This is a genomic window from Micrococcaceae bacterium Sec5.7, from assembly GCA_039636785.1.
In the GTDB taxonomy this organism is placed as follows: domain Bacteria; phylum Actinomycetota; class Actinomycetes; order Actinomycetales; family Micrococcaceae; genus Arthrobacter.
In genome coordinates this window covers 2,359,296-2,474,638 of the sequence record CP144169.1, presented here as the reverse complement: position 1 = coordinate 2,474,638, position 115,343 = coordinate 2,359,296, and the positions used below count along the sequence as shown (strand labels likewise).

The 115,343-nt window shown below is 62.8% G+C and carries 108 protein-coding genes, 1 tRNA gene, 1 other RNA gene and 1 riboswitch (2 of these 111 cut by a window edge); of the genes, 73 read left to right on the top strand and 37 right to left on the bottom strand.

All coding sequences use genetic code 11. The features are described 5' to 3' along the window. From V3C33_11815 to V3C33_11785, 7 genes are all read left to right on the top strand, one after another. Nucleotides 1–468, top strand: the 3' portion of a protein-coding gene (locus tag V3C33_11815) for an ABC transporter permease (GenBank protein ID XAS66190.1). The gene continues 393 nt to the left of window position 1, outside the view; only the last 468 of its 861 coding nucleotides appear in the window; the start codon falls outside the window, past its left edge; it ends in the stop codon at nt 466–468. 2 nt (nt 469–470) lie between these two features. Beyond that, complete coding sequence (locus V3C33_11810; GenBank protein XAS66189.1) at nt 471–1,196, top strand: ABC transporter ATP-binding protein; 726 nt, start codon at nt 471–473, stop codon at nt 1,194–1,196. A gap of 116 nt (nt 1,197–1,312) precedes the next feature. Beyond that, the gene (locus V3C33_11805) at nt 1,313–2,602 is read left to right on the top strand and encodes a nucleotide sugar dehydrogenase (protein ID XAS66188.1); all 1,290 of its coding nucleotides are present in this window, start codon (nt 1,313–1,315) and stop codon (nt 2,600–2,602) included. A 55-nt stretch (nt 2,603–2,657) separates the two neighbouring features. Next, the gene (locus V3C33_11800; protein ID XAS66187.1) at nt 2,658–3,254 is read left to right on the top strand and encodes an acyltransferase; all 597 of its coding nucleotides are present in this window, start codon (nt 2,658–2,660) and stop codon (nt 3,252–3,254) included. Then, nucleotides 3,251–4,342 carry a DegT/DnrJ/EryC1/StrS family aminotransferase gene (locus V3C33_11795; GenBank protein XAS66186.1) on the top strand — a complete coding sequence of 364 codons (1,092 nt, stop codon included), beginning with the start codon at nt 3,251–3,253 and terminating at the stop codon, nt 4,340–4,342. The genes V3C33_11800 and V3C33_11795 overlap by 4 nt, the downstream gene beginning before the upstream one ends. Then, nucleotides 4,342–5,337, top strand: coding sequence for a Gfo/Idh/MocA family oxidoreductase (locus V3C33_11790; protein XAS66185.1), 996 nt, complete (start codon nt 4,342–4,344; stop codon nt 5,335–5,337). Before V3C33_11795 ends, V3C33_11790 begins: the two co-directional genes overlap by 1 nt. Further along, nucleotides 5,334–6,497 (top strand): glycosyltransferase family 4 protein, encoded by a 1,164-nt coding sequence (locus V3C33_11785; GenBank protein XAS66184.1) that lies wholly within the window; start codon nt 5,334–5,336, stop codon nt 6,495–6,497. Before V3C33_11790 ends, V3C33_11785 begins: the two co-directional genes overlap by 4 nt. Here the strand turns inward: V3C33_11785 and wecB are convergent. The 3 genes from wecB to V3C33_11770 all read right to left on the bottom strand — a co-directional run bounded on the left by wecB (nt 6,494) and on the right by V3C33_11770 (nt 10,852). After that, complete coding sequence (gene wecB / locus V3C33_11780; protein ID XAS66183.1) at nt 6,494–7,558, bottom strand: UDP-N-acetylglucosamine 2-epimerase (non-hydrolyzing); 1,065 nt, start codon at nt 7,556–7,558, stop codon at nt 6,494–6,496. The genes V3C33_11785 and wecB overlap by 4 nt on opposite strands. 43 nt (nt 7,559–7,601) lie before the next feature. Further along, nucleotides 7,602–9,602 (bottom strand): DUF6541 family protein, encoded by a 2,001-nt coding sequence (locus V3C33_11775; protein ID XAS66182.1) that lies wholly within the window; start codon nt 9,600–9,602, stop codon nt 7,602–7,604. A gap of 119 nt (nt 9,603–9,721) precedes the next feature. After that, nucleotides 9,722–10,852 (bottom strand): glycosyltransferase family A protein, encoded by a 1,131-nt coding sequence (locus V3C33_11770; protein XAS66181.1) that lies wholly within the window; start codon nt 10,850–10,852, stop codon nt 9,722–9,724. A 53-nt stretch (nt 10,853–10,905) separates the two neighbouring features. On the opposite strand from V3C33_11770, the gene V3C33_11765 reads away from it, so the two are divergent. The 3 genes from V3C33_11765 to V3C33_11755 all read left to right on the top strand — a co-directional run bounded on the left by V3C33_11765 (nt 10,906) and on the right by V3C33_11755 (nt 14,236). Next, entirely contained in the window at nt 10,906–12,012 is a 1,107-nt protein-coding gene (locus V3C33_11765; protein XAS66180.1) for a glycosyltransferase, read from the top strand. Between the two features lie 65 nt (nt 12,013–12,077). Beyond that, entirely contained in the window at nt 12,078–13,199 is a 1,122-nt protein-coding gene (locus V3C33_11760) for a glycosyltransferase (protein XAS66179.1), read from the top strand. Between the two features lie 41 nt (nt 13,200–13,240). Beyond that, a complete protein-coding gene (locus V3C33_11755; GenBank protein ID XAS66178.1) occupies nt 13,241–14,236 on the top strand; it encodes a hypothetical protein in 996 nt (331 codons plus the stop codon). A gap of 32 nt (nt 14,237–14,268) precedes the next feature. On the opposite strand, the gene V3C33_11750 is transcribed toward V3C33_11755, so the two are convergent. Continuing rightward, complete coding sequence (locus V3C33_11750; protein ID XAS66177.1) at nt 14,269–16,167, bottom strand: ABC transporter ATP-binding protein; 1,899 nt, start codon at nt 16,165–16,167, stop codon at nt 14,269–14,271. A 165-nt stretch (nt 16,168–16,332) separates the two neighbouring features. Between V3C33_11750 and V3C33_11745 the strand changes: the two genes are divergently transcribed. The 7 genes from V3C33_11745 to V3C33_11715 all read left to right on the top strand — a co-directional run bounded on the left by V3C33_11745 (nt 16,333) and on the right by V3C33_11715 (nt 22,619). Then, nucleotides 16,333–17,301, top strand: a complete 969-nt coding sequence (locus tag V3C33_11745; GenBank protein ID XAS66176.1) for a hypothetical protein — start codon at nt 16,333–16,335, stop codon at nt 17,299–17,301. Then, on the top strand, nt 17,298–18,641 hold the full coding sequence (locus tag V3C33_11740) for a glycosyltransferase (protein ID XAS66175.1): 1,344 nt from the start codon (nt 17,298–17,300) through the stop codon (nt 18,639–18,641). Before V3C33_11745 ends, V3C33_11740 begins: the two co-directional genes overlap by 4 nt. A gap of 179 nt (nt 18,642–18,820) precedes the next feature. Then, nucleotides 18,821–19,132: a hypothetical protein gene (locus V3C33_11735; protein ID XAS66174.1), complete on the top strand. Its 312-nt coding sequence runs from the start codon at nt 18,821–18,823 to the stop codon at nt 19,130–19,132. 81 nt (nt 19,133–19,213) lie between these two features. Continuing rightward, a complete protein-coding gene (locus V3C33_11730) occupies nt 19,214–19,879 on the top strand; it encodes a glycosyltransferase family 2 protein (GenBank protein ID XAS66173.1) in 666 nt (221 codons plus the stop codon). A 4-nt stretch (nt 19,880–19,883) separates the two neighbouring features. Then, nucleotides 19,884–20,282 carry a DUF2304 domain-containing protein gene (locus V3C33_11725; GenBank protein XAS66172.1) on the top strand — a complete coding sequence of 133 codons (399 nt, stop codon included), beginning with the start codon at nt 19,884–19,886 and terminating at the stop codon, nt 20,280–20,282. Further along, nucleotides 20,279–21,370 (top strand): acyltransferase family protein, encoded by a 1,092-nt coding sequence (locus tag V3C33_11720; protein XAS66171.1) that lies wholly within the window; start codon nt 20,279–20,281, stop codon nt 21,368–21,370. The genes V3C33_11725 and V3C33_11720 overlap by 4 nt, the downstream gene beginning before the upstream one ends. 85 nt (nt 21,371–21,455) lie before the next feature. Further along, on the top strand, nt 21,456–22,619 hold the full coding sequence (locus tag V3C33_11715) for a glycosyltransferase family 1 protein (protein XAS66170.1): 1,164 nt from the start codon (nt 21,456–21,458) through the stop codon (nt 22,617–22,619). A 52-nt stretch (nt 22,620–22,671) separates the two neighbouring features. Here the strand turns inward: V3C33_11715 and V3C33_11710 are convergent, their stop codons facing one another. Further along, nucleotides 22,672–25,158, bottom strand: a complete 2,487-nt coding sequence (locus V3C33_11710; GenBank protein ID XAS66169.1) for a GH25 family lysozyme — start codon at nt 25,156–25,158, stop codon at nt 22,672–22,674. A gap of 1,094 nt (nt 25,159–26,252) precedes the next feature. Between V3C33_11710 and V3C33_11705 the strand changes: the two genes are divergently transcribed. The 17 genes from V3C33_11705 (at nt 26,253) to V3C33_11625 (ending at nt 40,732) form a co-directional block, all read left to right on the top strand. Then, nucleotides 26,253–26,795, top strand: coding sequence for a M15 family metallopeptidase (locus V3C33_11705; protein ID XAS66168.1), 543 nt, complete (start codon nt 26,253–26,255; stop codon nt 26,793–26,795). Nucleotides 26,796–26,862: 67 nt separating this feature from the next. Then, a complete protein-coding gene (locus V3C33_11700) occupies nt 26,863–27,885 on the top strand; it encodes an acyltransferase family protein (protein ID XAS66167.1) in 1,023 nt (340 codons plus the stop codon). A gap of 98 nt (nt 27,886–27,983) precedes the next feature. Next, nucleotides 27,984–29,000 (top strand): UDP-glucose 4-epimerase GalE, encoded by a 1,017-nt coding sequence (galE, locus tag V3C33_11695; GenBank protein ID XAS66166.1) that lies wholly within the window; start codon nt 27,984–27,986, stop codon nt 28,998–29,000. Between the two features lie 159 nt (nt 29,001–29,159). Next, entirely contained in the window at nt 29,160–30,383 is a 1,224-nt protein-coding gene (locus V3C33_11690) for an ATPase, T2SS/T4P/T4SS family (protein XAS66165.1), read from the top strand. Further along, entirely contained in the window at nt 30,383–31,237 is an 855-nt protein-coding gene (locus V3C33_11685; GenBank protein XAS66164.1) for a type II secretion system F family protein, read from the top strand. The genes V3C33_11690 and V3C33_11685 overlap by 1 nt, the downstream gene beginning before the upstream one ends. Continuing rightward, nucleotides 31,234–32,172 (top strand): type II secretion system F family protein, encoded by a 939-nt coding sequence (locus V3C33_11680; protein ID XAS66163.1) that lies wholly within the window; start codon nt 31,234–31,236, stop codon nt 32,170–32,172. The genes V3C33_11685 and V3C33_11680 overlap by 4 nt, the downstream gene beginning before the upstream one ends. Before the next feature lie 90 nt (nt 32,173–32,262). Next, entirely contained in the window at nt 32,263–32,517 is a 255-nt protein-coding gene (locus V3C33_11675; protein ID XAS66162.1) for a hypothetical protein, read from the top strand. A 3-nt stretch (nt 32,518–32,520) separates the two neighbouring features. Continuing rightward, nucleotides 32,521–32,931, top strand: a complete 411-nt coding sequence (locus V3C33_11670) for a TadE family protein (GenBank protein ID XAS66161.1) — start codon at nt 32,521–32,523, stop codon at nt 32,929–32,931. Further along, nucleotides 32,912–33,472, top strand: a complete 561-nt coding sequence (locus V3C33_11665; protein ID XAS66160.1) for a hypothetical protein — start codon at nt 32,912–32,914, stop codon at nt 33,470–33,472. Before V3C33_11670 ends, V3C33_11665 begins: the two co-directional genes overlap by 20 nt. Before the next feature lie 89 nt (nt 33,473–33,561). Further along, nucleotides 33,562–33,975, top strand: a complete 414-nt coding sequence (locus V3C33_11660; protein ID XAS66159.1) for a pilus assembly protein TadG-related protein — start codon at nt 33,562–33,564, stop codon at nt 33,973–33,975. A 52-nt stretch (nt 33,976–34,027) separates the two neighbouring features. Continuing rightward, complete coding sequence (prfB, locus tag V3C33_11655; GenBank protein XAS66158.1) at nt 34,028–35,143, top strand: peptide chain release factor 2; 1,116 nt, start codon at nt 34,028–34,030, stop codon at nt 35,141–35,143. Between the two features lie 187 nt (nt 35,144–35,330). Continuing rightward, entirely contained in the window at nt 35,331–36,113 is a 783-nt protein-coding gene (gene ftsE, locus V3C33_11650) for a cell division ATP-binding protein FtsE (protein XAS66157.1), read from the top strand. Continuing rightward, complete coding sequence (ftsX, locus tag V3C33_11645) at nt 36,110–37,024, top strand: permease-like cell division protein FtsX (protein XAS66156.1); 915 nt, start codon at nt 36,110–36,112, stop codon at nt 37,022–37,024. The genes ftsE and ftsX overlap by 4 nt, the downstream gene beginning before the upstream one ends. A gap of 26 nt (nt 37,025–37,050) precedes the next feature. Then, complete coding sequence (locus tag V3C33_11640) at nt 37,051–38,439, top strand: peptidoglycan DD-metalloendopeptidase family protein (protein ID XAS66155.1); 1,389 nt, start codon at nt 37,051–37,053, stop codon at nt 38,437–38,439. Between the two features lie 177 nt (nt 38,440–38,616). Beyond that, nucleotides 38,617–39,093: an SsrA-binding protein SmpB gene (smpB, locus tag V3C33_11635; GenBank protein XAS66154.1), complete on the top strand. Its 477-nt coding sequence runs from the start codon at nt 38,617–38,619 to the stop codon at nt 39,091–39,093. An 85-nt stretch (nt 39,094–39,178) separates the two neighbouring features. Further along, nucleotides 39,179–39,547, top strand: a transfer-messenger RNA (tmRNA) gene (gene ssrA / locus V3C33_11630). A 201-nt stretch (nt 39,548–39,748) separates the two neighbouring features. Continuing rightward, the gene (locus V3C33_11625; protein XAS66153.1) at nt 39,749–40,732 is read left to right on the top strand and encodes a trypsin-like peptidase domain-containing protein; all 984 of its coding nucleotides are present in this window, start codon (nt 39,749–39,751) and stop codon (nt 40,730–40,732) included. A 94-nt stretch (nt 40,733–40,826) separates the two neighbouring features. Here the strand turns inward: V3C33_11625 and V3C33_11620 are convergent, their stop codons facing one another. After that, nucleotides 40,827–40,961 carry a hypothetical protein gene (locus V3C33_11620; GenBank protein ID XAS66152.1) on the bottom strand — a complete coding sequence of 45 codons (135 nt, stop codon included), beginning with the start codon at nt 40,959–40,961 and terminating at the stop codon, nt 40,827–40,829. A gap of 86 nt (nt 40,962–41,047) precedes the next feature. Continuing rightward, a complete protein-coding gene (locus tag V3C33_11615) occupies nt 41,048–41,416 on the bottom strand; it encodes a hypothetical protein (protein XAS69728.1) in 369 nt (122 codons plus the stop codon). Between the two features lie 157 nt (nt 41,417–41,573). Here V3C33_11615 and V3C33_11610 point away from each other — a divergent pair, with 157 nt between their 5' ends. Further along, a complete protein-coding gene (locus V3C33_11610; GenBank protein XAS69825.1) occupies nt 41,574–41,765 on the top strand; it encodes a hypothetical protein in 192 nt (63 codons plus the stop codon). A 126-nt stretch (nt 41,766–41,891) separates the two neighbouring features. On the opposite strand, the gene V3C33_11605 is transcribed toward V3C33_11610, so the two are convergent. The 9 genes from V3C33_11605 to V3C33_11565 form a co-directional block, all read right to left on the bottom strand. Then, the gene (locus V3C33_11605) at nt 41,892–42,260 is read right to left on the bottom strand and encodes a CrcB family protein (GenBank protein ID XAS66151.1); all 369 of its coding nucleotides are present in this window, start codon (nt 42,258–42,260) and stop codon (nt 41,892–41,894) included. Continuing rightward, nucleotides 42,260–42,679, bottom strand: a complete 420-nt coding sequence (locus tag V3C33_11600) for a CrcB family protein (protein ID XAS66150.1) — start codon at nt 42,677–42,679, stop codon at nt 42,260–42,262. The genes V3C33_11605 and V3C33_11600 overlap by 1 nt, the downstream gene beginning before the upstream one ends. After that, nucleotides 42,680–43,393, bottom strand: a complete 714-nt coding sequence (locus V3C33_11595; protein XAS66149.1) for a metal-dependent transcriptional regulator — start codon at nt 43,391–43,393, stop codon at nt 42,680–42,682. It abuts the gene before it with no gap. Nucleotides 43,394–43,423: 30 nt separating this feature from the next. Then, nucleotides 43,424–44,182, bottom strand: a complete 759-nt coding sequence (locus V3C33_11590) for a class I SAM-dependent methyltransferase (protein XAS66148.1) — start codon at nt 44,180–44,182, stop codon at nt 43,424–43,426. 79 nt (nt 44,183–44,261) lie between these two features. Beyond that, nucleotides 44,262–45,671 carry an aminotransferase class V-fold PLP-dependent enzyme gene (locus V3C33_11585; GenBank protein ID XAS66147.1) on the bottom strand — a complete coding sequence of 470 codons (1,410 nt, stop codon included), beginning with the start codon at nt 45,669–45,671 and terminating at the stop codon, nt 44,262–44,264. Nucleotides 45,672–45,705: 34 nt separating this feature from the next. Further along, nucleotides 45,706–45,819: riboswitch (SAM riboswitch) on the bottom strand. 181 nt (nt 45,820–46,000) lie between these two features. Beyond that, nucleotides 46,001–46,813, bottom strand: coding sequence for a histidinol-phosphatase (gene hisN, locus V3C33_11580; GenBank protein ID XAS66146.1), 813 nt, complete (start codon nt 46,811–46,813; stop codon nt 46,001–46,003). Nucleotides 46,814–46,877: 64 nt separating this feature from the next. After that, entirely contained in the window at nt 46,878–47,993 is a 1,116-nt protein-coding gene (locus V3C33_11575) for a ribosome small subunit-dependent GTPase A (protein ID XAS66145.1), read from the bottom strand. Beyond that, nucleotides 47,977–49,377: a 3-phosphoshikimate 1-carboxyvinyltransferase gene (aroA, locus tag V3C33_11570; protein XAS66144.1), complete on the bottom strand. Its 1,401-nt coding sequence runs from the start codon at nt 49,375–49,377 to the stop codon at nt 47,977–47,979. The genes V3C33_11575 and aroA overlap by 17 nt, the downstream gene beginning before the upstream one ends. 6 nt (nt 49,378–49,383) lie before the next feature. Continuing rightward, a complete protein-coding gene (locus V3C33_11565; protein ID XAS66143.1) occupies nt 49,384–49,932 on the bottom strand; it encodes a DoxX family protein in 549 nt (182 codons plus the stop codon). A gap of 285 nt (nt 49,933–50,217) precedes the next feature. On the opposite strand from V3C33_11565, the gene V3C33_11560 reads away from it, so the two are divergent. Both V3C33_11560 and rsrA read left to right on the top strand, forming a co-directional pair. Beyond that, nucleotides 50,218–51,009 carry a sigma-70 family RNA polymerase sigma factor gene (locus tag V3C33_11560; protein XAS69727.1) on the top strand — a complete coding sequence of 264 codons (792 nt, stop codon included), beginning with the start codon at nt 50,218–50,220 and terminating at the stop codon, nt 51,007–51,009. Next, nucleotides 51,006–51,266 carry a mycothiol system anti-sigma-R factor gene (gene rsrA / locus V3C33_11555; GenBank protein ID XAS66142.1) on the top strand — a complete coding sequence of 87 codons (261 nt, stop codon included), beginning with the start codon at nt 51,006–51,008 and terminating at the stop codon, nt 51,264–51,266. Before V3C33_11560 ends, rsrA begins: the two co-directional genes overlap by 4 nt. A 331-nt stretch (nt 51,267–51,597) precedes the next feature. On the opposite strand, the gene V3C33_11550 is transcribed toward rsrA, so the two are convergent. The 4 genes from V3C33_11550 to V3C33_11535 form a co-directional block, all read right to left on the bottom strand. After that, nucleotides 51,598–52,212: a PadR family transcriptional regulator gene (locus V3C33_11550; protein XAS66141.1), complete on the bottom strand. Its 615-nt coding sequence runs from the start codon at nt 52,210–52,212 to the stop codon at nt 51,598–51,600. After that, nucleotides 52,212–53,039 carry a DUF4097 family beta strand repeat-containing protein gene (locus V3C33_11545; protein ID XAS66140.1) on the bottom strand — a complete coding sequence of 276 codons (828 nt, stop codon included), beginning with the start codon at nt 53,037–53,039 and terminating at the stop codon, nt 52,212–52,214. The genes V3C33_11550 and V3C33_11545 overlap by 1 nt, the downstream gene beginning before the upstream one ends. Before the next feature lie 100 nt (nt 53,040–53,139). Further along, a complete protein-coding gene (locus V3C33_11540) occupies nt 53,140–53,739 on the bottom strand; it encodes a GDSL-type esterase/lipase family protein (GenBank protein ID XAS66139.1) in 600 nt (199 codons plus the stop codon). Between the two features lie 97 nt (nt 53,740–53,836). Continuing rightward, nucleotides 53,837–57,679 carry a multifunctional oxoglutarate decarboxylase/oxoglutarate dehydrogenase thiamine pyrophosphate-binding subunit/dihydrolipoyllysine-residue succinyltransferase subunit gene (locus V3C33_11535; protein XAS66138.1) on the bottom strand — a complete coding sequence of 1,281 codons (3,843 nt, stop codon included), beginning with the start codon at nt 57,677–57,679 and terminating at the stop codon, nt 53,837–53,839. Nucleotides 57,680–57,936: 257 nt separating this feature from the next. Here V3C33_11535 and V3C33_11530 point away from each other — a divergent pair, with 257 nt between their 5' ends. From V3C33_11530 to V3C33_11505, 6 genes are all read left to right on the top strand, one after another. Continuing rightward, nucleotides 57,937–59,406, top strand: a complete 1,470-nt coding sequence (locus tag V3C33_11530; protein ID XAS66137.1) for a GuaB1 family IMP dehydrogenase-related protein — start codon at nt 57,937–57,939, stop codon at nt 59,404–59,406. A 303-nt stretch (nt 59,407–59,709) separates the two neighbouring features. Next, nucleotides 59,710–61,047 carry a hemolysin family protein gene (locus V3C33_11525; protein XAS66136.1) on the top strand — a complete coding sequence of 446 codons (1,338 nt, stop codon included), beginning with the start codon at nt 59,710–59,712 and terminating at the stop codon, nt 61,045–61,047. Continuing rightward, nucleotides 61,040–62,110 (top strand): hemolysin family protein, encoded by a 1,071-nt coding sequence (locus tag V3C33_11520; GenBank protein ID XAS66135.1) that lies wholly within the window; start codon nt 61,040–61,042, stop codon nt 62,108–62,110. Before V3C33_11525 ends, V3C33_11520 begins: the two co-directional genes overlap by 8 nt. A 110-nt stretch (nt 62,111–62,220) precedes the next feature. Beyond that, entirely contained in the window at nt 62,221–63,198 is a 978-nt protein-coding gene (locus V3C33_11515; GenBank protein ID XAS66134.1) for a zinc ABC transporter substrate-binding protein, read from the top strand. Next, entirely contained in the window at nt 63,195–64,010 is an 816-nt protein-coding gene (locus tag V3C33_11510) for a metal ABC transporter ATP-binding protein (GenBank protein XAS66133.1), read from the top strand. Before V3C33_11515 ends, V3C33_11510 begins: the two co-directional genes overlap by 4 nt. Continuing rightward, on the top strand, nt 64,011–64,886 hold the full coding sequence (locus tag V3C33_11505) for a metal ABC transporter permease (GenBank protein ID XAS66132.1): 876 nt from the start codon (nt 64,011–64,013) through the stop codon (nt 64,884–64,886). A 25-nt stretch (nt 64,887–64,911) separates the two neighbouring features. Here V3C33_11505 and V3C33_11500 read toward each other — a convergent pair whose 3' ends face one another. Next, the gene (locus V3C33_11500) at nt 64,912–65,376 is read right to left on the bottom strand and encodes a Fur family transcriptional regulator (GenBank protein ID XAS66131.1); all 465 of its coding nucleotides are present in this window, start codon (nt 65,374–65,376) and stop codon (nt 64,912–64,914) included. 95 nt (nt 65,377–65,471) lie between these two features. Between V3C33_11500 and V3C33_11495 the strand changes: the two genes are divergently transcribed. After that, on the top strand, nt 65,472–66,128 hold the full coding sequence (locus V3C33_11495) for an MBL fold metallo-hydrolase (protein ID XAS66130.1): 657 nt from the start codon (nt 65,472–65,474) through the stop codon (nt 66,126–66,128). Nucleotides 66,129–66,171: 43 nt separating this feature from the next. Here the strand turns inward: V3C33_11495 and V3C33_11490 are convergent, their stop codons facing one another. Next, the gene (locus V3C33_11490; GenBank protein ID XAS66129.1) at nt 66,172–67,254 is read right to left on the bottom strand and encodes a PLP-dependent cysteine synthase family protein; all 1,083 of its coding nucleotides are present in this window, start codon (nt 67,252–67,254) and stop codon (nt 66,172–66,174) included. Between the two features lie 126 nt (nt 67,255–67,380). Here V3C33_11490 and V3C33_11485 point away from each other — a divergent pair, with 126 nt between their 5' ends. From V3C33_11485 to V3C33_11475, 3 genes are read left to right on the top strand one after another with little or no spacing between them, the layout of a single operon-like run. Then, nucleotides 67,381–68,259, top strand: coding sequence for a sulfurtransferase (locus tag V3C33_11485; protein ID XAS66128.1), 879 nt, complete (start codon nt 67,381–67,383; stop codon nt 68,257–68,259). A 60-nt stretch (nt 68,260–68,319) separates the two neighbouring features. Further along, entirely contained in the window at nt 68,320–69,489 is a 1,170-nt protein-coding gene (locus V3C33_11480; GenBank protein ID XAS66127.1) for an NAD(P)-dependent alcohol dehydrogenase, read from the top strand. Then, the gene (locus tag V3C33_11475) at nt 69,486–69,914 is read left to right on the top strand and encodes an HIT family protein (protein XAS66126.1); all 429 of its coding nucleotides are present in this window, start codon (nt 69,486–69,488) and stop codon (nt 69,912–69,914) included. The genes V3C33_11480 and V3C33_11475 overlap by 4 nt, the downstream gene beginning before the upstream one ends. Nucleotides 69,915–69,976: 62 nt before the next feature. Here V3C33_11475 and hrpA read toward each other — a convergent pair whose 3' ends face one another. The 7 genes from hrpA to benA form a co-directional block, all read right to left on the bottom strand. Continuing rightward, complete coding sequence (gene hrpA, locus V3C33_11470; protein ID XAS66125.1) at nt 69,977–73,930, bottom strand: ATP-dependent RNA helicase HrpA; 3,954 nt, start codon at nt 73,928–73,930, stop codon at nt 69,977–69,979. A 13-nt stretch (nt 73,931–73,943) separates the two neighbouring features. Next, nucleotides 73,944–76,793: an AAA family ATPase gene (locus V3C33_11465; GenBank protein XAS66124.1), complete on the bottom strand. Its 2,850-nt coding sequence runs from the start codon at nt 76,791–76,793 to the stop codon at nt 73,944–73,946. Between the two features lie 27 nt (nt 76,794–76,820). Continuing rightward, nucleotides 76,821–78,284, bottom strand: coding sequence for an aromatic acid/H+ symport family MFS transporter (locus tag V3C33_11460; GenBank protein XAS66123.1), 1,464 nt, complete (start codon nt 78,282–78,284; stop codon nt 76,821–76,823). A 73-nt stretch (nt 78,285–78,357) separates the two neighbouring features. Next, complete coding sequence (locus tag V3C33_11455) at nt 78,358–79,164, bottom strand: 1,6-dihydroxycyclohexa-2,4-diene-1-carboxylate dehydrogenase (GenBank protein ID XAS66122.1); 807 nt, start codon at nt 79,162–79,164, stop codon at nt 78,358–78,360. Then, the gene (gene benC / locus V3C33_11450; GenBank protein ID XAS66121.1) at nt 79,161–80,210 is read right to left on the bottom strand and encodes a benzoate 1,2-dioxygenase electron transfer component BenC; all 1,050 of its coding nucleotides are present in this window, start codon (nt 80,208–80,210) and stop codon (nt 79,161–79,163) included. The genes V3C33_11455 and benC overlap by 4 nt, the downstream gene beginning before the upstream one ends. Nucleotides 80,211–80,238: 28 nt before the next feature. Then, nucleotides 80,239–80,772: a benzoate 1,2-dioxygenase small subunit gene (gene benB / locus V3C33_11445; protein XAS66120.1), complete on the bottom strand. Its 534-nt coding sequence runs from the start codon at nt 80,770–80,772 to the stop codon at nt 80,239–80,241. A 27-nt stretch (nt 80,773–80,799) separates the two neighbouring features. Beyond that, on the bottom strand, nt 80,800–82,158 hold the full coding sequence (benA, locus tag V3C33_11440; GenBank protein XAS66119.1) for a benzoate 1,2-dioxygenase large subunit: 1,359 nt from the start codon (nt 82,156–82,158) through the stop codon (nt 80,800–80,802). Between the two features lie 298 nt (nt 82,159–82,456). On the opposite strand from benA, the gene V3C33_11435 reads away from it, so the two are divergent. The 4 genes from V3C33_11435 (at nt 82,457) to catC (ending at nt 85,762) form a co-directional block, all read left to right on the top strand. Further along, nucleotides 82,457–83,398 (top strand): LysR family transcriptional regulator, encoded by a 942-nt coding sequence (locus V3C33_11435; GenBank protein ID XAS66118.1) that lies wholly within the window; start codon nt 82,457–82,459, stop codon nt 83,396–83,398. Then, nucleotides 83,395–84,504 (top strand): enolase C-terminal domain-like protein, encoded by a 1,110-nt coding sequence (locus tag V3C33_11430; GenBank protein ID XAS66117.1) that lies wholly within the window; start codon nt 83,395–83,397, stop codon nt 84,502–84,504. Before V3C33_11435 ends, V3C33_11430 begins: the two co-directional genes overlap by 4 nt. Nucleotides 84,505–84,588: 84 nt before the next feature. Continuing rightward, nucleotides 84,589–85,452, top strand: coding sequence for a catechol 1,2-dioxygenase (gene catA / locus V3C33_11425; GenBank protein XAS69726.1), 864 nt, complete (start codon nt 84,589–84,591; stop codon nt 85,450–85,452). A 25-nt stretch (nt 85,453–85,477) separates the two neighbouring features. Further along, on the top strand, nt 85,478–85,762 hold the full coding sequence (gene catC, locus V3C33_11420; GenBank protein ID XAS66116.1) for a muconolactone Delta-isomerase: 285 nt from the start codon (nt 85,478–85,480) through the stop codon (nt 85,760–85,762). Nucleotides 85,763–85,793: 31 nt separating this feature from the next. Here the strand turns inward: catC and V3C33_11415 are convergent, their stop codons facing one another. Continuing rightward, nucleotides 85,794–86,792: a YafY family protein gene (locus tag V3C33_11415; GenBank protein XAS66115.1), complete on the bottom strand. Its 999-nt coding sequence runs from the start codon at nt 86,790–86,792 to the stop codon at nt 85,794–85,796. Nucleotides 86,793–86,883: 91 nt separating this feature from the next. Then, the gene (locus tag V3C33_11410) at nt 86,884–87,051 is read right to left on the bottom strand and encodes a hypothetical protein (protein ID XAS66114.1); all 168 of its coding nucleotides are present in this window, start codon (nt 87,049–87,051) and stop codon (nt 86,884–86,886) included. Between the two features lie 81 nt (nt 87,052–87,132). Here V3C33_11410 and V3C33_11405 point away from each other — a divergent pair, with 81 nt between their 5' ends. After that, the gene (locus tag V3C33_11405) at nt 87,133–88,101 is read left to right on the top strand and encodes a helix-turn-helix domain-containing protein (protein ID XAS66113.1); all 969 of its coding nucleotides are present in this window, start codon (nt 87,133–87,135) and stop codon (nt 88,099–88,101) included. On the opposite strand, the gene V3C33_11400 is transcribed toward V3C33_11405, so the two are convergent. The 6 genes from V3C33_11400 to V3C33_11375 all read right to left on the bottom strand — a co-directional run bounded on the left by V3C33_11400 (nt 88,098) and on the right by V3C33_11375 (nt 92,893). Beyond that, entirely contained in the window at nt 88,098–88,406 is a 309-nt protein-coding gene (locus V3C33_11400; GenBank protein ID XAS66112.1) for a protealysin inhibitor emfourin, read from the bottom strand. The genes V3C33_11405 and V3C33_11400 overlap by 4 nt on opposite strands. Before the next feature lie 112 nt (nt 88,407–88,518). Then, on the bottom strand, nt 88,519–89,562 hold the full coding sequence (locus tag V3C33_11395) for a M4 family metallopeptidase (GenBank protein ID XAS66111.1): 1,044 nt from the start codon (nt 89,560–89,562) through the stop codon (nt 88,519–88,521). Nucleotides 89,563–89,755: 193 nt separating this feature from the next. Then, nucleotides 89,756–89,828 (bottom strand) — tRNA-Arg (locus V3C33_11390). Between the two features lie 96 nt (nt 89,829–89,924). Beyond that, nucleotides 89,925–91,508 carry an oxidoreductase gene (locus V3C33_11385; protein ID XAS66110.1) on the bottom strand — a complete coding sequence of 528 codons (1,584 nt, stop codon included), beginning with the start codon at nt 91,506–91,508 and terminating at the stop codon, nt 89,925–89,927. Next, complete coding sequence (locus V3C33_11380; protein XAS66109.1) at nt 91,505–92,377, bottom strand: FAD:protein FMN transferase; 873 nt, start codon at nt 92,375–92,377, stop codon at nt 91,505–91,507. Before V3C33_11380 ends, V3C33_11385 begins: the two co-directional genes overlap by 4 nt. A 45-nt stretch (nt 92,378–92,422) precedes the next feature. After that, a complete protein-coding gene (locus V3C33_11375; GenBank protein XAS66108.1) occupies nt 92,423–92,893 on the bottom strand; it encodes an FMN-binding protein in 471 nt (156 codons plus the stop codon). 161 nt (nt 92,894–93,054) lie between these two features. Between V3C33_11375 and argS the strand changes: the two genes are divergently transcribed. From argS to atpD, 21 genes are all read left to right on the top strand, one after another. Then, nucleotides 93,055–94,704 carry an arginine--tRNA ligase gene (argS, locus tag V3C33_11370; GenBank protein XAS66107.1) on the top strand — a complete coding sequence of 550 codons (1,650 nt, stop codon included), beginning with the start codon at nt 93,055–93,057 and terminating at the stop codon, nt 94,702–94,704. 4 nt (nt 94,705–94,708) lie between these two features. Then, complete coding sequence (gene lysA, locus V3C33_11365; GenBank protein XAS66106.1) at nt 94,709–96,184, top strand: diaminopimelate decarboxylase; 1,476 nt, start codon at nt 94,709–94,711, stop codon at nt 96,182–96,184. Continuing rightward, entirely contained in the window at nt 96,185–97,501 is a 1,317-nt protein-coding gene (locus tag V3C33_11360) for a homoserine dehydrogenase (protein XAS66105.1), read from the top strand. After that, nucleotides 97,502–98,608 (top strand): threonine synthase, encoded by a 1,107-nt coding sequence (gene thrC, locus V3C33_11355; protein ID XAS66104.1) that lies wholly within the window; start codon nt 97,502–97,504, stop codon nt 98,606–98,608. Between the two features lie 2 nt (nt 98,609–98,610). Further along, a complete protein-coding gene (gene thrB, locus V3C33_11350; GenBank protein ID XAS66103.1) occupies nt 98,611–99,585 on the top strand; it encodes a homoserine kinase in 975 nt (324 codons plus the stop codon). Between the two features lie 295 nt (nt 99,586–99,880). Continuing rightward, complete coding sequence (gene rho, locus V3C33_11345) at nt 99,881–102,016, top strand: transcription termination factor Rho (GenBank protein ID XAS66102.1); 2,136 nt, start codon at nt 99,881–99,883, stop codon at nt 102,014–102,016. Nucleotides 102,017–102,234: 218 nt separating this feature from the next. Next, nucleotides 102,235–103,308, top strand: a complete 1,074-nt coding sequence (gene prfA, locus V3C33_11340) for a peptide chain release factor 1 (GenBank protein ID XAS66101.1) — start codon at nt 102,235–102,237, stop codon at nt 103,306–103,308. Between the two features lie 18 nt (nt 103,309–103,326). Then, a complete protein-coding gene (gene prmC / locus V3C33_11335; protein ID XAS66100.1) occupies nt 103,327–104,196 on the top strand; it encodes a peptide chain release factor N(5)-glutamine methyltransferase in 870 nt (289 codons plus the stop codon). A gap of 15 nt (nt 104,197–104,211) precedes the next feature. Next, entirely contained in the window at nt 104,212–104,964 is a 753-nt protein-coding gene (locus V3C33_11330) for an L-threonylcarbamoyladenylate synthase (protein ID XAS66099.1), read from the top strand. Next, nucleotides 104,961–105,734 carry a WecB/TagA/CpsF family glycosyltransferase gene (locus tag V3C33_11325; GenBank protein ID XAS66098.1) on the top strand — a complete coding sequence of 258 codons (774 nt, stop codon included), beginning with the start codon at nt 104,961–104,963 and terminating at the stop codon, nt 105,732–105,734. The genes V3C33_11330 and V3C33_11325 overlap by 4 nt, the downstream gene beginning before the upstream one ends. After that, complete coding sequence (locus V3C33_11320; protein ID XAS66097.1) at nt 105,731–106,693, top strand: glycosyltransferase family 2 protein; 963 nt, start codon at nt 105,731–105,733, stop codon at nt 106,691–106,693. Before V3C33_11325 ends, V3C33_11320 begins: the two co-directional genes overlap by 4 nt. Beyond that, a complete protein-coding gene (locus tag V3C33_11315) occupies nt 106,690–107,802 on the top strand; it encodes an MraY family glycosyltransferase (GenBank protein XAS66096.1) in 1,113 nt (370 codons plus the stop codon). The genes V3C33_11320 and V3C33_11315 overlap by 4 nt, the downstream gene beginning before the upstream one ends. Before the next feature lie 103 nt (nt 107,803–107,905). Next, nucleotides 107,906–108,391 carry a hypothetical protein gene (locus V3C33_11310; protein XAS66095.1) on the top strand — a complete coding sequence of 162 codons (486 nt, stop codon included), beginning with the start codon at nt 107,906–107,908 and terminating at the stop codon, nt 108,389–108,391. Further along, nucleotides 108,384–108,713 (top strand): hypothetical protein, encoded by a 330-nt coding sequence (locus V3C33_11305; protein ID XAS66094.1) that lies wholly within the window; start codon nt 108,384–108,386, stop codon nt 108,711–108,713. The genes V3C33_11310 and V3C33_11305 overlap by 8 nt, the downstream gene beginning before the upstream one ends. Nucleotides 108,714–108,804: 91 nt before the next feature. Beyond that, nucleotides 108,805–109,605 (top strand): F0F1 ATP synthase subunit A, encoded by an 801-nt coding sequence (atpB, locus tag V3C33_11300; protein ID XAS66093.1) that lies wholly within the window; start codon nt 108,805–108,807, stop codon nt 109,603–109,605. 79 nt (nt 109,606–109,684) lie between these two features. Next, nucleotides 109,685–109,903 (top strand): ATP synthase F0 subunit C, encoded by a 219-nt coding sequence (atpE, locus tag V3C33_11295; protein XAS66092.1) that lies wholly within the window; start codon nt 109,685–109,687, stop codon nt 109,901–109,903. 53 nt (nt 109,904–109,956) lie between these two features. After that, nucleotides 109,957–110,514, top strand: a complete 558-nt coding sequence (locus V3C33_11290; GenBank protein XAS66091.1) for a F0F1 ATP synthase subunit B — start codon at nt 109,957–109,959, stop codon at nt 110,512–110,514. Next, nucleotides 110,514–111,341, top strand: coding sequence for a F0F1 ATP synthase subunit delta (locus V3C33_11285; GenBank protein XAS66090.1), 828 nt, complete (start codon nt 110,514–110,516; stop codon nt 111,339–111,341). Before V3C33_11290 ends, V3C33_11285 begins: the two co-directional genes overlap by 1 nt. 83 nt (nt 111,342–111,424) lie before the next feature. Further along, nucleotides 111,425–113,062 (top strand): F0F1 ATP synthase subunit alpha, encoded by a 1,638-nt coding sequence (gene atpA, locus V3C33_11280; GenBank protein XAS69725.1) that lies wholly within the window; start codon nt 111,425–111,427, stop codon nt 113,060–113,062. A 79-nt stretch (nt 113,063–113,141) separates the two neighbouring features. Then, a complete protein-coding gene (locus tag V3C33_11275) occupies nt 113,142–114,035 on the top strand; it encodes a F0F1 ATP synthase subunit gamma (GenBank protein XAS66089.1) in 894 nt (297 codons plus the stop codon). Between the two features lie 96 nt (nt 114,036–114,131). Then, nucleotides 114,132–115,343: the 5' portion of a F0F1 ATP synthase subunit beta gene (atpD, locus tag V3C33_11270; protein ID XAS66088.1), read on the top strand. It continues 243 nt past the right edge of the window; the window shows 1,212 of its 1,455 coding nt (coding positions 1–1,212); its start codon is at nt 114,132–114,134; its stop codon lies beyond the right edge, outside the window.

Here is a 115,343-nt window from a genome sequence, read left to right as displayed (position 1 = left end):
GTGCCGCAGATGGTGGTCCTTCTTATAGGCTGCGTGGCAGCCGGCTGGCGGCCAGGCATCCTCCAGCTGGCTGCTGCCGGCGCGGGATTCGTGATAGTTGCGATGCTGGCGACCGGTCTGGGGCTGTTGTTCGGATCGGTGAACGTGTATTTCAGAGACTCGGAGAATCTGGTCGACTTGCTGCTTATGATGGCCACGTGGGCATCACCGGTGATGTACTCATGGACCATGGTCCGAAACCAGATCGGAGATCTGGGCTTCACCATTTACCAAATGAACCCGCTGACCATCGGCGTGGAGGCCTTCCACTTCGCTTTCTGGCTCCCTACTACGGACGGCAGCCAGGGTGTGCCGCCCAATCTCCTCGCCCTTTGGATCCCGGTGGGTGTCCTGACCGCGGCGGCCGTTCTGGTCATTGGCCAGCTGACATTCCGACGCCTTGAGGGCCGATTCGCGCAGGAGCTCTGACAATGACAACCGCCGTCGAAATCCGGGATATCAACAAACAGTTTGTACTCAGGCACACACGCTCGCTCAAAGAGGCGTTCGTCTGGCTGGTCAAGGGACGCAAAGGCGACCTTTCCCAGAAGTTTCATGCCTTGAAAGATGTCAGCATTGACATCAAGCAGGGCGAAGCTGTCGCCCTGCTTGGATTCAATGGATCCGGCAAATCGACGCTTCTGAAGCATATCTCCGGCGTTATGCTGCCCGATTCGGGATCGGTGAGGACGCGCGGCAGGGTGGCAGGCCTGATTGAGGTAGGTGCCGGTTTCCATCCGGATCTCTCCGGCCGGGACAACGTCTATCTCAATGGAGCGATCCTGGGCATGACCGAGACGCAAATCAATGAGCGCTTCGATTCCATCATTGACTTCGCCGAGATAGACCAGTTCATTGACACCGAGGTTAAGTTCTATTCCTCCGGCATGTACCTTCGCCTGGCGTTCTCAGTGGCCGTTCACACCGACCCCGAGGTGTTCCTCGTCGACGAGATCCTGGCAGTCGGCGACGAGCCCTTCCAACGGAAATGCATCGACAAGATCAACGAACTGGCAGCCGCGAACAAGACCCTGGTTGTGGTGAGTCACGACCTGGACCTGGTCTCGAAGATCTGCGCGCGTGGCATCCTACTGGATCACGGACGTATTACGTTTGATGGCGCAATCGATGAAGCAGTGGCCAGGCTGCGGAGCTAGACAACAGACGCTGTCTCGTGTCGGCGCCCAGTTGGGGCAACGGATAGTGTTAAAGGAAAATCAGGTGCCGCCGTATGGTTGCACCTGCAATCCATGAGAGAAAAGGCACCGGAATCGTGAAGATTGCTGTAATTGCGTTGGGAAAAATCGGACTTCCCCTGGCCGTCCAGTTCGCATCCAAGGGACATGACGTCATTGGCGTCGATGTCAACCAGCAGGTAGTCGACCTCGTCAATGCGGGAACGGAGCCGTTCCCCGGCGAGGCACATCTTCAGGAACAGCTTTCCGCGCTGGTGCCGGCCGGAAAGCTCCGCGCCACGACCGACTATGCGCAGGCTGTTCCGGGCGCCGATGCAGTGGTGCTGGTGGTGCCGCTGTTCGTGGACTCGGAAGCCAAGCCGGACTTCGGCTGGATGGACGGGGCGACGGCCGAACTGGGCAAGCACCTGACCCCCGGAACCCTGGTTTCCTATGAAACCACCCTGCCGGTCGGTACCACTCGGACACGCTGGAAGCCGGCTTTGGAAGCAGCCTCCGGACTGGAGGAGGGCAAGGACTTCCATCTGGTGTTCTCCCCGGAACGCGTGCTGACCGGGCGCGTCTTTGAAGACCTGCGCAAATACCCCAAGCTGGTAGGCGGATTGTCCGAGGCCGGGGCTGCCAAGGCCATCGAATTCTATGAGTCTGTGCTCGACTTCGATGAACGACATGACCTCAGGCGTGCGAACGGCGTCTGGGATCTTGGATCTGCGGAAGCTTCGGAGCTGGCTAAGCTGGCCGAGACCACCTACCGGGATGTAAACATCGGCCTGGCGAATCAGTTTGCCCGGTTCGCTGCCACGGCGGGCATCGACATCTACCAGGTCATCGAAGCCTCGAACTCGCAGCCATACAGCCATATCCACCAGCCGGGCATCGCTGTCGGCGGCCACTGCATCCCGGTATATCCGCGCCTCTACCTCTGGAACGATCCGGAGGCCACGGTGGTGCGGGCCGCGCGCGCAGCCAATGCCGACATGCCCGACTACACCATCGGCCTCCTGGAAGGGGCCCACGGAAACCTCAACGGGGCAAGGATCGTGGTGCTCGGAGCGGCTTATCGTGGAGGTGTCAAGGAGACGGCATTCTCCGGCGTTTTCGATGCCGTCGACGCCATTGCCCGCCGCGGCGGAACCGCGCTGGTCCACGACCCCATGTACACAGACGAGGAATTGGTCAAGCTGGGCTTCTCCCCGTACCACCTGGGTGAGCCGGCCGATGCCGCTGTGGTGCAGGCTGATCACGCCGAGTATAAAGACCTGATCCCGGCAGATCTGCCAGGCGTCAAGACGTTTGTTGACGGCCGTCGCGTCAGCAGCGCGGAGAAGTGGCCCGGAGTGACCTACCGCGTCATCGGCAAGGCATAGTGCCTCCTCGCCTTCCTGCGAGAGTCCAGCAGCATTTCCTGACAGGAGAAACAAAATGAGCAGCGTTGCACCAAGCGCCGACGTTTCGGACCAGGCAGTCCTCGGCGAGGGCACAAAAGTCTGGCACCTCGCGCAAGTCCGTGAAGATGCGAATATCGGCCGGAACTGCATCGTGGGCCGTGGCGCCTACATCGGGACCGGTGTACAGATCGGTGACAACACGAAGATCCAGAACTACGCGCTGGTGTACGAGCCGGCGCGACTGGGCAAGGGTGTGTTTATCGGACCCGCAGTCGTGTTGACGAACGACACCTATCCACGGTCGGTAAGCCCCGACGGCTCGCTGAAAAGTTCCCATGACTGGACGCCCGTGGGTGTAACCATCGAGGATGGTGCGTCGATCGGCGCCCGGGCTGTTTGCGTGGCACCATTGACGATCGGACGGTGGGCAACCATCGCCGCAGGCGCCGTGGTCACGAAGGACGTTCCGGCGTTTGCCTTGGTGGCAGGTGTTCCTGCCCGCCGTCTCGGCTGGGTCGGCAAGGCCGGTGAGCCACTCCGCGAGGAAGGCAAGTACTGGGTATGTCCGGCCACGGGCGCCAAATATGTTGAAGATGGAATTTCCCTGAAAGAGGCAGAGGACCACGCATGAACCAGGACTTTATCCCCGCAGCCAGGCCGATTATCGGAGACGAGGAGCGCGCAGCCGTAGACGCGGTCCTTGCCAGCGGAATGCTGGCCCAGGGCCGGGAGGTAGCTGCTTTCGAAAGGGAATTCTCTGAGGTACTTCTCGATGGCCGGGCATCGGTGGCCGTCAACTCCGGGACATCAGGGCTTCATCTTGGGTTGCTCGCCGCCGGAGTGGGGCCGGGCGATGAGGTTATCGTCCCGTCCTTCACCTTCGCTGCAACCGGAAATTCCGTTGCCCTGACAGGCGCAACGCCGGTATTCGCCGACATCGAGCTTGACCACTACACCCTTGATGTTGAGCACGTGGCGTCGCTGGTCACGGACAAGACCAAAGGCGTCATGCCTGTCCACCTCTACGGGCATCCGTTCAATGCTGCAGGTTTCACAAAGCTGGCCGCAGACAAGGGGCTGGATCTCTACGAGGATGCGGCGCAGGCCCATGGCTCCAGCATCAACGGACAGATGGTCGGCACGTTCGGAACCTTTGCCATGTTCAGCCTGTATCCGACGAAAAACATGACCTCGGGGGAGGGCGGCATGGTCTCGACCCCGGACGCCGCCGTCGAACGGAACCTGCGCCTGCTGCGTAATCAGGGCATGGAAAAGCAGTACGAGAATGAGCTCGTGGGCTTCAACGCGCGGATGACCGATCTGCACGCAGCGATCGGACGCGTCCAACTGACCAAGGTCCTGGGCTGGACCAAGCAGCGGCAGGACAACGCCAGGTTCCTGACCGAGAACCTCAGCGGCGTTGCAACACCCAGGGTGGCAGAGGGCGCCGTGCACGTCTATCACCAGTACACCATTCGTGTGCCTGAGGACCGTGACGGCCTGGCCAAGGCCCTTCGCGAGGAATACAACATTGGATCCGGCGTCTACTACCCGGTTCCAAATCACCGGCTTCCCTCGTTCAACCGGACTGACGATCTGCCGAACACCGAGGTGGCGGCAAGGGAAGTTCTTTCGCTCCCCGTGCACCCCTCCCTGAGCCAGGGCGATCTGGAACGAATCGTGACTGCCGTGAACATCCTCGTCAAGGCAGGTTCCTGATGGCGGACCTCCGTGTCGGGCTGATCGGCCTGGGCATGATGGGCCGGCACCACGCCCGCGTTGTCAAAGAGCTCGACGGCGTTGAACTGGTGGCCGTGGCGGACGCCTATGGCGACCCGCATGGCGTGGCCGGGCAGCTGAAGGTCCTGTCCTCAGTGGAGGAGCTCATCGACGCCGGCATCGACATGGCAGTCGTTGCTGTGCCCACCGGTCTCCATGAAGAGGTGGGGCTGGCCCTGGCCGAGGCCGGGGTACACACGCTTGTTGAAAAACCGATTGCCTCCAGCGCAGAAGCGGGGCAGCGGCTGGTTGATGCCTTTGCTGCAAGGGGGCTTGTAGGCGCCGTTGGTCACATCGAGCGATTTAACCCCGCACTGCAGTCCCTGCGGACACGGATCGAGGCCGGCGAACTGGGCGATGTGTATCAGATTGCCACCCGCCGCCAGGGTCCGTTCCCCTCGCGGATTGCGGATGTGGGAGTGGTCAAGGATCTGGGCACCCATGACATTGACCTGACGGCCTGGCTCGCGCAGAGCCGGTTCGAGTCGATTTTTGCCCGTACCACCACACGTAGCGGCCGCCAGCACGAGGACATGGTGGCTGCGACCGGCCAGCTCGAAAATGGCGTCATCACGAACCACCTGGTCAACTGGCTGTCTCCCATGAAGGAGCGACTGACGGTCGTCACAGGCGAAAAGGGCGCGTTCGTTGCCGACACGATCACGGCAGACCTGACGTTCTTCGAGAACGGCACCGTTGCCACCGAATGGGCCTCCATGGCGGCATTCCGTGGAGTATCGGAAGGCAATGTTACCCGGCTGGCGATCGCGAAACCGGAACCGCTCCGGACCGAGCACGAAGCATTCCGGGACGCCGTACTGGGGCTGCGGAGTGATGTGGTGACGATGCAGGAAGGTCTGGACACCCTGCGTGTCGCAGAGGCAGTCCTGGAGTCGGCAGCAAACCGGCAGATCGTGAAGATAGCCACTTCGTGACGAAGACACGTCCCCTGAAGGTTATTGTCGCGTCCCGTTTGTTTACACCGGAGGTCGGGGCCGCGTCGTTCCGGCTGCGGGCTCTGGTCATCGGACTGATGGAGGCGGGTGCTGAAGTCAGCGTCGTGACCACCAGGCCGCCCAGGGGGTCGGCCGCGTTCAACCCGTCGTACGCGATATCCCGATGGCCTGTCCTTCGCGACGCCGGTGGAAACGTCCGCGGTTACCTGCAATACCTCAGTTTCGATATTCCAGCATTCTTCCGGCTGTTGTTCTCCGAGGCAGACATCGTTGTCTCGGAGCCTCCCCCCACAACCGGCGTTGCAGTCGCCTTGAGCTCAGCGCTGCGGCGTCGTCCGTTCGTCTACTATGCCGCGGACATCTGGACTGACGCGCTGTCTGCAACGAACGTGCCCGGATTCATCGTCAGCGTCATGAGGGCGGCAGAGGGCTTTGCAATGCGTCGCGCCTCGAAGGTCGTCGCGATCTCAGACGCGGTCGGCGCAAAGGTGGAGGGTTTCGGCATACCCGCCGACCGGATTGCCGTGGTGGGAAACGGCATTGATACCGGCGTTTTCGGTCCCCGAGGTGATGCCACCGAGGAGCAATCAACTTATTTCATCTACACCGGCACCATGTCCGAGTGGCAGGGGGCCGACATCTTTATCCGGGCGTTGCCGGAGGTGCTGAGGAAACATCCGCATACGGCCATCCGCTTCTTCGGTCAGGGCTCGGATGAGCATCATTTGAGGGAGCTCGGCGACAGCCTCACCCCTGGACGGGTCGACTTCGGCGGAGTCATTCCTCCGGAAGATGCGGCACGCTGGATCCGAGGGGCAGCCGCAGCACTGGTCAGCATCAAGCCGGGTCAGGGCTACGACTTCGCCAAGCCCACCAAAATCTATGCGGCCGCCGGTTGTGGAACGCCCGTTGTCTTTGCCGGGTCAGGGGAGGGTGCGGCCGTCGTCACAGACAACGGGCTGGGCGAATCTGCACCCTACAACGTGGAGAGTGTTGCCCGTGCCATGTGTTCCGTCCTGGAATCAGATGACTCTGGCCGGGCTGCGCGCGTGGCCTGGGTGGAACAGAATGCGTCGCTGTCAACGTCAGGGAAGCGCGCGGCGGCGGAAGTCATGTCGGCCGCCGGGCGTCAGTCCTAACCTCCGAACGCCTCAAGTATGGCGTCGACCGTCCGATGGGCTGCCTGGCCGTTCCCGTAGGGTGCAGCGTCGGTCGGTTCCGGAGCGCTCCGCTGCACCGTTGGAGCCAGGAGTGAAAGATCATCGCTGACCAGGACATTCCAGCCCAGATCTACGGTTTCGACCCACTCTGTTTCGGGACGGATAGTGGTGCAGGGGACTCTGAGGAGGAACGCCTCTTTCTGCAGCCCTCCGGAATCAGTAATGACACCGGCGCTGTTCATGACCAGGTGGATGAGCTCGGGATAGGCCAGTGGCGACGCGACTTTGATGGCCCCCTGCTCCAGCACAAGACCATGCTGGGCTGCCAGATTTACCAGTCGCGGGTGTGCCAGCAGGACAACAGGCTTGTTCAGACCCGCGAGGGTATTGACAATTTCCGTGAGCCTTTCGACCGAATCCGTGTTGTCCGGCCGATGGATGGTGCTGACGTAGTATCCGCGGGGGGCTAGATCGAAGGGGATCCTGTGTTTGGCTGCTGAGAGCTTGTCGCGGACCTGGAACAGGACGTCTGTCATGACATCGCCCACCATTACCGTTTTGGATGCCAGCCCTTCTGTAGCCAGGTGGTCCACCGCAACCAGCGTCGGCGCCAGCAACAGGTCCGCACAGTGGTCCGTCAGAACCCTGTTGTGTTCTTCCGGCATCCGGCGGTTAAAGGAACGGAGGCCCGCCTCCAGATGGGCCAGGGGGATGTGCATTTTCACCGCCGCGATCGCCGCTGCCAAGGTGGAGTTGGTGTCTCCGTATACGAGCACACAGTCCGGGGCTGCTTTTTCGATGATGCTTTCAAGGCCGGTCAGCATGGTTGCAGTCTGGGCGCCGTGCTTGCCTGAGCCAACGCCAAGGTTGAAATCCGGGGCAGGGATCCCAAGATCCCGGAAGAAAACATCACTCATGAGCTCGTCATAGTGCTGGCCTGTGTGGGCAATTACATGCTCAGCCCGGCCGGCCATGGCGGCAGCGACGGGTGCGAGCTTCACAAACTGGGGACGGGCGCCAACGACGCTGAGAATACGCATGGTTCTAGCTTAGATGGAAGTGCAATGATCTCCGCGCAAGGCTCTATCCGATGCAGCCGGTGACCTTGTAAAGCTTGGCCGCCCCCTGTTGATCCACAAGTCTTACGTGTGCGCCCGGGGATGCGGCGACATTAACGAACGCAGGGTACGCGCGGGCCTCGACCCAGTTGAGCATGTAGAAGCTGTTGAAGTCCAGAATGTAGGTGATGTGTTCGTCATTGGCCAGCCGGCAGACTTCCGAGCCCTTGTCCGCACTCAACAGACCCTTGGCAATGATCTTCAGGTCGGCGCCGGGTCCAGGAGTGAGGTGGTACTGCGTCACCCGGCGACCGGAAATGGCGTAGGCCAGGGAACCGCCGTTGAATGGATTTACGCCGATCACGGCATCGCTGGGGACAGCGTCGTCCAGTCGTGACATCAGCGCAAACTCGTCGTTGGAGACGACCCAGCCCGGTACGAACGAATAGGATAGCCGGATTTTTGCGGAGACGGCGGCAAGCCCGGGCCCCTGGACCATCGCCACCAAGGGCGAGAGTAAGGATGCGCAAACTATTGCTGCCACTGAGCCATAGACGGTCAAGGAACCCCTGAATGCTGGCAGTCCCGGTTTGGCCGAGGATCCTATTCGCTGCCGCAGGCGCTCAACTGCCGACACCAGCCCGTCGGCACCGACGCACGCCAGAACCAACGTGAACAGCGGTACCAGGGCAGCGAGCCGGTAGGGGTCCTGATACCAGCTGCCGATGGTGAAGCTGCGGAACCGCCCCTGGTACATAAAAACGGCGATGACGTAGAGGGCACCCGCGATCGCCGCGCAGGCGATCATCCATCCTCCCCGCCGCCGAAGCACAATCGTCAGGATGCCGAGCAGCGCAGCGACTGCTGCGACCAGTGTGGTGCCCCCGCCAAGGACACTTCCCACCGCAACATCAGTCGCAGCCTGCGACAGCGTGCGGCTGGGTTTCCAGGCATCGAAATCCAGCAGGAGGGCGTTCCAGACAACGAAGAAAGCCGCGGCCGCACCCAGCCCCCAGAGCACCACCGGCACGAAACTGCGGAACCCTGCCTTGGCGTGGATCCGATTGCCTATCTGCCGGAACCAGGCCGCTGCAATGAGTGGCACGGAAAATGCCAACAGTGCGGATGCGCCGTTTGGCTGGGTCAGAAAGAGTGCGGCGACGCCGATGAGCAGAACGACTGCCAGCGTCAGATGGTCCATAAAGCGTTCACGGCCGGCATTGAACAAACCGACCAGTACGAGAAGCGCCAGCGGCAGGAGACAAAAGGCAAGCGCGTTGGGGTAGAGCGGCCCCCACTGCAGCAGCTGGAACGGAAAGATCCAAAATCCGCCGCTCAGCACACCGGCAAACACCACCGGCAATACACGGGGTCCCAGAATGCCCCGAACGAGCATGATGCAGCCGAAGGGCCACAGGATGGCGCTGACAGCAACGATCACTGCGCTTTCACTGACGAACACATCCTGATGGGCCAGCTGCGAGACGAGAGCTGCCAACGAGTGCCAGACGGAGGGGTAGATGGCTATCCCGGCCTCAGGATTCAACATGCGGCCCAAGGTGAGCGTGGACGCGTTTCCGCTCTCCAGAATGTAACGGATCGCATTCAGGTGAAAGACATTGTCATACACCTGGGCAAAATTTCCGGGCTTGCCCATGGCTGGAAGCAGGCGCGTGGCTATCAGGACGGCGCCGGCCACAAGCCCCGCCAGGATGGAGACCCACTGAACTGTGCCCGGGACGGAAGAAGGAAGGACAGGAGTGACCTTTCCGTGGCGCAGGCGGCGGAGGAGCATGGCCAGACCGGCGCAGAGGACCGTGACTCCTGCATAGAGCCAGATGCCCCAGGCCAGCCCAAGGGCTCCACCTGCGACACCGGCCACACCTATCAGCCCGCAGGAAACCAGGGGAGCTACTGCCGCCGAAGCGAAGCCTTTGGCACCCAGCGCCCGGCCAAGAATCAGCCCCGGGAAGAACAGTAATCCTGCTGCGAGGGCAATAGCGGGCAACGCGTGCCACCAGTCCATGAATGCTCCTGCTCGTCCGAAACGTCGCCCTGAGTCTAGCAATCAAACGGGCCAGGACCGTCGCAGCAGGGCCGCCGGCAGCAGTCCGGACTTGCTTCGGGGATGGCGGCACCGAATGCCTAGTGGCCAGCGAAGACGCCAGCCTTCATGCGTCGCCGCTCATTGAGATAGTGCCTCAGCACGGAATCGCGAGCCAGCACCGAGAACGGCTTGTCGGTCAATAGCTCGCCCGGCCTTCCTGACTTCTGATGACGCTCGACGGCGCTAACGAGCTCCCGCGCGTCGCTCGCCTCCGCCGCTGCCTGCGTCAGCGCGGCATCGCGCCTGCTGAGGGCAGGAAGGGAACCGCCGGCGAACGCGAAGAGCCTGTCGGCGAGGCCGGCCCAGCGCTGGCGTTCAGTTTCGTCCCACAGCGACGACGGGCCGGGCAAACCGGCAGCGTCCGCCCGCCGAACCAACGCGCCGACGCCGTGGACGCGAAGGATCTTCAGTGCAATGCTGCGGCGCTCGATCTGCGTTGCCTGCAGCAGCCATTCGGACTTCATCAGGCGGTCAAGCCACTGGAATTCCTCCTGCAGGGGCCTGATCGAGCTCGTGACGCGGGCAGCGCCGGAATCATCGGTCTGGTGATACGCGGGCGCCCCGTACGGGTAGCAGACGGCCCCGGAACGGAACCACAGCTTCAGCGTGGGCTCGATGTCCTCGCCCGTCGGCACACCCTCGGCATACCGGTAGCCTATCTTCAGTAGGGACTCGCGCCGCAGCAGGCCATAGGGGACACTGCGGTAGGCCAGGCCGTCCCGCACGGCGTCGAGGACTGCAGGTTTGGATGGACGGATACGCGGGGAGGGCAGGATGAATCCTTCCGGCGTGCGCAGCGGTGCGATAACCGCGGCGGCATTGTTTTCTTGTGCAACCTTCCACCATGCAGCCAGCGAACCGGGCTCAAGGAAGTCGTCCGAATCGAGGAAGCTCAGGTATGTGGCGCTGCTCCGCGCCAGGGCAAAATTCCGGGGGCCAGCCGGGGACTTTACGCCGTCTGTGAAAGTCAGCCAGCTGACAGCCTCGTGCCCGGAAAGTTCGGCAACGAGAAGATCGGCTGTGTCCATGTTGTGGCACACAACGGTAACGCGGAGACTCACCCCAAGGACGGAAAGTTCGGGCAGCTGGTCGATGACGGAACGGATGCCGCGCTCGATGGGCCGCTCCGGGTCATGGACGGGGATGACTACTTCGATGCTCTGGCTCATGGGGTGGGTGCTCCTCAGCCGGGTTTCTCGTGGGCCCGCGATAACCTTACTGGGTGGACAACGTTATTCAGGACTCTGTATTGCTCGATCTGGTGATCGCTGTGCATACGCCGGACAGACCAGTGGGGCGGGCGGTGGCGTCAGTGGTTCACGGCGGGTTGCCCACTGATCCCGGGTCGCCGCGACGTCTGAGGATTAATGTTGTTTGCCACAACACCGATGTGGACCCGATCCGTGAGCGAGTGGCCCCCGAGCACCGGCACCTCGTACGGTTCCTGCACTACGTGGACGGGATTAAGAGTCCAGCTGGTCCCTTCAACCACGGCATCGCTGAGGCCACGGGCACATGGGTCGCGATCATGGGCAGCGACGATTCGGTGGAGCCGGGCGCGCTGGTCCGCTGGGTGGAGGCCGCCGAACGGGACGGCGCCGATGTGCTGATAGCGCCCATGGGCCACGCAGGGGGTGGCTCAATCCATACTCCGGTGGTCCGGCGCATCCGCTGTGCCGGGCTGGATCCGGTCGCCGACCGCCTGACCTACCGCACCGCACCACTGGGACTCCTTCGCCTGTCACTGGTCCGCCAGCTCGGGCTGGACTTTCCGACCCGCTACGCCACGGGAGAAGACCAATCCTTTTCAGCGAGACTGTGGTTTTCCGGCGCAAGGATCAGTTACGGCCGCGGACTGCCACGCTATTTGGTCCATGCCGACGCCGTGGAGCGGGTCACCCACACCCGGCGTCCAGTGACGGAGGATATGGCGTTCGCCACCGACCTCGTGGCGTCAGAGTGGTTCGCAGGTCTGAACCCGGAGGCACGTGAGGCGATCGTCACGAAGGTCATCCGCGTTCACGTGTTCGGGCACGTCATGCTGCGTGCAGAAGCCGGAACGTGGAACGCCACCGACGCCGCCGGGATGGCATTTGCCCTGCAGCAGCTTCTGTTCAGGGCACCACGCGCAGCGCGTCCCCTTTCGTTGGCCGATCGACGATTGCTCGACGCCGTGGCCCGACAGGAGCCGGATCCCGTTGTGATGAGTGGGCTGGCAAAGTCGCGGCGCCAGTTCAGGAGCCCGCAGACGTGGGTGCCTCGCAGTCTTTCCCTCGCTCTGCATCCGGAGGCTCCGCTGCGCTTCATGAGTGCCTCGGCGCTTGTGTAATTTCCACGTCACCAGCGGGTTTGCCCACCTGCACAAACGCTTCGTCCAAGTCACCGAAGGAACACATGAAGATCCTGGTCATCGCAACCTGGTACCCGCACGAGGAGAACCCCGCCGAGGCGCCGTTCAACGCTGAGCACGTCGATGCGATCCGGGGCAGGGGACACGAGGTGCGCGTCATCCACGTGCGGCTTGGCACTTCGCTGGCGATGCCGGAGCGCATCACGGGCCAGTGGGAGGGGACACCGGTGCGCCGTGTCCTGGCCGATCCTAAAAAGCCGACCACCGTCCTGCGCACGGTGCGGACCTTGACCCGGGAAATGGCCTGGGCGGACGCCATCCACACCATGGCGTTCTCCACGATTCTGGTCACCATGGCCGCGTGGGCAGCCCGCACCGTAATCGGTCGTGGCCTCGCATGGGTCCACACCGAACACTGGAACGGCGTGGTGAACCCGGCAAGCGTTTCTCCGCTGTGGGACAAACTCTCGAGTGCACGTGCCGTACTGCGCCTTCCCCACGTGGTAACAGGTGTGACGGGCCAGCTCACCCACGAAATGCAGCGATTTGCACGGCCGCATGCCGGGATGGTGGTGCCATGCGTGGTCAAGGGGCGAGGCTCCGTCGTGCCCGCAGAATTTGGCAAAACGCTGCGACTTGCCGCGGTCGGAGGTCTGATCGCCCGGAAGCGGCCGCTGGAGACGATCGAGACCATCGCCTGGCTGCGGGACCACGGAACGGATGCGCACCTGACATGGGTGGGTGAGGGCCCCCTGCGGGCGGACAGCGAGGCACTGATAGCCAGGCTCGGTGTTGAGGACCGGGTGACGCTCGTGGGTTCGGTGCTGCCCTCAGAGGTGGCCCGGCTTCTGTCCGATGCCGATCTGTTCTTTCTCCCCACGGCCCAGGAGAACTTTTTCACTTCCGCTGCTGAGGCTCTGGCCGCCGGGCGTGCGGTGGTGGCAACGCGCGTTGGCGGATTCAGCGACTACGCCGACGAAAGCAACAGCCGGCTAGTGAACGAAGTCAGCGCCGAAGCACTGGGGCGGGCCGTTCTGGACGCCCAGGCGGCATTTAGGAACGTGCCGGCCGGACAGATCTCCGATCCGATTCGTGCCCGGTTTTCACCGGAAGCCGTGGGAGAGCTCTTCGACCGCGCCTACACGGCTGCCCTTGCCCGTGCGTAGCGGCCATGGAACGCCATCAACAGCGGGATGGGGGAAGCATCGTGAGATCTGAACCCCGGGTTCTGCAGTTCAATGACTGTGCTTTCGTTGCACGGACCATGGTGCGTGCGGCACGGCGCGCCGGTATCACCTGGGACTACATGTCACCGGAACAAGTGCGTCCGATGACAGCTGCGCCGAAAAACCCGCTGGTTGCAAGGGCCCGGTTTATCCCTTACATCGCCCGCAGGGCGGCGAAGCTTCTCGTGGCAGACGTTGTTCATGTGCACTATGCAACCAGCGCCCGTCTTCTCAAGGAACGTGGCATGCCTCGGCGTCCGTATGCCTTGACCCTCCACGGCACCGACATCCGGAAGCAGTGGAAGGACTCTCGGTATCACGACGAGATTCAGCGGGCCATTGATGGTGCGGCCCACGTTTTTTTCGCCAACAATGACACAGCTGACAACGCATACGCAGCGCGTCCGGACGCGGAATTTCTTCCGGCCCTTGTTGATGCCGCAAGGCTTCCCACATGGGAGCCGGGGACTGAGCCGACCATCTTCTTTGTGTCCCGGTGGGACGACGACAAGGGCATGGAGCGTCAGGTGGATCTGGCACGCAAGCTGCGAGCCGCCGTCGACCCCCGCGTCAGAATACTTGGCCTGCACTGGGGACCCGGCGCGAAGCTTGCCGAGGAAGCCGGCGTGACACTTCTGGAACGCATGCCCCAGGACGAGTTCCACCGCGTGATTTCGCGTGCCCATGTGGCAGTTGGCCAGGCCACCAATAACTTCGCAACCAGCGAGTTCGAGGCGCTATGTATGGGCGCACCCCTGGCGGCCGTTGGCCACCGGCTGCCGAGGCCAGACGACGGGACCACACCACCGGTACTTGAAGGCACCGAAGACGAGGTTGTGGAACAGGTTGTTGCTGCCCTGGAGGACCCCCAGGGAACAGCAATGAGCCTTGGAGGCGCCGATTGGGCCATGCCGAGGTACGACGCTGCTTCATATGTGCAGCGTTTGGACGCGCTGTACAGGAAAATCGCGGGCTAAAGTGCCGGCGTCAAGTCAAACGACGTGCGTGATCATGCGCGAGGATCCTCATGGGCAACGTAGCTGCGGGAGTCCGGGGCGGTTCCCTCCTGATTCACGGCCTCTGCAACGTCTGGCACCCGGGTGGCGGCAAGCGACGTAGCACCGTCCGGCGTGTACAGGCCGGCGAGAGCCGCCTGCTGAGCAAAGTCGGGGTTGTTGTTCACCACTTCGTCGAACGTTCCCTGCGAGACGATGCTGCCTTCCTTCATAAAGCAGACCTGATCGTTGTTGCGGATTGTCGAGAGGCGGTGCGCAACAGAGATGACCGTCATCTCGCCTCGAAGCTCACTGATGGCCTTGGCCACGGCAGCCTCGGTGGCGGTGTCCAGGGCGCTGGTTGCCTCGTCGAGGACAAGCACCAGGGGATCCGTGTACAGTGCGCGGGCGATGCCGAGGCGCTGCCGCTGTCCGCCGGATAGTGCGAGGCCGCGCTCACCCACACGGCCGTGGATGCCGTCGTTGCGGGACTCGACGGTCTCCAGGAGCTGGGCGCGTTCGAGGGCCGTGCGCACACGATCTTCGTCAATGTCCCCGCCCCAGCTCAGGGCTACGTTCTGGGCCACCGAGCCGTCGAAGATTGCGACTTCCTGAGGCACATATCCCACGCGCTTCCGCCAATCGGCGAGCACATCTTCGAGCGGGATCCCGTCCAGCGTCATGGTGCCCGTCGACGGAGTCAGGAGTCCGAGGAAGATATCAATGAGCGTCGACTTGCCGGCCCCTGACTGACCGACAACTCCCACGGTAGAGCCCATCGGCAGCCTGAGGTTGATGTTCTTGACTGCCGGCTCATTGGCGCCGGGGTACGTGAACTCAACGTCCTTGAGCTCCAGCATCCTGGGATCGTGCCTGATGGGCGTCTTGCCAAGCTTCTCGGCATGCTTGCGGAACTCGGCGGCGTCGCGAATGTCGCGCATCACGATCTCCGTGTAGGGGAGTGTGGACTGCACCAGGGTCAACTGGGACTGGACCGTGGTGAGGGCCGGAACCATCTTGAACCCCGCCAGACCGAAGATCGCAACCGAGGACAGCGCTGCCTCCATGCCACCAATGAGGTAGCCCACGGTACCGATGAGCAGGAAGCCGCCGATAAGAGCCATGTCGATGACGAATTTCGGAACCGTACCCATAAAGCGGATGTTTGACCGGGACCGGGCCGCCCGCTCGCGGCTGTGGAGGACAATGCCGCCGACCTCATCGGCCTTGTCGCGAAGGGTGATTTCCTTGAGTGCAGCGAGCATCTCGGCGACCAGCGTGGACATGCGCATGGCGGCGTCCCGGTTGATGCGGCCGGCTTCATAGGACTTCTTGGAAAGCCAGAGGTAGAGAAATGCCGCGATGGCGCCCAGATAGATAACGGTTACAAGAGCCGTTTGCCACGACGCCGCGATGAGTACCACCAGCACGGACGCGAAAGTCAGCGCTTGTGCCGGCAGGGACACCGCAGGAAGCAGGACGCCGGAGACAGTGTTGGCGATGCCGACGTCGATCATTCGAACCAGCTCCGTGGTGGAGCGCTTCATGCGTTCAGTCCAGGGTGCACGGATGTAGCTCTGGAACAGGACTGTGCCGATTTCAAGTTCATAGTCGGCGAACCGGCGGGTTGAGACCCATTGAAGCCAGATGTTCAGCACGGACTTCAGGATCATAACGAGTGCGGATGAAATGAGCAGCAGCAACCCGATTTCCAGGGTGACTGATCCGATCAAGGGCAGGCTCATGTTGCCGCCCTTGAGGATTTGATTCAGTACAAGAGCGAATACGCCCAACGCCGCTGAGTCAAGGAGTGCGAGGACTGCCGAGAGCACGCCGAAGAGGAGAAGGAACCTTCTCGCATTAGGCGGCAAAAGTGGCAGCAGCTCGCGCATGGTGCGGCGCAGGTGTTTCAAGAATTACTCCAGAACGGCAAGGGGCAGAATGCTTCTTATACTACGCGGTGACTTTTGCGGACAAGGGCAGGCAGGTGTCAGCGGGGAGCGCCAGCGGGATCCTCGGGAGACAGCCAACCATCAGCCCACACACCCGGGCCCATTTGAAATGAGAAGATGAGGGACATGAGTGAGCAAATTCGGGTAACCCAACTCTTCGATTGTGCAGATGTCGCGAAGACCTTCGTGGAAGAGGGGCGCCGACAGGGCAAACCGTGGAAGCTCATCGAGGGTCCTTGGACCCGAGGGGGTACCAAGGCCGCATACTACCGGTTCCGGATTGAGCAGGCAGCGGCCTACCCACGCACGCAGTTGTGGCACGTGAACATGGGGGGCAGGGCGAAGTGGGCACGTGGCATTTTCGCCCGCCCATACGCGCTGACTCTTCATGGCACCGACATCCGCGAGAACTACTGGCAGGATGAGCACCACGCGACGATGAAGCAAGACATCGACGCCGCCGGCCATGTCTGGTACACCACTCCCGATCTCAGGGAGAAGGCGGAGAGTGCTCGCGCCGACGCGGAGTACCTCCCCGCGCCAGTGGATGTCCACGAGCTTCCGCAATGGGCGCCCTCATCCAGGCCCCGGGTGTTTTTCCCCTCCCGGTGGGACGCCTCCAAGGGCGGAGATGCCTTGCTTCAAACGGCGTCCGAGGTGATTTCCGCGGTTGGCGGCGCCGATGGTGTGGAGGTCGTGGGGCTGGACTGGGGGGACCGGGCAGCCGAGGCAGCCGCGCTGGGGATCACGCTCTTGCCCAGAATGTCCAAGGACCGGTTTCTTCAGGAACTCGCCACCGCCCACGTGGCAGTGGGGCAGGTTGCCGGCATCCTTGCCGTTAGTGAGCTCCAGGCCATGGGTATCGGCGTTCCTACCGTCTTCGCGGATCCGGTCGATGGTTACCCGGACGACGTGGCTGCCGTATGCGTCGGGCGGGCAGGCGTTGCCCAAGCCGTCCGGGAGTCGCTTGCGGACCCACACGCGCTGTCGCAGAAGCTATGCGGGCCCGAATACGTGCGCAGAAATCATGGGGCGCCGGCATTGTTGCCCAGGCTCGAGGCCGGCTACGCCAAGGTATTGGGAAGCGGCGCATGACAAAGCCTCACCTGCTTTATATAGCCTTTGCCTTTCCCCCGAGCACAGCTTCGTCCGTCTACCGCTGCACCGCCGTGGCGAACGCGTTCGCCACGGACGGTTGGGACGTCACCGTTGTGACCGTGGACCCCCAGGTGTGGTCACAGATCTCAGGAGTGGACGAGAAACTCGCTGAATCAGTGGACCCATCCATCACTGTGGTCCCGGTTGATGATGGCGGCGCAGAGGAACCGGCCAGCGGTGACCTTCGCAGGTTCTCCCGCTTCCGCATCGAGGCGCCGTATTTGTGGAAGGAAACACGCCGCCGTCGCAGCCGCAGGGATTTCCCCGAAGACTTCCACGGCGCATGGCTTGGACCTGCCCAGGAGGCGGCACGCCGCGTTCATGCCAACAAGGCCGTTGACCTCGTAATGGCATCGGCCAGCCCATATGTAGCCTTCGGCGTGGCCCGCGCCCTTGAAGGCATTCCCTATGTCATGGACTACCGGGACGCTTGGGCATTCAACACCATCAGCGGCGCCGAGGACTTCGGTCCGGAAAGCGCTACCGGGCAGCTTGAAGCTGAATACCTCCGGGATGCCGCCCAGGTCTGGTTTGTCAACGACCAGATCCGTGACGAATACGCCCGCCGCTACCCGGCCTCCGCCCAAAATATGCGTGTAGTGGCCAACGGCTTCGATCCACAGCCCGGTCACGCCCAACGCGAGGTGCGGGCGACGGATCGTCCCTGTTTCGGCTATCTCGGCACGCTCCAATACGTGAACATGCCGCTGCAGGAATTCCTCGACGGATGGAACCAGGCCTTCGCTGCGGACCCCTCCCGGGCTGACGCGGTATTTCGCGGAAAACTGAGCGCCTCAGGGGCAGCCGGGGCTGAGATTCTGGAAATTTTCGGCTCCGGACGCCGCAACGGCCTGCGCTACGACGGGCCGATCTCCAAGCGCGAGGTCGCCCGCTTCTACGGCACGCTTGACGGGCTGATCCTGCTGCTTTCCACAGGCAAGTACGTTACCGGCGGAAAGACAACGGAATACCTGGCCACCGGCCTGCCGATTGTATCGGTCCATGACATGCAAAACGCCGCCACCGATCTCCTTCGCGACTACCCGCTGTGGTTCCCGGCAAAGGACCTGACACCGGAGAGCATCGCGAAAGCTCTCCAGGATTGCGCGGAAGCCCTCACAGACCCGGACAGCGAGCGGTGGGACGCTGCCTGGAAGTATGGCCAGCAGTTCATCCGAAGCAGGATTCTTGAGCCGGTGATTGCAGAACTGCGCGGAATTGCCGGCCATGCGGTGACACGGACTGTGCGGGCGAATGAGAAGGGGAACCCTGAATGATCCGCGAAAAGCGACTGCATATCAGCATCCTCGTGGGCAGCAATACCCGCCCTCAGACTGTCATTGATGATCTATGGAACCGCGCAGTCGGTTCCATAGATCAGGACGTTTGGCAGGTTACCGGCACAGCAGTTTATGTGCACGACAGCGGGTCAGTTGTTTCGCCGTCGGGAGAAGGTATGAGTGTGGTCGTCATCGAGCCACCGGGTGAGGGGCACATCGCTTCGCTGGCGGCTTCCGTGGCCGGCAGGCCTGGACCCCTCGGAGCTGCCGGACGCCTGCTACGGGACAACCTCGGCTCCCGTCGATTGGCGAAAACCGTTGCCAAGCGCAAGGAGCTGGTTGAGGTGTTCTGCAGTTCCGCTGTAGTGGTTGCCGCCGATCTCACAGCGGACCGGGCCGTGTGGCAATTGCGGAATCGTACGGGCGCTGAGCTGGTGCACGGTCCCATCGCCATGTTGCATGCGATCCGGCAAACGATTCGCAGGTAGTCTCCAAGGTCCGCGGGGCCAGCCTGGGTCGGCTGCCGGGATTGTGCCGATCTACCCTGCGGCCTATGGAATACTTGACGGGTGAGCCGCACTTGGATAGTCATACCCATGTACAACGAAGCCTCCGTTGTCGGTGGAGTGATAGAAGGACTTCTGAAGGAGTTTCCGCACGTTGTTTGTGTGGACGACGGCAGCACTGACGGCTCCCAGTCCGCGGCCAGAGGAGCAGGGGCGGTCGTTGTGCAGCATCCCGTGAACCTGGGACAGGGGGCGGCACTCCAGACCGGCATAGAGTTTGCGCTTCAGGATCCGGAAATTGATTGCATCGTGACGTTCGATGCGGACGGTCAACATCGAGTGGAAGACGCGATGGCGATGGCATCCCGTATCCGCACGGGCGAAGCCGATATCGTTCTGGGTTCACGCTTCCTCGACGGGCGGACCAAATTGTCTCCAGCCAAGCGACTGGTTTTGAGAACTGCGGCAATCCAGTCCCGGCTTGCCACCGGAATGGCTTTGACCGATGCCCACAACGGACTTCGCGCCATTGGACCGGACGTTGCGCGTAAGATTCACCTGACACAGAACCGGATGGCCCATGCTTCCGAATTCATCCATCAGGTGGCCGAGATCAAGCCCCGCTGGGTGGAACATCCGGTAGAGATCCTCTACACCGACTACTCAAAGGCCAAGGGCCAGTCGCTGCTGAACTCCGTAAACATCATCGCGGACCTCCTGTTTAGGTGAGAAATTGCAGATCATAGTCCAGATATTTCTCGTCGTCGCCGTTATCGTTATGTCCTTGGCCCTTATGCGGGGCGGATCGAACGCCAGGCACCTTGCCATCCGCCGCATCATGCTCGTTATCTTCGCCCTGGTCGCGGCCTTCTCCATTTTCTTCCCGGAGCTGTTGACCTTCCTCGCTCGCTCATTGGGAATCGGCCGCGGCACGGATCTGGTGCTCTATGGACTGATTGTCAGTTTCCTGGTGTTCATGGCAACCACCTACCAGCGCTTCCGGCACATGGAAACCACCCTTACCCGGCTGTCTCGTAGAATCGCAATTGATGAGACCCCCCTTCCCTGGGCAGCCGAAGCGAGTCCTGCGGACAAGAACGCCCTCCTGGAACGAGCACGGGAGCCCGAGTGACGGTTGTCCACGGCCTTCCTGCGATCCAGTTCCGCGAGGAATCCGGACGCGAGTATTCCCTGGACATCCTGAGAATACTGAGTATCTCCGGTGTCGTGGCCATCCACATTTTTGGCTACGTTGTCGGGCATGCTAAGCCCGATACCAAAACGTGGTGGATTGCTGCCGGACTGGATATTCCATTCATTTGGGTTGTTCCTGTATTTGTGATGATTTCCGGCGCCCTGGTTCTTGCACCCCGGGCAGGGGCATCCAAACCGGGGAATTTCTACCGGAAGCGTGCCGTCCGGTTGATACCGGCCCTGGTTGCCTGGCATGTCATCTACTTAGCGGGTGTCCGCTTCCTGATGCGCGGCGAGGATCTGACCTTCGCAAGGACATTCCAGCTGTTGACCGACGGCTCAGTATTTACGCAGCTCTATTTCCTCTGGCTCATTCTGGGGCTATATGCCGTCTCACCTTTACTGTCCGCTTTTATCCACGCTGGGAGCCGCCGCAGGGCTCAGGTATTGGCAACGGTGCTCCTGGGGCTCACCGCTCTCGTCTTTATGGTCCCGGGCATCGCAGGTGCCTTGGGGCTTTCCCGGCCAGTCGCACTTAATATTTTCACGCAGTGGATGCCGTATGCCGGATATTTTGTCGCCGGTTGGGCGCTAAAGGGCATTCGTCTCAAAGGGCTTGCACTGGCCGGGACGGTAGTTGCGGTCTTTGGATTGGCGGCTCTTTGCACCTGGCAATACGGGCACCGCGGGCGCACCGGTATCCTGGATGTGGTTGCTCCCGTGTCGTATGTGTCTGTGACCGTCATGGCATTGTCCATTGCCGTATTTGTTGCAGGCAATTCGGTCTTCTCCCGCGTACGTCCTAGTCCCGACGCGGGGCGTTTTCTTATTGCGGTGTCCAACGCATCGTTCGGCGTTTTCCTCGTTCACATGCTGATATTCGAAGCGATACGGCTGAACTTTGCGTCAGTCAGCGGGGGCCAATCGCTGGTTCCCGCCGCCGTGACGTATGTCTCTACCCTGATCCTGAGTTTCGCGGTATCCATGATCGCATCCAGGATGCCGTATGCGAGGGCCATTTTCTAGTCCGACCAGCAACACCCCGACCACCCGGAAGCGCTCCGCCTGAGTTGCGGTGACCAACTGATTCTCCGTCTGGAATGATGTGTTAATGACCGTATTGCCTCGCCTGTTAATCATTTCCTTTTCCCCGATCCGTTCGGATCCCCGCGTTCTGAAACAAGTGGAGCTGTTCAAAGGGAAGTATCACTTGATCACCTGTGCCTATGGTGGCGCCCCCGATGGTGTAGACGAGCATTTCGGGCTGGACAGGAATGCCGTTGGCTGGCCATCTGACCGTGTTGGCCTTCTCGGACGGCAGTACCGGCGCGCCTACGAGAGCATGTCGGCTGTGCAGCAGGCACGTAACCTCCTCAAAGGTCTTTCCGTCGACGCGGTACTGGCCAATGACCTGAATACCCTGCCATTGGCGCTTGAGCTGGAGCCACGGTACGGCGTTCACTCCGACCTCCATGAGTTTGCGCCGAAGGAGAAGGACGATGATCTCAAGTGGCGCTTGTTCGTTGCGCCGTACATGCGATGGCTCTGCCGAACCTACCTCGGGCGGGCGAAGTCACTGACCACGGTTTCGGCCGGGATAGCCGCAAAGTACTCCAGCGACTACCGCGTATCTGCCGGCGTTGTTACAAATGCGGCACCGTATGCGGAAGGATCACCACAGCCCGTCGGTAAAACCATCCGGCTCATTCACAGTGCTGCCGGACAACGGTACAGAAAACTCGAAAATCTGATTGACGCAATGCGCAGCGCGCCGGATTGGCTGCAACTGGACATGATTGTTATGCCCAACGAGCCGGATTACGTCCAGGAGCTTAAGAATGCCGCGGCAGATGTCCCGTCGGTGCGGTTCCGGGAACCTGTTCCATATGCTGACCTTGTTCGGACACTCAGTGAATACGACGTCTCGCTTGTTTTCCTGCCGCCAACAAATTTCAACATGCAGAATGCGCTTCCTAACAAGTTCTTCGAGGCAGTTCAGGCCCGTTTGGGCGTCATCGTAGGTCCCTCACCTGCAATGGTTGAGATCATTGAACGATACGGATTTGGTACCGTCACACCGGACTTTTCTGCTGAGTCTCTTGCGCGCACCTTGCGGGCCTTGACTCACGAGCAGATCATGGGCTGGAAGGCAGCCGCTGATGGCGCTGCCAAGCCGCTCGCGGCTGAGTCGCAGAACAAGCTGTGGGAGGAATCCATCCGGAATTTGTTTCCTGACGTGACCGAGATCCGGACATCAGCGTCCGGCGACAGCTGATCCCAGAACTGCTGCGGGTCTTAGGGTCCGCAGCAGTTCCGGAACCGTGGCCCTAGGGCAGCGACCCGGCTGCTATTGCCGGCAGATAACCGCTGTCCCGCATACCGGTACCCGCATAAAACCAAAGGGTTCCTGTTTTGTTGACGGCTACCAGATCGGGTTTGGCATCACCGTTGGAGTCTCCGGTGCCCATGAGGGCCGAATATGCGTTCCAGCCTGAATTGCCGATCTTGGCAGCTGGCTTGTATCCCGGGCTAAGTGATGACACTGAACCAGTACCGGCATAGAACCAAAGCGTGCCATCGGTGCGGATGGCCGCCAGATCGTTCCGGCCGTCAGAGTTGAAGTCCTGGACTCCTACGACCGATGTGAACGTGTTCCACGAGGAGCTTCCGATCTTGACTGCCAGCCTGTAGCCGAGGTCGCTGTCGGAAACTGACCCTGTACCGGCGTAAAACCAAAGAGTTCCATCGGAACGGACGCCGGCGAAGTCATTTTTGCCATCGCCGTTAAGATCCCTGGTGGCAACGATCTTGCTGTAGATGTTCCAGCCTGTCCCGATTTTCTTTGCAGCAGCGTATCCGATATTCGAGGCAGAAATACTGCCGGTTCCGGCATAGAACCAGAGCGTCCCGTCGGGCCGCACAGCGATTAGGTCATTCTTGCCGTCTCCATTGACATCACCGGTTCCTACAACGTGCGAGTAGATCTGCCAGCCGGTTCCGATTTGGCGGGCTGACGCATAGCCGGTCGCCCCGTTGGAGGCGTACAACCATAGAACGCCGTTTTTGCCTATTGCGACGAGGTCGGACCGTTTGTCGCCGTTGAAATCGCCGACGGACTCAACCACGCGGAAGGCATCCCAGCCGGAGTCATCTATCTTCTTGGCGGGGGTGTAGCCGTCATTCTTCATACCGGTTCCGGAATAAAACCACAGGGACGCATCAGGACGGCGGGCAATCAGGTCGGCCTTGCCGTCACCGTTTCCGTCTCCCATTCCGAAAACCTCGCTGTATGCGTCCCACCCGGAGTTTCCGATTTTTGTGGCGGGAGAGTAGCCACCATTCGTCGCCGAGACAACGCCGGTCCCGTCGTAGAACCAGAGTGTGCCGTCTGCCCTGGTTGCGATCAGATCGTTGGAAGACCTGCCGCCGAAGTCTTGAACGCTGACGATATTTGTGTATGCGTTCCAGCCTGAGTTGCCAATCTTCCTGGCCGCAAGGTAACCGACGTTGGAGGCGGAGACTGTTCCCGTTCCGGCGAAGAACCACAGTGTTCCGTCCGCACGTGAGGCCACCAGGTCGTTGCGTCCGTCACCGCTAAAGTCGCGCACCCCTGTGAGATGCGTGTACGCGTTCCAACCGGAGTTTCCGATTTTCACGGCCGCAGAGTAGCCCTGGCTACCTGAATTCACCTGGTTGGTGCCCGCGTAAAACCAAAGGGTTCCGTCAGGCCGGGCGGCGAGAAGATCATTCCTCTTGTCACCATTGAAATCGCCTACTCCAACGATCCGGGAATAGATGCTCCATCCGGTTCCGATGCGGACCGGCGTTGTGAACCCGCCTTGGCCAGTTCCCGGATAAAACCAAAGAGTTCCGTCAGGGCGGACGCTGAGCAGGTCATTGCGGCTGTCGCCGTTGAAATCGCCAACGGGCGCTGTCAGGCTGGAGTCGGCGGTTGAAGCGAATCGGCGCAGGTTCTCGTAGGTGCCGTTCCAGACATTCGAGTCGCCGGCAAAGGGCCCGGTGCTGCTGTATTGCCAGACGCTGTAGGTATTCCAACTGGCGGGCAATGTGCCAGCTCCCACGTTGTTATAGGCCGCAATGTGCAATGGATTGGCAGAAAACGCACTGGAGTTACCCGTGCACTGACTCCACCAATCCGTGGTGGTGTAGATCATGGGCAGGCGTCCGGTCCGGGCCAGAGTCCTGTTGGAGAAATCCGTGATCCAATTCACCATCTGGGCGCTGCTCATGTTGTAACAGGTGTTTCCAAGCGACGCGTACGGATTGTATTCAATGTCGAGCAATGGCGGCAACGTGCGGCCGTCCGGGGTCCAGCCGCCGCCGTTATTAATGAAGTAATCGGCCTGGGCGGTGCCGGAGGAAATACTTGGGAGAGCGAAATGGTAGGCACCACGAATAAGCCCGGCGTTCGCCGATCCGCTATATTGCTGGCCGAACGTCGGACTCTTGTAGGTCACACCTTCAGTGGCCTTTACGTAGGCGAACCGGGCGCCCAGCTTTGATTGTGCTGACCAGTCGACAGTCGGCTGGTGACTGCTCACGTCCAGGCCAAGTACACCCTGGGGTTTCCAGGTGCTGGTGGCCTCGGTCTGCGCAGCTGCTCGCTGTCCGGCCTGGTTTTTTTCGACGCCTTGTCCCATGTGGGCACCGAATTGCCCAATCTCTTTTTCCAGGGATGCCATGTCCACGTCGGCGGAAGGAGCCACGTTTTCGGACTGTTGCGTTCGCAGCGCCGCACCGAAAGCGGGGCCGCCCAACCCTGCAGCCAGCAGCACGCTGAGAGCGCCCACCATAGCCGCTCTGGAAGCATTTCGCAGCGCTGCTTTGGGCGGTTGAGGCCGAGCGTCGTTTCGCGATGATTTCATTGCCTGCTCCAGACCCTTATCAGGGAGTTTTTGGTTGCCTGGCCTCAGGCCAAGGCCTCACTAGCCGTGCCATCCGCAGGATTACCAGAATGCGAAGAGTCTTATCTGCGGCTCACCCTATCATCAGCTTGACTGGAGTGAGCAGAGTTACTGCTGTGGCTGATGTGAAATCTGACTGCCGGCTGCAGCCGATGAAATTGATTGCCTCCGCGGTTTTCGGCGCCTAGCATCTAAGAGGGAAAGCAGATTCCGTGGGGTGGATGATGAAGGCCTTAATATCGGCCGCTGTATTCGCGGCATTTGCTTTGACCATGTTCGCGCTCGGCCCGTGGTCTCCGGCATGGGCCGCTCCAGCAGACTCCGGGGCCATCGAAGCCAAGCACCAGTCCGCCGGCGGGAACGGCGGATACCTTGGCAGTGCGGTTAACGCCATCCGGTGCGGTCTGATTCGGGGCGGTTGTGTCCAAAGCTTTCGAAATGGCTACATCTATTGGTCGGCAGCGACCGGCGCACAGATCACCACCGGCACAATTGCCAGCCATTATGGCCGGATTGGCTGGGAGAGAGGGCAGCTGGGGTATCCGGTCAACGGAATCAGTTGCGGGCTCCGGGACGGAGGGTGCGTACAGAGTTTTCAGAATGGCTACGTGTACTGGTCAGCTGCCTCCGGAGCGCATTCGACCCGGGGCGCAATCGCTGCTCGCTGGGCACAGCTGGGTTGGGAACGTGGCAAGCTGGGGTATCCGGTAAATGAGGCTCGCTGCGGCCTTGTAGCCACAGGATGCGTGCAGAGTTTTCAAGGGGGTCACACGTACTGGGCCGCTGCGTCCGGGGCGCACCCGGTATGGGGCGGCATAGGAACCAAATGGTCCCAGATGGGATGGGAGAACAGTCCTCTTGGCTATCCGAAGACGGCTGAGTCGTGTACCGCAGGATCGTGCGTTCAATCGTTTCTCGGAGGGACAATCCGCTGGACGTCATCCCGCGGCGCTACTGTTGTTCCTTCTCAGTCAAGCATCGGCGTGACGGTCAATAAAATAACCCCGAACTCGCCGGTCAACCGCATCCCGTCTGACCTCAGCGCCGTCGGAAGCCAAAGCCTGCGCCGTGAAGCTGCACTGCAGCTCCAGCGGCTGTTCTCGGTCGCGGCATCCGCGGGAATCACGATGACTGCTGTCAGCGGGTACCGCTCGTATGCTGCTCAGTCAAGCCTGTACAGCAGCTACGTCGTGGCATATGGGCAGGCCTATGCGGAGACGATCTCAGCCCGCCCCGGCTACAGCGAGCACCAAACGGGCCTGGCAATGGACCTCGGCAATCCGAACGGGGCGTGCGGGCTCCAAGCATGTTTCGCGGGCACGCCGTCGGGGTCCTATGCCGCTGCCAATGCCTGGAAGTACGGCTTTATCATCCGATATCCCGACGGACTCAGTGCCATCACCGGCTACACCTACGAGCCGTGGCACCTTCGCTACGTCGGAACGAAAGTCGCTGCCGACATGCACAACCGTGGCGTGAGGACCCTGGAGCAATATCTGGGGGTCGCAAGCGCGCCCAGATATTAAGCAGAATGATTGGGCCCCACTGATAGGATCGGGAACCGTCCCCGATCATGCAAAGGAACTAATCGCGGTGGTTGAGCAAGCGGTAGCCAAGACCCACCTGACATCCCGATCCGGAGCTGTCGATTTTCTCCGGATCCTGGGCATAGTGGCTGTTGTGGCAGGGCACATGGGGGCATGGTCTGGCCCGATAATCCGTGAAGGTGTCTACACATGGCATGTCCCGCTCTTCTTTTTCCTGTCCGGATACCTTTGGTCCGAAAACCGCTTGCTGATGGCGGAACTCAGGAAACGTGCAAGGACCCTCCTCATACCGTACGGCTTTTGGCTAGCGTTGGTGGGCATCTGGTGGCTGTCACAGATGGAGGTCATCGAAGGCCCAGCCATCGGCAGACTCGTTATGGGCGGTTCCCACCTTGCGGGGCCCTTCGCCGCGTTCTGGTTTGTCACGGCGCTCTTTGTGTCAGTTGTGGTCCTCCGCGCGATCCAGGGCGTTCCCCTGTGGCTTCAGTGGACACTGGCTGCCGCAGCGCTCGTTGCCGCTTCCCTTGCGCCCGACGTTGTCGCGCAGGTTCCGCTCTCTGCTCTGGTGGGCTGTGCGTGTCTCGTCTTCGTTATGGCTGGCCGCGAATTCAAGAGGATTCGTCACAGAGTCACACGTGCGCTGTCCGCGGGAGCGCTGATCCTCCTCGCATGCGGTGCCGTCATCCTGGCGGGGTGGTCCACGTATCTTGACCTGAAGTATGCCCAGCTGGGCACGCCGGTGCTAACCGTCCTCGTTGCCGTCGGGATCTGTACCGGGCTGGTGCTGGTTGCCGAAGCCGTCATCCCGGCGTTGGGAACACGATTCAACGCGGGAATGACCACTTTGGCCAGATGCGGATTCATGGTGGTCCTCACCCATGCGGTGGTGCTGGTCGCACTGACCAAGCTGAACGCCGCTCCTTGGCTAATTTTCACTGGCTCGCTGGCCGGGTGCTGGATACCGGCCTTGCTGATTCTGAGAACACCCCTTGCACCCTTTCTCCTGGGCTCCCCGAGGCTGAACGAGTCAAAGAGCCCCACGGCCGCGGCCGCTCCTGAGCGGGTCTGATTCGCTAAGGGCCGGTCCTGGCCCACGCGGCGGGGTGTTCGGGCACAGTCAGCCCGACAATTGGCAGGACTGGGAAGAGCCACTCTAGACTTATGGCCATGAAGATTTTAGTCACCGGTGGCGCAGGCTATATCGGATCACACACCGCGCTTTGCCTCCTTGAGGATGGGCATGAGGTGGTGGTGCTCGATAACCTGATGAACTCCAGTTCCGAGTCAGTTCGACGCGTGCAGGAGCTCACTGGAAAGGAGCTCAGCTTCAGGAATGCTGATCTGCTTGACGCGGCCGCAGTTGATCGGATTTTGGCTGAAGGCGGTTTTGAAGCCGTCATCCACTTCGCCGGCCTCAAGGCGGTGGGGGAATCCGTCGACAAACCCCTGATGTACTACAAAAACAACGTTGTCGGGACGCTGAATCTGCTGGAAAGCATGGAGAAGGCGGGTGTCCGCAGGCTCGTTTTCAGCTCATCGGCAACTGTCTACGGAGCATCAGAGCACGTTCCCCTTGTCGAAAAATCGCCGCTGGATGCGACCAACCCGTATGGCAGGACGAAGGAACAGATCGAGGACATCCTGTCCGACCTGGGTGCGGCTGATCCGAGGTGGAGCATCGCTCTGCTGCGGTACTTCAATCCGGTGGGGGCGCATGAGTCCGGTCGCATCGGAGAAGATCCGCGGGGCATTCCGAACAATCTCCTGCCGTTCGTTGCGCAGGTCGCAGTCGGGCGCCGCGAAAAAGTCATTGTTTTTGGCAATGACTATCCCACGCCGGACGGCACCGGCGTGAGGGATTACATCCACGTAGTGGATCTGGCGGCTGGTCATCTGGCCGCTCTGGGCCACGTGGGGTTGAACTCAGGTGTTTTCCGGTGGAATCTGGGAACAGGCCGCGGGTCATCCGTCCTGGAAGTCATTGAGGCATTCAGCGAGGCCGCCGGTCACCTTATTCCCTACGAGTTTGCGGCGCGCCGGCCCGGTGATGCCGCAATAAGCTACGCGGATGCGTCGGCGGCCCTGGCTGACCTGGGATGGTCCGCCCGGCGGAACCTTGCCCAGATGTGCGAGGACCACTGGCGTTGGCAGAGTTCCAACCCGCTTGGGTATCAGAGCGAATGACATAGCCGGCGGCCTGCCCAAACGGGTGGCCGCACCGGGTTGTGGCGGCCGTGTTATCCACAACCGGCCCCGTATGACTTTGCCGAAGGGTATATGCTCCTCTACTTTTAAGGCAGTTGTACTGCCTCAGCCCGGGGCGGCAGTCGTATTGGGGAACTCATGGATGCTGTGCAAATCGTCGAGGATGAAGTCCGCGAGCTCATCCGTCGACGTGGTCTGGACCCCCTGCGGCAGGCCGGCGAGGTCAGGCGCCTGGTGGAAGCCGCCGTCGGTGACTACGACGAACGCGCGCTTATGGGGCCGCTCCCTCCCATAGGTCCGCTCGATACCGCACGGCGGTTTGTTTTCGATGCCGTGGCCGGATTCGGAACCCTGCAGCCGTTGCTGGACGATCCCAGCATTGAGGAAATCTGGCTGAACGCCCCCAACGAAATCTACGTCGCCAGGAACGGCGAGTCCGAGCTGACGTCGCTCAGCCTGACGGATCAGCAGGTCCGCGATCTGGTGGAGCGGATGCTGAAGAGTTCAGGCCGCCGCCTGGACATGTCCTCACCATTCGTGGATGCAGCGCTCCCCGACGGTTCACGGCTCCACGTGGTTATTCCTGACATCACAAGACGCCATTGGGCCATCAACATCCGTAAGTTCGTGGTCAAGGCGAGCCGTCTTGAGCACCTTGTGGATCTCGGCACGCTGACGCCCCAGTCTGCGCGGTTTCTCGGGGCGGCGGTGGCCAGCGGGCTAAACATCCTGGTGTCCGGAGCCACTCAGGCGGGGAAAACAACCATGCTAAATTGCCTGGCGGCCAGCATCGGCAGCCGTGAGCGCGTCATTACGGTTGAGGAAATCTTCGAGCTCCAGTTTCCGCTCCGTGACGTGGTGGGGCTGCAGTGCCGCCAGCCGAACCTTGAGGGTGAGGGAGAAATTCCCTTGCGCCGCCTGGTCAAAGAAGCTCTCCGTATGCGTCCGGACCGCTTGGTTGTGGGAGAGGTCAGAGAAGCTGAGAGCCTCGATATGCTCATCGCCCTGAATTCCGGGCTCCCCGGTATGTGCACTGTCCACGCCAACTCCGCCCACGACGCGGTAACCAAGATCTGCACGCTCCCGCTCCTGGCCGGAGCAAATATTTCCAGCGCTTTTGTTGTCCCAACGGTGGCGTCCTGCATCGATCTCGTGGTGCATTGCAGCAGGCACGCCAATGGCCGCAGACAGGTGACGGAGATCCTGTCTCTTGGGCGCCGGGTGGAAAACGGCGTTATTGAGTCGTCCATGGTTTTCGCCATGGTGGATGGACAACTCCAGCCAAAGGCAAGTTCAATGCCGTCGGCGGAGAAATTCGCCCGGTCCGGGTACGACGTCGCGGCGCTGCTGGAGTTGCGCTGATGGGGCCGCTGATGGGGATGCTGGCAGGGGCCGGACTGTTCCTGATTTGGTGGTCGTCCTGGGACCAGCCCAAAGCCGTCAAACGCCAACCCCGTGCCAGCCGGCTTGAGGACCTGCTGCTCTCAGCCGGCATCGAAAAGGTGACAGGGACCGGACTCGTCGCCACATGCCTGGGCCTGGGCTTGTTCGTGGCACTCGTCTTTTTCGCGGTTACCAAGTCTTGGCCCATTTCGGGCTGCTTCGGACTCTTCGGGGCCTGGCTCCCGATGGCCGTGGTGAAATGGCGGGCCCGCAAAAGAACCGCTGTCCTGCGTCAGCTCTGGCCCGATGTGGTGGATCATCTCCGGTCCGCAATCCGCGCCGGTCTCTCGCTGCCTGAAGCGCTCATCCAGCTGGGGGACAAGGGACCCGAGGAACTGAGACAAGTGTTCCGCGACTTCGGCTCCGACTACCGTTCGGGCGGCCAGTTCGATACTTCGCTCAACAGGCTCAAAGAGAGACTTGCCGATCCCGTCTCCGACCGCATCATCGAGGCGCTCAGGCTGACGCGCGAAGTGGGCGGCTCGGACCTGGGCAAGCTCCTCGGAACACTTGCAGAATTTCTGCGCGACAGCGCCCGGACCAGAAGTGAGCTGGAAGCCAGGCAATCGTGGACAATCAATGCTGCCCGCCTCGCAGTAGCAGCTCCGTGGCTAGTTATGGTGCTGCTGGCCAGCCGCCGGGAAGCCGTAGCGGCCTACAACACACCGATGGGCGCGGCGGTCCTGCTGGGCGGGCTCGTGGTGTCATTGATTTGCTACGCCGTGATGCTTCGCATCGGTGCGCTGCCCGAAGATGAGCGTGTGCTGCGATGACACATCCCGCCGCCGCCGCGGTGTGCGGCATCGTCCTCGGCGCCGGACTCTGGCTGCTCCTGGTCAGGCTGCCGTTCATGAGGCCAACAAGCTTCGTCGAACGCGTCGAACCCCAGCTGAAGTCCCAGAATCTGGAGTCCAGGCTGTTACGCGCCGGCGTCCAGAACGTGACTCCCTTCGGCCCATTGGAACGAATTCTGCGTCCGTTGTTCCGCGACGCCCTGACGACTCTCGGCAAGTTCAATCTCGGCTCTACGGCCTTGACCCGCAGGCTGGCCCAGGCAGGCATTAACAAAACACCGGTCGATTTCCGGGCAGAACAGCTGGTTTGGGCCGCCTGCGGTTTTGTCCTCGCCGTCGGACTGGTGCTCCTGAGTGCCGCAGCAGGCCGGTTCAGTCCGTTACTCGCGGTTGGAGCTGTGCTCGGCAGCGCAATAGGCGGGTTCCTGTTTCGGGATTACTGGCTGGGAGTGCAGATCCGGAAACGCGAGACCCGGATGATGGCGGAATTCCCCAGCCTCGCGGAGCTCATGGCACTGGCCGTCAGCGCGGGAGAAAGTGCCGCCGGCGCGCTGGATCGTGTCTGCCGGAGCGCCCATGGCGAACTGGCCAAGGAGTTCGCGAAGGTGTTGGCCGAAACGAGGTCGGGCAAGCCACTGGTCGAAGCGCTTCAGGAGTTTTCGGCCCGGACCGATCTGGGCCCGCTGGTCAGGTTCGTTGATGGCATCATCGTGGCTGTGGAACGAGGGACACCGTTGTCGGGCGTCCTGAGGGCACAGGCCCAGGACGTCCGGGACACGGCAAAACGCGAACTGATGGAATCGGCGGGCAAAAAAGAAATCGGCATGATGGTTCCACTCGTGTTTGGTGTCCTCCCGCTGACAGTGGTTTTTGCTGTCTTTCCTGGCCTCGCAGCGATCAATCTGGGCCTCTAAAGCCCCTAATACGGCGGAATCCGGCAATACACAAACCAGCCGGACAGCCGGTGAAAAAATCTCCGCACCAATCACAGAAATGGGAACGCAATGAAAGACTTCGGAATCCGCGGAGCAGTGTTGGTCTGCACGCTCACCGCACTGCTTTGGAAGACCACAGCGACTTTTGCTTTTGGACCACACAGCCATGCAGCGGCCAAGTCAGAACACCCGGAACGCGGCGACGTCCCCGGCTGGGTCATGATCACTCTGATGTCAGCCGTATTGGTGGCTGCCCTTCTGGCACTCGCCGGTCCTGCCCTGGAAACGATGTTCAACGAGGCCATGAACAAGGTCGGGAAATAGGCCATGCCCTGGCCCCGCGGCGGAACCGGTTTGCTTGGGAACCGCACAGGCGAGCGCGGTTCGGCCGTTGTGGACTTTGTACTGGTGGGGAGCCTGCTCACAATGTTCTTCCTTGCCATTATCCAGCTGGCCCTGGTGCTTCATGTGCGCAACACTCTGATCGATGCCGCGGCCTCCGGTGCGCGCTACGGCACCCTGGCCGATCGCAATGCCGGCGATGCCCGGGCGCGGACGGGCGAACTGATCGGAACCGCCCTTAACACCGACTTTGCCCAGGACATCAGTACCAGCGAGGTGACGTTCCGGGGACTCCGGACCCTGGAAGTGACCATCAAAGCACCCATGCCTGTGATCGGACTGATCGGGCCGCGCGAACTGCTGGAGGTCAAAGGCCATGCCGCCGTCCAGCCCTGAGCACAAAGGCCCGCAACGGTCCGTACCCGGAATCCGGCGTGCGGTGCGGCGCCGGATCAGCGATGCCCTGTGCCTTGACGCATCTACATCTTGCGGGGTGGCCCAAGGAAGTAAGCGAGCCGGTACCCAAAGAGAGCGGGGGAGCGCGGTGGTGGAGTTCACGTTCCTCGCCCTGCTCCTGATGATCCCCCTGGTGTACTTCATCATCACGATGGGGCAGATTCAGGGCGGCTCGTTTGCTGTGGTCGGAGCAGCAGATCAGGCCGCTAAGGTGTACGTGGCTCAAGCCGATGCGCACTCGGGACGGACTGCCGCCGAGCAGGCGGCCCTGCTCGCCCTTGCCGACTACGGCCACCCGGCGGAAAATGCCCGTGTTGAAGCCAGCTGCGACCCCTCGGACTGCATGGCCGCCGGCTCGGCCGTTACGGTCACGGTGCACCTCACGGTTCCGCTGCCCTTCGTATCGTTCGGCGAGGCATTCAGGCTCAGCGCCAGCGAACTCAGCGCATCGGCCACGCAGATTGTGGGCCGCTTCCGATGAACCGTCTGAAACTTGGCCGGGGACAGCGCAACTGCACATGGCACGGCCGGAAGCAACACACCGGGAAGCAATCCCCGGAGGACGGACAGATGATGGTGTTGATCATCGGATACGTCCTGCTGGCTCTGCTTGTTACCACTGTGGTGACGGGCATCTCCAGTATCTACATCGAACACAAGAAACTTCTCTCAATGGCCGACGGCGCCTCGCTGGCGGCCGCTGACAGCTACACTCTCGGACAGGTCGAGACCGCCGGCGGCAACCCGACGGCCACACTCAGCGGAGAGCGCGTACGGACAGTGACCGGCGACTACCTCACCAAAAACGGCGCCTTCCGGCGGTTTGACGGGCTGGCCGTCGCTCCGGCGACTGGCAGCCCGGACGGGTCCACCGCCGTCGTGGTTCTCAGCGCCGCGGTGCATCCCCCGGTGGTCAATTTTCTCGTGCCGGATGGATTCAGGATCGAAGCGAGCTCAACCGCCCGATCCCGGCTCACCCGGTAGGAGCAACCCAGGGTGGGGCCGCTTAGGCCGGATAGCGTAGGCTTTAACAACCATGGCTCAAATTGATTTTTCCGCAGAAATCCGCGCGTTGCGCGCCACCTACACCTCGATCGAAAACGTTACGGACGTCGAAGCGCTGAAGGAAGACATCGCTGAACTGAGCGAGCGGGCTGGCGAGCCCAACCTGTGGGACGATCCGGCGGCGGCACAGGTCATCACCTCAAAGCTATCGCACAGGCAATCGGAGCTGGAGCGGCTGAACACGCTGGTATCCCGGATCGACGACCTTGAGGTGCTGGTGGAACTCGGCCAGGACGAGGACGACGCCGCTTCCATGGGCGAAGCGGCCACTGAGCTTGAGTCCATCAGGAAGTCACTGAAGGATCTCGAAGTGGTCACCCTCCTGTCCGGCGAGTACGACGAACGCGAGGCAGTGGTTTCCATCCGTGCCGGTGCCGGAGGCGTTGACGCTGCGGACTTTGCGGAAATGCTGATGCGGATGTACCTCCGCTGGGCAGAACGCCACGGCTACCCCACCACAGTCATGGACACCTCATATGCGGAAGAGGCCGGACTCAAATCCGCTACCTTCGAAGTCAAGGCGCCGTACGCCTTTGGCACGCTGAGCGTTGAAGCAGGTACCCACCGTCTGGTGAGGATCAGCCCCTTCGACAACCAGGGCCGTCGCCAGACGTCCTTCGCGGCTGTTGAAGTCATCCCGCTGATTGAGCAGACAGACTCCATCGACATTCCGGACAACGAGATCCGGGTAGACGTGTTCAGGTCCTCGGGTCCCGGTGGTCAGTCGGTCAACACAACCGATTCCGCGGTTCGCCTGACCCACATCCCCACCGGAACAGTGGTTTCCATGCAGAACGAAAAGTCGCAGCTGCAGAACCGCGCCGCGGCCCTGCGGGTGCTGCAGTCGCGGTTGCTCCTCCTCAAGAAGCAGGAGGAGGACGCTGAGAAGAAGGCTTTCGCCGGCGACGTCAAGGCCTCATGGGGCGACCAGATGCGGTCATACGTCCTGAATCCCTACCAGATGGTCAAGGATCTCCGGACAGAACACGAGGTCGGAAACACCTCGGCCGTATTCGACGGCGAGATTGACGACTTCATCGATGCCGGCATCCGCTGGCGCACCGACAACCGAAACGCCGAGAAGTAAACAGGCAGTGAACGCTGTGCCTACGCAGTAGGCACAATCGGGCGACACGCCCCGGGCGCTCCGCGGGATCCACGGCGACACGCACGTATAGTCGAGGAGCCGGAGCCCTACTTCCCCCAAACGAAAGCCCGCGCACCGGCTGCAGATCTGGGCTATATCAGCCATGACCTGCAGGGTACTTAGGGCCATGATCCGTTTCGAAAATGTCACCAAGGTTTACGACCGGAAAGCCCGGCCAGCGCTGGACTCTGTCACCCTTGAGATTGACCGTGGTGAATTCGCGTTCCTTGTCGGCGCCTCAGGATCCGGTAAGTCGACTTTCCTGCGTCTGGTTCTCAAGGAGGACCACGCCTCATCTGGTGCGGTATACGTTGCTGGCCAGAACGTAGCCAATATTTCCAGCTGGCGTGTGCCGAGGCTGCGCCGCGGAATCGGTGTTGTGTTCCAGGACTTCCGGCTGCTGCCGCAGAAGAACGTCTTTGCCAACGTGGCCTTTGCCATGCAGGTCATCGGCAAAAGCCGCAGCGTCATCCGGGACACCGTGCCCGAGGTACTCAAGACCGTGGGGCTTGAGGGCAAAGAGCACCGGATGCCCCATGAACTCTCCGGCGGCGAGCAACAGCGCGTGGCCATTGCCCGCGCTGTGGTCAACCGCCCGGGTATCCTGCTGGCTGATGAGCCCACCGGAAACCTTGATCCCACCACTTCCATGGGCATTATGGGCGTCCTGGACAAGATCAACCAGAACGGGACCACCGTAGTTATGGCCACACATGATGACGACATCGTGAACGAGATGCGCAAGCGTGTTGTGGAGCTGAAGAACGGCGTTGTCATCCGTGACGAGGCCCGTGCCCTATACACATCCATGATCCCGGTGGTGGGGCAGTCCCGGCGTCTTAGGGACGCCAGCGGACGCGATGACACCCCTGACATTCCGCCCGCAGCAGCACTGGAGGGTCAGCGGTGAGGCTCGCATTTATCCTCGCCGAGATCGGCAGCGGACTCCGCCGCAACGTGTCCATGGTGGTCTCAGTCATCCTTGTGACCTTTGTGTCTCTGACATTTGTTGGTGCCGCCGGGATGCTCCAGCTGCAGATTAACCAGATGAAGGGCTACTGGTACGACAAAGTACAGGTTGCCATCTTCCTTTGCAGTGACGGCTCGACGGCGGCGGGTTGCGCTACGGGGCCGGCCACCCCGGAGCAGCTGGAAAACCTGCACGCCCTGCTGAAGTCGCCGGCGGTGGCCCCTTACATCAACGACTTCCAGTTCGAGTCCAAAGAGGACGCCTACAAGCACTTCAAGGAGCAGTTCTCCAACTCGCCGATAGTGGATTCCGTCACCCCTGATCAGCTGCCGGCATCCTTCCGGATTAACATGAAGGATCCGGAGAAGTACGAGATCATCAGCGAAACGTTCTCCGCGCAGCCTGGTGTGGAAACGGTCATCGACCAGCGACAACTGCTGGAGCGGCTGTTTTCCGCCATGAACGTAGCATCGCTGGTGGCAGTGGGGATCGCAGGAGTGATGATTGTCTGCGCCATCCTGCTCATTGCCACCACCATCCGGCTCTCGGCGTTCAGCCGGCGACGTGAAACAGGCATCATGCGCCTGGTGGGCGCATCGAAGACAGTGATTCAATTGCCGTTCATCCTCGAGGGCGTGATTGCCGCTGTGATCGGGGCGGCATTGGCTTCGGCAACGCTCTGGGCAGTGGCACATTTCTTCCTGGGGGAGTACCTGTCCAACCAGTACCCGGACACGGCCTTCATCTCCCCCGCGCAGACTCTCATTCTTGCCCCCGCGCTGATCGCCTTGGGCGGGCTCCTGGCGGGTATTTCATCACTGTTGACTCTCCGACGTTACTTAAGGGTCTAGGCTGTGCGTAGCGAAAAGGACGGCTCATGACTGCGAAGAATCCCCTGCCTCTCCGGCACCGCCTGGCAGGACGCCGCAGCCAGATCATCGGCGCCGCACTGGCACTGGTCCTGGCAGCCAGCCTCGGCGCAGCATCGCCGGGGGCGTTCGCGGACGAGTTGGAAGACAAGCAGGCGGCACTCAAAGCCGAAGCCGCCCGCGTGCAACAGTCCCTCGAGTTTGTTGACTCAAAGATCGCGAAGGCCGCCGGTGAGCTCGTCCTTTACCGGGGCCAGCTGCCGGGGGCCCAGCAGGCGCTGCTGGAGGCGCAGGGCCGCGTGGCCAGCGCTGTCAAGGAAGTCGAGGCGTTGGCGGCCCGGGTGGATCTCGCGCAACAAAACAAAGCCAAAATCACACAGCAGCTGGACACTGACAGGCAGAAGATCGCCGACACCAAGAAACTGATCGGCCAGATTGCCACGCAAGCCTACAAATCCGGCGGAGTCCCGTCCAACCTGACGCTCTTCTTCGGATCGAACAACAAGGGCAGCTTGACAGACACCATCGATCTCGCCGATCAGGCCATGCGAAGCCAGAATTCCGCCATGGAGAAACTGACCCAGCAAAATGCTACGAACGTGAACTCCGAGGCGCGCCTCGAAGCGGTGGAGGCCGAGATCCAGGATCTCAAATCCAAAGCCGAGGCGGCACTGGCGAGGGAGAAAGCTGCCCGCGATGAGGCCGCTGCCAAGAAGGCCCAGGTAGACAAGCTGATAGCCGACACCACCCGCATCAACAGCGAGCTCCAGGCGGCCAAACCAGGCATTCAAAAACAGCTTGCAGCTGTGAAGGCCAGCCAGGATGCGGTGGCGGCCGATATCGTCGAGCGTGACCGGAAGCTTCGTGAAGCCTGGGAAGCTGAACAGCGCCGCCTTGCCGCTGTGGCGGCCGCCGCCGCCAAGGCCCAGGGCCAGGCCCCGAAACCATATGTACCGGTGACGGGACCGCCGTCGGCCTTCGGCTTGCGACATCCGTTCCCCAGCGGGGTGCCCATCACCTCAGGATTCGGATGGCGTTCCACACCCCCGGGCACCATTGACTTCTACGGCCAGGGCGGTTATATGCACACCGGCATTGACTTCGGTGCTGGCTGCGGCACCCCGGTATACGCCGCGGCAGCCGGGACGGTGTTCTCCGCTGGCTGGGCAAACGACGGCGGTGGAAACAACGTCAAGATTTCCCATGGCGTGGTGCAGGGCAACTCGCTGACCACGATTTACTACCACAACACAAGCGTTGCGGTTTCCCCCGGCCAGCAGGTCAGCCAGGGCCAGCTGATTGCATACTCTGGTACCACCGGCAATTCGACGGGCTGCCATTCGCACTTCGAGACGTGGCTCAATGGCGAAGCCGTTGACCCGATGCGCCTGCTCTGACCCGGCGGCTCCGTTCCGGCTCGAAGCCAGCTTTGAAGCCGGCCCGGGTTCTTGCTCGTACAAGGCTTGCTAGAACAGGGCTTGCTCTAACGACGCGCCGTGTCTGCCGTACACTGGTATGACTTCGAGCCGGAACGGCCGGAGCCAAGACGATTTCAAGATCCGAGGAGTTCTACCGTGCCCAAAGAAAGTGGCCGTAAGGTAGTGGCCACCAACCGGAAGGCCCGGCATGACTACCATGTCCTGGACACGTATGAGGCCGGCATAGCTCTGATGGGCACGGAGGTAAAATCCCTGCGCGAGGGCCATGCATCCATGGTTGATGGCTTTTGCACCTTCTACAATGACGAGTTGTGGATGGAGGGAATCCATATCCCGGAGTACAACCAGGGGAGCTGGACCAACCATGCCGCCCGCCGGCGCCGCAAGCTTTTGCTGCACCGCGAGGAACTCATCAGGATTTCCCACAAGATCCGCGAATCCGGCTTCACCATTGTGCCTCTTCAGCTGTACTTCGTTGACGGCAAGGCAAAAGTTGAGATCGGCGTTGCGCGGGGCAAGAAAGAATACGACAAGCGACAGACCCTGCGCGAGCAGCAGGACAACCGCGAAGCCCTGAGGGATATGCGGGATCGCAACCGCCGCCGGGAATGATTCCGGCTGCGGATGCGTTATGCTGGGTATTCCGGTAAGGATCTGGTGCTGGCACCGGATTCCGGCCGGTTTGGTAACAAAATACGGGGATGATCGGTTTCGACGATGTTAGTCGCGACAGGTGAAGCGGGCCGAGGATGCAGAATTATCTCGTAAACGCTGTCTGCAAACCAATAAGTGCCGAAAACAAGCGCACTGACTTCGCTCTTGCTGCCTAAGCAGTAAGACAGTCCGTCAGCCCGAGGTTGCTATTGCCCCGGATCCTGGCGTCATTTAGATAGCCACTGCTGCTTACCTCCGTCATCGGGGTAGGCGGGACTCTTAGATGACTGGGCCCGGATCAGCTACCTGTTTGCAAGATAGCTGGGGCCGAGAAAATCCGACGCAAACTGCGCCCGGAGAAGCCCTGACAACACGACATCGGACGGGGGTTCAATTCCCCCCATCTCCACATTTTGAAATGTCGCAAGGCATTTACGAACACCCCGGACCCCATCCGGGGTGTTCGTCGTTAATGCGGATGTGCCTCGCCCCGGGCCCGGCAGCTCCGTTCACTGAAGGCGTACCGCCCACGGGACTAGCGCCCCTTCAGCCATGGTTGTCCTAAGTAGCATGCATAGTGCTCCAGACAAGCATCACTCCAAGGAGGTGCGCCATGGCCAGAGCGACTGATATTGTTTCCAGCCCGGGTGAGGACGCAGACCCGTTGGACTCCTACTCAGCGACGGTTGTCAGGGTGGCCGAGACTGTCACCCCCCATGTTGCGGCAATCGAAATGACCGGCAACGGCCGTACCGGCAGATTTCGCGTTGGGGCAGGTTCTGCTGTCCTCTTCACAGAAGACGGGTATCTGCTGACCAACGCCCATGTGGTCGCCGGAACGGACAAGGGCCACGCAATCTTTGCTAATGGGACCCGGACGGATCTTGAGGTGGTCGGTTCAGACGCCCTGTCCGACCTCGCAGTCCTTCATGGCCGTGCCCCGCACGCACCCCCAGCTGATTTCGGGGACGCGGAGTCCTTGCGGGTTGGCCAGCTGGTCATAGCGGTCGGGAACCCCCTGGGCCTTGCGGGATCCGTGACAGCCGGCGTGGTCAGCGGGCTGGGTCGAGCCATCCCCGTCTGGGCCGGCCGCCACCGGCGGGTGATCGAGGATGTCATACAGACAGACGCGGCTTTGAACCCGGGCAGCTCCGGCGGGGCGCTGGCGGACGCCCGCGGACGGATCGTCGGCATCAACACCGCCGTCGCGGGAGCAGGCCTGGGACTGGCAGTCCCCATGAACACCACGTCCAGGCGGATCATTGCAGCGCTGCTCGCGGACGGGCGGGTCCGGCGCGCATACCTTGGCGTTGTCAGCACCCCGATCCGGCTCAACGCCAGCGCTGTCATCCGCACGGGCCAACATGACGGGCTGCGCGTAGTTGAAGTGATGGTCGGTTCACCGGCTGAAAAGGCAGGGCTGAGGGCCGGTGACGTCCTGCTGACCGCGGGGCTGTGGTCCGTCAGCAATGCCGAAAGCCTGCAGAAGCTCCTGTTCGCAGATGCGATCGGCGCACCCCTGCACCTTGCCGTACTGCGCGACGGCGGCGAACTCGATATCGTCGCAGTGCCGGAGGAGATGGCGGACACCTCGTAGGGGGCCGTCCCTACCCCGGCAGGGTCTGTTCAGGCAAGGCATCCGGCCAGGGTCAGGATCTGCCCTGGTCGTCCGCCTTCGGCGCGTGGCGCCGTCAGCGCTTCTTAAGGTGCGCGACCGGATCGGGGGCTCCTTCAACGGATCCCTTGGCGCGTTTGTCCGCGCGCTTTTCCTTGATCGTTTTGACCGGCTTCTTCGTCAGGTGTCGGTGCGGTGACTTATCAGGCATGGCGTGCTCCCTAGCTTGAAGGACGGAAATTGCCCCTCACCTCGTAAAATACGCCTGTTTTGCCGCGAACGTAACCACCCGGGAGGTCAGTCCGGAACAGCGACGTCCGCGATACCGACAAAGCGGCTGCCAACCCCCTCGTATTCGCTGCGCACCAAGCCCGTGCCCGCCTCCGGAATCTCATCGGGACGGTGGTCCGCACAGCAGACGTAGGTGAACGGTGGCCACCACTTCTTGGGACGCGCAGCTTCAGAATATCCGCACACGGCGCACGTCAGCTGGACCCAGACGGGCCTTTTGCCGGTGCGGTTCGCCTTGGACTGGACCAGCCATTGCGGCGGGTTGTCGAGGAGATCGGCGAGCTCTTCGTCGGTCAGCCGCGGCGGCAGACCGTGGCGGTGGGCCATTTCCAGAGAAATATCGAGAATCTGGGCGGCGGCGCGGCGGGTGATCATCATTCAACGATACGGGATTCAGGGCTTTCCCCGGACCGGCAAAACCCGCCCCGTCGGTGATCCGCACAGCGAAAAACCCCGTAACCGCGGGCCCGCACGGAGCCGGTGTTAGGCTCGTCACTACGATGCTGCTCCACTTCAACGGGAGGCGAAGCCAATGTTCGGCCCCGCCGGTGTGAACGACACACAGGTACAGAAAAGCGCGCTGTATGTCGCGATCGTGGCCTCATTTATGGCCCTCCTCGATGGCTCCGCGGTCAACCTGGCCCTCCCTGCGATCGGCAGGGAGCTGGGCGGCTGCTGGTGTTCGGCCTGGGCCTGGCCGTCACTGCGTTCGCTGGACTGGTGATGGGAACGGGCGTCACGACGTCGGGGCCCCACCGGGCGGTGATCGCAACCGCGGCACTGTTCGCAGCGGGTGCAACAGCGTTCGTCATCGGGATACGGACGGTGCAAGAGCGCGCCTGAGCCGCTGTCAGCCAAAGAGCGCCAAGCCCACCGCGGCTGCGGCCAAGCCCGCGAGAAGATTGGCTCCGATGTTGAGCGCCGCCGCGGGGTACCGCGATTCACTGACCAGTCGGATGGTGGCTGTGGTCCAGGAGCTGAAGGTGGTGAGGCCTCCGGCCAGTCCGGTGGCTACTGCGGAATGCCATTCGGGACCTAATCCCAGCGTCCCACTGACACCGATGGAAAGCCCGATGATCAGGGATCCCGTGGCGTTGACCAGCAGTGTGGCCCACGGCCAGTGGCGGTGCTTGTCAGCGCGGTGGGCAAACCAGGAATCCACTGCAAATCTCAACAGGGCCCCGGCCACCCCGAACAGGCCCACCAGGGCAGCGGTCATCACAGTGCAACCCCGGAACGGTCACTCAGTGCCCTGCCGGTTTTCCAGCCGGCTGTCGCTGCGCCAAGGCCCAGCACCAGGGACAGCCCGAGATACACCAGCCAGGCGGTATGGAACCCGCCACGGGCGAGCTGGTCCACCGAGGAGGCCAATGCGGAGAATGTTGTGAAGGATCCCAGCAGTCCTGGCCCGATTCCTGCCCTGAGCCAGAACCTGGTGTGCGGCCGCGCCATCCAGACGGTGGTCAGGGCAGCGAGCACAAAGCTTCCGGAAATGTTGATGCAGAGGGTGGTCCAGGGAACGGATCCGGAAGCCTCGGGAAACATCAGCCCAAGGACATAACGGAGTTCCGTGCCCAGAAGCCCGCCCGCCGCCACGGCGGTCCATGCGCGCCAGCCGGGCCCGGCCTGGACTTTCACTCAGCGGTTCCCAAGCAGGCAGCCGGGATGGGCGGAGTCACTGTGGACCCACAATGCGGAGGTTACTTCGTCTGCGAGGTCGAAGTCCCTGGTTCGTTCGGCCGAGCGGATACGGACTACCAAAGCCCCGCCGAAAGGCCTGCGGCCAAGGACTTCAACGCCGGCGTCAAGATCGATTTCCTCCGCTGCCAGGTAGCGGAGCAGCTCCGGATTTTCGTCACTGATCCGGGTGATCCTGCCGGTGTGTCCCTCATCCAGCTCACTCATACGGTGGGCATCGGGCATCAGGATGGTGCCGTCTGCAGCCGGAATGGGGTCTCCGTGCGGATCGCGGGCCGGATCGCCGAGCTTGGCCGCCATCCGCTCGATGAAAGTGTCCGACACCGCGTGCTCCAACAGTTCAGCTTCGTCATGAACCTCGTCCCAGCTATAGCCAAGCTGCTGGACAAGGTACGTTTCGATCAGCCGGTGCCGCCTCACCATGGACAATGCCAACCGGACGCCATCGCTTGTCAGGGTGATGGCGCTGTACGGCTGGTGGTCAACGAGTCCCTGGTCCTTGAGTTTGCGGACCATTTCGGACACTGACGAGTTGGCAACGCCGAGCCGCTGGGCCAGCTGCGACGACGTGATGGGTTTGTCCTGCCACTCCGTAAAGGAATAGATGACCTTGACGTAGTCCTCGATCGAGGAGGAGGGCGCGCTGGTCTTCACAGATCCAACCCTACCCTTTGGCCAGTGGCATCATGCGGTCACGGCCCGCCATGTCTGTGTCACATAAGGAAGACCCAGCACAACATCACCTGCATGTCCCAGGTCTTCGTGGAGGTACCAGTCGAGATTACCCATAACATTGGCGCGCGTGGCGTCGTTTGCCGCCAGGTAGTAGCTGCGGGATTTCGCCAGCTCAAGGATGTCTGCCGTGGTGACTGGATCCACCCAACGGGTGAGGTGGCTTTCGAGTCCAGTAAACTCAGGCCCCAGCACCGGCCGGAAATCCGGTTTGTGGACATCACCGGCATGCATGATGCGGGACAGCCTGTGCACCCAGGAGACCGAGGTGTCCAGCTGATTCCAGATCAGCCCCAGAGTTCCATGTGGTCTCAGGATCCTGGCAATTTCGGTGCTGGCCCGAAGGGGATCGCACCAGTGCCAGGCCTGGGCAACGCTGACGACGTCGAAGGCCGAGGCCGGAAGACCGGTCGCCTCCGCTGTTCCCACCAGAGCGGAGACCTGGGGGGAGGCGGACCGGAGCTGGTCCAGCATATCGGCGGAGGGATCCACCGCCGAGACCGTCATTCCGCGGTCCACCAGCAGGGCAGTGAATTTTCCCGTGCCCGCACCGATGTCTGCAGCGTCCGTCGCACCGGCTGGAATCAGCCAGCCGGCTGATTCAGCCGGGTATCCGGGACGGACGCGATGATAGTGCTCGCCGCCGTCCTGGAAGCTCTGTCCGAGTTCGCGCCTGCGCCCGTGATGAAGTTTTGGACCACCCCGTGCCAAGTGCGGTCTCCTTCGCGAGATCCAACGAAATCTACTTCGAATTTACCGCATCCGGCCGTTCTCCACCGCCACTCGCGGTTCAGTCCTCGGCGCAGGGCGCTGCGCCCGCGGTGCCGGGCGTGTTGGGCGCCCAGTCCGGGTAGCTGCGGGTATCGTTGGCCGGTACCCAGCGGCCCGAGTCCACCACATAGTCCCAGCCCAGGCCTGTTCGGCGCAGATCCTCGATCCCGGCGAGCAGCCTCTGGGCATCTTCCAGGCGTGAGCCCACTCCGAAGCTCGCCCGCAGCGAACCGGACGGAAGCCCAAGGCGCTTCAGCAGCGGGTGTGCGCAGAACCGGCCATCACGGAGGCCCACTCCGTGTTCTGCCGACAGATACGCCGCAACCAGGCCGGCGTCGTATCCCGCGACTGAGAAGTTGACCACGCCGATGGTGTCCGTCTCCGGATCCGTGTCCTTGAAGATCTGGTGCACACGGACGCCGTCGATCTTCTGCAGTCCTTCCACCAGGAAGGACCTGATGGCGGCCTCATGGGCGTGCCACCTGCCCTGGTCCAGCGATGCAATAACCTGCGTGGCGCGGGCCAGCGTGGCGGCGCCCAGCACATTCGGAGAACCGCCTTCGTGCCGTGCCGGTCCGGTGGTCCAGCTGACCCCGTCCAGCCTGGCTTCGCGCACGGCACCGCCGCCGGCAAGGTGCGGCGTCCCGGCGTCGAGCCAGTCCGGACGCCCCACCAGCACGCCGGCACCGAAAGGCGCGTACAGCTTGTGACCCGAGAAAGCGAGGTAGTCCACACCGTCCGCACTGATGCTGATGCGGCGGTGGGGGGCCAGCTGGGCCGCGTCCACCACAATCCTGGCGCCGTATTCGTGGGCCAGCGCGGCCAGCGTCCGGATGGGGAGGATTTCACCGGTGACGTTGGAAGCACCGGTGACAGCCAGCAGGCTGACACCACCTTGCTGCAGCTCGGCCCGGAGGCTTTCGACGGTGCCGGCAAGAGTGTCCGCCGCCACCACGCTCCGGTGCGGAACACCCTGCCACGGCAGGAGGTTTGCGTGGTGCTCGATGTCCAGGTAGAGCACATCGCCGGTGTGCCGGCCGTCCTGCACAGGGAGGCATCCGGCCAGCAGGTTCAGGGAATCAGTGGTGTTCCTGGTGAAGATCACCGAGTCATCAGGCCGGCCGCCCACAAAGTCACGGACGATGCTGCGGGCGTTCTCGTAAACCGACGTGCTGATCTGGGATGCAAAACCGGCGCCACGGTGAACGCTGGCGTAAAACGGCAGAATCTCGTTGAGATAGGCGGACACCACGGAGAGTGCCGGGGCGGAGGCGCCATAGTCAAGGTTTGCGTAACGGGCATGTCCGCCCTGTATCAACGGGGCCTGGATCTCGGCGCCGGTGACAGCCGAGAGCGGTCGTCCGGCGATAGCCATGCGGTCATCAAAGAGTTCTGCACCGGAGTTGGGGGAGAAAACGGCTGTAGTCATGGAACCTCGCTCGGAAAGGACCCCACACGCCGGGGATCCGCGCTTGCCGGGTCCGTTCCGGACCGGCCAGGTCGTCACCCGGGGCACCCCACCGCGAATGGAGGGTTGCCGGCCAGCAAACCGGGGTTTAGCGCTGGCACTCGTGACCTGGTACGAGCCTAGGACATGACATCGGTCGATGAAAAAGTCTGCCGGAATGTTAAGCGGTTTGTTACGGGTGCTGATGAGTTGGCGTAAGAATCGCCTCAGGCGCGAAGAAACGACGGCGGATACCCCCTTAAAGGGAGTGTCCGCCGTCGTTTATTCTTCAGAACGGGAGTTGGGTGAGGCTAGATCAGATCGTCCAGTTCCGGGTTCAGCCGCTTGAGGACTTCCGAATGGAGTATCGAATTCGTGGCCAGGGCGTTGCCGCCGAACGGGCCATCAGCTCCCTCGAGGGAGGTAAACCGTCCGCCGGCTTCTGTGACGATCGGAACCAGGGCCGCCATGTCGTAGAGGTTCAGTTCGGGTTCGCAGGCGATGTCAACGGAGCCCTCGGCCACCATGCAGTAGGACCAGAAGTCGCCGTAGGCGCGGGTGCGCCAGACGTCTTCGGTCAGGCCAAGGAATTCATCAAGATTGCCTCGTTCCTTCCAGCCGCCCAGGCTGGAGTAGGAGAGCGAGGCGTCCGAGAGCGTTGAGATATTGGAGACGCGCAGCCGGGTGGCCGCTGCCAGCGAACGGCCCATGTATGCGCCTGCTCCTTTGGCCGCCCACCAGCGTTTGCCGAGGGCGGGTGCGCTGACCACTCCCACCACGGGTTCGCCTTCATCAACCAGGGCAATGAGTGTGGCCCAGACCGGGACGCCACGGATAAAATTCTTGGTTCCGTCGATCGGATCGATGATCCAGCGGCGGGATCCATGGCCGGAGCTGCCGAATTCCTCGCCGAGGACGGCGTCGCGGGGACGGGACCGGGAAAGCTGGCCGCGGATGGACTCCTCGGCAGCCTTGTCTGCGTCGGTGACCGGAGTCAGGTCAGGCTTTGTCTCGATCTGAAGGTCGAGCGCCTTGAATCGGTCCATGGTCTGGGCGTCCACTGAATCGGCCAGTACGTGGGCGAGGCGCAGGTCATCGTTGTAGCCGGAAGCTGGTTGGATCATGGTTCCAAACTACCGTCAAAGCTTCCGCCGGCGGGGATATCCCGTTTGGGTTCCGCCGCGAGGGCTAGGAAACGGTGCCGAGCTCCTTGGTTTCCTGCGCTTCCATGCGGGGATCAGTACCGAGGAGGCGACGCAGGGATGCCAACCGCGCTTCGCCCGTGGGCCCCGCGTGTCCACCGGCAACCCAGGCATCTACGCCGCAGTTGACGGCGCTGGAGTTGTGCTTGCAGCCGCGCTCGCATGCCTCTGTGCCGGGCTCCAGATCGGGGAATGAACGGAGGATCCGGTCCGGATCCACATGCGCCAGTCCGAAGGACCGGATGCCCGGGGTGTCAATGATCCAGCTTCCCGTGGGGGCATCGGTCAGCTTCAGGGCAAGAGCGGACGACGACGTGTGGCGGCCGCGTCCCGTGACGGCGTTGACGCCGCCCGTGGCCCGCTCGGCTCCCGTCAGCGCATTGACCATGGTGGACTTACCGACGCCGGAATGTCCGAGCATTACCGTGACCTTGCCGTCGAGGTAGGCGCGGAGCTGCGACACGGCATCGCTGTCCAACCTCGCCGAAAGGCCGTCGTCGGAGCGGGCATCGATGCCTGAGGCCGCGGAATCGGCCGTCCGGCTGATGATGACCGGAAAATCCAGATGCTCGTAGTTGGCGAGCAATTCAGCGGGATCCTTGACATCTGCCTTGGTGACGAGCAGCAGCGGCTCGATGCCGGCATCGTAGGCGGCCACGAGGGCGCGGTCGATGAAGCCAGTCCGCGGTTCGGGGTTGGCGGCAGCGACCACCACTACCAGCTGATCCGCGTTGGCGACCACGGCGCGCTCAATGGGGTCGGTGTCATCGGCGCTGCGCCGAAGAAGCGTGCGTCGTTCCTGGATCTTCACCAGGCGGGCCAGCGTGTCCGGGTCCCCCGTAACGTCGCCCACAAGGGAGACGAAGTCACCGGCAACTACCGGAGAACGCCGCAGTTCCCGTGCCCGGGCAGCAATGATGATGCGTTCTTCTCCGGAGTCCTCACCGACCACAGCTGTGTAGCGCCCGCGGTCAACGGTGATGATCCGGCCGGTAACGGCGTCGTCGTGGCTGGGACGGTCCTTGGTCCGGGGCCGTGACCCCTTTTTGCTGGGACGGATCCGGACATCGGATTCGTCCCAGGAATCAGTAGTGCGGGCCACGGTCAACACCCTCTGCCTCTGACTGGTCCTGACCGGAACCCTGTGCCAGCATTCCGGCCCACAGCTGAGGGAAATCAGGCATGGTCTTTGCGGTGGTGGCGATGTCCTGGACCTCGATGCCCTGCACTGCCAGGCCCAGGATGGCACCTGCAGTGGCCATCCTGTGGTCTGAATAGCTGTGCACGACGCCGGCATGCAGTTTTGCGGGGCGGATTACCAGACCGTCGCTTGTTTCCTCGGCGTCGCCGCCAAGGCGGTTGATCTCGGTTACGAGGGCGGCCAGGCGGTCGGTTTCGTGGCCTCGGAGATGCGCGATTCCGGTGAGCCGTGACGGGCCGGTGGCGAGCGCGCAGAGGGCAGCAACGGTGGGGGCCAGTTCGCTGGTTTCATCGAAGTGGCCGCCCTTGATTTCGACGCCGCCGGTGACCGTCAGCGTCCCGTCCTCAAGAGTGACTGTGGCACCCATCTCGCTGAGAATGCCTCGCCAGAGGTCACCCACCTGTGTTGTCTGCACTGGCCAGTCCGGAATCCGGATTGTCCCGCCGCAAGCGAGGGCAGCAGCCAGGAAGGGGCCCGCGTTTGAAAGATCCTGCTCGATCCGCCGGTCGAAGGCGCGGATGACTCCGGGTGCAACGATCCAATGATCCGGGGCTGAGTCGTCCACCGCCACTCCCACACCTCGCAGGACGGCCACTGTCATGTTGATGTGATCGAGGCTGGGTACAGGCTTGCCGACGTGCTCCAGATGAAGCCCCTCGGTGAAGCGCGCGCCCACCAGGAGCAGCGCCGAGACAAACTGCGAGGAAGCGCTCGCGTCAATGACCAGGTGGCCACCCCGGACTTCGCCGGTACCCTCCAGGGTGAAGGGCAGCGACGACGGAGCGCTTCCATCCGCGGCGGCGACGGTTACCCCGAGGGCGGCCAGCGCCTCAATAATGGTGCCCATCGGCCGTTTTCGCGCATGGGGGTCGCCGTCGAAAACGGTAGTGCCGTTGCGGAGCGCCGCCACGGGAGGAACGAACCTCATGACCGTGCCGGCAAGGCCACAGTCGATTGAAGCGTTTGCGGACGGTGAGTCCTGGCCGAAAGGGGTGACTTCGAGATCGGGCCCGAAGGTGCCGTCACCCGGGACCTCCCGGATGGTGGCTCCCAGCTGGCGCAGTGCGTCGACCATCAGCGCCGAGTCCCTCGAGTGGAGGGGGGCGCGCAGCCGGGACGGCCCGTCCGCAAGGGCAGCAAGCACCAGATACCTGTTGGTCAGGGACTTTGAGCCGGGAACAGTGACCGTGGCGTCAATGGGCCTGGTTGCGAACGGAGCGGCCCAGTGCGGGATCGCTTCAGCAGGAAGGCCGGGAGCGGCTGTGGCGGACGTGGATCCGGTCATTCGTGCTTAGGCTCCAACCGCGTGGTCAGCAGCCCTGCGGACTGCTTTGTCCGCTTTGTGCAGCTGCTTGCCGGTGGTCTTCCTGGCGTCCGCAGCCAGCTGGACTGCGTTCTTTTTGGCGTCCGCTGTGAAATGCTCCGCCCGCCATGCCAGACTGGGCTTGCCTGCGGTGTCCACCGATGCCAACAGCACGCCGCCGGTCAGGGAAACGTTCTTCAGCAGCTGGTTGCGGCGGGCCTCGCGGCCTTCCTTGGTGCTGATGTCCGCGCTGCGCCACTCCACGAATGCGTTCAGTGCTGAAATGACAGCCAGGACGCTGGCCGACAGCCGGGCGAACTTACCCAGGCCCAGCAGGACCCCCGCCCCCACCTGTGTTCCACCGATAACCCGCGCCAGCAATTTTTCGTTGGCCGGGAAGGGAAGTGATTCCGATGCCCGTCGCAGCATGGGGGACAGTTGTTGTGCCGTGTCATCCGCGTTCTTTAACTTGTCCAGACCCGCTAGAACGAAACTGGAGGCCAGCATGGGCCGGGCGAGAAAACGGACAAAGGACATGGATTTCCTCCTGAATGGACGAACCGCGGAAAATTGCGGCGGAGCCGGTTCTAGTCTTGCACTTTTGAGGAATATTTGCCTGCCGCCCACGGTTATGAACTGCAGGTCCGGGCAACGCCCGACCTCCAAGAGACGACGGCCCTGACGCGGAGCGGAGATGGAGCTTTGACATCGGTGAAGGACGGAGTGGAGCTGCTGGGTCCCCTTGAGCTGCATTCGCTGGAATCGGATGCGGGAGAGTATGGCGCCCGGCCCGGACAGCGGTTGACAGTAGACTTGAAGGCAATGAGCACCATGGATCCGGCCGTTGCGGCCATGTATGAGGCCGCCGGCAACGACGCCAAGACCAGCACTGAACCCAATGAACCGGTTTCCACTGGGTCGGTTTCCACTGGGCAGGCGTCCACTGAGCCGGTTTCCAGCGGGCAGGAGTCCCCGGAGCAGGCAGTGGACGTTGCATCGGAGAGCACAGAAGAGCGCCGGATCCGGTTTGAGCGTGACGCAATGCAGTACGTGGATCAGCTCTATTCGGCTGCCATGCGCATGGCCCGGAACCCGGCTGACGCGGAGGACCTTGTTCAGGAGGCCTACACCAAGGCGTTCTCCGCGTTCCACCAGTACAAGCCAGGTACCAACCTCAAGGCTTGGCTGTACCGGATTCTGACCAACACCTATATCAACCTGTACCGGAAGCGGCAGCGCGAACCGCTGCAGTCGAATTCGGACACGATCGAAGACTGGCAGCTGGCAAGGGCCGGCTCCCACACCTCGGCCGGGCTGCGGTCTGCCGAGGCTGAGGCATTGGACCACTTGCCCGATTCAGACGTGAAGCGTGCGCTGCAGGCCATTCCCGAAGAGTTCCGGCTGGCGGTGTACTTTGCCGATGTTGAAGGCTTCGCGTACAAAGAGATTTCGGACATCATGAACACCCCTATCGGAACGGTGATGTCCCGGCTCCACCGCGGCCGCAAGATGCTGCGGGACATGCTGGCGGACTATGCAGCCGAACGGGGATTCAAAGCCGCGGTTGATCCCAACCACGCGGCCGGAAGCACAAAACAGGAGAACAGGAAATGAGCGACTGCCAGGGATTGGGCGACTGCGATGACGCCCGGATGCAACGTATCTACGAATACCTTGACGGGGCGCTGACCCGCGAAGATATCGCTGAAATCAAGCACCATCTGGATGATTGCCCGGAGTGCCTGGAGCAGTACGACCTCGAATGCGTCATCCGCACCATGGTCAAGCGATCGTGCACCGAGGCCGCCCCGGAGAACCTGAAGAATGCGATCCTGGACAGGATCCACTCGATCCGGCCGGTGGATGCCTGAAGCCCGGAGCACCTCGGCACCTGAGCATTGATGCAAAGCAAAGGACCCCGGAAACCGTGTGGTTTCCGGGGTCTTTCGCTTAAGCCGTCAATCCAGGCTTTTTGCTTAGGCGTTGGGGCGCTTGCCGTGGTTCGCGCCGCCACGCTTGCGGTCACGACGTTTACGTGCACGTTTGCTCATAGCTGGCCTCCTTAATGTTGGTACTCAAAAGAGCTGCCCTCAAGTCTCCCACATCACGGGACGGGCTGCGAACCGGGACGCATTGGGGCAGACGTGTGTCCTGGCCCGCAGGGGCGTCGGGTCCATGGGAACTCCCGATGATGTTCACGGTTCAGCCTTTCAACGAGTTCCTGATGGAGATGCGGGCCTGATCCAGCACCGTTTTGACTGTTTCGAGGGTCCCGGGGCTGATCGGCCGGGTGTTGGCCTGGACCCGCAGTTCCACCCGCAGATCATCCCGGAAGGCCTGAAGCAGCATCTCGGCTTCCTTGAGCATCCGGTGCCCCGCGGGGGAGTATCCGGTAGCACGCGCCAGGAACTCGGCGGAGCGTGCCGTGGACCGCGCAGCCTCCGCCGTGGCGGCAAGATCCGCCCGAAGGCCGCGCATGTTGCTGCGGATATCCTCGCGGAGGTTGTCGGCCAGCCGGCGGACGGACGCGGAAATGTCGTTTTCAACCCCGGCGAGCTCGTCCCTGCGGCTGTTCAGCTCGGCCAGCCCGGCCAGTGTAATGCGGTAGTTGGTACGCCGCCCCTCCGACTCCGTGGCAACCAGACCTTCTTCCTCCAGTTTGCCAAGGCGCGGATAGATGGTTCCGGCGCTGGGGGAGTAGGTGCCGCCGAACCGTTCACTCAGCGCCTTGATGAGTTCGTAGCCGTGTTTGGGCCCGGTCTCCAGCAGGGCAAGAAGATAGAGGCGCAGGGCCCCGTGGGCGAAAACCGGGGGCATCAGAGACCTGCTTTGGCATCCGCGGGCAGCTGGCCGTGGAAGATCGAGGTCTTGCCGGAAACCGAGTTGGTCCGGACCAGCATCAGCTTCGCATCAGGCCCGGCAATGGTCTGTATTTTTCCGCCCGGCTGCGTGTACTTCTGATCGTCGATAACCACGCTACCGCTGGCCGAGTTCGCCACGATATCCACGCCGACGTCATGCGGTAGCCGGATGGTGAGGTCTCCGGAAACTGAATTTGCGCCGAAATCCTGCGTGAAGCCAAGCAGATCAAAAGTCATGTCGCCGCTGACGGTATTGGCCCGGATATTGCTGAAGAGTCCCGAGGCAGTGACCTCGCCGGAGACACTCTTGGCGGTGAGGACGCCGTCGTGATTCCGGACGATGACTTCGCCGCTGACAGTCTTGACCTGCAGATCTCCGGACGTACCATCAGCCATAACGGATCCGGTGACGGTATTGAGCCTTGTACGGGGGCTGGTGCCGGAGACCAGGCCGTCGCCGCTGACGGTTCCGGCCTCCACCTCGACGCCGGCCGGCAGGGCGATGCTGATGACTACTGAGTTCTCGCTGTTGTTACTGACCGTGCCCATAAGGTTCTTGAACCAGCCCTGGGGTCCGTGCAACTGGTGCCGGACCTCGAGGCGTCCGCTGATGAGCGTTACGATGACGGGATCGCCGTGGAGTTCGGACACCTCAACACGGGCGACGTTGTCCTGGTGCGTGACGATATCAAACCGGCCCCGGACGATTCCGAGCTTCAGCGAAGTAACGCCGTCGACGTCGATGGTCTGCGGGCCGGTGACGGTCCAGGTGTTATCTTCCATGATTCCTCCGCGGTTGCGATATATCGTGACTGTGAATTCACGATATATCGCAATAATCCGAAGGTCAAGATATATCGCGAAGGCTCTTTTGCCTGAACCCTTATTCGGGGGCGTCGATCCCCAGCCACTGGAACCAGCCGCGGTGGAGAACCAGCCAAGCCATCAGGCCATAGCCGGATTGCCCGGGGGCGCCCCCGTTGGCTGCCAGATCCTGGCGCCACTGTTCGTGATTGAGCAGCGGCGAATACGTATCCACGTATAGATGCTTGCGGCGCGTGGTCACATCAGCGAACGCAGTGTTGAGTTCACCCAGCCGGCGGTTCTGGGTAGGATCGAGGGTAGGCGGCGGGCCAACAACAAAGACTTCGATCTTGTTTTGCGTGGCGGAGTCAAGGATGTTGGCCAGGTTCAGCCGGCTGCGGGCCGTTGAGAGTCCGAATTCGACGTCGCGACCTGACAGCCCGATGACCAGACGGTTTTCGTGGTGGTCGCCGAAACGCCGGCGTGCTTCTTCCAGCCAGCGTGCCGCCAGTCCTTCCGTTCCTTCCTCGGGGCAGGGAAGAGCATAGCTTTCAACGGACATGCCGTTCTGGGGAGTGCGGGCCAGCACACGGCCCAGCCAGCCAAGTGCCCGGGGGTCTCCCAGGCCGGCCAGCAGCTCATCTCCAACAGCTGCAATGCGCAGCTTCCTGTCTTCCACAACTACCTCTTTACTTCCGTTACTGCCTGTCTGATCCATTAAACAGAACTGCCCGGCCGGAGTCGGTATTTCGACGTCCGGCCGGGCAGCCTTGTGGCTATTTCCGTGCAAATGCCTGTTTGAGGAGTGAATCCTGCTCGGCTGCATGGCGTTTCATGGAACCGGCGGCGGTGGAAGCCGATGCCGGGCGGGAAACCAGCCGCACCGTGCGGTCAATCGCTGCCGGCAGGTTGAGGCCCATAAACGGCCACGGCCCCTGGTTAGCGGGTTCGTCCTGTGCCCACACCACTTCGGCGTTCGGGTACTTGGCAAGTTCGGCTTCGATTTCCGACGTTGGCAGCGGGTACAGCTGCTCGACGCGGACGATGGCGGTGGTCTTGTCTTCCGACTTCTGCCGGGTTGACAGTAGATCGTAGTACAGACGGCCCGAGACCAGCAGTACACGCTCGACGGCGTCGCCCTGCAGGTGCTCATGCTCGCCGATGACGGTCCGGAAGGCGCCTGTGGTGAAGTCTTCCACCGCTGAGGCAGCGCCCTTGAGGCGAAGCAGCTGCTTGGGTGTGAAGATGATGAGCGGCTTGCGGGGCCGGCTGTAGGCCTGACGGCGCAGCAGGTGGAAATGCGAGGCCGCGGTGGTGGGGTTTGCCACGATCATGTTTTCCTCAGCGCACATGAGCAGGAAACGCTCGATGCGGGCGGAGGAGTGGTCCGGCCCCTGGCCTTCGTAGCCGTGCGGAAGCATAAGCACCAGCGAGGAACGCTGGCCCCACTTCTGCTCTGCGGACGAGATGAACTCGTCAATGATGGTCTGTGCGCCGTTGACGAAGTCGCCGAACTGGGCTTCCCAGAGCACCAGCGCATCCGGCCGCTCAACAGAGTAACCGTATTCGAAGCCCATGGCAGCGTATTCGGACAGCAGCGAATCGTAGATCCACAGCTTCGCCTGGTCATCCGTGAGGTTGCCGAGAGGCAGCCACTCCGCGCCGTTGGCGCGGTCATGGAACACGGCATGGCGCTGTACAAACGTTCCGCGGCGGGAATCCTGGCCGGCCAGCCTGACAGGTACACCCTCCATGATCAGCGAACCGAAGGCGGCGATTTCGCCGAAGCCCCAGTCGATGTTGCCTTCACGGGACATCTGCTCGCGCTTCTCCAGGAGCTGCTTGAGCTTGGCGTGCACGGTGAAGCCCTCGGGAACTTCAAGGTGTGCCTTGCCGATCCGCGAAAGGGTCTCTGCGGAGATCGCCGTGGAAGCCGGCGCGTTGGTGCCGGAATCTGCCTGCTGGGCGATGGGGCGCTCGATGTCTGACACCGCGGCGGAGTCCGCCGTGATGATCGGGATCGGCGAGGTCTGCGCTGCGTGGGTCTCAGCGAAGACCCGCTCCAGGCGCTCCTGGTAGTCGCGGAGCAACTGCTCTGCTTCTTCCTCTGTGATGTCGCCACGGCCGATCAGCGACTCGGTGTACAGCTTGCGGACGGAACGCTTGGCTTCGATCAGGTTGTACATCAGCGGTTGGGTCATCGAGGGGTCGTCGCCCTCATTGTGGCCGCGGCGCCGGTAGCAGACCATGTCGATGACGACATCCTTGTGGAAACGCTGGCGGAAGTCGTAGGCGAGCTGGCCGATGCGGACCACGGCCTCGGGGTCGTCTCCATTTACGTGGAACACCGGGGCCTGGATCATCTTGGCCACGTCGGTGGAGTAGGTGGAGGACCGGGACGAGGACGGCGCGGTGGTGAACCCGACCTGATTGTTGACCACCACGTGGATGGTTCCACCGGTGCGGTAGCCGCGGAGCTGCGAGAGGTTGAGGGTTTCTGCGACAACACCCTGTCCGGCGAATGCGGCGTCGCCGTGGACCATGATGGGCAGGACGGGAAAAGTCTCGCCCTGGTCCAGGCGGTCCTGCTTGGCGCGGACGATACCTTCGAGGACGGCGTCCACGGCTTCCAGGTGTGACGGGTTGGCGGCCAGGTAGACCTTGGTCTCCTTGCCGTTGTCCGAAGTGAACGTACCTTCGGTGCCCAGGTGGTACTTGACGTCACCGGATCCCTGTACGGAGCGGGGATCCTGGGTGCCTTCGAACTCGCGGAAGACCTGTGCGTAGGTCTTGCCGGCGATGTTGGTGAGTACGTTCAGGCGGCCACGGTGGGCCATGCCGATTGCAACCTCGTCCAGGCCGTCGTCGGCGGCATCGGAAATGATGGCGTCAAGCAGCGGAATCAGGGATTCGCCGCCTTCCAGGGAAAAGCGTTTCTGGCCCACGAACTTGGTCTGCAGGAAGGTCTCGAAAGCCTCGGCAGCGTTCAGCTTCGAGACAACGCGCAGCTGCTCTTCGCGGCTCGGCTTGGAGTACGGGTGTTCGATCTGGTCCTGGAACCACTTGCGCTCGGCCGGATCCTGGATGTGCATGTATTCGATTCCGGCTGTCCGGCAGTAGGCATCGCGCAGGACGCCCAGAATGTCGCGGAACTTGAGCATCGGCTTGCCGCCGAAGCCGCCGGTGGGCCATTCGCGGTCCAGATCCCACAGGGTCAGGCCGTAGGTCAATACGTCAAGGTCCGGGTGTTTCCGCTGGACATACTCCAGCGGATCGGTGTCGGCCATCAGGTGACCGCGGACGCGGTAGGCATGGATCAGCTGCTGGATCCGGGCTACCTTGTTGATTTCGTCCGCCGGATCGACCTGCAGGTCCGGGCTCCAGCGCACGGGCTCATACGGGATGCGCAGGGACTCGAAGATTTCGTCATAGAAGTTCTGGGCACCCAGCAGCAGCTGGTGCACGAGCTTGAGGAACTCACCGCTGCCCGCACCCTGAATGACTCGGTGATCGTACGTGGATGTGAGCGTCAGGACCTTGCTGATGGCGTTCTTCGCGATGATCTTCTCGCTGGCGCCCTGGAACTCGGCCGGGTAGTCCAGTGCACCTACGCCGATGATGGCGGCCTGGCCCTTGGAGAGACGCGGCACGGAGTGGACTGTGCCGATGCCACCCGGGTTGGTCAGTGAGACAGTGGTCCCGGAATGGTCATCGGCTGTGAGCTTGCCGGCACGGGCACGCTTGATCAGGTCTTCGTACGTGTGCCAGAACTCTGAGAAATTGAGGGTTTCGGCCTTCTTGATGTTCGGCACCATCAGCAGCCGGGTGCCGTCGGGCTTGGGCATGTCAATGGCAATGCCGAAGTTGACGTGCGCCGGCTGGACAGCCACGGGCTTGCCGTCCACTTCGTCGTAGTACACGTTCATCGAAGGGAACTGTGCCAGCGCCCGGATGACTGCATAGCCGATCAGGTGCGTGAAGGAGACCTTGCCGCCGCGGGCGCGGGCAAGGTTTGAGTTGATGACCACCCGGTTGTCGATCAGCAGCTTTGCGGGGATGGCCCGGACGCTGGTTGCCGTGGGAACCTCGAGGCTCATGACCATGTTGGTCGCGATTGCCTTCGCCGGACCGCGGAGCACGGAGATGACGTCTTCCTCGGGAGCAGTGGGGGCCTTGACATTCTTGGGGAGCTGGGCCGGGATGGGCTGGGAGCCGGTGCCGGAGTCGGGCTTCCTTGCGCCGTCGCGGGCAATTGTTGCCGGAGCTTTTTTGGCAGATGCTGCGGCAGGGGCTGCGGCAGGAACCGCAGGGGCCGAAGCCGGTGCGGCCGGAGCTGCGGCGGGAGGCGAAGAGGGTGCTGCCGGGGCCCGCGCCGGTGCCGGTGCTGCCGCAGCCGGAGCTACGATCGGAAGTTCCCGGGTTGCGGGGTGGGCGGCTGCAGATGCTGCCGACGTCCCGTTGGAAGAGGAGCCGTTACCTGCGTCGAAGGATTCAAACAGGGGCCACCACTTGGTATCAACCGTGTTCTTGTCCTGCTGGTAACGCTCGTACAGTTCGTCAACGAGCCACTCGTTTCCGCCAAATTCCTCTGGTAGACGGTGGCTAGGCTGCTCTGGCACTTGAAATACGCCTCTTCCATGAGTTTGATTTCTCTCTGGTCGCAATGGTGCCGCGGCACAACAATCGAGCCAGTCTCTGCGTCCTGTGAACCCAGACCTTTGCCAGTCTAGTGAGCATTCCGGCTTAACTGCCAATAAGGGTGACCCAAATCATGAAGTGACGCACGTAATGCTTAAATGGCTGCGGAAGGGGCCTGCTGCTGTCTCAGGGTGCTCCCTTAGACTCGCACTGAGCATTCACCTAATAAGGAGCCGCCGTGCGCTTTCTGACTGAGCCGACCACTGATCTGACCTATTCGGATGTCTTCCTGGTGCCCTCGCGGTCCGATGTCACCTCCCGCCTGGATGTGGATCTCGCGGCGGATGACGGAACAGGTTGCACCATCCCGCTGGTGGTGGCCAACATGACGGCCGTGACCGGCAAACGGATGGCTGAAACCATGGCCCGCAGGGGCGGTCTGGCGGTGCTGCCCCAGGATGTCCCGCTGGAGGTGCTGCGTGAGGTCACGGGGTGGATCAAGTCGCGCCACGCCGTGTTCGAGACTCCTGTAACCCTGCTGCCGTCCGACACCGTGATCGATGCCGTCCATCTGATGGGAAAGCGACCGCATGGAGCGGTGGTGGTGGTTGACGGCGGCGGCGCAGTGGCTGGCATTGTCCGGGCTGCGGACTGCGAGGGGCAGGACCGTTTTGCTTCGCTGGCTTCCGTGATCCGGCACCAGCCACTGGTGCTGGATCCTGAGGGGCTCGACGCCGGATGGACGTCTGACCCTCGCAGGGACAGTCTCCTGCGGGGCGCGTTTGAATCGATGGACGGAGCCGGGACCGATTTCGCCGCTGTCCATGACGGTGTCGGCCTTGCTGGAGCGCTGACCCGAAAAGGCGCGCTGCGTTCCACCCTCTACCGTCCTGCGCTGGATGCTGCCGGCAGACTCAAGGTGGCAGCCGCCGTCGGGATCAACGGCGATGTGGCCGGCAGGGCGGCCGCCCTCCTGGAGTCGGGCGTCGACGTCCTGGTGATTGACACCGCCCATGGCCATCAGCAGAAAATGTTCGACGCGCTGGCAGCAGTCAGGGGCCTGAATCCGGGCGTGCCCGTAGTTGCCGGAAACGTGGTGACGGCCGGGGCCACTCGGGAACTCATCGAGGCCGGCGCCGACATCGTCAAGGTGGGCGTAGGCCCCGGCGCCATGTGCACCACCCGCATGATGACTGCCGTGGGGCGTCCGCAATTTTCGGCCGTCCTCGAGTGTTCAGCTGCCGCCCGCGCGGCGGGCGGGCGCGTATGGGCGGACGGCGGCGTACGGTATCCAAGGGATGTGGCCCTGGCTCTCGCTGCCGGGGCGAGCCAGGTGATGATCGGCTCCTGGTTCGCAGGAACCCATGAAAGCCCCGGCGATCTTCAGCTTGATGCGAACGGCCGTCAGTTCAAGGAAAGCTTCGGCATGGCGTCGGCGCGTGCCGTGCAGAACCGCAACCAGCGCGAGGACGCCTTCGAAAAGGACCGCAAGGCCCTGTTTGAGGAAGGCATCTCCACCTCCCGGATGTACCTGGATCCGGCGAGGCCAGGTGTTGAGGATCTGGTGGACATGATCACGGCAGGGCTGCGCAGTTCCATGAGCTATGCCGGGGCTGCGGATCTGGCCGGCTTCCGGGAACGGGCCGTGGTGGGGATCCAGTCTGCGGCCGGCTATGAGGAAGGCCGCCCCGTACAGCAGAGCTGGTGACGCACAGTGCCCCGATCTCCCGCAGGGGCAGGGCAGGGGCAGCGCCGGCAACAGCTCCTGTAGACTGAGATTCTTATGGACAGTAAATCTAGGTGCCGGCCTGGGGGCTGTCAGCGGAGCAGGAATAGCAGCGCCGCCCACTTCACCCACAGAGCCGGCAAACCCCGTTCACGCGCCCATCGTTCTCCGGTGTTCCATCTGGCCGGAGCCCTTCAGGAATCAGGGTCAGCCTCCGCTGACCATCCTCCGCCGGGCGGTTTCCCCCGGAACAGCCCGCCGGACAGCCGCGGGGCGGGTTGCTGAATGGAGTGGTTTCTACTTGCGGCAGGTCTCCTGCTCATCCTGGGCACAGGATTCTTTGTGGCCGTCGAATTTTCCCTGATTGCCCTCGACCAGGCCACGGTTCAACGGGCCATCGACAACGGTGACACAGCGGCCGTCCCGCTGCTCAAATGCCTTAAGTCTCTCTCCACCCAGCTTTCCAGCTGCCAGCTGGGCATTACGCTGACCACGCTACTGACCGGCTATGTCATGCAACCTTCTGTAGGCAAGCTGCTCGAGGGACCGCTGAGGGCCACCGGGATTCCGGACGCTGCAGCCGCATCGGTCTCGCTTGTCATGGCCATGACCCTGGCCACTCTGCTCTCAATGCTCCTGGGCGAGTTGGTGCCCAAGAACATGGCCATTGCGCTGTCGTTTCCCATGGGAAAGGCCCTGGCCCGGCCGCAGCTGATGTTCACGGCCGTCTTCAAGCCGGCAATTGTGGTCCTCAACGGCTTCTCCAACAAGGTCCTGAACGTCTTTGGCCTGGAGGCCAAGGAAGAGATTTCCGGTGCACGCACCCCGGCCGAGCTGGCGTCCCTCGTGCGTCGCTCCGCCGCCATGGGAACGCTCGACGCCGGAACGGCAAACTTTGTGGCCAGGACGCTCAACTTCTCCGGTCGTACCGCGGCGGATGTCATGACGCCCAGGATCCGGGTGGAGACCATCGATGCAGATCAGCCCGTCTCTGACGTTGTGGACGCGGCGCGGCGCACTGGCTACTCGCGGTTCCCGGTGATCGGCGATTCGGCTGATGACATCCGCGGTCTGGTCCACGTCAAGAAGGCGATCGCCGTGCCATGGGACCGTCGTCAGAAGCTGGAAGCCGGCGCAATCATGACCGACGTGCTCCGTGTGCCGGAGACCATCCATCTGGATGCTCTGCTCGCGGAGCTCCGAGAGGGCAACCTGCAACTTGCCGTTGTGCTCGATGAGTATGGCGGAACAGCGGGGATAGCCACGCTGGAGGACCTCGTTGAGGAAATTGTCGGGGAAGTGGCCGATGAACATGACAAGGTCAGGCCAGGTCTCCTTCAGAGCGCATCGGGCGACTGGTATTTCCCAGGGCTGTTGCGGCCGGATGAACTCTCCGAACAGATTCCGGGTCTTTCCGTGCCTGATGAATCTGCCTATGAAACAGTGGGCGGCTATGTCATGAGCGAGCTCGGCCGCATCGCTGCCGTCGGGGACACCGTCGACGTCGGCGGGGGAACTCTCAGCGTGACCAGAATGGACGGACGCAGGATCGACAGAATCTGTTTCAGGCCCGAGCCGGTAGACGGCGAAGCGCACGCGGGCATGGGGGCACTTAATGAGTGACTGGGCAGGAATTCTCTGGCTGGTGGTGCTGCTGTTCGGCAACGCTTTTTTTGTTGCCGCCGAATTTGCGGTGATGTCGGCACGCCGAAGCCAGATTGAACCGCTGGCTGAGGCTGGTTCCAAACGGGCTCAGACCACGCTGCGGGCCATGGAGAATGTCTCGCTGATGCTCGCTTGTGCACAGCTGGGCATTACGGTTTGTTCACTGCTCATCCTGCAGGTGGCCGAGCCCGCCATTCACCATCTGATGGCCGTGCCTTTGGAGGCAGTCGGCGTGCCCATGGAAATTGCGGACGTCGTGGCGTTTACAGTGGCACTGCTGGCAGTGACCTTCCTGCACGTGACGTTTGGCGAGATGGTGCCGAAGAACATTTCGGTGTCCATGGCGGACAAAGCAGCGCTGCTGCTTGCACCGCCGCTGATGTATATCGCCCGACTCGTGAATCCGGTCATTGCGGCGTTGAACTGGTCCGCAAACCACATACTCCGGCTGTTGCGCATTGAGCCCAAGGATGAGGTCAACTCTTCGTTCACTCTGGAGGAAGTCCAGTCAATCGTGCAGGAGTCCACCCGGCACGGGCTGGTGGATGACGACGCGGGGCTGATTACGGGAGCGCTGGAGTTTTCGGAGCACACGGCGTCGCGCATCATGGTGCCGCTCGACAAGCTGGTCATGATGAAAGCGGCAACCACCCCGGTGGAGTTTGAGAAGGCAGTCAGCCGGACCGGATTCTCGAGATTTCCGATGCTTGATGAGGACGGTATGCTGTCCGGTTACCTTCACATCAAGGACATCCTCTCGATCCCGGAGGCCGGGTATCAGCATCCCATCGCGGAGAGCCGGATCCGGTCGCTGGCAAACCTGGCCCTGGATGACGAAATCGAAAAGGCAATGTCGGTGATGCAGCGGACAGGCTCGCATCTGGCGCGTGTGATCGGTCCTGACGGGCAAACGCACGGCGTGCTGTTCCTGGAAGACGTTATAGAACAGCTCGTCGGCGAAATCCGCGACGCAACGCAGGCGACCGGTATCCGGCGACTTGGCCGGCCGGACGGCGAGTAGTCGCATGCCAGCGAGCAGCCCCATGTAAATAGGAATCATTCCCATTTAGGGCTAGAATCGTGGAGTTGCGAAAATCCACGATTCCCAGTGAATAGATCCGAGGTTCCTCCGTGCGCCGTTCCGCCGCCCGTACATCGATTGCCGCCCTTGCCGGCCTTAGCCTGCTGTTGACCGCCTGCGGCACCACAGCGGGGAGCACACCATCGGGGTCCGGCTCGGGGGGCATCGAGGTGGTCACGTCCACGAACGTTTATGGCGACGTGGTGCAGGCGATCGGCGGGGACAAAGTCAGCGTCAGGGCCATCATCACCAAGACAAGCCAGGACCCGCACTCCTACGAGGCCAATGCACAGGACAAGCTGCTCATCTCCAAGGCAGATCTGGTGATTGAAAACGGTGGCGGCTATGACGGGTTCATCCAAAAGATGGCGGACGACAGTAATATCCCGCACAGCAACGTCATCAGCGCCGTTGAGGCATCCGGTCTGGCACCCGAGGAAGCGCAATCCGACGCCGGATCCACCGGGGCGGCCGGCGGGCACGAACGCACCCACGGCGGCTTCAACGAGCATGTCTGGTACAGCGTGGATGTGATGTCCAGGCTCGCCGACGCTGTGGCTGCCAAGCTCGGCGCGCTTGATCCTGATGCCGCTTCAACGTTCACGGCCAACGCCGCGGCGTTTAAGACGGGCCTGCAGGAGATCAGCGGGAAGCTCTCCGCCATCAAGGTTGCCCACGGCAGGGCTCCTGTGGCCATCACTGAACCTGTTCCGTTGTACCTGCTCGAAGCAGCCGGGCTGGAGAACAAGACGCCGGCGGAATACAGTGCGGCAATCGAGGAAGGCACCGACGTGCCTCCTGCAGTGCTGAAGGCGGCCACGGAGCTGGCCGGTTCTGCGGAGCTCAGCTTCCTCGCCTACAACGAACAGACTGCGGGCCCCCAGACCGAAGCCGTCAGGAAAGCCGCCGAAAGCGCCGGTGTCCCGGTTGTGAATTTCAGCGAAACACTGCCGGACGGCAAGACGTACCTGCAGTGGATGACGGACAATGTGGAAAACATCGGGAATGCCTTGGAGAACAATCGTTGAAACCACTTGTGAGCCTGCGCGGAGCTTCCCTGAAGTTCGGTAAGCGGGCGCTCTGGGAGGATCTGGACCTGGACATCAAGCCCGGTGAGTTCTTCGCCGTGCTTGGCCCAAATGGCAGCGGTAAGACCAGTTTCCTCAAGGTGCTGCTGGGACTGCAGCAACTCCATTCCGGGACTGCAACACTTGGCGGCCATGCCGTGGAACGCGGCAGCAGGCTGATCGGCTACATCCCGCAGCAGAAGTCATTCGCTCCCGATACCCCAATGCGGGCCCGTGACCTTGTTGGCCTCGGCGTTGACGGCCACCGCTGGGGAATACGGCTGGGGAATGCCAATGCCAACCGCAGGATTGACGAACTCCTGGAGCTGGTGGGTGCTGCGGACTATGCCAAGGTGCCCGTGGGCCAGCTCTCGGGCGGCGAGCAGCAGCGGTTGCGCGTTGCCCAGGCCCTCGCCACAGACCCCAAGGTACTGCTGTGCGACGAGCCCCTGTTGTCACTGGATCTTCACCACCAGCAGGCGGTCAGTGCCCTGATCAATAAACAATCCCATGAGCAGAACAGCGCCGTGGTGTTCGTGACCCATGAGATCAACCCGATTATGGACTACGTGGACCGGGTCCTCTATTTGGCCGGTGGCCGGTTCCGGGTTGGTACACCGCAGGAGGTCATGACCACCGAGGTGCTGTCCGAGCTATACAACAGCCATGTGGAAGTGCTCAACGCAAACGGCAGGATCGTCGTCGTCGGACTTCCGGACGCCACCACCCATCACCACGACGACGCGCACTCCACAGCCGGGGAGGCGGTCTAGATGGACCTGGACGGCATTCTTCAGTCGATCTTCAATTTCGAAAACTACGGCGAACTGCTTGCCCTGGTCCAGAATTCCATTTGGGCCGGTGCAGTGCTTGGTCTGCTGGGCGGGCTCGTCGGCACCTTTGTGATGAAACGCGATCTCGCCTTTGCCGTACATGGCATTTCCGAACTCTCGTTCGCCGGCGCGGCCTTCGCCTTACTGATCGGCGCGGATATCGTGTTCGGTTCGCTGATCGGTTCGGTGGCTGCGGCGCTGCTTCTGGGGCTTATGGGCGTCCGGGCACGGGACAAGAACTCCATCATCGGCGTTATTATGCCGTTCGGCCTGGGCCTGGGAATCCTGTTCCTGTCCCTCTACGAGGGCCGCGCGGCCAACAAGTTCGGGCTCCTGACCGGACAGATCGTTTCAGTGGACACCGTCCAGCTCCAGGCACTGGCCGGAACAGCTGTGGTGGTGATGGCTTTGCTCATCATCATCTGGAGGCCACTCAGTTTCGCCAGCGTTGACCCGGAACTCGCTGAAGCACGCGGCGTCCCGGTGCGCACCCTTGCCATCGTGTTCATGGTGCTGCTGGGAGTGAGCGTCGCCCTGTCCATTCAGATTGTGGGCGCGCTGCTGGTTCTGGCCCTGCTGATCACACCGGCCGCCGCCGCCCTGCGGGTGACTTCGTCACCCCGCACCGTGGTATTCCTGAGCGTTGTGTTCGCTGTAACGGCCACGGTGGGCGGAATCCTGCTGGCTCTTGGCGGCCGCATTCCCATCAGCCCCTACGTGACCACGCTGTCATTCCTGATCTATGTGGTGTGCCGCGTCATCGGCAGCGTCCGGGCCAAGCAGGGGCTCAACGGACGGGTCATGCGGACGGCCTAGGCCGCAGCATTCACGGTAATGGCGCTCAGCTGTTGCCGGCTTTTTTCGCCGTGCAGTCCGGGCACAATCCATAGATCTCAACGGTATGGGCCACCTCGGTGAATCCGTGTTCCTTCGCCGTCCGGGCCGCCCAGGTCTCCACGGCCGGAGCCTCCACTTCCACAGCCTTGCCGCAGTTTCTGCAAAGCAGATGGTGGTGATGTCCCGTCACGGTGCACCGGCGGTACACGGCCTCGCCGTCGCCGCTGCGGAGCACATCAACCAGCCCGTCATCAGCCAGCGACTGCAGGATCCGGTAGGCAGTCGCCAGAGATACCGAGACTCCCTGGTTCTGCAGAATCCGGTATAACTCCTGGGTGCTGACGAAGTCGTCCAGTTCGTCCAGGGCAGCACTGACAGCCAGCCGTTGCTTGGTGACACGCTGCTCCTTGCCTCCGGCGGCAACCGGAGCGGAATGCTGGATGCCTTCAGCTTTGGCGCCATGTGGCATTGATGTACTCGCTTCCCTGAGGGATGGTGGCAAAGATCCAGATTACCAGCCGGAGCCACGTGGACACTGCATGGGCCGGACCCTAGGCTGGCGTGATGAAGCTGACAAAATACACCCACGCCTGTGTCCGGCTTGAGAAGGATGGTCACGTCCTGGTGCTGGATCCCGGTACGTTCTCCGAGACAGCAGAGGCCCTGGACGGCGCAAATGCAATTCTTGTCACCCACGAGCACGGAGACCACATCGATGTGGCTGCGGTAGTGGATGCACTCCGGGCAGAGGGTTCTCTGGAGCTGTTCGCTCCGGCGGGGGTAGCTGCACACCTGAGGGAAGAAGCACCCGGTGCCGCGGCCCGGATCCACACCGTGGTGCCCGGCACGACTTTTGACGCGGCTGGCTTTGCCATCCGGAGCTTTGGCGGCCAGCATGCCCTGATCCATCCGCACGTCCCCTTGGTTGCCAACATCGGCTATCTCGTGGACGAAAACGTGTACCACCCCGGCGATTCCTTCATCATCCCGAACGGCATCAGCGTCAAGACACTGCTGGTGCCCGTCCACGCGCCCTGGAACAAGGTCAGTGAAGTGGTTGACTTTGTGATCGGCGTCCGCGCGCCGCGGGCGTTCCCCATCCATGACGGGCTCCTGAATGAGTTGGGCCTGGGGTTTGTGGAGGCCCATGTGACGCGGCTGGGGGCAATGTACGGAACTGAATACTCGCACCTGTCCAGCGGCGAGTCCGCCGAGGTCTAGGGGCTCAGGCTAGGCGGACCACCCTGCCTGAGGGCCAGCCTGACTAGGCGGGCCAGGCGCCGGTCGCGAAGAACTCCCGGATGGTGGCCTCATGCGGCTCAGGATCCAGATTCTGCGCTTCCAGCCACGCGGGGTTGTAATAGTTGCCCGCATAGCGGTCACCGCCGTCGCACATCAGCGACACAATACTGCCGCGGCGTCCTTCGGCAATCATTTCCGCGACCAGCTGCCATACGCCCCAGAGATTGGTGCCCGTGGACGGCCCGGCATGGAGGCCGGCCAGGCCGTGCAGGTGGCGCATGCCGGCAACGGACGCCGCATCGGGGACCTGGACCATCCGGTCGATGACAGCGGGCACAAAACTGGGTTCCATCCTTGGCCGCCCAATGCCTTCGATCCGGGATGGCAGGCCCGTGGTGAAGTCGGCCACGCCATCCCTCCAGCCAGGGTAAAAGGCAGAGTTTTCCGGATCCACCACCGCCAGTTCGGTGTCATGGCGGTGGTAGCGGAGGTAGCGGCCGATCGTTGCGCTGGTCCCGCCGGTGCCTGCCCCCACCACAATCCAACGGGGCACCCGGTGCTCCTCAAGTGCCAGCTGCTGGAAAATGGATTCGGCAATGTTGTTGTTGCCGCGCCAGTCCGTGGCGCGTTCCGCATAGGTGAACTGGTCCATGTAGTGCCCGTTGCTGGTTGCCGCGACTTCCTCGGCGGCCGCATACACCTCGGATGCGTGGTCCACCAGCAGACAGGCGCCGCCGAACTGTTCGATCAGGGCGATTTTCTCCGCGCTGGTGGTCCGCGTCATCACCGCGATGAACGGCAGGCCAAGCAGCTGGGCAAAGTATGCCTCCGAGACGGCCGTGCTGCCGCTGGAAGCCTCAACAATGGTGGTGTCGTCCCGGATCCAGCCATTAACGAGGCCGAACAGAAAAAGCGAGCGCGCCAGCCGGTGCTTGAGGCTGCCGGAACGGTGCGTGGATTCATCCTTGAGGTACAGCTGGACGCCCCAGTGCTCGGGCAACGGCACCGAATACAGGTGGGTATCCGCCGACCGGTTGTTTTCTGCATTGATTCTGCGGATTGCCTCATCGGCCCACTCACGGTCCTGGCTGCACACTCTGTTCACGGGTCCAGCCTACCCGCGGCATGCGACCCGTGAGGTTAGAGTTGGTCCTGCTGACCGCCACGGCACCGCGGATTCCCGGTGGACAAGGCCCGGCGGCCGCAGTTCATCCAAACCAAAGGAGATTTGATGGATACCCTCATGGACGTGTCTGCGCTGAACAACCGGATGACCTCCGGCCAGCGCACCGTTCTGCTGGATGTCCGCTGGGCGCTGGGAGATCCCCACGGCCGCGGACACTACCTCAAGGAACATATTCCCGGCGCCGTATACGTGGATCTTCCCACCCAGCTCGCAGAACCCGCAGATCCGGGCCATGGCCGCCACCCGCTGCCTCCGGTGCAAAAGCTCCAGGAATACGCCCGCTGCTGGGGGATCAGCAGCGGGGACGTAGTGGTTGCCTACGACGACAGCGGGAACATGGCCGCGGCGCGGCTGTGGTGGATGCTCCGCAACGCAGGCCTGGAAGACATTCACCTGCTCGACGGCGGTCTGCCGGCGTGGCGCGCAGCCGGACTTCCTGTAGAGGGTGGCCTGGAGCAGGCAGTACTCGGCGATGTCATTCTTGGCGACGATGCAATGCCCGCCATTGATGCAGCCGCAGCCGCAGAGTGGCCCCGCGGGGGAGTGCTGCTGGACGCGCGCGCCGGCGAAAGGTACCGCGGCGAGATTGAGCCGGTGGACCCGCGTGCGGGCCACATTCCCGGGGCCGTCAGCGCCCCCACAACGGGGAACCTCAGTGACGACGGACGCTTTCTCCCGCCCGACGAGCTCCGGCTCCGCTTTTCGGAGCTCGGAGTGACCCAGGAAGGGCGCACCGCGGTCTATTGCGGTTCCGGAGTAACAGCGGCCCATCAGATAGCGGCCCTCGAAATCGCCGGCTTCAGCGCCGCGCTCTTTCCGGGTTCCTTCTCACAATGGTCCAGCAACGCGGCCAATCCTGTGGTGGCCGGAGCAGCCCAGTATGCCGCTCCGGGAGTTGCCGGCAGCCAGGCCGCGCCGGCGTGAGGCAGGCTGCCCCCGTTGCCGGAGTGGCATTGTTCCGGCAACCGGGGGTACCGTCGCTATATGACCCCTGGACGCCCCGTACCACCGCCCCTTGCCAAGCCCATATCCATTGCAGACGAAGCAGCGACCGCTGCTGATATTGCGGGACCCGCCGTCCGGCTTGCTGCCGCCTACGGCGCGGTGTCCAGTGACAGCGGACTTGTCCCGCTGACCGTGGCCCGCCGCTCGCCGAAGGAAGACGACGTCGAGATCGCCATTGAGTTCTGTGGCCTCTGCCATTCCGACGTCCACTCCACCCGAGGTGAGTGGGGCACGCAGAAATACCCTCTTATCCCCGGCCACGAGATCGTTGGCCTGGTCACCCGGGTTGGCTCTGCGGTTGATGATTTCAAGCCCGGCGAGCGTGTTGGCGTCGGCTGCCTGGTGGACTCCTGCCGGGAGTGCGGTGCCTGCCTCGACGGTCTGGAACAGTACTGTGAAAACGGAATCATCGGAACATACGGCACTGCCGATCCCCGCAACGGGGGTGCCATCACGCAGGGCGGCTACTCGTCATCTGTTGTGGTGGACCGCAATTATGTTGTCCGGATTCCTGCCGGCCTTGATCCCGCGGCTGCCGCCCCCCTTCTTTGCGCGGGGGTGACCACGTACTCGCCGCTTCGCCACTTCGACGTCGAAGAAGGCGACGTCGTGGGTGTGGTGGGCCTTGGCGGCCTGGGCCATATGGCGGTCAAGATTGCCAAGGCCATGGGTGCTGAAGTGAAGGTATTCACCACATCGGAGTCCAAGATTGCCGCCGCGCTTGAGCTGGGTGCGGACGAGGTCATCCTCTCCCGCGACAAGGACGCCATGGCGGCTGCTGACGGCAGCATCGATGTCATCATCGACACCGTAGCAGCGCCCCATGATCTCAATCCGTTCTTCCGTACTCTGCGCCAGGACGGCGCGCTGTTCCAGCTGGGGTTGCCGTCGGAAGCCATGCCGCCGGTCAACCCCGGGGCGCTCATCCGCCGCCGGATTGCCTACGCAGGGTCGCTGATCGGCGGGATTGCCGAGACCCAGGAGATGCTCGATTTCTGCGCGGAACACGGCGTTGCCTCCGATATCGAAATCGTGGGCGCAGAGCAACTGAACGAAGCCTACGACCGCATGGTTGCGGGTGACGTCAAATACCGGTTTGTGCTGGACACCAGCACCCTGAAGGCGCCGTCAGAGAGGGCAGACGCATGAGCACCCTGTTCACCAAGATCATCAACGGAGAAATCCCGGGGCGCTTCGTCTGGAGGGAGAGCGAGGTCGCGGCGTTCCTGACAATGGGGCCGCTCGCAGACGGCCACACGCTGGTTGTGCCCACGGAGGAGGTCGACCGGTGGACTGATGCGTCACCCGAGACCCTGGCAAAGGTCATGGAGGTGGCCCGGCGGATCGGCGCCGCCCAGGTGGACGTTTTTGGCGCGCCGCGGGCGGGCCTGATTGTGGCAGGGTACGAAATCAACCACCTGCACGTGCACGTCTGGCCGTCCCACAGCATGGCGGACTTCGACTTCGGCTCCGCGGACAACAACCCGGATCCGGCTGTTCTGGATGCAAACGCTGAAAAACTGCGTGCCGGACTCAGGGATGCCGGCCACGGGGAGTTTGTACCTGCGGGCTGACAACCCGCGTGTGCTGCTGCGGGATTGAACAGCTGGCGCCGGCGCCCTCCTTCCGCGGAGGGCTAAACCGGCGCCAGTGCCTTGTTCAGAACTGCCCGGATCCGTTTCTCGGACACTGAGTACGCCGTCCCGAGTTCGACGGCGAAGAGGCTCACCCGGAGCTCCTCGATCATCCAGCGCACCTGGGTTAATTCGGCGCCTGCCCCGCGGCCCGGCAACAGCGCGGACACGGCGTCGTCGTAGTCGTCTTCCAGTCTTTGCACCACGGCAAGGTGGAGGCCGTCCCGCTGGACATTGCCCGGCAGCTTTTCCAGCCGTTTTTCAATGGCCGCAAGGTACCGCGGCACCTGGCTGAGCTGTGCGTAGCCCGTACGTGCCACAAACCCTGGAAAGACCAGCTGCCCGAGTTGGCTCCGGACGTCGTTGAGCGCGCTGATGAGCGCCAGGCTGGTGATGCCCTTGAGCTGCTTTTCGATCCGCCGGGTGCTGGCCAGGATACGTTCCACCACTGCCGTGACGCTGAAGACCGTATCGATCAGTTCCGCGCGGACCCGTTCGTAGAGTGCGTCAAAAGAGGAACGGTCCCAAGGCAGCCCGGCCGGCGTGAGCTTATCCACGGCGGCCAGTGCACAATCTGCAATCAGGGCGGAAACGGAGCCGTGCGGATTCTGGCTGAAGGTCAGTTTTTCGGTGTTGTTCAGGTGCTCCAGCACATAGCGGTCAGGCGCCGGAACCCTGAGCGCCAGCAACCTGATCACACCGCCGCGCATGGATTGCTCCTGCTCGGCCGCAGTCTGGAAAACCTGCAGGGACACGGAGGCGCCTTCGTCCACAAGGGCAGGGTACCCCGTGACAGTGTGGCCTTTGACCGTGCCGCTGACCTGGCGTTCAACGGTGCCGAACGACCACTCTGTGAGGCCGGTCTGCTCCGCAAATCCAGGCGTTGCGGCCGTTTGCCGGGCGGCAGCGGCTGCCGGAGCCGCGGATCCCGTGGCGGGCGTGTGCGGAGCGGTTGTTTTTGGCGTTGCTCCCAGTGATTCGGCGATGGCACGGCGGGTGGCCGGCGCCAGCTGTTCCTGCAGCTTGGCGAGGTCCTTGCCTTCGTCCAGCACCCGGCCTTTGCTGTCCGCCACCTTGAAGCTCACCCGCAGGTGGGACGGAACGGCGTCCCAGTTCCAGGAGCCCGGCGGGATCACATGGCCGCGGATCCGCCGCAGTGCGAGCTCGAGCGAGGCTTCCAGCTCGTCGGCAGCCGGATCGAAGTCCGCCTCGAGGGCAGCGACAGCCTGCCGGGCGACGTCGGGTGCCGGCACAAAATTCTTGCGGATCTGCTTGGGCAGCGACTTGATGAGGGCCGCCACCAGTTCAGCGCGCTGGCCGGGAATGAGCCACCGGAAGGCGGCATCGTCCAGCTGGTTCAGGAACAGCACCGGAACCTCGGCGGTGACGCCGTCGGACGGGTTGGGCGATGAGCCCGGTGCCACCGGATGGAACTCGTACGTCAGGGGCAGTTCAAAACCCTTGTGGAGCCACAGCTTCGGATACGCGGAATCATCCAGCGCATCGGCCTCCTCACTGAGCAGGAGTGCCTGGTCGAAATCCAACAGGGACGGATTCTGCTGGCGGGCTTCCTTCCACCAGCTGTCGAAATGCCGTTCGGAAACTACGTCCCGGCCGAGCCGGGCGTCATAAAACTCGAAGAGCGCCTCGTCATCCACCATGAGGTCCCGGCGGCGCATCCGGGCTTCCAGCTCTTCCACCTCATGCAGGAGGGCGCGGTTGCGGTGGAAGAATTTGTGGTGCGTTTTCCAGTCGCCTTCAACCAGCGCATGCCGGATGAACAGCTCGCGGGCCAGCACCGGGTCCACTTTGCTGTAGTTGATGCGGCGCTGCGGAATGATGGGCACACCGTAGAGCATGACCTTCTCATAGGCCATCACCGCGCCCATCTTGGTTGACCAGTGCGGTTCGCTGTAGCTGCGCTTGACCAGGTCAGGAGCTACCTGTTCGGCCCACACCGGATCGAATTTCGCGGCCACCCGGGCCCAGAGCCTGCTGGTTTCCACAAGCTCGGCCGCCATCACAAACGTGGGTGACTTCTTGAACAGTGCGGAGCCGGGGAAAATCGCGAAGCGGCTGCCGCGGGCTCCGGCATATTCGCGTTTGCGCTCATCCAGGAGCCCGATGTGGCTGAGGAGCCCCGACAGAAGGCTGATGTGGATCCCCTCGTTGTTACCCACAGGATCGGCCTCACGCTTGTTGTCCAGGCCGATGCCCAACGGCCTGGCCAGCTGGCGGAGCTGCGCAAACAGGTCCTGCCATTCCCGGACCCGCAGGTAATTGATGTACTCGGCGCGGCAGAGCCGGCGGAACTGGGTGGAGGAGAGCTCCTGTTGTTTTTCCTGGATGTAGTTCCACAGGTTGAGGAATCCGGTGAAGTCCGAATTCTCATCGCGGAAGCGTGCGTGCTTTTCGGCAGCCAGCTGCTGTTTGTCCGTCGGGCGTTCGCGCGGGTCCTGGATGGTCAGCGCCGCGGCGAGGATCATGACTTCGCGGACGCAGCCACGCCGTCCGGCCTCCACAATCATGCGGCCCAGCCGCGGATCCACTGGCAGTTGGGCGAGTTGCTGCCCGACGGCGGTGAGCCCGCCCGCGTTGCGGCCGCCCGCGGCGTCGGCGGTATCCGAAGCCTTGTCCTTGCCGGCGGGGGTGCTCAAGGCGCCCAGTTCCCTCAGGAGCGTGACGCCGTCGTTGATGGCGCGGGAATCCGGAGGCTCCACAAAGGGGAAGTTTTCGATGTCTTTGGGCCCGCGGGCAACGCCCATGGCGGTCATCTGCAGAATGACGGCAGCCAGGTTGGTGCGAAGGATTTCCGGGTCCGTAAAGAGCGGCCTGGATTCGAAGTCCTGCTCTGAATACAGCCGGATGGCGATGCCGTCCGACACACGTCCGCAGCGGCCGGAACGCTGGTTGGCAGAGGCCTGCGAGACCCGCTCAATCGGAAGCCGTTGGACCTTGGTGCGGTGCGAATACCGGGAGATGCGGGCAGTGCCGGTGTCGATCACATACTTGATGCCCGGCACCGTCAGAGACGTTTCCGCCACGTTGGTGGCCAGCACGATCCTGCGCTTGCTGCCGGGGTTGAAGACACGGTGCTGCTCCTGCAGGCTCAGCCGTGCAAACAGCGGCAGCACCTCGGTGCCGGCCAGCCGCCGGTTGGACTGGATCCGGGCATTCAAAGCCTCGGTGGCGTCCCGGATTTCACGCTCGCCGGAGAAGAACACCAGGATGTCGCCGGGGGCCTCTGTGGCGAGTTCATCAACGGCGTCGCACACAGCGTCCAGCGGATCCCGGTCCTCCTCGAGTTCGTCGTCCGAGGCGGTGTCTTCGTCGGCACCGCCCGCGGGCTGGGACAGCGGGCGGTAGCGAATCTCAACGGGGAACGTCCGGCCGGAAACCTCGATGATGGGAGAGGGAGCCTCCGCAGTGCCGAAGTGCTTTGCGAAGCGTTCGGGATCGATGGTGGCGGAGGTGATGATGACCTTCAGGTCGGGGCGCTGCGGAAGGATTCTCTTGAGATACCCGAGGATGAAGTCGATGTTGAGGCTGCGCTCGTGGGCCTCGTCGATGATGATGGCGTTGTATTTACGCAGCAGCTTGTCCCGCTGGATTTCCGCGAGCAGGATGCCGTCAGTCATCAGTTTGACCTTGGTGGACCGGCTGACCTCACCGGTGAAACGGACCTGGAAGCCCACTTCCTGGCCGACTTCCACACCCAGCTCGGAGGCAATGCGCTCCGCCACTGTGCGGGCAGCAAGCCGGCGAGGCTGGGTGTGGCCGATCAGACCGTTGTCGCCCAGCCCCAGTTCGAGGCACATTTTGGGGATCTGGGTGGTTTTTCCCGAGCCGGTCTCGCCGGCAATGATGGTCACCTGATTGGCGGCGATGGCGGCCTTCAGGTCCTCGCGGCGTTCGGATACCGGCAGCTCGGCGGGATAGGAGATATGAAAAGTCATGGCCGGAGACAGTCTACTGTGGCGGGGGCTGGCCTTGGCGTCCGGCAGTGTCCGTACCCCGTCCGAGGTAGGCCGCGGCCAGGGCCGACCGTGAGGTGATGCCGAGCTTGGCGTAGATCCGCGTGAGGTGGTACTGGACTGTCTTGACGGAGACATACAGCTCGGCCGCGGCCTCCTTGTTGCTCAGCCCTGATGCGACGAGATCAGCCACGGACTTCTCCTGTTCCGTCAGGGTGTCCGGCCCGGCGGTGCCGTCCGACGACGTCCTGCCGCTGCCACGATCGCTGGGTCCTGCTGCGGAACTTGCGCCGCTGGCGCGCATTTCGCGGGAGCAGCGGTCCACATAGGCCTGGGCGCCGAGGACGGCGAACAGCTCACGGGCTTCAGCCAGAACGGCGGCTGCTTCCCGCCGCTTTCCAGCGCGACGGAAGGACTGACCGTAGGCGAATTTGATCCGGGCGCGCGCGATCGGCATCGGCAGGCCTTCCAGCTGTGCCAGGCCGCCCAGGAAGCTGGTGCGGGCGGCGTCAAGGTCGCCGGCTGCTGCCTGGATCCGGCCGCGGACGTACGACAGCCGCGCGAGCGTGGAGCGGTGGTTGCGGCGCGCTGCCAGCTCCTCGTGCGGACGGAGAAAGGCATCTGCCTCCTCAACCTTGCCCACCATGACCAGGGCATTGGCGTAATGGTCCTGCCACGGCCAGAATCCGGGTTCGTCGATCCCGCTGGTGCGCTGCATCCGCAACACGGGCATCAAAGCGCGGATGACGCCGTCGTAGTCTGCTTTGGCCTCCGCCACCTGCGCCTGGGCCAGGCAATACGGCAGCAGCATGATGGGATAGCTGTCGCCCGCCGCGGAGCCGCGCTCCAGATGGTGGGCAGCGGCGTCCCAATTGCCGCGCAGGGCATGGATCTGGGCACCGGTCCAGTGCAGCAGCGGCCGCAGCAGGTCAATTTCGGATTCCTCCTGGATGGACACTGCGCTCTCGACGGTCTGCAGGGCGTTGTCCCAGGCTCCCAGTGCCACGTCGGTTCTGGCCAGCCAGGCCTTCGCCCAGAGTGAGATGCGCTGCGAGCCGTGGCCGAATTCCGTGGGCATGGCTCCGGCAAGTTCGGCCCGGGCCTCCTCCACCCGGTCCATGGCCAGATGCAGCCAGCCTTTGCCCATGGCGATGCGCTGGTGCTGTGCGCCGTGGTCCGGTAAGCGCTCCGCGGCCTGGTAACTTCTCTCAGCCTCGGCGTAGCGGCCCATGGCGCCCAGGCCCAGTCCTTCGATGGCCTGTGCTTCCACCACCGACGGGCTGCCCGCAGGGGCAAGGCGCCTGGCCCTGTCCGCCCAGATCACGAGGTCCCGCCCGTTGAACCGGGCCAGGGCGTGCAGGACCTGCCGCTGGCAGATTCCGCCCGCCATCTCGGCGTCGGTGGAGGGATCGACGGCGGTCCACGCCTTATGGAGCAGTGCGTCGGCCTGGGCCGGGTGACCCCGCAGAATGGCGAGATAGCCGCGGACGGCGTCGCTACTTGGACTGGGCGCGAATGAGTCGAGGACGTCGAGAGCGGCAATTGCCCGTGGGAGCTCGCCGGCCCCGACCATGGCATCCACGGCCTTAACAACAAGCGATTCCCGCTCCTGCGTGCGGGGGTTCAGCCGTGCCGCCTGGGCGTAGGCGTCAGCCGCCCGCCGCCAGGCGCCGGTTGAGGCGAAACCGGAGGCAGTCCTCTCGAGTTCGGCGGCCAGGGCGGGATCCGGCAGCAGCGCAGCGGCGGCGCGGTGGTTCAGCCGTTGGACCGGGCCTGTCACGATGCCGGCGGCGGCGGTGTGCAATGCAACGCGGCGGGCTGGTCCGAGCCGTTGGTAGACGGCGGCGCGGAGCACAGGCAGTGGAAATTCCAGCAGGGTTTCCGCGCCAGCCATGTTCAGGCGCAGAAGACCGGCGGTGTCCGCGGCGTCCACGGCTGCCACTGCGTCCATAACGCCTGCAAGTTCCGCGGCGAGCGCCAGCGGTGACCGCGCGCCCAGAATGGCGGCCGCCTCCGTGAGCGCGGCTGCCTCCCGAGGAAGGCTGAGCAGCAAGGCGGCGACCGAGGCGGCATACTCAGCCGGTGCCGGCAACGATTCGGGGCCTGCGGACCAGATCGACGCGGGAAACTCTTCCAACAGCGGCTGGATCAGAGACGGGCTGCCTCCGGTGTGGTCCGTGAGGGAACGCGCCGCGGACCGCGGAAGCCCGGGGCCGGAGTTACCGCGGGACATCGCAAGGACATCATCCGGCGCCAGCGGCCCCAGCGTGATCCTCATGGCACCGGGATACCTGAGCAGGCCGGCATCTGCGGGGTCCGTTCCGCCCCGGCCGGGGGTCACGCACAGGATGGTCAGCAGCGGCAGCGGACCCATCCTGCGCAGTGTGTAAAGGAGTGCCTGCAGCGAAGCAACATCCGCAAACTGGAGGTCGTCAACCCAGAGGATCACCATGCGGTCTGTGCCGCCGGCCAGGGTTGTGAAGGCAGAGAGCAGCGCTTCACCGTGTTGCCGCAGCATTCCCGCAGGGCGGCTCCCGGCGTCGTTGGTCCCCGGCCTGCCCGCTTCCGCGGGGTCCGGGCACCTGGCCAGCAGCTGCTGAACCACGCCGAAGTCCATGGGCCTTTCCCAGACGGCGCCGGCAGCCCTGAGGACGGTGGTACCGGCCGTTTCCACTTCCTGCAGCTGGAGAAAGTTCTCCACGAAGACAGTCTTTCCCATGCCCTGCCCGCCGCTGACGACGGCGAGGGCAGGCACGCCTGAGCGGGCGGACTGCAGCAGGCCCAGCAGCTGCCGGGTCTGTGCCGTCCGCCCGCTCAGGAATGGTCTGTCGACTGTGTCAGGCATGGATCCCAACACTAACCGACGGGTGGCTCACAGGCCCCAGCGTCCGGATCCGTTCGCCACGGTGTCCTTGCTTTCTGTTGCGGCAGCCGGCTGTTCACCAACGGGCTCTCCTGCAACATCCACTGTGGCAGCGGTTGCCTGGGACGTGTGGTGCTTGCGGACGAAGACCGTGACCAGGCCACCGGCCAGCGCTATGGCCAGCGCTATGGCTGCGAACACCACGAATGCCACGTTGCTGGGAGCGTGGGCACTGATCAGGAAGCCGCCCACCAGCGGACCGACAATGCCGCCCAGACGTCCGAACCCTGCACACCATGCCACGCCGGCCGCACGTGCCGGTGTGGGGTAGTAGTTGGACACGAACCCGTAGACGAGCACCTGGGTGCCCAGGCTGCCGACGCCGGCGAATGCGACGGCGATCATCAGCACGGGCAGCGGGAATTCGAACGTCAGCAGGACCAGGGCGGCGGCCGCAATGGCAAACGTCGAGGCAATGATGGCACGCGGCCCGAACCGGTCCGCGGACCGCGACGCGATGAGCCCGCCGATCACGGCGCCCGCGTTGAGCGCCATGAGGAAGGTCAGTGAGTACGTTTTGCCGTAGCCGTGCTGCCCCATGATTTCCGGAAGCCAGGTGTTCAGGCCGTAGGTCAGCAGCAGCCCGCAGAAACTCATGAGTCCCAGCAGGATGGTAGGCGTACGGTATTTCCCGGAGGCGAGGGCGGCAAAACCGGTGAGGGGACGGCCGTCATTGCCGGCTGCGACCGGAGGTGCGGAGCTGGGGATGCCCTTGCCCTTGTCAGCGTCGCTGTCTTCCAGAGGAATGCCGGTCTTCACTGACAGGAGCTCGGCCTGCTCAGTGCGGCCGCGGGCGAGTAACCATCTGGGCGACTCCGGCAGCTTCAGGTATGCCAGCGGGAACAGGATTACCAGGGGCAGGGCACCGATCATGAAGAGGCCGCGCCAGTCGGTGACACCGCCGAGAATGATGGCCAGCAGCGAGGCCAGAAGGCCGCCGGCGGGCACGCCGGAGTAAACAAGCGCATTGTAGAAATTGCGCTTGCCGGCCGGGGCGAATTCGGCCACCACGGCACCGGCAGTGGCTACCAGGGCGCCCACGCCGATCCCCGTCAGGAACCGGAAGAGGCCAAATACCGGAACGCTCGTGGCCATGGCCGTGAAGGTCATGCCCACGGAAAACCAGACGATGTTGATCAGCATAAGTTTCCGCCGGCCAAGGAAATCACCTACCGCGCCCGCCGTGAGTGCGCCCACCATCACGCCCATCAGGGCGTAGCTGCCCAGGGCGCCGGCCTGGGCAGCGTCCAGGGCTCCCAGCTGTGAGGGGTCCCGCAGCAGCGATGAAACAACAGTTCCATATACGACGAGATCGTACCCGTCAAAGAGCAGGGCGGCGGCGGCGATCGCCATCACCCAGCGGACAGTTTTCCTGCGATTTGCATCATTATTCGATGCGGACAGAGCTTTCATAGGGTGCTCCAGTGTCTCGGGCCGCTTCATTGCGGCCGGATGTGGGTGGCTGGGTTGTGCGCCTGCCTGGGGATCAGCCCAGGTCGCCACCGGCAACAGCGAGGACACTGCCGGTGATGTAGGAAGCCTCATCCGAGGCGAGGAACGCGATGGGACCCGCCTGTTCTTCGAGGGTTCCGTATCGCTTCATGAGCGATGAATCGATGGTCTGGTCCACAATCTGCTGGTACCAGGCCTTTTCCGCCTCGCCTTCCGGTTGGGGACCGCGCGCAACACGCCGGGGCGGCGCTTCCGTTCCGCCCGGGGCCGTGGCCACAATGCGGATTCCGTGCGGTGCTGCTTCGAGTGCGAGGGCCGCCGTGATGGCCTTTACTCCGCCTTTGGCTGCAGCATATGGGACACGGTTGACGCCACGGGTGGCAACTGATGCGACGTTGACGATTACACCGCTTTGCTGCGCGATCATGTGCGGAAGTACTGCCCGGCACGTCCAGAGAGTCGGGAACAGGGACCGTTGGATTTCCTTGCTGATCTGTTCCGGCTCGTACTCTTCAAAGGGCTTGGCCCAGATGGTGCCGCCCACGTTGTTGATCAGGACATCAATCCGGCCATGGCGGGCCAGCGCTTCTTCGATGGCGGCGCTGGCGCCGGAATAGTCCTCGAGGTCGGCGGTGATGCCGAACGCGGCAGCGCCTTCCGCCACGAGTTCCGCAGCGGCTTCCCGGACAATCTCGGCGCGGTCCACCAGGATGGCCTCGGCGCCCTCGGCTGCGACCCGGGAGGCAACCGCATTACCGATGCCCTGGGCAGCTCCGGTGACCACCACCACTTTGCCGGCGAAGCGGCCCGGGCTGAGAACCCGGGCCTTGCCCGTGCTCAAGCGCTGGCTCCGGCGAGTGCCTGTTTCGCTGTGGCTCCCACAGCGAAACGCTCATAGTAGAAGTTGGCCGGCGTGATGCCCTGGGTGTCCCAGTACTTGCGGACGGCGTCCACCATGGCGGGCGGGCCGCACAAGTAGACGTCGACGTCGCCGTCGTTGATCTGTCCGGCGGTGATGTGCTGGGTCACGTAACCCTTCTTCTCCGCTTGGCTGGCGGGGTCCGCCACGCAGTAGTCGAAGGTGAAGGATTCGATGATGTCGGCGTAGCGCTGCAGCTTGTCGAGCTCCACCAGATCCTTATCAAAGGTGACGCCGTAGGCCAGGTGCACCGGGTGTGCCGGTGCTTCTTCCAGACCCATCGCGATTTTCTCCAGCATGGACAGCAGCGGTGCGATGCCAGTACCGCCCGCCAGCATCAGCACCGGACGCTTGATGTCGCGCAGGAAGAAGCTGCCCATCGGTCCTGTCAGGGGGATGCTGTCTCCCACAACGGCACGTTCCTTGAGGTACGTGGTCATGGCGCCGTCCGGTGCGGTGCGGATCAGGAAGCGAAGCTGGTCGGCGGAAGGGCCGCTGCTGAAGGAATAAGACCGGGCGAACTCCGTGCCGGGCACGGCGAAGTTCATGTACTGGCCCGGGAGGAACCTGAGGTCGTCCCGGTTTTCCAGCGTCAGGGTGATGGCAGCCGTATTGTCAGCGAACCAGGTCAGCTCGTTGACTGTCGCCTCGAAGGTTGTGGCTCCCACCTTGGCCATCTCTGAGGTACCGGCGATCTGCAGGACAAGGTCGGTTTCCGGAACCATCTGGCAGGGCAGGCAGAAGCCTTTCTCTGCTTCATCTTCGGTGAGGGCCTCATCGATGTAGTCACCGCCGTCGAACTTGCCCGACTCGCAGAAGGCCTTGCACGTGCCGCAGGCGCCGTCGCGGCAGTCAAAGGGGATGTTGATTCGTGATTTGTACGCGGCGTCCGCAACAGTTTCGTTCGGGTTTGCGGTGACAAAACGGGTCACACCGTCCTCAAAGCTGAGGGCAATCTGGTAGTTCATGGGGGGCTCGAATCCAGTCCTAGGGAAATTAGATGTGGTAAATGTCCACGATGTGGTGGATGTAGTCGTTCTTGAGGACCACCTTCTTCTTCGTGATCACGGGCTGGGTGCCGGAGAAGTCGATGGTGTAGAAAGACGTTCCGAAATACGGATCGATGTTCTGATAGCGGTAGTACAGCGTGTACCAGTTGAAGCGCACGTCGACCTGCTGGCCGCGGACCTCCACGATCTCCACGTTGCTGATGTTGTGGCCGGTGCGCGGCTCAGGCAGGCTCGTGGCGCTTGAGCGGTCTGTCTTGATGCGGAAGACGCGGTCTTCAAGGCCGCCACGGTTGGAGTAGTAGATCAGCGAGATCTCGCGCTGCGGATCGCTGGTGAGCTGGTCGTCGTCGGCCCAGGCCGGCATCCAGAACTCGGCCTCGGGGTGGTAGCAGTCCAGCCAGCGGTCAAATTCGCGGTCGTCCAGGAAGCGCGCCTCGCGGTAGAGGAAGGAGCGGATGTCCTCCAGGCTGGCCGGGCTGTCAGCGACGGCAAGCTGGCTGATTTCAGTTGTAAGTGTCATGTTCTTCTCCTCAGGCTCTGTCCGGGCCTAGTTCTGAGCGGCTTCTTCGGCGTCTGCAGCCTTGCGCATGGTCTCCACCCAGTAACCATGCTGGATCGGGTAGAGGCCTTCGTCCTCGGTCCGGGCGCCGCTGGAAATCGGCTTGAGGCCAATGACGCTGGCGTTTTCATTCGCGCCTTCGATCTGGTGTGTCACGCCGCGGCCGAGGTCGTTCCACGGAGCAGCGGTGGCGAGGTAGGTTTTCTGGCAGGAGCGGAACTCCTCCAGATCATCAGGCGTGGCCATCCCGGAGGCGTTGAAGAAGTCCTCATACTGGCGGATGCGGTTGGCACGTGCCTCATCGCTTTCGCCCTTGGGGGCGATGCAGTAGATGGTCACCTCGGTCTTGTCGACAGCGATGGGGCGGAAATGCCGGATCTGGGAGCCGAATTGATCCATCAGGTAGACGTTGGGGTAGAGGCAGAGGTTGCGGGAGATGTTGATCATCCAGTCGGCCTTTTCCACACCGAACTTCTCCACCAGTTCGTCGCGGCGGTCGAAAAGCGGGCGGTTGCTGGGATCGAGCCACTCGGTCCAGAGCAGCAGGTGGCCGTGGTCGAAGGAGTAGTAGCCGCCTTTCTGCCTGGCCCAGCCGCCGGCGTCCATGTTTTTGGTTTCGTTGGCTGATTCGCCGGTGGTCCGGCGTGCGGTGGTGGCAGCGTAGTTCCAGTGCGTGGCCGAGACGTGGTAACCGTCGGCGCCGTTTTCTGCCTGCAGCTTCCAGTTGCCGTCGTAGGTGTAGGTGGAGGCGCCACGCAGGACTTCCAGGCCGTCCGGGGACTGGTCCACGATCATGTCGATGATCTTGGTGGATTCGCCCAGATGCTCCTCGAGCGGCTTCACGTCCGGGTTGATGCTGCCGAAGAGGAAACCGCGGTAGCTCTCGAACCGGGCCACCTTCGTGAGGTCGTGTGAGCCTTCCTTATTAAACTGCTCCGGGTATCCGGCGTCCCGGGGATCCTTGACCTTCAGGAGTTTGCCCGTGTTGTTGAAGGTCCAGCCGTGGAAGGGGCAGGTGAACGTGGTGCGGTTGTCCGTCTTGCGCCGGCACAGCATGGCGCCGCGGTGGCTGCAGGCGTTGATGATTGCATTCAGTCCGCCCTGCTTGTCGCGCGAAATGATGATCGGCTGGCGTCCGATGTACGTTGTGAAGTAGTCGCCCACGTTCGGAATCTGGCTGTCGTGCGCCAGGTAAACCCAGTTGCCTTCGAAAATGTGCTTCATCTCCAGTTCGAAGAGGTCTTCGTCCGTGAAGATGCTTCGCTTGGCGCGGTATACGCCATTCTCCGGGTGCTCCACCAGGGCCTGGTCGAGGTGGGCTCGGATGCCCGCCAGGGTCTCAGTCATGTTGGCTCCTATCGATATCGGGCCGCATTGCCCGGGTTGCCGGGCTTCTCTGCCCGTACGGACCGCCAAACTATCGGTCGGTCAATGGTGAATGCATGCAACTCTGCCACTGCGTGGCGCGCGTCACACTAGGCATTTGCCTAGCCCCGCCTAGGTGCACATTCATATTTGTAAAGTCTCAAAAAGGAACAATTAGGTATTTGTTCAATATCAAAATCAGCCATACGCTGTTGAATCAACAACAAACACGGCAATCCAATCGCGGGACGGACTCACACGACCGTTTGGGCTGCCGACGATGACAAAGGAGAGGGGCGTCAGGACTGTGGAACTGCGTCACTTGCGCTACTTCGTGGTGGTGGCCGACACCTGCCACTTCGGCCAGGCAGCGGAACGCCTCCAGATGGCTCAGCCACCGCTCTCCCAGCAGATACGGCAGCTGGAGGCGGAGCTGGGCGTGGAACTGCTCGCAAGGACGACGCGCAGCGTCAGGCTCACCGCCGCCGGTGAGGCTTTTCTGGCGGATGCCCGGCGTATTCTCGCGGCCGTTGATGATGCGGCCCGGCGGGCCCGCCGCTTTGCCGAAGGGAAAGCCGGCACTCTGCGCATCGGGCTGACTGGCACGGCGTCCTACACCCAGCTTCCGGTTCTGGCCCGGTTGGTCAAACAGCATCTACCGGGCGTCGCTCTGGACATCCACACGGAAATGCTCACTCCAGCGATCGAAACGGCATTGGATACAGGGGAACTCGACATCGGGGTCCTGCGTCCGCCGGTCCGGGAGGACTCGCTGGAATTGCGTCCGATTGCCCGTGAGCAGTTTGTGGTTGCACTGCCGGACGGCCATCGGCTCACGGCGCAGGCATCGGTGACGGTCGGCGAGCTGCGGGGCGAGGACTTCATCATGTACCCGGCAGCTTCCCGGTCGGTGGTCAATGACGCCGTCATCCGTGCATGCAACGCAGCTGATTTTCATCCGCACGTGGCGCACGAATCAACCAAGACCTCAACCCAGCTCTCCCTCGTCGCGGCCGGGCTGGGAGTAGCGGTTTTGCCAGGATCCGTCCGGGGGATTGCGCTTGACGGCGTCCAGTACCGGACGGTGGATGGATCCGATTCAGTGGAACTCGCCCTCGCCTGGCGACGCAACGATGTGTCACCCCTGGTTGACGCATTCCTCGCGGCACTTGAGGACAACGAAATCTTTATCGACCAGACCTATCCCGGAAGGCTCCCGTGAAAATCACCGCTATCGAGGCGATCCCTTTCGCCATCCCCTACACGAAGCCCCTGCGCTTCGCCAGCGGTGAAGTCCACACAGCCCTGCACGTCCTGGTCCGGGTCCATAGCGACGACGACGTGGTCGGCGTCGCCGAAGCCCCCGCCCGGCCCTTTACCTACGGTGAGACACAGGAATCCATTGTGGCGGCGGTCATGACCCTTTTCGCCCCCCGGCTTGTGGGCATGTCCATCATGGACCGCGAGGCCATGCACGCCGTCATGGACAGGACAGTGGGTAACCCCACGGCCAAGTCCGCTATCGACATGGCCGTTTGGGACGTCATCGGCAAGACCCTGGGGCAACCGGTAACAGCACTTCTCGGCGGGTTCGCCGACAGCATGCGGGTGAGCCACATGCTCGGCTTCGCCGAGCCTGCCAGGATGGTTGCCGAAGCCGAGCGCATGCGCGCCAGCTACGGGATCACGACCTTCAAAGTCAAGGTCGGACGGAGACCCTTCAGGCTCGACGTCGACGTCTGCCGCGCCCTGCGCGAGGAGCTCGGTGACGGGATCGAGCTGTACATTGACGGAAACCGTGGCTGGACGGCGTCGGAATCGCTCCGGGCTCTAAAAGCCATGGCGGACCTTGACCTGACCCTGGCCGAGGAGCTCTGCCCCGCGGACGACGTCCTGGGCCGCAAATGGCTCGTTGAGCGCTGCCCCATCCCGTTTGTGGCGGACGAAAGCGCAACGAATCCGGGCCAGGTGACCCGCGAGCTGCTCAACGGTGCGGCCACTGCCATCAGCATCAAGACCGCCCGCACCGGGTTTTCGCACTCCCAGCGGGTGCTGTACCAGTGCGACGGACTGGGAGCAGAGGTTGTCATGGGCAACCAGATCGATGGGCAGGTGGGCACCCTCTGCACCGTCACTTTCGGCGCCGCGTTCAAGTCCACCACCCAGCGGGCGGGGGAACTTTCCAACTTCCTGGACATGAGCGACGACCTCCTCACCGAGCCGCTGGAGATCGTGGACGGCTCCTTGTCGGTGCGCCAGGCGCCAGGAATCGGAATCGAAATCGATCCGGACAAGCTGGCAAGGTACCGCCTCGACCAGAACGACTGAACCCTCCCAACGAACCACCGAACCCAACCACAAATCACGGTGACTGTGCGGCAGCCAGCACCGGAAAACGAAAGCGAGTCGATGATGACAACTGAGCTGAGCGAATTTGACGCCAAGGCGGCCGAATCGGGCGGCCTCGCCACTGAACGCTTCCGCGACAGCGGCAAGACGGCGGCACTTGAGGTCCCCAAAGAACGTGTGTCGCTCCTGGCGAACGAAGTACTTGGCGCCGTCTACGAGACCATCCGACAGCACAAAGTCACTTATGACGAGTTCAATGCCCTGAAGGCATGGCTCATCGGAGTCGGCGAAGACGGCGAATGGCCGCTGTTCATGGATGTCTGGGTGGAGCACGTTGTCGAAGAGGTCTCCACGGAGGACCGGGAAGGCAACAAGGGCACCATCGAGGGCCCGTACTACGTGCCGGCCGCACCTGAGCTGGAAACCCCGGCCACCCTGCCGAAGCGAGAAGATGAAGGCGGCACTCCGTTGCTGTTCCAAGGCCAGGTCCGCGGCGTTGACGGTGCCTCGCTCGGAGGCGCCCACGTGGAGATCTGGCACGCTGATGACAACGGCTTCTACTCGCAGTACGCCCCGGGTCTGCCCGAATGGAACCTGCGGGGAACAGTGGTTGCCGACGCAGAGGGCAACTTCGCGCTGAATACGGTGCAGCCCGCCCCATACCAGATTCCTACCGACGGTGCCTGCGGCAAGCTGATAGCGGCAGCCGGATGGCATGCTTGGCGCCCGGCGCACCTGCACCTGAAGGTTTCGGCTCCCGGCTACCAGCTGCTGACCGCCCAGCTGTACTTCGAAGGGGACCAGCACCTCTCCGATGACATCGCCTCGGCTGTCAAGCCGGAGCTTGTGCTGAGCCCGACCACCCGCGCGGATGCTGCCGGCAACGAGGTCACTTACGACTTCGTGCTGGACGCCGCCAAGTCCTGATCCGACTCTGAGAGAAGGAAGTCCCGTGCTTTTTGCAGTCCGTATGGACGTCAGCATTCCGCAGGACATGGATGCGCAGGCCAAAGCCGAGCTACTGGCCAGGGAGAAGGCCTATTCGCAGGAGCTCCAGCACAACGGCGAATGGCAGAACATCTGGCGCTGCGTCGGCGAATACGCCAACATCAGCATCTTCGATGTGGCCGGCAACGAGCGCCTGCACGAGATCCTCTGGGGGCTGCCGTTGTTCCCGTACATGAAAATGGACATCACGCCGCTGGCACTCCACCCCTCGGACATCGCGCTGGGCTGACAGCCCAAATGGTTGTCCAGGAAGACCCGGTTCAAACCTGAGCCGGGTCTTCCATGGTCCCAGGTGCCCGTCTGCCGCCGTTGGCTGCCAGCACCAGCCGTTCCGCGAGTTCACGGGCGTAGCCGCGGAATTCCTCGGGGGCAAGGATCTCAAAGTCCATGTCCAGTGACGCCAGATGGGCAGCAGGGGTTTCCAGACGGTCCCAGCCGGCGCGCAGGATGGTGGTGTTCTCCCCATCGGCGCTGAGCGTTGCCATCTGCGGGCCGACAAAGGCCGCCACCTCGCGGAGCGGGGCATGGAGGCGGACGACGACGTCGTACCGGTAAGGTGACCGCGTAATTGAGCGCTGGACGTAGGCTGCGAGATCCTTCGCGGGGAGGGGACGCGGGAGGTATTTCTTCCGTTCCGACGGCAGCGACGCGATTCTGTCCGCGCGGAAAGTCCGCCAGTCCCCGCGGTTCACGTCCCAGGCGACGAGGTACCAGCGCTGCCCTGCGGCCACGAGCCGGTACGGCTCCACGAGGCGCCGCCCCGCCGTACCGTCGGCCGTGGTGTAGTCAAAACTGAGCTGCCGGCGGTCCGCGATGGCCGCCGAAGCGGCCGTCAACTTCAGTGGATCCACCGGTGCCGCGTGGGTGGGAAGAGTGGTCACGGAAGCCCTTAGCATGGCAAATTTCGGGCGCAGCCGGGAGGGGAGCACCTGTTCCAGTTTCGCCAGTGCGCGCACCGAGGCTTCGCCGATGCCGGCCACCGGTCCGGCAGCCACGGAACTCAGCCCGAGGGCAACTGCCAAGGCCTCATTGTCATCCAGCAGCAGCGGTGGCAGCTGGGCGCCGGCGCCCAGCTGGTATCCGCCGGCAATGCCGGGGGATGCCTGGATGGGATATCCGAGATGACGCAGTTTGTCGATGTCCCGGCGGATGGTCCGCTCAGTCACCTGCATGCGTTCGGCCAGAGCCGGACCAGTCCACTCGCGGCGGACCTGCAACAGGGACAGGAGCTGGAGGAGGCGGGCCGAGGTCTGGATCATATGACTGAATTTACGCCCTTATGCGGACAGAAACTGTCCGCATAAGAACCTGGCCAACTGGCTGCCGTTTTGGGGCAGGCGCTGCAACAAATCAGAAGTTCCGCAGCGTGTAGTTGCTGCTGGGCAGGTCAAGGGCGCTCCAGTCACTGTTCGAGCGGACAGGCGGCGTGTGTCCACGGCCGTCTTTGAGCAGGGTGGCGAAGGTAGCGTAGATGGCGATCAGGAGCAGGATGACGAGGGCGATTCCGATGATTTCCATACCTCTATGGTTCTCCGTGGAGAAGGAGAGAAACAGTGGCAGAAACGACCAAAAAGCTCTAATTTCTGCCATAATGAAGTCATGTTGAAATCAGTGGCAATCATCGTTGTTCCCAATTTCTCGATCTTCGAGTTCGGTACTGCTTTCGAGGTGTTTGGCATCGACCGGTCCGGGCGCGGCAGCAGTGTTCCCGCCTTCGACTTCCGTGTTTGCGCCCCGGAACCGGGGGATATCAGGCTTAAGTCCGGCCTGTCCATCCACGTCAGCCTGGGGCTCGAGGCGGCCACCGACGCCGACCTCGTGATCATGGCGCCCTATGGCCGGGATGAAGAGGTCCCTGATTCGGTGCTTGATGCATTGAGAGCGGCGGATGCGCGGGGCGCGTGGGTCATGTCCATCTGCTCCGGAGCGTTTGCACTGGCACGGGCAGGTCTCCTGGACGGCCGGCGCTGCACCACACACTGGCAATACTCCCATGACCTGGCCAGCAAATTTCCCCTGGTGCACGTTGATGAAAACGTGCTCTACGTCCAGGACGGGAACATCATCTCCAGCGCGGGCACCGCTGCGGGCATCGACGCCTGCCTGCACCTCGTGAGGGTTGAGCTGGGAGCGAACGTCGCTTCGGCGATCGCCCGTGACATGGTGGTGCCGCCCCACCGCGATGGCGGCCAGGCCCAGTTCATCGACCGCCCCATGCCGCGCTGCGGCTCCGCACCCATGGAAGAGCTGCTCCGCTGGATGGTGAAGAATCTGGACCGGGACCATACCGTGGACCAGTTGGCGGACAGGCTGCACATGTCGCCGAGAACCTTCGCCCGCCGGTTCCGTTCCGAAACGGGTGCAACTCCGGCAGCATGGCTGAACTCACAACGGGTGCTGCGCGCCCAGGAACTCCTGGAAGCCACCGATCTCAACATCGATGAGATCGCCAGGGAAGCCGGATTCGGACACTCCGTGCTTCTTCGCCATCACTTTGCCAAGGTGCTGGACACCAGCCCGCAGTCGTATCGCCGGGCTTTCCGTGGACAGCTGGCGCCTTCGGTTTAGCCGGCAGCGCGGGGCGGTTCCTCCGCCGCGGCTCTGGTGTTCTCTACCAGTACCCGCCACGGGCCGGTCACTGATTGCTCCGGAAGGGTGGCCCGGCGCTGTCCGGCGCGGATGGAGTACATGAAACGGTCTGGCTGGCCGTCGGGTGCGGTGCCTGCGGCTTTCCGGGTTTTCGGAACGGAATCCCAGGGGCATGCCTCAACGATGGGCTGCCAGTGACTCTTCTCACTGCTCGTCACAGCCTGGACTGTCCATACCCGGGTCAGTGCAGCAATCCCGCCGCTGCGCTGGACAGTGATTTTCATGGCCTGGTTCCTGTGCTTCCGAGGCTGCCGGGAACCGGTCGAACCGGTCGAACTGGTCGAACCGGTCGAGCCGGTCGAACCGGTCGAGCCGGAAGACCCGGCAGCGGGTCAGTTACAGCTTTACCTTCACAGTTTCCCATGCCATCCGCACGGCGTCATGTTCCGTGGAATCCGCACCGAACAGTTCCGCTGCAGTGGCGGCAGTGGCCTTCGCGAAAACCCTGAAAGTGGCGGTGGCTGGAAGCGTACCGCCGGTGAGCGTCTCATACCAGATCTGCCCCGGGGCTTCCCAGGCGTTGCCGCCCACGGCCTGTGCCACGAGGCAAAAGGCACGGTTGGGGATCCCCGAGTTGATGTGCACGCCGCCGTTGTCGGCACTGGTCCGGACATAGGAATCCATGGAGTCGGGCTGTGGATCCTTGCCAAGGACATCGTCGTTATAGGCCGTTCCCGGCGCTTTCATGGAGCGCAGTGCCGAGCCCTGAACCTGCCCGGTAAACAGGCCTTCCCCGATCATCCAGCTTGCGTCGGCAGTGGACTGCTTGTTGAGGAACTGCTCCACGAGGGCTCCAAAGACGTCAGACAGGGACTCATTAATGGCGCCCGCTTGGTTCCGGTAGGCGAGCCCGGCGGAGTACTGGGTGACTCCGTGGGCGAGCTCATGGCCGATGACGCTCAGTGAACGTGTGAACCGTTCGAAGATCTCGCCGTCACCATCGCCGAAGACCATCTGTTTGCCATCCCAGAAAGCGTTGTCGTACAGCTTTCCGAAGTGGACCGTGGCGTCGAGGGAGAGGCCTGAACCGTCAATGGAATTCCGGCCGAAGACTTCCGCGTACAGGCGGTGGGTGTGGCCCAGTCCGTCGTAGGCTTCGTCCGTTGAAGGGTCGCCGGTGGCTGCTTCGCCTTCCTTGCGGACCAGCCGCCCGGGCAGCTTTTCGGCGGACTGGGCGTCGTAGAGTGTCCTGTTCGGCGGACCCGGCTGCACCTGCCTCATGCCTGGTGTCTGCGCCGGTGCCGGCAGCGCACGGGCAGCCTGGACTGTCCTGACATGCAGCAGCGTTTCCCTGGCTGCCCGGGCCACGGCGGAGAACCGCGGTGCGTCCTGGGCCGCCAGCCGGCGCAGGATGTAGGGCGGAATTATTGAGCAGTACATGGAATACCCCTTTGTGCTTCGGCGGGGAACCACGCACACCATGTGAGACCGGATGTGGGGAGCTGGATGGTGCCAGATCCCGGATACCCCGCTGCCGATGAGACCAGCCTACGAGGGGTCACGGACATTTTCGGGCGGCACACACAATGGATGCAGAAAACCCCGCCAACTAACGTTGACGGGGTCTTTTCTGTGCCCTCGATTGGAATCGAACCAACGACCTTCTGCTCCGGAGGCAGACGCTCTATCCCCTGAGCTACGAGGGCATTCAGGGATCCTGCCGTTGCCGGTGGGACGTCCTAGAGCTTAGCAGGAAGGTGGCCTTCAAGGAAAAACCGGACGCCTGTGGCAGCAGCCTGGCGTCAGTAGCCGGCAAAGGAATCAATGTGGATCCGCCGGGCGCCTGCGCTCCGTGCGGCTGACCGCAGAGACGCCACGCTCGCGGGAGAACCGGAAATGAATACGTCCCGCGCCGCGATGTCCGGAACCAGTTCCTTCAGGGCGGGCCCGTCCAGCCGGTCTCCTGCCGTCCCTGCCACGGCGACGCTCGCGTCGCCGGCGCCGCCGCCAGCAGCTGCGTTCTGAACAAACGACGGCGGTGCGGATCCATCCGAGAACCGGGCAAGGATGCGCGCGCCTGACCTTTCAAGCTCGTCCGCATATGCGAGCTCGGCCGAGTTCCTGGCCAGACACAGGAGAACGGTGTCGCGGTCCCCGGAGGCCCCGGCGTTGAGCTGCGCCAGATAGGGCGTTATTCCGATTCCCGCCGCTATAAGCAGCACCGGCCGGGATGACTTGCGGGGGAGTACAAAGTCACCGCCAACGGCCGTGGCCGTCAATTCATCGCCCGGTTCAAGGGCCTGCAGCACCCGCTTGGCGGCGGAAACAGGCTCGGCGGTTCCCACCCCGAACCTCACCTCATTCGAACCGGGAGCGCTGGTCAGGCTGAAAACCCTCCGCCGGCCATTTCCATCCGACTTTGTGTGCGGAAGGTCCAGCTCCATGTACTGGCCGGCGGTGAAGCGTACGGCGCGCCGTGGCTGGAAGGTGAACTCCGTCGTCGACGGTGTCAGCGGGCGCGAGCCCGTGAACGCCAGCCGGATGCCGCCGCGCTGGCCGGCCATAAAGGCCAGGAGATTGCCGAGGAGAAGCGCCAGTTCCGGCGAGTTTGACACAAAACCAAGGTTGTAAGGGATTGCGAACACCACACCGACGACGGCGCCCAGTGCCAGCTGCTGCCACCGCCGCGGTGCCAGGGTGAGCGGTTCGGTCAGCATGAATCCGACGAAAAAGAGCACCGGACGCTGTGCGAGAGGCTGCCACAAGGCGCCGCCAAGGGCCATGCCTGCCCGCAGAAGTTCCAGAGCCACAAGGGAGGTGGCCACAACCGTGAAGACCGTCGCCATGAGCATTTTCCTGGTGCGGTAGAGCACCAGAAGGATGCCTGGAACCAGCACCCACAGCATGGCGGGTGTCGCGGCCCACCACGTGGCGATGTTGAGTCCGGTGAGCCCGGCGATGAAGGCGCCGGCGGCTGCGGGATTAAAGATGTGGCGGCCGCGCCAGGCCAGGGCGTATTTGGAAGCAGATGCGAGCACACACGCGAGCGCCACGCCGGTCATATCCATCGGGTTGAACGTCGGCCAGAACAGGAAATAAAGGAGGAGGCCCGTAATCAGCGAAGACTCAGAGTGAGGGCGGACGTGGAAAATCGCCGCGAGTCCGAGGTTGGAGGCATACGTCAGCCCCAGGCACAACGCCAGATGGGCCAGCATCTCCGGAATCCCGAACGTCAGCCAGCCCAGGACATTGAGCAGCAGGCTGTAGGCGGCCAGGAACGCCAGTACCAGCAGCACCAGCCTGTACATGGTGAACCGGCCCAGTGCTGTGTCGAGTGCGGCGGGTGACATTTCCGGCCGGATCTTCCGGACATTAATCGGACTCATGTGAACAGTGTCCCTTCAAAACCTGCGGAGTAGTCCGCACCTCCGTCGGAAAAGACCTTCAGCCAGGAAAACTCAAAGTTTCGTTCCAGGTCGTCGCCGGGAACAAAAAACAGTGCAGTGGCCAGGGCATCGGCCACCATGGCGGTTTCGGCCATGGCCCAGGTGGCCACAACCGTCTGGACGGGCGCTCCTGTAGTTCCGTCCAGGACGTGGTGAAGCCCGTCGCCCCATAACCGCCGGTTCGATGCCGAGGCGCACAGGGCACCGGCACCCAGAGAGACCGTGCCGATGGCCGCATCCGGATCGTAGGGGTGTTCCAACGCCACACTCACCGGGACCCTGCCGCTGTTCAGGAGGTCGCCGCTGGCATCGATAAAAAAGTCATTGATGCCCCGGGACTGCAGCTCCGCGGACAGGAGATCAACCAGCTGCCCCTTTCCCGCAGCGCCGATGTCCAGGACCAGCGGAACTGAGGTGGTTACCACCGTTCCATCCCAGTCCAGTGCGCCTTCCCATTGCGGTGCCGGACGTGGCGCCCCCCGGGGCCGTAGCGAATAGGCGGCGTCGTAGCCAAGATGCTCCAGGCTGCCGCCGATGAGAGGCGTCATGGCGCCGTGGCTGAGGTCATAGAGGGACCTGTAGACGGCGCCCAGCGCTGACGCTTCCGCCGGCAGCTCGTAACGTCCGGCTTGCCTCGACATGGCGGCCACCACAGAGTCCTCCCTGAACCTGGACCATGTGGCGTCGTAGCGCTCAACCACACGCAGAAGCTCCATCCGGAGGGCATGGTCCAGCGGTCCGGGAGCGGAAATCTCCCAGCGGGTTCCGATCCCGTCGAAATCGAAGTTCTGCCACTCCGTGTGCGGCACGGGCTCTCCTTTGCCTGGGCGCTGTGTGTTGGCTCCGTCCGGAATCTACTGCGCCTCTGATTTGATCTGTTCGACCGCCTGGTTGAAACCGCCGCTGGTGAGCGAGGAGCCAGCCACCTTGGATACATTCAGCCCGTCCAGGCTCTTGCCCACGATCTGGGCTTTGACGCCGGCGGCGAATTCCCCCTGGAATTTCCGGGTGTTCGGGTTGGACGGATGCTCGGTGATGGTGACGTCTGACACCGTGCCGTTGGACAGCGTCAGTTCCACGCCCACCGTTTCCGTGCCGTTGGGGGAGACATAGTTGCCGTCGGCGCTGTAGGTGCCGTCCTTGTAGGCAGAAGGGCCGGCGGAGCCAGCGGCCGTCCCGGAAGACGACGCAGCAGCGCCCGCTGAACCGGCCGGCGTGCTCTGGGCACCCGATTGTCCGGCAGACGGTGCGCAACCGGCCACAGCCCCGGCCAGGGACAGGCCGGCGACGCCGGCGAAAACACTCTTGCGGACCGACGGTCTCATATTTGGCTCGTTTCGTATAGGCGGGTGCTTACGGTGTTCTCAACGTTGACTTCAGCGTAGTGGTTCAGCCTGTGATTGGGGACAGGATTTCCTGTGCGCCCCACAGGGTCACGGGGCCGCGGGAATTCCGCGACTTTGCAGGCCACCGGTAGGCTGGTTGCGTGACTCCCGAAGAACTCTCCCTCGCCATATCCGCCTGCCTGAAAGACGCCGTCGCCGCCGGTGAAATTGCCCTTTCCGCATCAGCCGTCCCTGACGAGGTGCGGGTGGAGCGGCCGAGGAACAGGGAGCACGGGGACTGGGCCACCAACATCGCCCTGCAGCTGTCCAAACAGGCCGGCAGCAATCCCCGCGAATTCGCCGGCATTCTGAGCACGAGGCTCAAAACCATTGCCGGTGTAACGGCCGTGGAAATCGCCGGTCCCGGCTTCCTGAACATCACAGTGGACGCCGCAGCCGCCGGTGTGCTGGCCAAGGTAATCGTGGAGGCCGGCGCGCAGTACGGCACGAACACCGCGCTCACGGGCCACGTGGTGAACATGGAATTCGTGTCCGCCAATCCCACCGGTCCCTTGCACATCGGGCACACCCGCTGGGCTGCCCTCGGCGATGCGATCGCCCGGGTCCTGAGGGCCTCCGGTGCGGAAGTCACAGCGGAGTACTACATCAACGACGCCGGCTCGCAGATGAACGTCTTTGCCAACTCGGTTTTGTCCCGGCTCCACGGACGCGGGGTTCCGGAGGGCGGCTACCCCGGACAGTACATTGTGGATCTGGGCCACGAAGTGCTGACGCTGCACCCTGGCATCCGGGAACTCACCGATGTCGCTGCCCTGCCGGTCATCCGGGCGGCAGCCTACAAAGCCCAGATGAAGGACATCAAGGACACCCTGGCGGAGTTCGGCGTGGAGTTTGACGTCTACTTCTCCGAACACGAACTGCACGACGCCGGCGCGATCGAAAGTGCTGTGGCCCGCCTTCGCGAACAGGGCCACGTCTACGACGACGGAGGCGCTGTCTGGCTCCGCACCACGGACTTCGGCGATGACAAGGACCGGGTGATGATCCGGGCCAACGGGGAACCCACCTACTTTGCCGCCGACGCCGCGTACTACCTCTCGAAGAAGGACCGCGGGTTCACCGAGAAGATCTATCTGCTGGGCGCGGACCACCACGGCTACATCAACCGGCTCAAGGCGATTGCCGCGTGCGCGGGCGATGATCCCGAGGTCAACATCGAGGTCCTGATCGGCCAGCTGGTCTCGGTCAACGGCGCGAAGCTGTCCAAGCGCGCCGGCAACATCATCGAGCTCAAGGACCTCATCTCCTGGCTGGGCAAGGACGCCGTCCGCTACTCGCTGGCGCGGTTCCCCGCTGATTCGCCGCTCACGCTTGATCCCGAGCTGCTCAAGAAGCACTCCAATGAGAACCCGGTGTTCTACGTCCAGTACGCGCATGCCCGTTCATGCGGCACTGCGCGCAACGCCGTGGCCGCCGGGGTGGACCGCAGCGTGTTCGACGCGTCCCTGCTGGACCACGCCACCGAAAACGAACTGTTGTCGTACCTGGGCAGCTACCCGTCCATCGTGGCCATGGCAGCGGAGCTGCGCGAGCCGCACCGTGTTGCCCGCCACCTCGAGGTAATCGCCGGCGCCTACCACCGCTGGTACGACGCCTGCCGGGTCGCACCGCAGGGCGAGGAACCCATTACCGACCTCAACCGCACGCGGCTCTGGCTGAATGATGCCACCAGCCAGGTGCTGGCGAACGGGCTGGAATTGCTTGGCGTCTCTGCGCCGGAAAGGATGTGACCCAATGACGGAACCTGCTTCGAATCATGCTTCGCCGCTGGCTCCCGACTGGCTGGCTGTCCCCGCCGACCTGAATGCCATGCACCAGCCCATGTGGGCGGCCGGTGTTGAGCGGAGCAACGACGGCGCCCTCGCCATTGACGGAATCCCGGTCAGTAAGCTGAAGGAACAGTTCGGGACGCCGCTCTTTGTGATGAGCGAGTCCGATTTCCGTGCCCGGGCCCGCTCCTTCAAGGACGCCTTCGACGCGGCCTTTGCGGACATCTGCGGGGGAGTGGACGTCTACTACGCCGGCAAGTCCTTCCTGTGTACCGCCGTGGCAAGCTGGGTGGCGGAGGAAGGCCTGCGCCTGGACACCTGCTCCGGCGGCGAGCTGGCAGTAGCGGCCCGCGCGGGAATTGACGGCGCCAGCCTGGGCCTGCACGGCAACAACAAGTCCGACGCCGAAATCAACCGTGCGCTGGACATGTTGCTTGGCCGCATTGTGGTGGACAGCCTGGATGAGCTGGAGCGCGTGGCCAAAATCGCGTCCGAGCGCGGCGAGACTGCCAAGGTGCTGCTGCGGCTCACCCCGGGCGTACACGCCCACACCCATGAATTCATTGCCACCGCGCACGAGGACCAGAAGTTCGGCCTGTCCATGGCGGAGGACTCCACCGAGCAGCCGGGCCTGTCTGCTGCTGAGGAAGCCGTGGCGGCAGCAACGAGCTACCACAGCATCGAACTGCTGGGCCTGCACTGCCACATTGGCTCACAGATTTTCGAGCCGGACGGCTTTGCCGTTGCCGCCGAAAAACTGCTGACTTTTCTGGCTGCCATGCAGCATAAGTACTCCATCGCGCTTCCGGAACTGGACCTCGGCGGTGGGTACGGTATCGCCTACACACCGGTGGACACCCCCCGCCCCCCAGCCGAAATCGCGAAGGCGATGGCCGCCGTCGTGCGTTCCAGCTGCGCCGGACTGGGCATTTCCGCGCCCCGGATATCCATCGAGCCGGGCCGCGCGATCGTAGGCAGCAGCACCTTCACCCTGTACGAAGTGGGCACCCTGAAAACTGTGCGCGTGGATGCACAATCCCCCGAAGACGGGGAAGAAGCCGGGAAAAACGTTACGCACCCACGCCGGTATGTGTCAGTGGACGGCGGCATGAGCGACAACGCCCGTCCGGTGCTCTACGACGCGGATTATTCGGCGATTCTGGCGTCGCGGACCTCCTCCGCGTCGCCGCAGCTGTCCCGAGTAGTGGGCAAACATTGCGAGAGCGGCGACATAGTTGTTAGAGATGTATATCTGCCCGAGGACGTGGCAGCCGGTGATCTGCTCGCTGTACCGGGGACCGGCGCCTACTGCTGGGCCCTGTCAAGCAACTACAACTATCTGGCCCGGCCGGGCGTTGTCGCTGTGCGCGATGGATCAGCCCGGCTGATTGTCCGCGGGGAAACCGAAGAAGATCTGCTCAACCGCGACATGGGAGTCTGAATGACGGAAATGCGAACCCTGAAAGTAGCCCTGCTGGGCTGTGGCAACGTTGGGGCCCAGGTAGCGCGGATTCTCATTGACGACGCCGGTGCCCTGGCTGCCAGGACCGGCGCACGTCTGGAACTGAGCGGCATTGCCGTGCGCAACATCGATGCCCGCCGCGACGTTGAACTGCCACATGAGCTGTTCACCACGGATGCGGACACGCTGGTCAAGGACGCCGACCTCGTGATCGAGCTCATGGGCGGCATCGAGCCCGCCCGCTCGCTGATCCTTACGGCGATGCAGAACGGTGCGTCAGTTGTCACCGGCAACAAGGCCCTGCTGGCACAGGACGGCCCCACCCTCTACGAAGAGGCGGACAAGGCCGGCGTCCAGCTCTCCTACGAAGCCGCCGTGGCGGGCGCCATCCCCATCCTGCGCCCCATCCGGGACAGCCTGTCGGGGGACCGCATCACGCGTGTTCTTGGCATCGTAAACGGCACCACCAACTTCATCCTGGACCAGATGGACTCCACCGGCGCACAGTTTGCCGACGCACTGGCCGAAGCGCAGAGGCTTGGCTACGCCGAAGCCGATCCCACGGCTGACATCGAAGGCCACGACGCCGCCTCCAAGGCCGCAATCCTCGCCTCGCTGTCCTTCCATACCCGGTTTGCCCTGGAAAACGTCCACTGCGAGGGCATCACGGGCGTCAGCGCGGCGGACATCGCCGCGGCCAAGGACGCCGGCTTTGTCATCAAGCTGCTGGCCATCGCCGAAAAACTCGTGGACGCTGACGGCAAAGAGGGTGTGTCAGTCCGGGTGCACCCCACCCTCCTTCCGCGCGAACACCCGCTGGCCGCCGTCCGAGGGGCTTTCAACGCAGTATTCATTGAAGCCGAGAACGCCGGCGAGCTGATGTTTTATGGGCAGGGTGCCGGCGGGACCCCGACAGCATCGGCTGTCTTGGGCGATCTGGTTTCCGCGGCCCGCCGCATTGTCCTCGGGGGCCCGGGGCGCACCGAAACCACTACCGGACACGTTCCTGCGCTTCCCATCGACGCGGTTAACACCAGCTACTACATCGGACTGGACGTCGCGGACCAGCCGGGCGTCCTGGCCAGGATCGCCCAGCTCTTCGCAGAGCACGGGGTGTCCATCGAAATCATGCGGCAGACCATCCACCGGGATGCCGATTCGAAGGTGGAATCGGCCGAACTGCGGATAGTCACCCACCGCGCATCAGAAGCTGCCCTCGCAGCAACCGTCGAGGCCGTCAAGGGCCTGGACGTCATCATTTCAGTCACATCCGTACTCCGGGTAGAAGGAGTCTAAGTGGCTCACCAATGGCGCGGGGTTATCCGCGAATACGCTGATCGTTTGCCCGTCACCGAATCCACCAAGGTCATCACTCTGGGTGAAGGCGGCACGCCGCTGGTCCATGCACAGAAGCTTTCCGAGCTCACGGGTTCCACCGTCTACCTCAAGGTGGAGGGCATGAACCCCACGGGTTCGTTCAAGGACCGCGGCATGACCATGGCGATGACTGCTGCGGTGGCCTCAGGTGCCAAGGCGGTGGTGTGCGCTTCGACGGGCAACACCTCGGCGTCAGCGGCCGCCTACGCGACGGCTGCCGGCCTGAAGTGTGCCGTGCTGGTCCCGGAGGGCAAGATCTCCATGGGGAAAATGAGCCAGGCGATCGCCCACGGCGCCACCTTGCTGCAGGTTGACGGCAACTTCGACAACTGCCTGGACATTGCCCGCAAGCTGGGCGAGGCCTACCCGGTTTTCCTGGTTAACTCCGTCAACCCGGCGCGGATCGAGGGCCAGAAGACCGGCGCTTTCGAAATTGTGGACTCTCTGGGCGACGCCCCGGACATCCACGTGCTGCCGGTGGGTAACGCCGGCAACATCACAGCGTATTGGAAGGGCTACAAGGAATACGCTGCTCCGTTCGAGTCCGCGACGGCAGGAACGCTGCCGGCCGTCGCCACCAAAACCCCCGCGATGTGGGGGTTCCAGGCCGCCGGCGCAGCGCCGTTCGTGGCAGGACACCCCATCACCGATCCGGACACGATTGCCACCGCAATCCGGATCGGAAACCCGGCATCCTGGGACGGCGCCATTGCCGCCCGAGACGAATCCGGCGGACTGATCGAGGCCGTTACGGACGATGAGATCCTGGCGGCACACCGCTGGCTGTCCGCCCGCGAAGGTGTATTTGTTGAACCGGGCTCGGCTGCAGGTGTAGCCGGTCTCATCAAGAAGCACGCCGCGGGCGAGGTCCCGGCAGGCAGGACGATTGTTATCACGGTGACCGGCCATGGACTGAAGGATCCGCAGTGGGCGCTGCGGACCGAAGACGGCAGTGAGGTGCAGCCCGTCAAGGTATCCAATGACGTTGTCACCGTTGCCGCCGAACTGGGCCTGGAAGAAAAGTAACCTTGGAAGCCACACTTCCGCTTGCGGCTGAGACGCCCTCCATCGCGGCAGGACAGAAGGTGACGGTCAGCGTGCCGGCCACGAGCGCCAACCTGGGACCGGGATATGACAGCCTAGGCCTGGCACTGGCCCTGCATGACACATTGACCGTCGAAAGCCTGGACAGCGGCGAGCTGGTCTTTGAGCTCAGCGGTGAAGGCGCGGAGTCCCTCCCAAGGGATGCCAGCCACCTCGTGGTCAAGGCCATGAACGCAGCCTTCGGACGGCTCGGCTACCGGCACGGCGGCCTGAAAATCACGGCAGCGAACGTCAACCCGCACGGACGGGGCCTTGGATCCTCGGCATCGGCGGTGGTGGCGGCAGTTATGGCGGCCAACGCACTGGTACCGGAAGAGGCACAGCGTGGCCGGGAATGGATTCTGCAGCTCACGAGCGAAATGGAAGGCCATCCGGACAACGTTGCTCCGGCCATTTTCGGCGGACTGGCGTTGTCCTGGCAGGACAGTGACCGGTACAGCAGCACCTGCGCTGCGGTGGCGGAGACTGTCATCCCTGTTGTCGCAGTACCGGATTATGAGTTGTCCACCGACGCGGCACGTGCGCTCCTGCCGGCCTCGATCGGACACCACGCGGCCGCGATGAACTCCGGCCGCGCTGCGCTGCTGATCCATGCACTGACCCTGAAGCCGGAATTCCTGCTGGCCGGCACGCAGGATTACCTTCACCAGAGCTACCGTGCCGAGGCCATGCGGCCCAGCGCGGCGTTGATCGGGGCACTGCGGCGGGCAGGCCATGCAGCGGTGGTGTCCGGTGCGGGCCCCACCGTTATGGTTCTGGCCAACGGCGAGGCGGAAGCCGCTGAGATTCTGCAGTTCATCGAGGATTTCACCGCCGCCAACACGCCGGACGTCGCCTGGCGTGTGATGAAACTGGCAGTGGACGTTGAAGGTGCTAAAGTGGACTTGCACCGGCGGTAATACCGTACTGGATGTTGGCCCAGTTGCCTTTCTAATCTCCTACTGCGCAATATTTTCCGGTGCCACCTGCTTTGGTCTGTCGCAGGAACCTGCAGAAATCATTGTCTGCCCCTGAACCGTCAGTCCGCCGTTCCGCCATTTCTCGGAACGCAGAAGGTGAATAAGTATCCGGCCCTGCTGGCCGAAATCCAACCGGCAAGACCGAAAATCCCGGCTGCAGATCTGAACTGCAGCCCAGATCAAATCATCGCGTCCAGCTCCTAGTCTGGACGCCGTCGAGGGGGAAGGATCCTTCGTGACCGAAACCACTGAGCTGTCTTCAGCTGTGGAAACATCATCTTCTGCTGCCGGATCGTCAACGGAAGCACCCGCTAAGAGCAGCGGCCTTGCAGGCCTCAAGCTCGCCCAGCTGCAGGCACTTGCCAGCCAGCTTGGTATCTCCGGCGGATCCCGCATGCGCAAGGGGGATCTGGTTTCGGCCATTTCCGCCCACCGCTCGGGTTCTTCAGCCAGCAAGGCTCCGGCCAAAGCTGCTGAAAAGGCGAGCGAGAACCACTCCGCCCCGGTTGCTGCGCCTGTCGCCGCAGCCGCCGCCACCGTGGAGGCCCCGGCTCAGGAAGGTACCCGGGCCCGTGGCCGCGGTCGCAGCCGCCGGGCCGGAAGCGACGGCGTGATCTCCACGCCCGCCGCCGAGGCACCGGCTGCCGCTGAACCCGCCGCCAAGGAAGCGCCGGCAGTTTCCGCGCCGTCTGATGCAGCAGATTCATCCGCTGCAGAGGGCGCCGGCGAGCGTCGTCCGCCCCGTACCCGCAACCGCCGTCGCGGCGAAAGCGCCGCAACGCAGAACGTCGAGTCCGGCGAAGGCCAGGCCGAGCAGCCCGCCGTCGAACAGCAGCGCGCTCCTGAGCGCAACGCCGATCAGGCAAGTGAAGCCGGCGACGCCGGTCAGCGCGGTGACCGACGCGAAAACACCCGCACGCGTGGCGGCCGGGGCAACACGGCCGATGCTGATAACGCCGGCCAGCGTGATAACGCCGGCCAGCGTGACAATGCCCGCCGCGATGACAGCCGCGACAGCGATGACACCGACGGCGGCAGCCGCCGTAACCGGCGCAACCGCCGTGACCGGAACGATCGCAATGAGCGTTCCGGCTCGCAGGACAGCCGCGACACCAACTCGCGCAACGACCGCTTCCGCGACCGTAACGACCGCCGTCGCGGACGCAGCCAGGGCCCGGACGTCGACGACGTCGAGGTGACCGAGGACGACGTCCTGCTGCCCGTAGCAGGCATCCTGGACGTCCTGGAGAACTACGCGTTCATCCGCACCTCCGGCTACCTGCCGGGCCCGAACGATGTGTATGTTTCCCTCGCCCAGGTCAAGAAGTACAACCTGCGCAAGGGTGACGCCGTCGTCGGCGCCATCCGCGCGCCGCGCGAAGGCGAAGACCGCAGCCAGCAGACCGCCCGCCAGAAGTTCAACGCGCTGGTCCGTATCACCTCTGTCAACGGCAAGACGCCGGAAGAGCTGAAGGACCGCGTCGAGTTCGCCAAGCTGGTGCCGCTGTACCCGTCCGAGCGCCTGCGCCTCGAAACGGACCCGAAGAAGATCGGCCCCCGCGTCATCGACCTGGTTGCACCGATCGGCAAGGGCCAACGCGGCCTGATCGTCTCGCCGCCGAAGGCCGGCAAGACGCTCATCCTGCAGTCCATCGCCAATGCCATCACCATCAACAATCCTGAGGTCCACCTCATGATGGTGCTCGTTGACGAACGCCCTGAAGAAGTCACGGACATGCAGCGCACAGTCAAGGGCGAGGTCATTGCCTCCACCTTCGACCGTCCCGCTGACGACCACACCACCGTGGCCGAACTTTCCATTGAACGCGCCAAGCGCCTCGTGGAAATGGGCATGGACGTAGTGGTGCTCCTTGACTCCATGACCAGGCTGGGGCGCGCCTACAACCTGGCAGCGCCGGCCTCCGGCCGTATCCTGTCCGGTGGTGTGGACTCCGCAGCGCTGTACCCGCCGAAGCGTTTCTTCGGAGCAGCCCGCAACATCGAAAACGGTGGATCACTGACCATCCTGGCAACGGCCCTTGTGGAGACCGGTTCGAAGATGGACGAGGTCATCTTCGAAGAGTTCAAGGGCACCGGCAACATGGAGCTCCGCCTGTCCCGCCAGCTGGCTGACAAGCGCATCTTCCCGGCAGTGGATGTCAACGCGTCCGGTACCCGCCGCGAAGAGAACCTGCTGTCCCCTGAAGAGGTCAAGATCATGTGGAAGCTGCGCCGTGTCCTTTCCGGGCTCGAGACCCAGCAGAGCCTTGAACTGCTGACCAACAAGATCCGGGAGACCCAGAGCAACGTCGAGTTCCTCATGCAGGTTCAGAAGACGACTCTTGGTGCGAAGTCCGATAACGACAAGTAGCTGAGTCAGGGGCGGGGTGCCGGAATCCTCGCGCGGTTAGCCGCGCGGATTTTCCGCCCCCGCCCCTCCGCGTGGTGGCCACGTCCTGACGGACTTGGCCACCACGCTCCGGCAGGCCCGATGCCACTCCCGGGCGGCAAAATCCGCACGCCTTTGCTGTTGTCTCACCTACCGCACGTCATAACTAGACTTGTTTACAAGTCGAAAGAGGTTTTGAAATGTTTGAGTCCGTTCAGGGCCTGCTTGATGAGCACGATGCCATTCAGGCGCAGCTTGGGGATCCTGCTGTTTATGCTGACCAGCGGCTGGCCCGGAAGCTGGGGCGCCGGTCTGCCCAGCTGAACGGAATCGTTGAGGCCTACCACCGCTGGCATGCCATTGAGGATGACCTCGCCGCCGCCAAGGAGATGGCGTCCGAGGATCCTGAATTTGCCGCGGAAGTACCCCAGCTCGAGGCGGCCTTGGAGACTGCGGCGGCGAATCTTCGCCGGCTGCTCATCCCGCGCGACCCGGACGATGCCCGCAACGTGATCCTGGAAGTCAAGGGCGGCGAAGGTGGCGACGAAGCTGCATTGTTCGCCGGTGACCTGCTGCGGATGTACACGCGCTACGCGGAGTCACGGGGATGGAAGACCGAGCTGATCTCGTACAACGAGTCCGATCTGGGCGGTTACAAGGACGTGCAGATGGCCGTCAAGGGATCCTCCAATGATCCGGCGGAGGGTGTTTACGCCCGGCTGAAATTCGAGGGAGGCGTGCACCGGGTGCAGCGTGTGCCCGTTACGGAGTCCCAAGGCCGCATCCATACCTCGGCCGCCGGCGTGCTGGTGCTTCCCGAAGTGGACGAGCCCGAGGAACTCGAGATCAACCAGAACGATCTCAAGATCGATGTCTACAGATCTTCCGGTCCGGGTGGACAGTCGGTGAACACCACTGACTCTGCTGTCCGCATTACGCACCTTCCCACCGGAATCGTGGTGGCCATGCAGAACGAGAAGTCGCAGCTGCAGAACCGCGAAGCCGGCATGCGTGTCCTGCGCGCCCGGATCCTGGCGCACCAGCAGGAGCTGATCGACGCCGAAAACTCGGCTGTGCGCAAATCCCAGATCCGCACCATGGACCGCTCCGAGCGCATCCGTACCTATAACTACCCCGAGAACCGGATCGCGGACCACCGCACCGGCTACAAGGCCTACAACCTCGACCAGGTAATGAACGGCGACCTTGAGCCGGTCATCCAGTCAGCCATCGAGATGGACGAACAGGCCCGCCTGGACGCCATCGGCGAATAGCGGTTGGCGGCCAATCCCATGACTCCGGAGCATGAGCCCAGCCTCGCGGACGCTGTCCGCGAGGCTACGGCACTTCTTAGCGATGCCGGCGTGCCCAGCCCGCGGGTCGATGCCGAACTCCTGGCAGAGCACCTCCTGGGCGTCGGACTGGGCCGGCTCCGGGCCATGCTCCTGGGGGACACCCCGGCGCCGTCCGGATATGCGGAACTGGTGTCCGAACGGGCGCAGCGGATCCCGTTGCAACACATCACCGGCGTGGCCCATTTCCGGTATCTGCAACTTGCGGTCGGCCCCGGTGTCTTCATTCCCCGGCCGGAAACGGAATCCGTGGTCCAACTGGTCATCGACCACCTCCAGGGAATGTTACGCCCCAGGGTGGTGGATCTCGGTACCGGATCCGGTGCCATCGCGGGCTCCATCGCCCATGAGGTACCGGACGCTGAGGTCTATGCCGTGGAGTTCAGCGAATTCGCGCATGCGTGGGCGGACAAGAATCTGCACCCGCTGGGAGTCACGTTGATTTTGGGAGACCTTCGCAACGCGCTGCCGGAACTCAACGGAACTTTCGACGTCGTGGTTTCCAATCCTCCCTACATTCCCGCTGAAGCCATCCCGAACGACCCCGAAGTGGCGCTGCATGACCCGCCTGTTGCGTTGTACGGCGGGGGAGCGGACGGAATGGAGCTCCCGACGGCGGCGGCGGCCTCGGCTGCCAGGCTGCTGGTCCCCGGCGGCTACTTTGTGATGGAACACGCCGAAGTGCAGGCAGCCTGGATTTCCGCCATGCTGACAGGAGCGGGCGTATGGTCCGGGGTGACGACCCACCTGGACCTCAACGGCAAAGAACGTGCCACCAGCGCCGTGCTTGCGGTTCCCGGCTCCGAGTGATGAAAGAATAGGCCAGTGACCACAACCTACAACTGCACAGCAGATGACCAGCGCGCCGAAGGGCTTGAGCATGCTCAACGCGCCATCCGCGAGAAAAAGTGCGTGGTATTCCCCACCGACACTGTTTACGGGATCGCAGTGGATGCCTTTTCACCCCAGGCCGTCACTATGCTGCTGGCGTCCAAGGGCCGCAGCCGGCAGATGCCGCCGCCAGTGCTGATCCCCCGGCTCAATGCCATGGATGGACTGGCCACAGATGTTTCAGCAGATGCGCGCAAACTGGCCGAGGCCTTCTGGCCAGGCGGACTGACCCTGATCTTTCACTCGCAACCGTCTCTGGACTGGGATCTGGGTGACACCAAGGGCACTGTGGCGTTGCGTATCCCGGCGGATGAAATCGCCCTGGACCTGCTTACGCTGACCGGCCCCCTTGCAGTGTCCTCGGCGAACCGGACAGGGCAGCCGCCTGCGCAGACCGCCTTCGACGCCCGTTCACAACTGGTCGAGTCCGTTGAGGTCTACCTCGAGGGAGGCTTCCGGCCGGTGGAAGGCACCGATGCGTTGCCTTCCACCATTGTTGATGCCACAGCGCTGCCACTGCGCGTGGTGCGCGAGGGCGCCGTGGGTCTTGATCGACTCCGCGAGGTTGTACCGGGGGTGCTCGGACTGGGCGAAGAGCCGGTGGTTGAAGCTGCTCCGCTGGTTGAAGCTGCTCCGCTGGTTGAGCCTGTCGAAACCGAGTCCGACACCAAAGACTCCCAGGCATGACGCTTGGCCGAGACCATATCCGGCTGCTGGATATCGATGTCACCGCACTCTCCGAGTGCCACGTCGCCGGGGTTCTCAGCGACCTCATCGCCTCCGGCGGCCGGCGTACCGTAGTTGGGCACAACCTGCACAGCTGCTATCTGTATCACACAGAGCCGGACTTCAAGGCTCTGTATGACTCTGCCGATATTGTCCTGCTGGATGGCGCACCAGTGTACGCCCTGTGGCGGAAACAGGTTCCCATGTGGGGCCCCGATGCAGGTTTCCGCGTGGGTTCCACAGACTGGATCAGGCATCTGGACAAGGTGGCCGGACTCAGCCGACTGGCGGTTGTAGGCACCACCGGCGAAAGCAACGCCGAAGCGTGCCGGAAACTTCAGGAGCTCCTGCCGGACGCAACCATACTGGGACTCGAAGGCGGCTGCTGGAATCCTACGCGGGAACACACCGTCGTGCTTGCGCTCAATGCATTCCAACCACAGCTGGTGCTCTTTGGTCTTGGTATGCCGTTGCAGGAGTCGGTCCTGTGGCAGCGGCGCAACGACCTCCCGGACGCCGTGTATTGCGCCGTTGGGGGAGCCCTGGACCAGATTTCGGGGCGCCAGCTTCTGGCCCCCCGGTGGTTGGGGAGACTTGGCCTCGAATGGCTGTGGCGCCTGCTCCTGTCACCCAGACAGATCTTCGGCAGAGTTTTCATCGAACCATGGAAACTGGCCGTCATCCTGATCCGCCGCAGAATTCAATCCCCGGACAATAAGGCCGTGAAATGACCGGAAATGCTGTTGTTGCAGTGGTGGTGACGTACAACAGGCGTGAACTTCTCGAAACCACCCTGGCGGGAATAACCTCTGGAGACGTCAGGCCCACCGCAATTGTCATCGTGGACAATGCCTCCACCGATGAAACCGCGGCATTCCTCGGGTCCTATGCGGGACCTGTACCAACGGATGTGGTCCGGCTCGGCAAGAACCTGGGCGGTGCCGGAGGTTTTGTTGTCGGCATGGAACGCGCCGTTATTGACCATGCGGCGGATTACGTCTGGATCATGGACGATGACACCGAACCGCATCCGGCAACACTGAGCGAGGCGCTGCTGGCCTCTGACGCCTACACCGCTGGATCGGGCGAAGCCCCGAGCTTTATTGCCAGCCGCGTGGTGTGGACCGACGGACGTGATCACCCGATGAACCGCATGCGTTCGCGGCTGGGCGCCAGCGAGAAGGACCGTGACCTGGCGGGGAAGGTCGGAGCGGTGCAGATCCGGACGGCGTCATTTGTGTCCGTCCTGATCAGCGCCGCCGAGATCCGGCTCCACGGCCTGCCCGTGGCAGACTACTTCATCTGGAACGATGATCTGGAGTACACCGCCCGGATTTCCAGGCGCAGGAACGCCCTCTCCGTATACGCCTCCGTGGCGAGCCATCACACGAAGTCCTTTGGCAATGCCGGTGCTGATCCGGGGCCCCGGTTCTACTACGAAGTCCGTAACAAGGTGTGGGTATACACGCGCTCCAATGCGTTGACGCCCCGGGAGAAGCTGCTCTATTCGGGGGCCTCCATCCGGAACTGGACCCGCACCATTCTGGCGTCGAAGCACCGAAAGGTGCTTCTGGGCAGCCTGGCGAAGGGGCTGCTGCATGGTTTGCGCGCACCCAGGAGCAACGGCCAGGTGCTGGAAGGAATTTATGAGCTGCGCGACGTCCGGACCAGCGGGGGAGCAGCCTCATGATCATGTACCTGCTCATGATGCTGACAGCGGCCGTGGTGTCTTACGGCGCAACGTGGGGTGCCCGGCTGATCGGCAACAGGCTCGAGCTGTTCTCGCCGATTCGAAGCCGGGATGTGCACTCCTCGCCCGTGTCCAGACTGGGCGGGCTAGGTATATTCGCGGGCTTCCTGGTTGCGCTGGTGGTGGCGAGCCAGTCCTTCTTTGTCAAGGATATTTTCCGCGGCAACTCCGCTCCGTGGGGGGTTCTGGCCGGTGCCGCAGTCATTGTCATAGTGGGGATGGCCGATGATTTACTGGATCTGCGCTGGTGGGTCAAGCTTATTGGCCAAAGTATTGCCGCCCTGGTGGTAGCCATCTGGGGGGTTCGGATGACCGTCATTCCGTTCATCCCCGATCCGATCCGGATCGAATCGGATCTGTTGCACATCCTGCTCACCGCCGGACTGATTGTGACCACCATGAATGCCTTCAACTTCATTGACGGTCTGGACGGACTTGCGGCCGGCGTAGCCATCATCGGCGGCGTGGCATTCTTCCTTACCGCCTACTGGGTGCACCGGAACGCGGTGCTGCTGGACCGTTCGGACCTCGCCACCCTGCTGACCGCCGTTGTGGTTGGCAGCTGCGTTGGATTCCTGCCACACAACTGGTTCCCGTCGAAGATCTTTATGGGCGATTCCGGCGCGATGCTCATCGGGTTGCTGATGGCGACCGCCGGTGTGGTGTCCACGGGCCAGATCTCCTCTGGTCTCTATGACCGGGCCAACGGCATCCCGACGATCATCCCCATCCTTCTGCCGTTCGCCGTACTGTTCCTGCCATTGCTGGATCTGGGACTCGCTGTAGTCAGGCGCACAGCGCTGGGGCGTTCACCGTGGTCCGCGGACAGAGGCCACCTCCACCACAAGCTGATGGACGTCGGTTACTCGCACCGCAGTGCCGTCCTGCTGTTGTACATGTGGACGTGTGTTCTGGCGTTCGGCGGCCTGGCCTTTGCCGTCTTCCCGTGGCAGATCGTTCTTGTTGTGGATATCCTCGCTGCGCTGGCCATGGCGCTTATGACCGCCTGGCCCTATCTGAGTCGCAAGAGCACAGTGCCCGGCGAGTGAGTCCGCGGCGCTTACCGAATAATTTCTATCTCGTGTAGAATTCAAGAGCAGCTAATCACCGCAACCCTTTGACCAACCATCAGGCCACGACGATTGGGATTCCATGACCTCCAACGCCGAGTCCGGACACGCGTCCGGCAACGGGCCCGTTGGCGTCGCTGGCCCCACACGCTCCTTATGGCTCCGCCTGCTGGCAATGAGCTCGGCCGCTTCGGCTGTTGCGCTGGTTCTTGTGGGCATTCCTGCTGTTATCTTCAACGGTTCGGCAGGCGTGCTCTCTAGCACCTTCGGCGGTCTTCTGGTGATGTTGTTCTTTGCGATAAGTCTGCTTGTCGGCCATTTTATGGGCCGCAACAATCCTTCCGGTGCAATCGGGCTCTTCGTGGCGACCTACTTCGTCAAGGTAGTGGGATTCGCAGTGGTGCTCTTTGTCATCGGTGCGCCGGAATGGCTTCATGGGCGCTGGTTCCTGATCGGCGCCGTTGTCGCCGTGGTGTTCTGGCAGGCCGCCGAAATCTACGGCTTCAGCAAAGCGCGTCTTCAGATTTACAACGACCCCGAAACCGATAAAGGCGTCACAGATGTCTAACCGCAACCGAACCGGGAAACCGGGCTCCGACAACCGCAAAACAACAGGCGGTGCTCCCGGCGTGTCAGCCGAGAACAGGGACGGCGGATACAACGCCGGAATCGCTGTCTTCAGCTACATTGTTGGCGGAATCACCGTCTGGAGTTTGATAGGGTGGGGTCTGGATTATCTGTGGGGAACCCGCTGGATCGTGCTCGCAGGCGCTCTGCTTGGAGCTGCGGGAGGGTTCTATCTTTCGCATATGCATGGCCTCACCAGTCTAAGAAATTCGGCCGGCAAGAGCAGCCCAGCCAGCGGCCCGTCCAAGGACGGAAAACAGTAATGCCAAATAATTTCACAAGGGGGACAGCGGAGTTAGAAACCGCCGCCCCCCGACCAACGCCCAATGATGGACACTGCAGAGAGGAAACGCGTTGATCGCGCTTGCGCTCCCGGCCCAAGATTCAGGAGAGTTCAATCCTCCTGGAATTGAACAATTGCACCTGCCGGCAATCCTGCCGTGGGGTACGGCAGACGGATTCTCCAAGCAGATGCTGCTGGTTATCCTGTCGGTCGTCATTATCGCTACATTCTTTCTGCTAGCTGCGCGGAAGCAGCAGCTTGTTCCCGGCAAACTGCAGTTCGCAGGCGAAATGGCCTATGGCTTCGTCCGCAACAGCATTGCCAAGGACATCATCGGCGGCAAAGACTTCATGAAGTACGTCCCGCTGTTGTTCAGCCTCTTCTTCTTCATCCTGGTGAACAACATCTACGGCGCCATCCCGGTGATCCAGCTTCCGAGCTTCTCACATGTCGGAGGCGCCTACGTCCTCGCCGGCATCGTGTACGTCACCTGGATCGCCATCGGCGTCAAGAAGAACGGCATCAAATACTTCAAGCTGGCCACCGTGCCGTCCGGAGTTCCGTTCTACATCCTGCCGATCGTTATTCCGATCGAGATCATCTCCAATTTCCTGGTCCGCCCGGTCACGCACAGCCTCCGTCTGTTCGCCACCATGCTGGCCGGACACCTGATCGTGATGATCGCCGGCTCGGGCATTGAATTCCTCGTTATGCAGGAAAACGTCCTGCTCAAGGGCACCTCTGTACTGGTCCTTGGCGGCTCACTCGCCATGTACATGCTCGAAGCCCTGATCATGGCGCTTCAGGCCTACGTCTTTACCCTGCTGACTGCGATCTACATCGAAGGCGCGCTTCACGCCGACAGTCACTAGGCATCCACGAAGATTCCCCTCGCGGGGATGAAGCAAACCAAACAACCTGCCACAGCGATGGCATCTTGAAAGGAAAAAAATGAACGGCTCCATCAACGGCTCCCTCAACCTCATCGGCTACGGCCTCTCCGCCATCGGTGGTGGTATTGGTGTGGGTCTCGTTTTCGCGGCTTACATCAACGGTGTGGCACGTCAGCCCGAAGCGCAGCGCGTACTGCAGCCGATCGCATTCCTCGGCCTCGCGCTGACTGAAGCCCTCGCCATCCTTGGCCTGGTCTTCGCTTTCGTTCTCAAGTAAACCTTCAGAACCAAGCGAACATTCAGAACCGAGAAGATAAGGACGGGTGAAATATGAATCAGCTGATCATCTCAGCCGCCACTGAAGGCGCCGGGGATACCAACCCGCTCATTCCCAACATTTGGGAAATGGGCGTAGTCCTCGTCGGCTTTGCGGTCCTCATGTACATCGTGGTCAAGTTTGTTGTCCCGATGTTCGAGAAGACGTTCGCAGAGCGCGCCGAGGCTATCGAAGGTGGCATTGCCAAGGCTGAAAAGGCCCAGGCCGAGGCCTCTGCCGCGCTCGAAGAGTACAAGCAGCAGCTCAGCGACGCCCGTGCAGAAGCCAACCGTATCCGCGAGGAAGCTCGCGCAGAAGGCGCCCAGATCCTGGCAGAGCTGAAGGAGAAGGCGGCTGCAGAGTCTGCCCGCATCACGGCCCAGGCTCACGTGCAGATCGAATCCGAGCGTCAGGCGGCCGTTGTGTCCCTCCGCTCAGAGGTGGGCACGCTGGCCACTACGCTGGCAGGCCGCATTGTTGGCGAGTCGCTCAACGATGACGAGCGCTCGGCACGTGTCGTCGACCGCTTCCTGGCAGATCTGGAGAACCAGAACGCAGGTGCAGCTAAGTAATGGCAGGTGTATCGAGCGGATCGCTGACCGCCGCGCTGACCGCGCTGGAAGCAAAGCTTCCGACGGCCTCGCTGCAGTTGGCTAAGGAACTCTTCGGAATCCTGGGAACGGTGGACAGCTCGGCTGGCTTGCGCCGGGCGCTGACTGACCCGTCCCGCACCGGTGACGAAAAGTCGGCGCTGGTGAAGCAGCTCGTCGGCGGGAAAGTCTCCGCTGAGGCTGCGGAAATCGCGGGCGGACTGGCCAGTTCACGCTGGGCATCGGCGCGGGATATCGGCGATGCACTCGAGACTCTTGCCGCAACGGTGGTTATTGCCGTTGCTGAAAACAAGTCGGCCGCTTCTGCCTCCGGAATCACCGGTCTGGAAGAGCTGGAGAACGATCTGTTCTCCTTCAACCAGACCGTTGCTTCCAGTCACGAGGCGCAGGGTGCGCTGTCTGAACCGCAGGCAAGTGCCGCTGCAAAGATCGCACTTGCCGGGAGATTGGTTCCTGGCGCAAGCGAGGAAGCAAAGGTCCTCATCGGCCAGGCCGTGTCGCAGCCCCGCGGCATCAAAGCCACCAAGCTCGTCGGCCGTTTCGCCGAGCTTGCAGCCAAGCGTCAGCAGCGCTGGATTGCAACGGTGGGCGTCTCCCGTCCCTTGACGGAGGCGCAGACCAGCCGTCTGCAGACAGGGCTCAACTCCCTTTACGGACGCGAGCTCAAGGTCAACTTCACTGTTGACCCTGCACTGATCGGTGGAATCCGGGTCCAGATAGGCGACGAAGTGGTTGACGCTTCGGTACTTGCCCGTCTGGGCCAGCTGCACCGTCAATTGGCCGGCTAGCCGGACAAGCACAACTTAACTGATAGAAACCCAGGTCATCGTGAGCAACGATGATCACGAAAACAGGAGAGCAGGGACTGCAGATGGCCGAATTGACCATCAACGCCGACGACGTCCGTAATGCGTTGAACGAGTTCGCGGCGTCCTACGAACCCGGAAACGCAGAGCGCGTAGAGGTTGGCCGCGTATCCGCCGCAGGTGACGGAATCGCCCGTGTTGAGGGCCTTCCCTCGGTCATGGCGAACGAGCTTCTTCGCTTTGAAGACGGCACCCTGGGCCTCGCCCAGAACCTCGACGTCCGCGAGATCGGCGTCATCATTCTCGGTGACTTCACCGGAATCGAAGAGGGCCAGGAAGTCCACCGCACGGGAGAGATCCTTTCCGTTCCCGTGGGCGATGCCTTCCTCGGCCGCGTCGTTGACCCGCTGGGTCAGCCGATTGACGGCCTCGGCGAGATCAAGGCTGAAACCACCCGGGCACTGGAGCTCCAGGCTCCCGGCGTGACCGAGCGCAAGTCCGTGCACGAACCGCTGCAGACCGGTCTCAAGGCTATCGACGCCATGATCCCGATCGGCCGCGGCCAGCGGCAGCTCATCATCGGTGACCGCAAAACCGGTAAGACGGCCATCGCCGTCGACACCATCCTTAATCAGAAGTCCAACTGGGACTCGGGTGACGTCCAGAAGCAGGTTCGCTGCATCTACGTCGCCATCGGCCAGAAAGCTTCGACGATCGCCGAGATCCGTCAGACCCTTGAGGACAACGGCGCGCTCGAATACACCACGATCGTTGCCTCACCGGCTTCCGACCCCGCTGGCTTCAAGTACCTTGCGCCGTATGCCGGTTCGGCAATCGGACAGCACTGGATGTACGGCGGCAAGCATGTCCTGGTGATCTTCGATGACCTGTCCAAGCAGGCCGAAGCCTACCGCGCCGTGTCTCTGCTGCTGCGCCGTCCGCCGGGACGCGAAGCTTACCCGGGTGACGTTTTCTACTTGCACTCCCGCCTGCTGGAGCGTTGTGCAAAGCTCTCCGACGAGCTGGGCGCCGGTTCGATGACCGGCCTGCCCATCATCGAGACCAAGGCCAACGACGTCGGAGCCTTCATCCCGACCAACGTGATCTCGATCACCGATGGCCAGATCTTCCTGCAGTCGGACCTCTTCAACGCCAACCAGCGTCCCGCTGTTGACGTTGGTGTCTCTGTCTCCCGTGTGGGTGGTGCTGCCCAGGTCAAGGCCATGAAGAAGGTCTCCGGTACTTTGAAGCTGGACTTGGCGCAATACCGCGACATGCAGGCATTTGCCATGTTCGCTTCGGACCTGGATGCGGCTTCACGCCAGCAGCTCACCCGTGGCGCACGCCTCATGGAACTGCTCAAGCAGGGCCAGTACACGCCGTACCCGGTCGAGAACCAGGTTGTTTCCATCTGGGCCGGCACCAAGGGCCACCTTGACGCCGTTCCCCTCGAGGACGTTCAGCGTTTCGAGGCCGAGTTCCTGGAGCACCTGAAGCACAGCACCTCTGTGCTGACGACTCTTGCACAGACCAACGTGCTGGACGACGACACGCTGGCGGTTCTTGAGGCAGCCATCAAGGACTTCTCCAAGGGTTTCTTCGGCGAAGGTGACAACCACCTGGTTGGTGCCGGCCATGAAGAGTTTGATGCCCTGGCCCAGGCCGACGTAGATCAAGAGAAGATCGTCAAGCAGAAGCGCTAGTTGAGTCACCGCGGCCCGGACATGCACAATCGGCGGGCCCGGGCCGCGGTTTCACACAACAACGAAGGGAAACGTAAGTATGGGAGCCCAGCTTCGGGTCTACCGCCAGAGAATCAAAGCGACTCAGTCGATGGGAAAGCTCTTCAAGGCGATGGAACTGATCGCTACCTCGCGAATCAGCAGAGCTCGTTCGCGCGTAGCGGCCTCACTGCCCTATGCGAACGCCATCACGCGCGCCGTGTCGGCGGTTGCTTCTCAGTCTGAGATTGACCACCCGCTCACGACCGAGCCGGCGCAGATCCGACGCGCCGCTGTTCTGGTGGTCGCCTCCAACCGCGGCCTGGCCGGGTCATACTCCGCCAGTGTGCTCAAGCAGTCCGAGCAGCTCCACGGGCTGCTCAGCGCCGAGGGCAAGGAAGTGAAGACATATCTGGTCGGGAACAAGGCGCAGGCCTACTTCCAGTTCCGGAACCGTGAATTCGCGCAGTCATGGCTTGATGCCACGGATGCGCCTCAATTCGCCACGGCCAAGGACATCAGCCAGGTTCTGCTCGGGGACTTCGCCAAGGAGTTCGAGGACGGCGGTGTGGACGAGATCCACGTCGTCTATACACGATTCGTCTCCATGGTCCTCCAGGTCCCCACTGTTGTCCGGCTGCTTCCGCTGGAGGTTTCGGAGGAGCAGGTCACTGAATCATCTGTTCTGTTGCCGCTCTACGAGTATGAGCCCGAGCCCGAGCAGGTTTTGGATGCACTTCTGCCGCGCTACATCGAGGCACGTATCTTCAATGCACTCCTGCAGGCCGCTGCAAGCGAGCTGGCTGCCCGCCAGCGTGCCATGAAGTCTGCCAGCGACAATGCCCGCGATCTGGTCAAGAAGTTCACACGACTTGCCAACACTGCCCGTCAGGCGGAGATCACACAGGAGCTTTCAGAGATTGTGGCCGGAGCCGATTCGCTCAACGCGTCGTAGCCGATCCAGGTCCAGGCCTTCCAGGCCTAAAAAGGCTGATTCGTCAGCACCGATAGAATTAATTCCACGCCATCTACATTGAGTGAAGTGAGAGAGATGACTGCCACCGCAACCGAACAGGTAGCCAAGACCGCTGGCGTCACGGGCCGTATCGCCCGTGTCATCGGCCCGGTTGTCGACGTCGAGTTCCCGGCTGACGCAATCCCCGGCATCTACCATGCCCTGACCGCGGAGATCACCCTTGCGGGTGCAACCCATATGGTCACCTTTGAGGTCTCCCAGCACCTGGGCGACAACCTGGTCCGCGCGATCGCGCTTCAGGCAACAGATGGCCTGGTTCGCGGCGCGGCTGTGACGAGCACTGGTGCTCCGATCTCCGTTCCCGTCGGCGACGTCGTCAAGGGTCACATCTTCAACGTTCTGGGCAAGCCGCTCGACGTTGAGGAATCCAGCCTCGAGATCACAGAGCGCTGGCCGATCCACCGCAAGCCCCCGAGCTTTGACCAGCTCGAGGGCTCCACCGAGATGCTGGAGACAGGCATCAAGGTCATCGACCTTCTCACCCCGTACATCAAGGGCGGAAAGATCGGCCTCTTCGGTGGTGCCGGTGTGGGCAAGACCGTGCTGATCCAGGAAATGATCACTCGTGTGGCACGGAACTTCGGTGGTACTTCGGTATTCGCCGGTGTTGGCGAGCGTACCCGTGAAGGCAACGACCTCTGGGTTGAAATGGAAGAGGCAGGCGTCCTGAAGGACACCGCTCTTGTGTTCGGGCAGATGGATGAGCCACCGGGAACGCGTCTGCGTGTTGCACTGTCTGCCCTGACCATGGCGGAGTACTTCCGCGATGTTCAGAAGCAGGACGTGCTTCTCTTCGTTGACAACATCTTCCGCTTCACCCAGGCCGGCTCCGAGGTTTCGACCCTTCTGGGCCGGATGCCTTCCGCCGTGGGTTACCAGCCGAACCTGGCCGATGAGATGGGCCTCCTCCAGGAGCGCATCACCTCCACCAAGGGTCACTCCATCACGTCCATGCAGGCTGTATACGTGCCGGCAGATGACTACACCGACCCGGCTCCGGCTGCGACGTTCGCCCACCTCGATGCAACAACCGAGCTTTCCCGTGAAATTGCTTCACGAGGTCTGTACCCGGCCGTTGACCCGCTGACGTCCACCTCCCGAATCCTGGATCCCCAGTACATCGGCAAGGATCACTACAACACGGCTGTCCGTGTGAAGCAGATCCTGCAGAAGAACAAGGAACTCCAGGACATCATCGCCATCCTTGGTGTTGACGAACTTTCGGAA

Coding starts and splice junctions, on each gene's coding strand:
- V3C33_11810 (XAS66189.1), top strand. CDS start 471: ATGACAACCGCCGTCGAAATCCGGGATATCAACAAACAGTTTGTACTC.
- V3C33_11800 (XAS66187.1), top strand. CDS start 2,658: ATGAGCAGCGTTGCACCAAGCGCCGACGTTTCGGACCAGGCAGTCCTC.
- V3C33_11795 (XAS66186.1), top strand. CDS start 3,251: ATGAACCAGGACTTTATCCCCGCAGCCAGGCCGATTATCGGAGACGAG.
- V3C33_11790 (XAS66185.1), top strand. CDS start 4,342: ATGGCGGACCTCCGTGTCGGGCTGATCGGCCTGGGCATGATGGGCCGG.
- wecB (XAS66183.1), bottom strand. CDS start 7,558: ATGCGTATTCTCAGCGTCGTTGGCGCCCGTCCCCAGTTTGTGAAGCTC.
- V3C33_11775 (XAS66182.1), bottom strand. CDS start 9,602: ATGGACTGGTGGCACGCGTTGCCCGCTATTGCCCTCGCAGCAGGATTA.
- V3C33_11770 (XAS66181.1), bottom strand. CDS start 10,852: ATGAGCCAGAGCATCGAAGTAGTCATCCCCGTCCATGACCCGGAGCGG.
- V3C33_11760 (XAS66179.1), top strand. CDS start 12,078: ATGAAGATCCTGGTCATCGCAACCTGGTACCCGCACGAGGAGAACCCC.
- V3C33_11745 (XAS66176.1), top strand. CDS start 16,333: ATGAGTGAGCAAATTCGGGTAACCCAACTCTTCGATTGTGCAGATGTC.
- V3C33_11740 (XAS66175.1), top strand. CDS start 17,298: ATGACAAAGCCTCACCTGCTTTATATAGCCTTTGCCTTTCCCCCGAGC.
- V3C33_11735 (XAS66174.1), top strand. CDS start 18,821: ATGAGTGTGGTCGTCATCGAGCCACCGGGTGAGGGGCACATCGCTTCG.
- V3C33_11715 (XAS66170.1), top strand. CDS start 21,456: ATGACCGTATTGCCTCGCCTGTTAATCATTTCCTTTTCCCCGATCCGT.
- V3C33_11710 (XAS66169.1), bottom strand. CDS start 25,158: ATGGTGGGCGCTCTCAGCGTGCTGCTGGCTGCAGGGTTGGGCGGCCCC.
- galE (XAS66166.1), top strand. CDS start 27,984: ATGAAGATTTTAGTCACCGGTGGCGCAGGCTATATCGGATCACACACC.
- V3C33_11690 (XAS66165.1), top strand. CDS start 29,160: ATGGATGCTGTGCAAATCGTCGAGGATGAAGTCCGCGAGCTCATCCGT.
- V3C33_11685 (XAS66164.1), top strand. CDS start 30,383: ATGGGGCCGCTGATGGGGATGCTGGCAGGGGCCGGACTGTTCCTGATT.
- V3C33_11680 (XAS66163.1), top strand. CDS start 31,234: ATGACACATCCCGCCGCCGCCGCGGTGTGCGGCATCGTCCTCGGCGCC.
- V3C33_11675 (XAS66162.1), top strand. CDS start 32,263: ATGAAAGACTTCGGAATCCGCGGAGCAGTGTTGGTCTGCACGCTCACC.
- V3C33_11670 (XAS66161.1), top strand. CDS start 32,521: ATGCCCTGGCCCCGCGGCGGAACCGGTTTGCTTGGGAACCGCACAGGC.
- V3C33_11665 (XAS66160.1), top strand. CDS start 32,912: ATGCCGCCGTCCAGCCCTGAGCACAAAGGCCCGCAACGGTCCGTACCC.
- V3C33_11660 (XAS66159.1), top strand. CDS start 33,562: ATGATGGTGTTGATCATCGGATACGTCCTGCTGGCTCTGCTTGTTACC.
- prfB (XAS66158.1), top strand. CDS start 34,028: ATGGCTCAAATTGATTTTTCCGCAGAAATCCGCGCGTTGCGCGCCACC.
- ftsE (XAS66157.1), top strand. CDS start 35,331: ATGATCCGTTTCGAAAATGTCACCAAGGTTTACGACCGGAAAGCCCGG.
- V3C33_11640 (XAS66155.1), top strand. CDS start 37,051: ATGACTGCGAAGAATCCCCTGCCTCTCCGGCACCGCCTGGCAGGACGC.
- V3C33_11625 (XAS66153.1), top strand. CDS start 39,749: ATGGCCAGAGCGACTGATATTGTTTCCAGCCCGGGTGAGGACGCAGAC.
- V3C33_11620 (XAS66152.1), bottom strand. CDS start 40,961: ATGCCTGATAAGTCACCGCACCGACACCTGACGAAGAAGCCGGTCAAA.
- V3C33_11615 (XAS69728.1), bottom strand. CDS start 41,416: ATGATCACCCGCCGCGCCGCCGCCCAGATTCTCGATATTTCTCTGGAA.
- V3C33_11610 (XAS69825.1), top strand. CDS start 41,574: ATGTTCGGCCCCGCCGGTGTGAACGACACACAGGTACAGAAAAGCGCG.
- V3C33_11605 (XAS66151.1), bottom strand. CDS start 42,260: ATGACCGCTGCCCTGGTGGGCCTGTTCGGGGTGGCCGGGGCCCTGTTG.
- V3C33_11585 (XAS66147.1), bottom strand. CDS start 45,671: ATGACTACAGCCGTTTTCTCCCCCAACTCCGGTGCAGAACTCTTTGAT.
- hisN (XAS66146.1), bottom strand. CDS start 46,813: ATGATCCAACCAGCTTCCGGCTACAACGATGACCTGCGCCTCGCCCAC.
- aroA (XAS66144.1), bottom strand. CDS start 49,377: ATGACCGGATCCACGTCCGCCACAGCCGCTCCCGGCCTTCCTGCTGAA.
- V3C33_11565 (XAS66143.1), bottom strand. CDS start 49,932: ATGTCCTTTGTCCGTTTTCTCGCCCGGCCCATGCTGGCCTCCAGTTTC.
- V3C33_11560 (XAS69727.1), top strand. CDS start 50,218: ATGAGCACCATGGATCCGGCCGTTGCGGCCATGTATGAGGCCGCCGGC.
- rsrA (XAS66142.1), top strand. CDS start 51,006: ATGAGCGACTGCCAGGGATTGGGCGACTGCGATGACGCCCGGATGCAA.
- V3C33_11550 (XAS66141.1), bottom strand. CDS start 52,212: ATGCCCCCGGTTTTCGCCCACGGGGCCCTGCGCCTCTATCTTCTTGCC.
- V3C33_11545 (XAS66140.1), bottom strand. CDS start 53,039: ATGGAAGATAACACCTGGACCGTCACCGGCCCGCAGACCATCGACGTC.
- V3C33_11525 (XAS66136.1), top strand. CDS start 59,710: ATGGAGTGGTTTCTACTTGCGGCAGGTCTCCTGCTCATCCTGGGCACA.
- V3C33_11520 (XAS66135.1), top strand. CDS start 61,040: ATGAGTGACTGGGCAGGAATTCTCTGGCTGGTGGTGCTGCTGTTCGGC.
- V3C33_11505 (XAS66132.1), top strand. CDS start 64,011: ATGGACCTGGACGGCATTCTTCAGTCGATCTTCAATTTCGAAAACTAC.
- V3C33_11500 (XAS66131.1), bottom strand. CDS start 65,376: ATGCCACATGGCGCCAAAGCTGAAGGCATCCAGCATTCCGCTCCGGTT.
- V3C33_11495 (XAS66130.1), top strand. CDS start 65,472: ATGAAGCTGACAAAATACACCCACGCCTGTGTCCGGCTTGAGAAGGAT.
- V3C33_11485 (XAS66128.1), top strand. CDS start 67,381: ATGGATACCCTCATGGACGTGTCTGCGCTGAACAACCGGATGACCTCC.
- V3C33_11480 (XAS66127.1), top strand. CDS start 68,320: ATGACCCCTGGACGCCCCGTACCACCGCCCCTTGCCAAGCCCATATCC.
- V3C33_11475 (XAS66126.1), top strand. CDS start 69,486: ATGAGCACCCTGTTCACCAAGATCATCAACGGAGAAATCCCGGGGCGC.
- hrpA (XAS66125.1), bottom strand. CDS start 73,930: ATGACTTTTCATATCTCCTATCCCGCCGAGCTGCCGGTATCCGAACGC.
- V3C33_11465 (XAS66124.1), bottom strand. CDS start 76,793: ATGCCTGACACAGTCGACAGACCATTCCTGAGCGGGCGGACGGCACAG.
- V3C33_11460 (XAS66123.1), bottom strand. CDS start 78,284: ATGAAAGCTCTGTCCGCATCGAATAATGATGCAAATCGCAGGAAAACT.
- benC (XAS66121.1), bottom strand. CDS start 80,210: ATGAACTACCAGATTGCCCTCAGCTTTGAGGACGGTGTGACCCGTTTT.
- benB (XAS66120.1), bottom strand. CDS start 80,772: ATGACACTTACAACTGAAATCAGCCAGCTTGCCGTCGCTGACAGCCCG.
- benA (XAS66119.1), bottom strand. CDS start 82,158: ATGACTGAGACCCTGGCGGGCATCCGAGCCCACCTCGACCAGGCCCTG.
- V3C33_11435 (XAS66118.1), top strand. CDS start 82,457: ATGACAAAGGAGAGGGGCGTCAGGACTGTGGAACTGCGTCACTTGCGC.
- catA (XAS69726.1), top strand. CDS start 84,589: ATGACAACTGAGCTGAGCGAATTTGACGCCAAGGCGGCCGAATCGGGC.
- V3C33_11415 (XAS66115.1), bottom strand. CDS start 86,792: ATGATCCAGACCTCGGCCCGCCTCCTCCAGCTCCTGTCCCTGTTGCAG.
- V3C33_11410 (XAS66114.1), bottom strand. CDS start 87,051: ATGGAAATCATCGGAATCGCCCTCGTCATCCTGCTCCTGATCGCCATC.
- V3C33_11405 (XAS66113.1), top strand. CDS start 87,133: ATGTTGAAATCAGTGGCAATCATCGTTGTTCCCAATTTCTCGATCTTC.
- V3C33_11400 (XAS66112.1), bottom strand. CDS start 88,406: ATGAAAATCACTGTCCAGCGCAGCGGCGGGATTGCTGCACTGACCCGG.
- V3C33_11395 (XAS66111.1), bottom strand. CDS start 89,562: ATGTACTGCTCAATAATTCCGCCCTACATCCTGCGCCGGCTGGCGGCC.
- V3C33_11385 (XAS66110.1), bottom strand. CDS start 91,508: ATGAGTCCGATTAATGTCCGGAAGATCCGGCCGGAAATGTCACCCGCC.
- V3C33_11375 (XAS66108.1), bottom strand. CDS start 92,893: ATGAGACCGTCGGTCCGCAAGAGTGTTTTCGCCGGCGTCGCCGGCCTG.
- lysA (XAS66106.1), top strand. CDS start 94,709: ATGACGGAACCTGCTTCGAATCATGCTTCGCCGCTGGCTCCCGACTGG.
- V3C33_11360 (XAS66105.1), top strand. CDS start 96,185: ATGACGGAAATGCGAACCCTGAAAGTAGCCCTGCTGGGCTGTGGCAAC.
- prfA (XAS66101.1), top strand. CDS start 102,235: ATGTTTGAGTCCGTTCAGGGCCTGCTTGATGAGCACGATGCCATTCAG.
- prmC (XAS66100.1), top strand. CDS start 103,327: ATGACTCCGGAGCATGAGCCCAGCCTCGCGGACGCTGTCCGCGAGGCT.
- V3C33_11325 (XAS66098.1), top strand. CDS start 104,961: ATGACGCTTGGCCGAGACCATATCCGGCTGCTGGATATCGATGTCACC.
- V3C33_11320 (XAS66097.1), top strand. CDS start 105,731: ATGACCGGAAATGCTGTTGTTGCAGTGGTGGTGACGTACAACAGGCGT.
- V3C33_11315 (XAS66096.1), top strand. CDS start 106,690: ATGATCATGTACCTGCTCATGATGCTGACAGCGGCCGTGGTGTCTTAC.
- V3C33_11310 (XAS66095.1), top strand. CDS start 107,906: ATGACCTCCAACGCCGAGTCCGGACACGCGTCCGGCAACGGGCCCGTT.
- V3C33_11305 (XAS66094.1), top strand. CDS start 108,384: ATGTCTAACCGCAACCGAACCGGGAAACCGGGCTCCGACAACCGCAAA.
- atpE (XAS66092.1), top strand. CDS start 109,685: ATGAACGGCTCCATCAACGGCTCCCTCAACCTCATCGGCTACGGCCTC.
- V3C33_11290 (XAS66091.1), top strand. CDS start 109,957: ATGAATCAGCTGATCATCTCAGCCGCCACTGAAGGCGCCGGGGATACC.
- V3C33_11285 (XAS66090.1), top strand. CDS start 110,514: ATGGCAGGTGTATCGAGCGGATCGCTGACCGCCGCGCTGACCGCGCTG.
- atpA (XAS69725.1), top strand. CDS start 111,425: ATGGCCGAATTGACCATCAACGCCGACGACGTCCGTAATGCGTTGAAC.
- V3C33_11275 (XAS66089.1), top strand. CDS start 113,142: ATGGGAGCCCAGCTTCGGGTCTACCGCCAGAGAATCAAAGCGACTCAG.